This is a genomic window from Stenotrophomonas sp. STEN022 (assembly GCF_056760155.1).
The window spans coordinates 53986-145521 of sequence record NZ_JBRREG010000001.1; the positions used below are offsets into that span (position 1 = coordinate 53986).

The 91536-nt window shown below is 64.1% G+C and carries 88 protein-coding genes, 1 tRNA gene and 1 pseudogene (1 of these 90 only partly in view); 65 read left to right on the forward strand and 25 right to left on the reverse strand.

Going from position 1 to position 91536, the window contains the following annotated elements:
* The 3 genes from ACVOMF_RS00320 to ACVOMF_RS00330 all read left to right on the forward strand — a co-directional run.
* Positions 1-169: the 3' end of a DUF932 domain-containing protein gene (locus ACVOMF_RS00320; protein WP_023093928.1), read on the forward strand. 662 nt of this gene lie to the left of the window's left edge; only the last 169 of its 831 coding nucleotides appear in the window; its start codon lies beyond the left edge, outside the window; it ends in the stop codon at positions 167-169.
* Positions 170-248: 79 nt separating this feature from the next.
* Positions 249-2318: a ParB/RepB/Spo0J family partition protein gene (locus tag ACVOMF_RS00325; protein ID WP_023093929.1), complete on the forward strand. Its 2070-nt coding sequence runs from the start codon at positions 249-251 to the stop codon at positions 2316-2318.
* A gap of 59 nt (positions 2319-2377) precedes the next feature.
* Entirely contained in the window at positions 2378-2587 is a 210-nt protein-coding gene (locus tag ACVOMF_RS00330) for a hypothetical protein (RefSeq protein ID WP_023093930.1), read from the forward strand.
* 96 nt (positions 2588-2683) lie between these two features.
* Here ACVOMF_RS00330 and ACVOMF_RS00335 read toward each other — a convergent pair whose 3' ends face one another.
* The gene (locus ACVOMF_RS00335; RefSeq protein WP_023093931.1) at positions 2684-3091 is read right to left on the reverse strand and encodes a YybH family protein; all 408 of its coding nucleotides are present in this window, start codon (positions 3089-3091) and stop codon (positions 2684-2686) included.
* A gap of 38 nt (positions 3092-3129) precedes the next feature.
* Between ACVOMF_RS00335 and ACVOMF_RS00340 the strand changes: the two genes are divergently transcribed.
* Together ACVOMF_RS00340 and ACVOMF_RS00345 are read left to right on the forward strand one after the other, a co-directional pair.
* Positions 3130-3567: a winged helix-turn-helix transcriptional regulator gene (locus ACVOMF_RS00340; RefSeq protein WP_204326338.1), complete on the forward strand. Its 438-nt coding sequence runs from the start codon at positions 3130-3132 to the stop codon at positions 3565-3567.
* Positions 3568-4280: 713 nt separating this feature from the next.
* On the forward strand, positions 4281-4595 hold the full coding sequence (locus ACVOMF_RS00345) for a DUF736 domain-containing protein (protein ID WP_023093932.1): 315 nt from the start codon (positions 4281-4283) through the stop codon (positions 4593-4595).
* Positions 4596-4898: 303 nt separating this feature from the next.
* Here the strand turns inward: ACVOMF_RS00345 and ACVOMF_RS00350 are convergent, their stop codons facing one another.
* Positions 4899-5231, reverse strand: coding sequence for a helix-turn-helix domain-containing protein (locus ACVOMF_RS00350; protein ID WP_220276632.1), 333 nt, complete (start codon positions 5229-5231; stop codon positions 4899-4901).
* A gap of 36 nt (positions 5232-5267) precedes the next feature.
* Here ACVOMF_RS00350 and ACVOMF_RS00355 point away from each other — a divergent pair, with 36 nt between their 5' ends.
* From ACVOMF_RS00355 to ACVOMF_RS00395, 9 genes are all read left to right on the forward strand, one after another.
* On the forward strand, positions 5268-5861 hold the full coding sequence (locus ACVOMF_RS00355) for a DUF2958 domain-containing protein (protein WP_441084493.1): 594 nt from the start codon (positions 5268-5270) through the stop codon (positions 5859-5861).
* Between the two features lie 344 nt (positions 5862-6205).
* A complete protein-coding gene (locus tag ACVOMF_RS00360; RefSeq protein WP_023093935.1) occupies positions 6206-6973 on the forward strand; it encodes a DUF2285 domain-containing protein in 768 nt (255 codons plus the stop codon).
* Between the two features lie 111 nt (positions 6974-7084).
* Positions 7085-7369, forward strand: a complete 285-nt coding sequence (locus ACVOMF_RS00365; RefSeq protein WP_023093936.1) for a helix-turn-helix domain-containing protein — start codon at positions 7085-7087, stop codon at positions 7367-7369.
* A 14-nt stretch (positions 7370-7383) separates the two neighbouring features.
* On the forward strand, positions 7384-8253 hold the full coding sequence (locus ACVOMF_RS00370; RefSeq protein ID WP_425529046.1) for a replication initiator protein A: 870 nt from the start codon (positions 7384-7386) through the stop codon (positions 8251-8253).
* A gap of 253 nt (positions 8254-8506) precedes the next feature.
* Entirely contained in the window at positions 8507-9145 is a 639-nt protein-coding gene (parA, locus tag ACVOMF_RS00375) for a ParA family partition ATPase (RefSeq protein WP_023093938.1), read from the forward strand.
* Positions 9142-9426 carry a hypothetical protein gene (locus tag ACVOMF_RS00380; RefSeq protein WP_023093939.1) on the forward strand — a complete coding sequence of 95 codons (285 nt, stop codon included), beginning with the start codon at positions 9142-9144 and terminating at the stop codon, positions 9424-9426. The genes parA and ACVOMF_RS00380 overlap by 4 nt, the downstream gene beginning before the upstream one ends.
* Positions 9423-9968: a DUF2840 domain-containing protein gene (locus ACVOMF_RS00385; RefSeq protein WP_023093940.1), complete on the forward strand. Its 546-nt coding sequence runs from the start codon at positions 9423-9425 to the stop codon at positions 9966-9968. Before ACVOMF_RS00380 ends, ACVOMF_RS00385 begins: the two co-directional genes overlap by 4 nt.
* Positions 9965-10564 (forward strand): S26 family signal peptidase, encoded by a 600-nt coding sequence (locus ACVOMF_RS00390; protein ID WP_023093941.1) that lies wholly within the window; start codon positions 9965-9967, stop codon positions 10562-10564. The genes ACVOMF_RS00385 and ACVOMF_RS00390 overlap by 4 nt, the downstream gene beginning before the upstream one ends.
* Positions 10565-11012: 448 nt before the next feature.
* Positions 11013-13007: a relaxase/mobilization nuclease domain-containing protein gene (locus ACVOMF_RS00395; protein ID WP_023093942.1), complete on the forward strand. Its 1995-nt coding sequence runs from the start codon at positions 11013-11015 to the stop codon at positions 13005-13007.
* Between the two features lie 198 nt (positions 13008-13205).
* Here ACVOMF_RS00395 and ACVOMF_RS00400 read toward each other — a convergent pair whose 3' ends face one another.
* The 9 genes from ACVOMF_RS00400 to ACVOMF_RS00440 all read right to left on the reverse strand — a co-directional run bounded on the left by ACVOMF_RS00400 (position 13206) and on the right by ACVOMF_RS00440 (position 24439).
* Positions 13206-14510: an NAD(P)/FAD-dependent oxidoreductase gene (locus ACVOMF_RS00400; protein ID WP_031687786.1), complete on the reverse strand. Its 1305-nt coding sequence runs from the start codon at positions 14508-14510 to the stop codon at positions 13206-13208.
* Entirely contained in the window at positions 14507-14884 is a 378-nt protein-coding gene (locus tag ACVOMF_RS00405) for an FAD-dependent oxidoreductase (protein WP_128665403.1), read from the reverse strand. The genes ACVOMF_RS00400 and ACVOMF_RS00405 overlap by 4 nt, the downstream gene beginning before the upstream one ends.
* 29 nt (positions 14885-14913) lie before the next feature.
* Positions 14914-15624, reverse strand: coding sequence for an ABC-type transport auxiliary lipoprotein family protein (locus ACVOMF_RS00410; protein ID WP_023093945.1), 711 nt, complete (start codon positions 15622-15624; stop codon positions 14914-14916).
* On the reverse strand, positions 15621-16550 hold the full coding sequence (locus ACVOMF_RS00415) for an MlaD family protein (protein WP_023093946.1): 930 nt from the start codon (positions 16548-16550) through the stop codon (positions 15621-15623). The genes ACVOMF_RS00410 and ACVOMF_RS00415 overlap by 4 nt, the downstream gene beginning before the upstream one ends.
* An 86-nt stretch (positions 16551-16636) precedes the next feature.
* Positions 16637-17452 (reverse strand): ABC transporter ATP-binding protein, encoded by an 816-nt coding sequence (locus tag ACVOMF_RS00420; protein WP_481507612.1) that lies wholly within the window; start codon positions 17450-17452, stop codon positions 16637-16639.
* Entirely contained in the window at positions 17446-18597 is a 1152-nt protein-coding gene (locus tag ACVOMF_RS00425) for an MlaE family ABC transporter permease (RefSeq protein WP_023093948.1), read from the reverse strand. Before ACVOMF_RS00425 ends, ACVOMF_RS00420 begins: the two co-directional genes overlap by 7 nt.
* A 67-nt stretch (positions 18598-18664) precedes the next feature.
* On the reverse strand, positions 18665-21760 hold the full coding sequence (locus ACVOMF_RS00430; protein WP_023093949.1) for an efflux RND transporter permease subunit: 3096 nt from the start codon (positions 21758-21760) through the stop codon (positions 18665-18667).
* Positions 21757-22860 (reverse strand): efflux RND transporter periplasmic adaptor subunit, encoded by a 1104-nt coding sequence (locus ACVOMF_RS00435; RefSeq protein WP_023093950.1) that lies wholly within the window; start codon positions 22858-22860, stop codon positions 21757-21759. The genes ACVOMF_RS00430 and ACVOMF_RS00435 overlap by 4 nt, the downstream gene beginning before the upstream one ends.
* A gap of 121 nt (positions 22861-22981) precedes the next feature.
* Positions 22982-24439 carry an efflux transporter outer membrane subunit gene (locus ACVOMF_RS00440; RefSeq protein WP_023093951.1) on the reverse strand — a complete coding sequence of 486 codons (1458 nt, stop codon included), beginning with the start codon at positions 24437-24439 and terminating at the stop codon, positions 22982-22984.
* Positions 24440-24586: 147 nt separating this feature from the next.
* Between ACVOMF_RS00440 and ACVOMF_RS00445 the strand changes: the two genes are divergently transcribed.
* From ACVOMF_RS00445 to ACVOMF_RS00590, 30 genes are all read left to right on the forward strand, one after another.
* Entirely contained in the window at positions 24587-25276 is a 690-nt protein-coding gene (locus ACVOMF_RS00445; RefSeq protein WP_023093952.1) for a response regulator, read from the forward strand.
* On the forward strand, positions 25273-26481 hold the full coding sequence (locus ACVOMF_RS00450) for a sensor histidine kinase (protein WP_023093953.1): 1209 nt from the start codon (positions 25273-25275) through the stop codon (positions 26479-26481). Before ACVOMF_RS00445 ends, ACVOMF_RS00450 begins: the two co-directional genes overlap by 4 nt.
* 501 nt (positions 26482-26982) lie before the next feature.
* The gene (locus ACVOMF_RS00455) at positions 26983-28011 is read left to right on the forward strand and encodes a lipid A deacylase LpxR family protein (protein WP_414715478.1); all 1029 of its coding nucleotides are present in this window, start codon (positions 26983-26985) and stop codon (positions 28009-28011) included.
* Positions 28012-28295: 284 nt separating this feature from the next.
* Positions 28296-29093: a DUF1269 domain-containing protein gene (locus tag ACVOMF_RS00460; protein ID WP_023093955.1), complete on the forward strand. Its 798-nt coding sequence runs from the start codon at positions 28296-28298 to the stop codon at positions 29091-29093.
* A 169-nt stretch (positions 29094-29262) separates the two neighbouring features.
* On the forward strand, positions 29263-30408 hold the full coding sequence (locus ACVOMF_RS00465) for an AI-2E family transporter (protein ID WP_055312169.1): 1146 nt from the start codon (positions 29263-29265) through the stop codon (positions 30406-30408).
* A gap of 33 nt (positions 30409-30441) precedes the next feature.
* The gene (locus ACVOMF_RS00470) at positions 30442-31374 is read left to right on the forward strand and encodes a LysR family transcriptional regulator (RefSeq protein ID WP_023093957.1); all 933 of its coding nucleotides are present in this window, start codon (positions 30442-30444) and stop codon (positions 31372-31374) included.
* Positions 31371-31649, forward strand: a complete 279-nt coding sequence (locus ACVOMF_RS00475; protein ID WP_023093958.1) for an EexN family lipoprotein — start codon at positions 31371-31373, stop codon at positions 31647-31649. Before ACVOMF_RS00470 ends, ACVOMF_RS00475 begins: the two co-directional genes overlap by 4 nt.
* Positions 31650-31885: 236 nt before the next feature.
* The gene (locus tag ACVOMF_RS00480; protein ID WP_481507572.1) at positions 31886-33889 is read left to right on the forward strand and encodes a conjugal transfer protein TraG; all 2004 of its coding nucleotides are present in this window, start codon (positions 31886-31888) and stop codon (positions 33887-33889) included.
* Positions 33886-34350 carry a ribbon-helix-helix protein, CopG family gene (locus tag ACVOMF_RS00485; protein WP_023093960.1) on the forward strand — a complete coding sequence of 155 codons (465 nt, stop codon included), beginning with the start codon at positions 33886-33888 and terminating at the stop codon, positions 34348-34350. Before ACVOMF_RS00480 ends, ACVOMF_RS00485 begins: the two co-directional genes overlap by 4 nt.
* Positions 34347-35399, forward strand: coding sequence for a P-type conjugative transfer ATPase TrbB (gene trbB, locus ACVOMF_RS00490; protein ID WP_023093961.1), 1053 nt, complete (start codon positions 34347-34349; stop codon positions 35397-35399). Before ACVOMF_RS00485 ends, trbB begins: the two co-directional genes overlap by 4 nt.
* Complete coding sequence (locus ACVOMF_RS00495; RefSeq protein WP_023093962.1) at positions 35396-35788, forward strand: TrbC/VirB2 family type IV secretion system protein; 393 nt, start codon at positions 35396-35398, stop codon at positions 35786-35788. Before trbB ends, ACVOMF_RS00495 begins: the two co-directional genes overlap by 4 nt.
* The gene (locus tag ACVOMF_RS00500) at positions 35785-36057 is read left to right on the forward strand and encodes a VirB3 family type IV secretion system protein (RefSeq protein WP_023093963.1); all 273 of its coding nucleotides are present in this window, start codon (positions 35785-35787) and stop codon (positions 36055-36057) included. The genes ACVOMF_RS00495 and ACVOMF_RS00500 overlap by 4 nt, the downstream gene beginning before the upstream one ends.
* Before the next feature lie 15 nt (positions 36058-36072).
* On the forward strand, positions 36073-38526 hold the full coding sequence (gene trbE / locus ACVOMF_RS00505; RefSeq protein ID WP_023093964.1) for a conjugal transfer protein TrbE: 2454 nt from the start codon (positions 36073-36075) through the stop codon (positions 38524-38526).
* Positions 38523-39248 carry a P-type conjugative transfer protein TrbJ gene (gene trbJ, locus ACVOMF_RS00510; protein ID WP_023093965.1) on the forward strand — a complete coding sequence of 242 codons (726 nt, stop codon included), beginning with the start codon at positions 38523-38525 and terminating at the stop codon, positions 39246-39248. The genes trbE and trbJ overlap by 4 nt, the downstream gene beginning before the upstream one ends.
* A 12-nt stretch (positions 39249-39260) precedes the next feature.
* Positions 39261-39581: a hypothetical protein gene (locus ACVOMF_RS00515; RefSeq protein WP_023093966.1), complete on the forward strand. Its 321-nt coding sequence runs from the start codon at positions 39261-39263 to the stop codon at positions 39579-39581.
* The gene (gene trbL / locus ACVOMF_RS00520; RefSeq protein ID WP_033979860.1) at positions 39578-40963 is read left to right on the forward strand and encodes a P-type conjugative transfer protein TrbL; all 1386 of its coding nucleotides are present in this window, start codon (positions 39578-39580) and stop codon (positions 40961-40963) included. The genes ACVOMF_RS00515 and trbL overlap by 4 nt, the downstream gene beginning before the upstream one ends.
* A gap of 12 nt (positions 40964-40975) precedes the next feature.
* Positions 40976-41680 carry a conjugal transfer protein TrbF gene (trbF, locus tag ACVOMF_RS00525; protein WP_012076301.1) on the forward strand — a complete coding sequence of 235 codons (705 nt, stop codon included), beginning with the start codon at positions 40976-40978 and terminating at the stop codon, positions 41678-41680.
* Positions 41677-42669 (forward strand): P-type conjugative transfer protein TrbG, encoded by a 993-nt coding sequence (trbG, locus tag ACVOMF_RS00530; protein ID WP_481507573.1) that lies wholly within the window; start codon positions 41677-41679, stop codon positions 42667-42669. The genes trbF and trbG overlap by 4 nt, the downstream gene beginning before the upstream one ends.
* Before the next feature lie 147 nt (positions 42670-42816).
* Complete coding sequence (locus ACVOMF_RS00535; protein ID WP_481507574.1) at positions 42817-44031, forward strand: TraB/TrbI/VirB10 family type IV secretion system protein; 1215 nt, start codon at positions 42817-42819, stop codon at positions 44029-44031.
* Positions 44028-44273: a DUF2274 domain-containing protein gene (locus ACVOMF_RS00540; protein WP_023093971.1), complete on the forward strand. Its 246-nt coding sequence runs from the start codon at positions 44028-44030 to the stop codon at positions 44271-44273. Before ACVOMF_RS00535 ends, ACVOMF_RS00540 begins: the two co-directional genes overlap by 4 nt.
* Before the next feature lie 422 nt (positions 44274-44695).
* Positions 44696-45280, forward strand: coding sequence for a hypothetical protein (locus tag ACVOMF_RS00545; protein WP_481507575.1), 585 nt, complete (start codon positions 44696-44698; stop codon positions 45278-45280).
* Positions 45281-45312: 32 nt separating this feature from the next.
* Complete coding sequence (locus tag ACVOMF_RS00550; protein WP_422937671.1) at positions 45313-45516, forward strand: hypothetical protein; 204 nt, start codon at positions 45313-45315, stop codon at positions 45514-45516.
* Positions 45517-45526: 10 nt separating this feature from the next.
* A complete protein-coding gene (locus ACVOMF_RS00555; protein WP_481507576.1) occupies positions 45527-45871 on the forward strand; it encodes a hypothetical protein in 345 nt (114 codons plus the stop codon).
* The gene (locus ACVOMF_RS00560; protein WP_481507577.1) at positions 45858-46355 is read left to right on the forward strand and encodes a hypothetical protein; all 498 of its coding nucleotides are present in this window, start codon (positions 45858-45860) and stop codon (positions 46353-46355) included. Before ACVOMF_RS00555 ends, ACVOMF_RS00560 begins: the two co-directional genes overlap by 14 nt.
* Before the next feature lie 244 nt (positions 46356-46599).
* Positions 46600-46872, forward strand: coding sequence for a hypothetical protein (locus ACVOMF_RS00565; protein ID WP_481507578.1), 273 nt, complete (start codon positions 46600-46602; stop codon positions 46870-46872).
* A gap of 144 nt (positions 46873-47016) precedes the next feature.
* Positions 47017-47247, forward strand: a complete 231-nt coding sequence (locus ACVOMF_RS00570; protein ID WP_180849787.1) for a hypothetical protein — start codon at positions 47017-47019, stop codon at positions 47245-47247.
* A gap of 43 nt (positions 47248-47290) precedes the next feature.
* Positions 47291-47776 (forward strand): hypothetical protein, encoded by a 486-nt coding sequence (locus ACVOMF_RS00575; RefSeq protein ID WP_180849786.1) that lies wholly within the window; start codon positions 47291-47293, stop codon positions 47774-47776.
* A gap of 259 nt (positions 47777-48035) precedes the next feature.
* On the forward strand, positions 48036-48476 hold the full coding sequence (locus ACVOMF_RS00580; protein WP_481507579.1) for a DUF6573 family protein: 441 nt from the start codon (positions 48036-48038) through the stop codon (positions 48474-48476).
* Between the two features lie 86 nt (positions 48477-48562).
* Positions 48563-49480, forward strand: a complete 918-nt coding sequence (locus ACVOMF_RS00585) for a hypothetical protein (RefSeq protein WP_481507580.1) — start codon at positions 48563-48565, stop codon at positions 49478-49480.
* Positions 49477-50241, forward strand: coding sequence for an AbiU2 domain-containing protein (locus ACVOMF_RS00590; protein ID WP_164177660.1), 765 nt, complete (start codon positions 49477-49479; stop codon positions 50239-50241). The genes ACVOMF_RS00585 and ACVOMF_RS00590 overlap by 4 nt, the downstream gene beginning before the upstream one ends.
* Positions 50242-50253: 12 nt before the next feature.
* Here ACVOMF_RS00590 and ACVOMF_RS00595 read toward each other — a convergent pair whose 3' ends face one another.
* Positions 50254-50700, reverse strand: a complete 447-nt coding sequence (locus ACVOMF_RS00595) for a hypothetical protein (RefSeq protein WP_481507614.1) — start codon at positions 50698-50700, stop codon at positions 50254-50256.
* Positions 50701-51627: 927 nt separating this feature from the next.
* Positions 51628-52191 (reverse strand): annotated as a pseudogene (locus tag ACVOMF_RS00600) (type 4 pilus major pilin); the annotation flags it as partial.
* Between the two features lie 162 nt (positions 52192-52353).
* Between ACVOMF_RS00600 and ACVOMF_RS00605 the strand changes: the two are divergent.
* The 5 genes from ACVOMF_RS00605 (at position 52354) to ACVOMF_RS00625 (ending at position 55530) form a co-directional block, all read left to right on the forward strand.
* A complete protein-coding gene (locus ACVOMF_RS00605; RefSeq protein WP_133320368.1) occupies positions 52354-52542 on the forward strand; it encodes a hypothetical protein in 189 nt (62 codons plus the stop codon).
* Positions 52539-53057 carry a hypothetical protein gene (locus ACVOMF_RS00610; RefSeq protein ID WP_481507581.1) on the forward strand — a complete coding sequence of 173 codons (519 nt, stop codon included), beginning with the start codon at positions 52539-52541 and terminating at the stop codon, positions 53055-53057. Before ACVOMF_RS00605 ends, ACVOMF_RS00610 begins: the two co-directional genes overlap by 4 nt.
* A gap of 97 nt (positions 53058-53154) precedes the next feature.
* Positions 53155-53751, forward strand: a complete 597-nt coding sequence (locus tag ACVOMF_RS00615; protein WP_481507582.1) for a ParA family protein — start codon at positions 53155-53157, stop codon at positions 53749-53751.
* 35 nt (positions 53752-53786) lie between these two features.
* Positions 53787-54356: a hypothetical protein gene (locus ACVOMF_RS00620; RefSeq protein ID WP_481507583.1), complete on the forward strand. Its 570-nt coding sequence runs from the start codon at positions 53787-53789 to the stop codon at positions 54354-54356.
* Positions 54357-54384: 28 nt separating this feature from the next.
* Positions 54385-55530, forward strand: coding sequence for an AlbA family DNA-binding domain-containing protein (locus ACVOMF_RS00625; RefSeq protein WP_481507584.1), 1146 nt, complete (start codon positions 54385-54387; stop codon positions 55528-55530).
* Positions 55531-55548: 18 nt separating this feature from the next.
* On the opposite strand, the gene ACVOMF_RS00630 is transcribed toward ACVOMF_RS00625, so the two are convergent.
* Complete coding sequence (locus ACVOMF_RS00630) at positions 55549-56616, reverse strand: hypothetical protein (RefSeq protein WP_481507585.1); 1068 nt, start codon at positions 56614-56616, stop codon at positions 55549-55551.
* Between the two features lie 766 nt (positions 56617-57382).
* On the opposite strand from ACVOMF_RS00630, the gene ACVOMF_RS00635 reads away from it, so the two are divergent.
* The 11 genes from ACVOMF_RS00635 to mobF all read left to right on the forward strand — a co-directional run bounded on the left by ACVOMF_RS00635 (position 57383) and on the right by mobF (position 69930).
* Positions 57383-57781, forward strand: a complete 399-nt coding sequence (locus ACVOMF_RS00635) for a hypothetical protein (RefSeq protein WP_481507586.1) — start codon at positions 57383-57385, stop codon at positions 57779-57781.
* Between the two features lie 33 nt (positions 57782-57814).
* The gene (locus ACVOMF_RS00640) at positions 57815-58459 is read left to right on the forward strand and encodes a hypothetical protein (protein WP_481507587.1); all 645 of its coding nucleotides are present in this window, start codon (positions 57815-57817) and stop codon (positions 58457-58459) included.
* A gap of 61 nt (positions 58460-58520) precedes the next feature.
* On the forward strand, positions 58521-59714 hold the full coding sequence (locus tag ACVOMF_RS00645; RefSeq protein WP_481507588.1) for a hypothetical protein: 1194 nt from the start codon (positions 58521-58523) through the stop codon (positions 59712-59714).
* A gap of 66 nt (positions 59715-59780) precedes the next feature.
* A complete protein-coding gene (locus ACVOMF_RS00650) occupies positions 59781-60116 on the forward strand; it encodes a hypothetical protein (protein ID WP_481507589.1) in 336 nt (111 codons plus the stop codon).
* A gap of 15 nt (positions 60117-60131) precedes the next feature.
* The gene (locus ACVOMF_RS00655) at positions 60132-63083 is read left to right on the forward strand and encodes a TraM recognition domain-containing protein (protein ID WP_481507590.1); all 2952 of its coding nucleotides are present in this window, start codon (positions 60132-60134) and stop codon (positions 63081-63083) included.
* An 87-nt stretch (positions 63084-63170) separates the two neighbouring features.
* Complete coding sequence (locus tag ACVOMF_RS00660) at positions 63171-63689, forward strand: hypothetical protein (RefSeq protein ID WP_481507591.1); 519 nt, start codon at positions 63171-63173, stop codon at positions 63687-63689.
* Positions 63690-63839: 150 nt separating this feature from the next.
* Complete coding sequence (locus ACVOMF_RS00665; protein ID WP_481507592.1) at positions 63840-64037, forward strand: hypothetical protein; 198 nt, start codon at positions 63840-63842, stop codon at positions 64035-64037.
* A gap of 172 nt (positions 64038-64209) precedes the next feature.
* Positions 64210-64298: transfer RNA gene (locus ACVOMF_RS00670), tRNA-Tyr, on the forward strand.
* Positions 64299-64420: 122 nt separating this feature from the next.
* Positions 64421-65185, forward strand: a complete 765-nt coding sequence (locus ACVOMF_RS00675) for an ankyrin repeat domain-containing protein (protein ID WP_481507593.1) — start codon at positions 64421-64423, stop codon at positions 65183-65185.
* Positions 65163-67040, forward strand: a complete 1878-nt coding sequence (locus ACVOMF_RS00680) for a helicase HerA-like domain-containing protein (RefSeq protein ID WP_481507594.1) — start codon at positions 65163-65165, stop codon at positions 67038-67040. Before ACVOMF_RS00675 ends, ACVOMF_RS00680 begins: the two co-directional genes overlap by 23 nt.
* A gap of 61 nt (positions 67041-67101) precedes the next feature.
* Entirely contained in the window at positions 67102-69930 is a 2829-nt protein-coding gene (gene mobF / locus ACVOMF_RS00685) for a MobF family relaxase (RefSeq protein WP_481507595.1), read from the forward strand.
* Here the strand turns inward: mobF and ACVOMF_RS00690 are convergent.
* The gene (locus ACVOMF_RS00690) at positions 69920-70375 is read right to left on the reverse strand and encodes a GIY-YIG nuclease family protein (protein ID WP_481507596.1); all 456 of its coding nucleotides are present in this window, start codon (positions 70373-70375) and stop codon (positions 69920-69922) included. The two genes, mobF and ACVOMF_RS00690, sit on opposite strands and share 11 nt — an antisense overlap.
* A gap of 134 nt (positions 70376-70509) precedes the next feature.
* On the opposite strand from ACVOMF_RS00690, the gene ACVOMF_RS00695 reads away from it, so the two are divergent.
* Positions 70510-71082, forward strand: a complete 573-nt coding sequence (locus ACVOMF_RS00695) for an ankyrin repeat domain-containing protein (RefSeq protein ID WP_481507597.1) — start codon at positions 70510-70512, stop codon at positions 71080-71082.
* Positions 71083-71145: 63 nt separating this feature from the next.
* Here ACVOMF_RS00695 and ACVOMF_RS00700 read toward each other — a convergent pair whose 3' ends face one another.
* Together ACVOMF_RS00700 and ACVOMF_RS00705 are read right to left on the reverse strand one after the other, a co-directional pair.
* A complete protein-coding gene (locus ACVOMF_RS00700; RefSeq protein ID WP_481507598.1) occupies positions 71146-71394 on the reverse strand; it encodes a hypothetical protein in 249 nt (82 codons plus the stop codon).
* A 199-nt stretch (positions 71395-71593) separates the two neighbouring features.
* Positions 71594-72625: a YadA-like family protein gene (locus tag ACVOMF_RS00705; protein WP_481507599.1), complete on the reverse strand. Its 1032-nt coding sequence runs from the start codon at positions 72623-72625 to the stop codon at positions 71594-71596.
* A 521-nt stretch (positions 72626-73146) separates the two neighbouring features.
* Between ACVOMF_RS00705 and ACVOMF_RS00710 the strand changes: the two genes are divergently transcribed.
* Positions 73147-74028 carry a M15 family metallopeptidase gene (locus tag ACVOMF_RS00710; RefSeq protein WP_481507600.1) on the forward strand — a complete coding sequence of 294 codons (882 nt, stop codon included), beginning with the start codon at positions 73147-73149 and terminating at the stop codon, positions 74026-74028.
* Between the two features lie 405 nt (positions 74029-74433).
* Here ACVOMF_RS00710 and ACVOMF_RS00715 read toward each other — a convergent pair whose 3' ends face one another.
* The 8 genes from ACVOMF_RS00715 to ACVOMF_RS00750 all read right to left on the reverse strand — a co-directional run bounded on the left by ACVOMF_RS00715 (position 74434) and on the right by ACVOMF_RS00750 (position 88615).
* Positions 74434-76740, reverse strand: a complete 2307-nt coding sequence (locus tag ACVOMF_RS00715) for a TonB-dependent receptor (protein WP_481507601.1) — start codon at positions 76738-76740, stop codon at positions 74434-74436.
* Positions 76741-78042: 1302 nt separating this feature from the next.
* Positions 78043-79377: an amino acid permease gene (locus ACVOMF_RS00720; protein WP_481507602.1), complete on the reverse strand. Its 1335-nt coding sequence runs from the start codon at positions 79375-79377 to the stop codon at positions 78043-78045.
* Positions 79374-80279 (reverse strand): cation diffusion facilitator family transporter, encoded by a 906-nt coding sequence (locus ACVOMF_RS00725; protein ID WP_481507603.1) that lies wholly within the window; start codon positions 80277-80279, stop codon positions 79374-79376. Before ACVOMF_RS00725 ends, ACVOMF_RS00720 begins: the two co-directional genes overlap by 4 nt.
* 278 nt (positions 80280-80557) lie before the next feature.
* Entirely contained in the window at positions 80558-82846 is a 2289-nt protein-coding gene (locus ACVOMF_RS00730) for an Orn/Lys/Arg family decarboxylase (RefSeq protein ID WP_481507604.1), read from the reverse strand.
* Positions 82847-82874: 28 nt separating this feature from the next.
* Positions 82875-84224 (reverse strand): arginine/agmatine antiporter, encoded by a 1350-nt coding sequence (gene adiC / locus ACVOMF_RS00735; RefSeq protein WP_481507605.1) that lies wholly within the window; start codon positions 84222-84224, stop codon positions 82875-82877.
* 106 nt (positions 84225-84330) lie between these two features.
* Positions 84331-85752, reverse strand: coding sequence for a DcaP family trimeric outer membrane transporter (locus ACVOMF_RS00740; RefSeq protein WP_481507606.1), 1422 nt, complete (start codon positions 85750-85752; stop codon positions 84331-84333).
* 210 nt (positions 85753-85962) lie between these two features.
* Positions 85963-87078, reverse strand: coding sequence for a metallophosphoesterase (locus tag ACVOMF_RS00745; RefSeq protein WP_481507613.1), 1116 nt, complete (start codon positions 87076-87078; stop codon positions 85963-85965).
* Positions 87079-87181: 103 nt separating this feature from the next.
* Entirely contained in the window at positions 87182-88615 is a 1434-nt protein-coding gene (locus ACVOMF_RS00750) for a GGDEF domain-containing protein (RefSeq protein ID WP_481507607.1), read from the reverse strand.
* A 139-nt stretch (positions 88616-88754) separates the two neighbouring features.
* On the opposite strand from ACVOMF_RS00750, the gene ACVOMF_RS00755 reads away from it, so the two are divergent.
* The 3 genes from ACVOMF_RS00755 to ACVOMF_RS00765 all read left to right on the forward strand — a co-directional run bounded on the left by ACVOMF_RS00755 (position 88755) and on the right by ACVOMF_RS00765 (position 91444).
* The gene (locus tag ACVOMF_RS00755; RefSeq protein ID WP_481507608.1) at positions 88755-89552 is read left to right on the forward strand and encodes a TlpA family protein disulfide reductase; all 798 of its coding nucleotides are present in this window, start codon (positions 88755-88757) and stop codon (positions 89550-89552) included.
* A gap of 24 nt (positions 89553-89576) precedes the next feature.
* A complete protein-coding gene (gene dsbG / locus ACVOMF_RS00760; RefSeq protein ID WP_481507609.1) occupies positions 89577-90383 on the forward strand; it encodes a thiol:disulfide interchange protein DsbG in 807 nt (268 codons plus the stop codon).
* A gap of 80 nt (positions 90384-90463) precedes the next feature.
* Positions 90464-91444 carry a cation diffusion facilitator family transporter gene (locus ACVOMF_RS00765; RefSeq protein ID WP_481507610.1) on the forward strand — a complete coding sequence of 327 codons (981 nt, stop codon included), beginning with the start codon at positions 90464-90466 and terminating at the stop codon, positions 91442-91444.
* Positions 91445-91536: the final 92 nt, after the last annotated feature.

Here is a 91536-nt window from a genome sequence, read left to right on the forward strand (position 1 = left end):
GAGCGTGTTCAACCGCACGCAAGAAAACCTGACCAAAGGCGGATTGCATGGCCGCAGCGCCAACGGACGCCGCCAGCAGACCCGCCCCGTGCAGGGCATTGATTCCGATGTGCGCCTCAATCGCGCCCTCTGGATGCTGGCCGATGGCCTGCGCCAGTTGAAAGCCTGATTCCCCACGCGGCAGGGCAGGCAGCAGCCCTTGCCGCATCCCTCGCTGCTGCATCCCTGAACCGTTAGGAGTTATCACCATGAACGCCGTCACCTACACCGAAGCCCGCGCCGTCAATGCCGCCGCCGCTGTCCCGCTGGAAGCCGCCGACCCGACCAAGAACCTGATACTGGTTCCGCTGTCGCGGCTGGTGTTGCGCCCCACGGGCCGCAACGTGCGCAAGACCCCGCGCATGTCCATCCCCGAACTGGCCGCATCCATCCAGCGCGTGGGCCTGCTGCAAAACCTGATCGTGATTGCCGCCGCCGATGGCGAGCATTACGAAGTCGTGGCCGGTGGCCGTCGCCTCGCAGCCCTCAAGCTGCTGGCGAAGAAGCACCGCATCAGCAAGGAATGGGAGGTGCCTTGCCTGCTGGTGGCCGATGGTACGGCCCGAACCGCGAGCCTCACCGAGAACGTGCAGCGCGAAGCGATGCACCCGGCAGACCAGTTCGAGGCGTTTGCCGCGCTGGTGGCCGAAGGCCGACCCATCGAGGACATTGCAGCGGATTTTTCCGTCACGCCGCTGGTGGTGCAACGCCGCCTGAAACTCGCCAATGTCTCGCCGCGCCTGATGGCCGACTATCGGGCCGATGCCGTGAACCTTGACCAGTTGATGGCCCTTGCCATCACCGACGACCACGCCGCGCAGGAAACCGCCTTCTACGACGCGCCGACGTGGCAGCGCCAGCCGTCCGCGCTGCGCGACCGCCTCACCGAGCGCGAGATTGACGCCTACCGGCATCCGCTGGTGCGCTTCGTCGGGCTGGACACCTACGAAGCCGCAGGCGGTGGCGTGCGCCGTGACCTGTTCGCCGAAGGTGACGCGGGCGTGTATCTGACCGATGCCGCGCTGCTGGAACGGCTGGCACAAGACCGGCTGGCGGGCATCGCCGCCGAGGTGAAGGCCGAAGGCTGGGCGTGGGTGGATGCCACGCCCGCCGTGACCCATGCTGACCTGCACGCTTTCCAGCGTGCGCCGAGGGAACGGCGCGAACCGACCAAGCGCGAAGCGCAGCGCATCGAGAAGCTGCAATCCAAGATGCAGGAACTGGCCGCAGCCGTGGATGACGCGCTGGACGCCGACGACGAGGAAAAGGCCGACGCCTTGCAGGAAGAAGGCGAAGCCGTGGGCGAGCAATTGCAGGCGCTGGAAGATGGCTTGCAGGACTACAGCCCGACCGTGAAGGCCGCAGCCGGTGCCATCGTCACCATCGACCGCAACGGGCAGGCCGTGATTCATCGCGGGCTGATGCGCGAGGCCGAAGCCAAGGCGCTGCGCACGCTGGAAAGGCTGCGGCAGGGTTTCGGCGGCACGGAAGCCGAGAACGACGATGAAGGCGAGGACGGAGACAGCGACGCGCAGCCCAAGACTGCAGCCATGTCCGACAAGCTGGCGCAGCGGTTGAGCGCCCACCGCACCGTCGCGCTGCAAGTCGAAGTCGCCCGGCATCCGCAAGTGGCGCTGGCCGCACTGGTGCATGGCATGGTGCAGACCGTCCTGCAGGGAAGCCACTACGGCCACGACCTGCCGCTGGGCGTGCGCCTGACCGTGAAAGACCGGCTGGAAGGCTTGGCCCCGGACATACCGGATTCGCCCGCTGCTGTGGCGCTGCGCGAGTTGCAGCAGGTGGCAGGCGAAGCCTTGCCGGAGGACAGTGCCGAACTGTTCGCCGTGCTGCTGGCGAAGTCGCAAGATGAACTGGTGCGGCTGCTGGCGGTATGCGTGGCCGTCACGGTGGACGTGGTGACACCCCGCGCCACGCAGCAGCAACCGGGCGCGGAACTGGCGCAGGCCGTGGGGCTGGACATGGCCGCATGGTGGAAGCCCACCAATGAGGGTTATTTCCGGCATGTGCCGAAGGCCGCGATTCTGGAAGCCATAGAGCAGTACGCCCCGGCGCACGTCACCCGGCTGGCGAAGTTGAAGAAGGCCGACATTGCCAGCGAAGCCGAGCGGCTGGCGGACGGCACCGGCTGGATGCTCGCCATCTTCGCCGCCGAAGCCCCGGAGCAGCAGGCGGCGCAGGACGTGGCGACGGATGCGGAACCCGACACCACGGACACCGCCGCCATGACCGATGAACCGGCCGAGGCATTGGCTGCGTGACCCTGTCCCGATAAGCGCCCCGGTTCCGACCGGGGCGCTTCACGTCGAGGATGCCGACCATGACCCACACCCATACGAGCCGCCCACGCATGGGCGCAACCTATGCCCCCGGCACGGTACGCGCCCGCCGCTGGCATGGCGATGGCGACGTGCGCGGCTACCGTCCGCCTCACGGCTGGACGGCCCGCGCCGACCTGACAGACATTCACCCCATCACAGGCCGCGCCTTGCCGTGTGCCGTGTGGTGGATTGTCGAGACGAAGGAGTAACCCGATCAGCACCGCGCCCAGGCCGTGCCGTCCTGGGCGCGGTAAAATGCAAATCCGGGCGCGGCGGTGGCCGCGCCCAGTGTTCAAAGCCTGCCGCTACTTCGCTCCACCCGCAGCCGGAGTGCGTGGAAGGCCCGCGCCAACGGCATGGTCTATGACATAGAGCCAACGACCATCCGGCTGCATACGCACCAGTTCGGCAGAACTTCCCGATGCGACCACAGCGCCATCGTCGGCGGTCAGCTCCCAGTCCGCGCGAAGCAGGGCCAGATCGCCATGAAGGATGCAGAAATTGTTGTGCGAAGCCATCCGGCCCGGCACTTGGAGAAGTTGCGTCAACGCACCCTCAATAGCTTCAAGGCCCGTCAGATTCGTGTTGCCCCCATTGGTGCGCAATACGGCCCCCGGCTCGTACAGTGCGAGCAGATTGCCTACGTTGCGGCTGTTGAATGCGTTGGCGAACGTGGCGTTCATGCGCTCGGGCGATGTGACGTCGAATGTCATGATGGCGTTTCCATTGATGTCGAAGCGGGCGATGATGGATGGAGTGGATTGAACTCACCAAACGGAAAGAACAGAACGGAACACGCCCAATGAGCGAACACACACTGGAGCCGCCCACGCCGCGCCGGCCATCGGAATGTCCGGTGGAGGACTTGCTGGCCTTTCTCGGTCATCGCTGGAATGCCCTTGTGCTATGGCATCTGCAAGAGGGCAAGAGGCGGCACAGCGAACTTGCGGCCGCTCTTCCCGGCGTATCGCCCAAGGTGTTGTCCGAACGCTTGCAGGGGTTGGAAGGCCGGGGCTTGCTTGAGCGTTGCACCATGCCGGTGTTCCCAAGAGAAGTGGCCTATGGCCTGACGCACTCGGGGAAGGCGTTGCTGCATATTCTCGATCAGTTGGAGATTTGGTCTTGTCAGTTCGATCAAGGCGCGGTCGCTGGCAGCGGCTGGCCACCGGCAGAACCAGCACTTCCCTGACGCGCAGGGAAGCCTTCGCATCTCGCTGATGGGCGTGTCGGCGCGGTGCGCCGTCGGGCTTTGCGGGCTGCGCCCCGTGCCGACTTCGCCGTCACGGCCATTCGGCTTCAATCCCTCACGCCTTCGCGCCTATGGCGCTGCGCGCTCCGCTTGCGTGGAAGGCAGCGCCCCGCCGCAAAGGGCGGGACTTGTGCGGGCCTACGCCCCGGCTTGCTGCGGCAGGTTGTGCAAAAGCGTGCCGTCCTCGACGCTGGCGGTTCGTCGCCTGTACGTCATGAAGGACGGTTCACCGACACACCGCCCGGCCTTGCAATGGAGCTTCCACACCACGCCTCACGCAAAGGGCCGCAAGCAGCGAGAGGGGCGCTTTCACCTTGTCGCTTGGCATTGTCCTTGCCCGTGTCAGGGCGCAGGCAGGTGAAGCCGTCACGCGGGGATGCCGAGTCGGCCATGTCTCTATTCGGGAGCGGGCGGCCAGTACGTCCTTGTGTTGTTTTGAATCCTGGCGGTGGCTGGGCTTCATGGCCGCAACCTTCCAGCGAAAACAATTTCCCCTGCGCTGTGCGCATTCCTCGCGGGACAAATTCTTTTCGCTTCCAGGCTCTCCACGGTGTTGCGACCGCTGCGCGGTGCGGCCAGCCCATCCCCCACCGGACGGATCACAACAAGGACGCACTGGCGCGACCTTGTTCAACCCGAAAGGAGAAATCACCATGGCTAACATCGGCACCTTCACCGCAGAGAAAGACGGCTTCACCGGCACGCTTCGCACCCTGACCCTCAACGTCAAGGTCAAGCTCGTTCCCAACGACAAGGGCGAGAACGAAAGCGCCCCGGACTTCCGCCTGCAAGCTGCCGGCCACGACTTCGGCGCGGCGTGGAAGAAAACCAGCGAGGCTGGGCGGGATTACCTGTCGGTGGCCATCGACGATCCTTCATTCCCGGCGACGGTCTATGCCCGCCTGATCGAAGGCGAGAACGGCACGCACGACCTGATCTGGTCGCGCAGCAAGCCCAAGGCGGCCTGACGACCGCCCACCGCGTCCCGCCCTTTGCGGCGGGGCGCGGTGCTGCTGATCTCAGCACCGCACGCACAGGGTTTCGCCGGTTGCTTTATGCCCCGCATGTCCTGGGGCTTGCATCGCATCGGCGATGGTCGGATGGCTCGAAGCCCGTGGCGGCAGGAACAATATGGCGTGTCGGCGCATTGCGCCGCCGGGCTTTCGGGCTGCGCCCCATGCCGCCAATGGCGTCATGTCCATTCGGCTTCAATCCCTCACGCCTTCGCGCCTGGCGGCGCTGCGCGCTCCGCTTGCGGGCATTCAGACGCGCTAGGGCGCGTCGCGCTCTTTCAGCACGGCCTCGAACTCCTGGCGCACCCGCGCCAGCAGCTCGTCGGCCTTGTGCGTGTCGTCGCCGGCATAGGCCAGCGTCAGCAACGTCAGCGGATGCACTTCCATGACCTCGCACAGCTCGGTCAGCTTGTGCAGGGTCGGGTTTTTCAGGTCGCGCTCCAGCGTACTCATATAGGTGCGGCTGGACACGTCGGAGAACGCTTCCTGGCTCAAGCCTCGCGCCTTCCTGACTGTCCGTATTGCCGTCGCCAATGAGTGTTTCGCTGCCACCAACCTGGTTCCCCCATAAAAACCAAGATGACAGCCCATTGCGCCCTATAGGGCTACAATCTATAGTGTTCATTCATGGCTGAAAGGCCGCTTTCGTGCTTTTACGGAAATCCGCCTCTACGGTTTCCGACAGAACCGGGGAATCGCATCCGTGTCTTTCCGGCTTCCGACAATTCCGCCTCGGCGCTTCTGTTCTTCTACGGATGCGATGGTTTGCGCATTCGTGCTTCCACACGGATGCACGGATGCGTTTCGGCGGTTCTGCGCTTCGGCACCAAAGCGCATCCGCGCATCCTCGGTTTCGTGAGGAGGCTGCCCATGACCCTGCCGCTTGTCACCGCTGATGAACGCGCGCGGCTGCTGACCCACGGCCAGGCGCTAGCCGCTGTTCAGCGATTCGATCCACTGCCGGTGGTACGTCTGTTCACCCCGGACGCGCACGCGACCTGGCTGCTGGTGTCTCTCGACCCTGCGGATACCGATACGGCCTACGGCCTGATCGACCTCGGTATCGGGATGCCTGCGCTCGGGACGGTCAAGCTATCCGACCTGGCCGGCATCGTGGGGCCGCGCGGATTACCAGTGCGACGGGATCGGTATTTCCTAGCGGTGCGTCCGCTGTCGGAGTATGTCCGGCTGTCGCAGGAGGATGGTTCGATCAGTGACTGATGAACCCCAGCGCGGACCGGCCAGCCGGGGAGCATTGTGACTATTTCAGTCATTGCCAAGACCGTGCAGGTCTTAATCCGTATTGATGCACTGAAGCGGTGCCAGCCTGATGCAAACAGTCATGATCTTTTGCGTGGGCTCCGGCACGGTATCTGATGCGGCGCACCATTTTTGGGGTTGCGCAGCCGTCGCATTCAGACGATTTCCGCAACACGCCGGAGCCAAACGGTCTTGACACCCAAAACTACAGCTTAGCCCTTCTTGATGACGACCTGATGGCAATTCGATAGCTATCGTGCGGCGGAATCCGTGGCGACGAACCCCAAGCACAGGGAGGTCTCGCCATGACTGATCGCAGCGCCGAACACTGGTATCCCACAGCGGCCTATCTCTACGTTCTGCACCTTGATGGCCCCGCGCTGGCCTGGGAATACCTGCGCAGGAATCCCGACTATCGCCGCGACTGGCTGCGCCGCCACCGACGGCGGGACGCGCCGCAGACTTGGGGCCTGCGCCTGCTGGAAGACCCAGCCCTGGATGCGCGCGACGCGCATCCGATCTGGTTCCCCGATCACGATGCCGTGGTGCAGCTCTACCCGGATGCCGACCCACCACCTGCGGCCCATGCCTTCGAGTTCTGGCGCGTACCGGGCCGCAAGCAACTGATCCACGACGGCAAGCGCCTGGTGCTGGTGTCACACTGGCCCGGCTGCTGCCTGCGGCTCGCGCTCGGGCCGGGTCTGGAAGACGGCATGGCCTACCTCTATGCCACCCGCGCCTGCGCCAAGCCCTGCGCGCGCTATCGCACGCTCACGGCCGAGCTGGACGCTCTGGCCGCAGCCACGGTTGGCGTGCCTGCGGCGGCGGCCCGTTCCCGGCCCACGCCGGCCGCGGTGCTGGAACTGCACACCTTGCAGGCGCTCGATGCGACCCAGGCGGGCGCGTCCTTGCGCGAAATCGCCGAAGGGTTGTTCGGCGTGGATGCGGTCGCCGCCGACTGGCACAAGGACAGCGCCTTGCGTGCCCGCGTGCGGCGGCTGGTACGTCGTGGCGAGGCGCTGATGCGCGGCGGCTATCGCCGCCTGGCACAGCTTCCGCCGCCGTTGCAGTAGGGGGGACGTTTCGCGTCCCCCGCAGATCGTCCCTTAGCAAGCAGCCTCGCTTTCTTGAAAGTGCCTCTATCCGGCCGCGTGGTGTGGCCGGGCTTGATGGAGGTACATCCCATGCGACCCGCTCCCTTGCGGCCTGCCGCCGCTGCTGCCGCTGCGCCTGCGCAGCCCCAACGCTACCTGACCAACGACGAAGCCGCCGAATACCTGCGCCTGTCGCCACGCACGCTGGAGAAACAGCGCGTGATCGGCGGCGGGCCGAAGTTCCGCAAGTTCGGCCGCCGCGTCATGTACGCCGTGTCCGACCTCGATGCCTGGGCCGACCAGCGCAGCTACGAGGCGACTTCCGACCCGGAATATGCCGAGCGGCATGCGGGCGACTACCGTGATGGCCGCTGATTTCTGGCTCGCCGGTGGCCATCGCCATGTCCAGCCCATCGCTGCCCCTGCGGCAGCGACCAGTGCAGCAGCGCGAACAGCTCGACCTGTTCCGCGCGCTGCCGGGCGACATGGCGCCGCGCGACAGCCAGGACTTGATGGCCTTTCCGTTCTTCTCGCTGGCGAAGTCGCGCCGCACGGCGCCGATCGACTTCCGCGCCGGTGGCATCACCATCCGAGTGGAGGGTACGCAGGAGCACGGCATTGCCACAATCTGGGATGCCGACATCCTGATCTGGGCCGCCTCGCAGATCGTGGAAGCCCGCGATGCGGGCATTCCGACCTCGCGGCTGATGCAGGTGCGCCCCTACGAGATCCTGCGTTTCATCGGGCGCGGCACGTCGCTGCGCGACTACCAGCGCCTGAAAGCGGCCCTGGATCGCCTGCAATCGACAACGGTGGCCACGTCCATCCGCGAGACGACCGGACGGCGCCTGCATCGCTTTTCGTGGGTGAACGAATGGCGCGAGCTGGCCGATGCCAGCGGCACGCCGCTGGGCATCGAACTGATCCTGCCGGACTGGTTCTACGCGGGCGTGGTGGACGCCGCCCTGGTACTGACCATCGACCCGACGTACTTCCGGCTCACGGGCGGCATCGAACGCTGGCTGTACCGGCTGGTGCGCAAGCATGGCGGCCGGCAGGAGCACGGCTGGCAATTCGATTTCCAGCACCTGTACCGCAAGTCCGGCAGCGTGGCGCGCTTCTACGACTTCGCCGCCGACTTGCGCACCCTGGTGGCGCGGCAGTCGTTGCCCGGCTACGTCCTGGGCATCGAGCGCATGCCCGGCGAGAAAACCGAACTGCTGACCTTTCGGCCCGTGCCGCCCACGGCACGGGGATAAGTCTGGGAAAACCTGTTAATTCACTCGTGCTATCAGGCAACAGGAGGCTCGTGCTATCAGGCAACAAATCCTCGTGCTATCAGGCAACAAAATCGGCCGCAAAGCCGCGCCAGCATTGGGTTTTCGCGCCCCTTAACTTCCCTAACAGTAAATACATAACTTTTAGTAGAAGCGCGCCGTTTCGGTGGACAACCACCCAACGGCACCACACGCAGAAGCGAAAGACCGGCTTTCCAACACGGAGGGCCGCGCCATGATCCTCGCTCTGCTCAACCAGAAAGGCGGTGTCGGCAAGACCACGCTCGCCACGCACATCGCGGGCGAACTGGCGCTGCGCGGCCAGCATGTCGTCCTGCTCGATGCCGACCCGCAGGGTTCCTCGCTGGACTGGACGCAGCGCAGAAGCCAGCAAGGCTTGCCACGGCTGTTCAGCGCCGTGGGCCTGGCCCGTGAAACGCTGCATCAGGAAGCGCCAGAACTCGCCAGGCGGGCCGATCACGTCGTTATTGATGGGCCACCCAGGATCGCCGCCTTGGCGCGCTCCGCGCTGCTGGCGGCCGAGCGTGTGCTGATCCCGGTGCAGCCCAGCCCCTATGACGTGTGGGCCAGCGCAGAGATGGTGGCGCTCATCCGCGAGGCGCAGGTGTTCCGGCCGCTGCTCCGCGCAGCCTTCGTCATCAACCGGCGCGTCAGCACCACCATCATCGGCCGTGAGGCGCGGCAATCGCTGGCAGAACAGCCGCTGCCTGCGCTGCGCTCGGAAGTGCATCAGCGCATCGTGTTCGCCGACAGCGTGGCCGCTGGCCGGCTCGCACGCGAGACAGCACCTAACAGCGCCGCCGCCCGCGAAATCACGGCCCTGGTGGACGAACTGCTGCGGTGGACGCCATGACAGCGCAGCAGCCACCCAACCGCAAACGCATGGGCAAGCGCGTCGGCATCGGCGCACGTCCGCCCGCGAATCCGCACGCCGAGGCGTGGATTCGCCAGGGCGACGCCGATGCGCTGGGCAAAGGCGACCTCTACACCGCGCGCCTGACCCTCGACATTACGCCCGCGCTGCGGGCGCGCATCAAGGTGTCGGCCTTCACGCGAGGCGTGACTGTGGCCGACCTGCTGCGCGGCCTGCTGGAGCGGGAGTTTCCCGAGAACCACAGGGAGAACACACCATGACTGCATCCGCTTCGCCTGCCGCTGGCGCGGCCACGGCTACGCCACAGCCATCATTTATCGTGCCTTCCGGCCAACCCGCCAGCGCGCCGCTGACGCGCGTGGCGCTGGCCTACATCGAGGCCCGTTTCAAGCTCTACCTGCGCTTCGGTGAACCGGCACGCACGCTGCGCCTGGACGACTGGCGGCGCTGCGCGGTGTTCCTGCCGGGCGCGATGCTCTGCCGCATCCGCTGGCAGGCCAACGACTACGGCACGATCCGCTGGCAGCTCATGGTGATGCAGGCTTGCACGCCACTGGACGCGGCGCAGCGCATCCCCGGCGTGCAGCCGGGCGCGCGCCTGTTGCTGCACACCGAAGGCGACGCCAACGTGCGCGCCGTGCTGGAACGCATCGACGGCATCGAGGCGCAGGGCATCGCCGTCATCGACGTGTCGCCCGCGTACTGGCGCACGCTGGGCAACCGTCTTGCAGCGCGTTCGCCGCTGCCCGAATACACCGCCGAGCGGCACGCTGCTTGGCTGGCCGGGAAGGTGCTGCCATGACCGCCCCGACCACCACACCCAACGCGCCCGACGTGGCGCCGCGTCCTCGCTCGCGCCTGCGCGCTCGCATCGTCGTGGTGACACTGGCCGCCCTCGGCTTCGCTGCGCTGGCCTGGGCGGCTTTCGTGTCGCCGCTGCCGCGCCTGACCTACAACCCGTCCGACAGCGTGGCGGTCGGCTGGTATCGCATCGAGCCGTTCGACCCGTGCACCGCCTCGCTGCCACGTCCGTTGTCCGTGGACAGCATCGTGCTGGTGCCGCTGCCGACCAGGGCCGCCATGCTGGCAGCACAGCGCGGCTATCTGCCGACCCGCGTGCCGCTGCTCAAACGTGTGGGCGCGGTCGCGCCGCAACACGTCTGCATCGTCGCCGGTCAGGTACGCATCGACGGCGTGCCGGTCGCCGCCGTGCTGCCTGCCGACCGGCTGGGCCGGGCGCTGCCGTCCTTGCAGCTTTGCCGCCGCCTTGAACCGGGCGAACTGTTCTTGTTGAGCGTGACGAATCCGGCATCGTTCGACAGCCGCTACTTCGGCCCGGTCAGCGCATCCGCCGTGATCGGCGTTGCGCGCCCGATCTGGCTGGAGACACGCCCATGATGGCCGCCGACTCGCTGCACGTGGCCGTGCATCTTCTCGTGCCATCGGGCGTGTCGATCCCGTGGCTTTCCGCATGTCGTCGCGCATGCAGTGCGAGCGCATCCGCGCCGCACTTCGCGCTGTCGCCGGCGCAGCCGGCCAACGTGCAGGCGTCTTGCCTCGAACGCGCCCGGCCTGCGGCCATCGCCGCGTTCGCCGGCGCGCTGGCTGCTCACGCAGCAGCACCGCCGGGCCGCCGGTGCCTGGAGCGACAGCGGAAGGCAAAGGCGGAAGGCAAGACAAAAGGACGCGGCACTAGGCCGCGTCGAAAGCCTGTCTGCACATGGGGGTGGCGCGGCACGGAGCGGCTTCGCCGCCGGGCCGCGTGGGGCGCGAAGGTCGCGCCAATGCAGGTATGTCCGCGTGCTTCGCACGACAGGACACGCCAGAGCTTGCAGGATGCGCGGCCATGAGCGACCGCCGCGACGACGATTTCCGGGTACGCCCCAGCGCCCCGAAGAACCGGGGCAAGGGTCAGGGCCAGAGCTTCGTTTCCAAGGTGCTCAAGCAGGCAGGCAAGGCCAGCAGCGGCAAGTCCTCGATGCGCCATTCCGCAGCCGGCGGCAGCGGCGCACGCGCCGGTCAGCGCCCCGGTTCACGGCTTGGGCGCGGCCACACGGCGGCGCGCTTCGCCGGGGCGAAGCTGACGCCCATGTCGCGGCGCGTGACCATCAAGACCCTGCTGGTCAACCAGCGCAACGCCAGCCCGCAGTCGCTCGCCAGGCACCTGCGCTACATTGAGCGCGACGGCGCCGGCCGCGATGGCGAACCGGGCCGGGCCTACGGGCCGCAGACCGACGAAGCCGACCTCGATGCCTTCAAGGAGCGGGCCGCCGACGACCGGCACCATTTCCGCTTCATCGTCTCCCCGGAGGACGGCGCCGAGCTGGACGACCTGCGCACCTACACCCGGCATCTGGTGAACCGGATGGAAGCCGACCTTGGCACGCGGCTGGATTGGGTGGCGGTGGATCACTGGAACACCGACAACCCGCACGCACACCTGATCGTGCGCGGACGCGACGACACCGGCAAAGACCTCATCATCGCCGGCGACTACATCGCCCACGGCTTCCGCCATCGGGCCGCCGAACTGGCGACCGAATGGCTGGGGCAGCGCACCGAACTGGAGATCCAGCAGACCTTGGGACGCGAGGTGAAACAGGAGCGGTGGACGAGCCTCGACCGCACATTGCAGCGTGAGGCCGGCGTGGATGGCCGGGTGCAGATCGAACGCTTCAATGAACCCCGGCTGCAACGCCAGCGGCTGCTGCTGATCGGCCGACTCCAACGCTTGCAGCGCCTGGGCCTGGCCGACGAGGTGCAGCCCGGCACCTGGGCCGTCCATGCGGACGCGGAGAAGACCTTGCGTGCCCTGGGCGAGCGTGGCGACATCATCCGCACCATGCAGCGCGCCATGAGCGGCCAGCCGCGCGAACTGGCGGTGTTCGAGCCGGGCGACGACGGCCGCACCATCGTCGGCCGCGTGGCCGGCAAGGGGCTGGCCGACGAGCTGCACGACCGCGGCTATCTGGTCATCGACGGGGTGGACGGCAAGGCCCACTACGTCGCGTTGAACGCCGGCGACGAGCTGGCGAACTATCCAACCGGATCGGTGGTGGAGGTGCGTGGTTCCGCGGAGGTACGGGCGGCCGACAAGAACATCGCCGCGCTGGCGAGCGATGGCCTGTACCGCACCGATCATCACCTGGCGATCGAGCAGGGCCGGGCCAAGCCCGACCGCGACCCGCAGCAAGTCGTCGCGGCCCACGTCCGCCGGCTGGAAGCCCTGCGCCGGGCCGGCATCGTGGAGCGCGTGGCCGAGGGGTTATGGAAGGTGCCGGACGACCTGACCGAGCGTGGCCGCCAGTACGACGCGCAACGGCTGGGCGGCGTCGCCGTGGAGCTGAAATCGCACCTGTCCATCGAGCTGCAGGCGCGCGTGATCGGAGCCACCTGGCTCGACCAGCAGTTGATCGGCGGCGGCAAGGGGCTGGGCGACTTGGGCTTTGGTGGCGAGGTCAAGAACACCCTGCAACAGCGCGCCGACTTCCTTGAAGAACAGGGGCTGGCGGAGCGGCGCGGGCAGCGAGTGATCCTGGCGCGCAACCTGCTGGGCACGCTGCGCAATCGGGAACTGGCGCAGGCCGCCAAGGACATTGCCGCCGAAACCGGCCTGGCGCATCGGCCCGCCACGGACGGGCAGCGCGTTGCAGGCATCTACCGGCGCTCCGTCATGCTTGCCAGCGGGCGCTATGCGATGCTCGATGATGGCATGGGGTTCAGCCTGGTGCCGTGGCGGCCTGTGATCGAACAGCGGCGGGGGCAGCAACTCGCAGCGACGATGCACGGTATCGGGGCATCGTGGGAAGTCGGTCGGCCAAAGGGGCCATCGTTGGGCTAGTTCCAGGTACTAGTCCTTTAAAATCTCCGTCGTCATGAAGTCTATGAGTGCTCATAGTTTCGGCGCCATATGCTTGCTGGATGACCAGAGCATGTGGAAGGTGTCCTGACGCTCGGTGCTCTCGTGCTCATGCATACGAACGCAGTGGTCTCAGTGTCGACTATCTGGATATCCAACTCACCAATTCCTTCCAATCGCTCAATCAAGTCGTATCGATCCACGTAAACGTGCGTTGAGCTGATCAACCAGCCACAAGAGACTACCGCGAATGATCCCGTGCAGGCGTGCCTGGTGGCTACGATAGAGCAGCACATGGCTGGCCTGCGCCAGCCTTCCGCGTAGCGTTGTCCCCTTGAGCAGGCCGAACTTGCCCAGCGACGCAAATGCGTCGTACTCGCCTAGTGACACCAGGGATCCAAGGTCGCGGTGCACGAAGTCAGGGGGCGTCAAGCCTCGCTCGATCACGCGCGGAAGTTGGCGGATGAGGTATTGCGCCTGCTGATGTGCAACCTGTGCTGTCGGCGGCAAGGAGCGCTGGTTGCCCGACAAAGTAAGGCTCGCGCAATCGCCCACGGCGTAGATCCGCGGGTCCTGCGTCGTCTGCAGCGAGGGCCGTACCAGTAACTGGTTGATAGCATTCGCTTCCAGCCCCGCTAGATTCGACAGCAAGTTCGCAGCCTTGACCCCGGCCGCCCAGATCTTTAGGGATGCCTCCCGCCGAGTGCCGTCGCTAAACAGGAAGGCATCGGCATCCACTGCGCTGACCCGTGTGTCGGTGTACACACGGACACCCAATTGCTCCAAACGCGCTCGGGTAGCTTCAGAGATGTCTTTGGGAAAGGCGGCCAGTAATCGCGGTCCGCTCTCGATTAAAGCAACTGACATGCGCGACATCAGGTCGTGGGCGCCATACGCCGCCGCTGATTCGGCCAGTTGCACCAATTCGGCAGCCAACTCCACGCCTGTGGCGCCGCCGCCAACTATCCCGATTGAGAGTTGGGCATCCTGCGCCACGCACTGCAGGACACGAAGTCGAATCTCCCGGTTGAATGCATCGGCCTGCTCGCGCGAGTCGATCCGGTAACAGTGGTTTGCGGCACCACGCGTCCTGAAGTCGTTCGCTTGACTGCCGATGGCAATAATCAGAGTGTCATATCCAACTATGCGGCCGGGAATCAGAAGTCGCCCGTCGTCAGCGTAGACTGCGGCGATCTGCAGTTCTCGCCGTTCCCGATTCAGGCCGCACAGCTCGCCAGGCTGGTAGACGAATCCGGTATCGCGCGCCTGCGCCAAGTAGGGTGTTTGCTGCTGCGAAACATCGCGCGTACCTGCCGCGATCATGTGCAGCATAGGCTTCCAGACGTGGGCCGAATCCCGATCGACCAGTGTGACTGTGGGCGTTCCCGGACGTCGCCATCGGCGGGCCAATGCGCTGGCAATCTCCAGCCCCGCCACGCCCCCTCCAACGATCACTAGGCGATGTCTTTGCCGCTGATCAGTCATGATAGAACCCCAAGCAGAAAGGCTGCAGGCGGAACCTGGCAGGCTTGTGAATGTGACGGCGGCAAGGCGCTGACCCACGGCATCGCCTTGGCGGCCGTCACCTTACCGGCGAAGGTATCGACGCGCACTCCCGCACCAACCTCGTTGATGCCGGAGACCTGGCTGCGCACGTGGATGCGGATACCGGCGCGCAGTGCCAGCTGTTTCAGTGAGACGATGAACTTGGCCGGATCAACGATCCACTGCAGGATCCGGGCCGCGCCGAAAGTCTGGGCGCTCGTCACCGCGACCTGCTCTGGCGACACCAAGGCGCAGTCGTAGCCGAGCTCCTGCAGTTCGGCGATTGGGTAACGGCGATGGGCTCGGGTGACCAGTAGCTGTGGACGGACTTGGGCATGGCAGCTTACCTAGTCGAGTGCGACGACTCGGCCGCAGCGGGGGATGGCAGGTCGGCGTGGCGCGCGCGCGCGTCCGAACCGGTGGCGGATGCCGTGGGCTGCTCCAGGACCCAGTCGACGACTTGGGCAGCCAACGCATCCGACGCGGCGCCGAACGCAGCTATCACGTCGGTCTCGCGTTTGCTCGCGGCGGCATGCACCACCTCAAAGCGCCGGCTGACGCCGGCGCCCGCACGGTCGCGCTCGGCCAGTTGCGCGTCGAGCCGGATCGCCACCACCGGCGCGGTGCCGCGCTGTTCGACCTGAAACGCCCGCAGCGCGCCGAGCAGGTCCAGTTCGGCGGCGGGCGCCGCACTGTCCACGTGCACGGTCAGTCGTCCATCCTGGATGAAGGCTTCGGCCAGGCGGTCGCGCAGCAGGACCGGTGCGGTATCGGCCCAGCGCAGTCCCTGCCAGGCCGCAAGGCGTCCATCGGGCTGGGCAATGATGACCCGGTCCGAATCGAGCACCCGATTGCTCGCCGGGGAATGGATGACCAGTATGGGGCCATCGGCGCGCGGCCCATGTACGCCGCTGCGCGCCTGTGCCGGGTGCTGCAACGGCAGTTGGTAGGTGGCGGCTGGCGCCTGCTTGGGCAGGATGCTGCAGGCCGGCAGCGTGGCGGCGAGCAGGAGCGCCGCGAAGGTCGCGGGCAGCTTGCGGGAAGCATGGGTCATGGGGTGGTTTCCTCGATGTTCTCGCTGCCGAGCAGGTAGCCGGCGGGGTTGCGATCCAGACGGCGCAGCACGGTGTTGAGGCTGGCCAGTGACTGCCTCAGTTCGTTCATCGCCGGGCCGGTAGCGGCCATGCCCTGATCCAGCGAGGCCGCATTGCGCTGCAATAGGGCTTCCATCCGCGCCGAACTACGCTCCAGCGAGGCCATGGCCTCACGCGTGCTGGCCAGTGCGGGGCGTCCCTCCTCGTTGAGGATCGCTTGGGCATCGTCGATCACGGCATTGGCCTGGCGCAGTGCCGCGGTTGATTCCCGGCTCGCTTCGGTCAGGTTCTTGACCAGCCCGGCCAGCTCGGTGCGCTGTCCGGCGAGCGTGCCGGTGGTGTCCTCGAGGTTCACCAAGGTCTTATGCACCAGTGCCACGTTCTCTTCGGAGAACAGTTCATGCGTGCGCAGCAAGATGCCGTTGATCGTGGTCATGGTGTTGCCGTCGCCGGAGACCAGCGAAGCCAGAGCCGAGCGCGGCGCCAGGATCAGCGGTTCCTCGCCCTCTTTCCTGGGTAGCAGCGGCACGTCAGGACCACCGTCGCTCAGCTCGATCACCGCAGCGCCGGTGATGCCGGTGATCACCAGTTCGGCCCGGGTGTCCTGGCGAATCGGAATCGAGGTCTCGATGCGCACACGGGCGATGGCCCGGCGCGGGTCCTCGGGCAGCAGTGACAAAGCAGCGACCTCACCGACGGTGATGCCGCTGTACTGGACCGGGCTGCCGATCGAGAGCCCGGTCACCGGCTCGTCGAACATGACGCGGTAGTAGTGGAAGTCACGGTCGGAACGGGCGTCGCCAAGCCACAGCGCGACGCCGAAGCCGAGCGCGGCCAGGAAAAGGACGAAGACGCCGATGGCGACGTGGCGGGCACGGGGCTCCATGATTCAGTGCACCTCTCTGATAGGCATGCGGCTGTTCGGCGCAGGCGCGCGCGACCGCGGTCGGGGGAAGGAGGCGGACCCGCGCATCACGGCGGCGCCGCGCTCGTGGATCCGGCGCGCGCCCGCGCCGCCCCGCGGCCGCGCGGTCCGTGGAAATAGGCCTGGATCCAGGGGTGGTCGAAGCGCTCCACCACCTCGATGCTGTCATTGACAAGCACCTGCCGATTGGCAAGCACCGCCACGCGATCGCAGATCGTGTAGAGCGAGTCCAGGTCATGGGTCACCAGGAACACGGTCAGCCCCAGCGCATTGCGCAAGGTCAGAATCAGCTGGTCGAACGCGGCTGCGCCGATCGGGTCCAGTCCTGCCGTCGGCTCGTCCAAGAATAGGATGCCCGCGTCCAAGGCTAGCGCCCGCGCCAAGGCCGCACGCTTGACCATGCCACCCGACAGGGATGCCGGCGACTTGTCGCCGGCATCCGGTGGCAGGCCAGCCAGCGCCAGCTTGCTGCGCGCCAGGTGCTCGGCCTGGGCACGCGGCAGGCCGGCGTGCTCGATCAGCGGCAGGGCGACGTTCTCGGTCACGCTCAGCGACGAGTACAGGGCACCCTTCTGAAACAGGATGCCGAAGCGCCGTTCCAGATGCGTGCGCGCTGCGCCGTGGAGCTGCAGCAGATCCAGGCCTTCGATGCGGACCACGCCGGCATGCGGGCGCTGAAGACCAACGATGCTACGCAGCAGGACCGATTTGCCGGTGCCCGAACCGCCGACGACACCCAGGATTTCGCCACGCCGAACGTCCAAGTCCAGGTTCTGGTGCACCTGCTGCTCGCCGAAGCGGTTGTCCAGCGCGCGCACCTCGATGGCATGAGTTGCCGTTCCGTTCGAAAGGCCGCTCACCAGCCCATCTCCATGAAGAACAGCGCCGCCAGCGCGTCGAGCAGGATCACGACGAAGATCGACTGCACCACGCTCGAGGTGGTGTGGTCGCCCACCGACTGCGCGCTTCCGGAGACCTTGAAACCCTCGTGGCAGCCGATCGCGGCGATCATGACGGCGAAGAACGGTGCCTTGCTCAGCCCGACCAGAAAATGCCGCACCTCGATCTTGTCCTGCACTATGGCCAGGAACTGCGCCAGCGAGATGTCGAGACTCAGCACGCAGACCGCGGCACCGCCAGCGATGCCCGCCAGAACGCCCACCAAGGTCAGCAGGGGCAGCGAGACCAGCAGTGCCAGCACCCGCGGCAACACCAGCAGCTCGATTGGGTTCAACCCTCCCGAGCGCAGCGCGTCGATCTCCTCGTTCGCTTTCATCGAGCCGATCTGTGCGGTGTAGGCGCTGGCGGTGCGCCCGGCGATCAGGATCGCCGGTAGCAGCACGCCGAACTCGCGCATGAACGAGAACGCGACCAGGTGCACGGCGAAGATGCTGGCGCCGAAGTTGGCCAGCACGGTTGCGCCGAGGAAGGCGACCACGGTACCGACCATGAAACTCAGCAGGGCGACGATGGGCACAGCATCGACAGCGACACGCTGGATCTGCGCGACCACCGCAGTCAGCCGCCAGCGCCGCGGGTACGGCGCAATGCGCAGCCAAGTCTCCAGGATCTGGCCGACGAAGCCGGCCAGATCCAGTAACGAATGCAGCCCCCGCTCGGCCGTTGCGCCGATGCCCGCGATGCCGCGCAGCCATGCAGGCGCGGAATCGAGCGCAGGGTGCCCCGCGACCTGTTGGGCCTCCGCAGCGTCCACCAGCACCTCCAGCAGGGCTCGGCGTTCCGGCTCCAGCCGTGGATCGGCGCGCAGGTGCTCGCGCGCCAGCACTGGGCCGAGCATCTCGACCAGCAGCGCCGCGCCCGCGGTGTCGAGCTGGCGGACCTGCGTCCAGTCTAGGAACGGCACCGCGCGCTGCGCACCGGGGTTTGCGCGCGCGTCGGATACCAACGTGGCCAATCGGCCGTAGTGCTCGATCGTCCAGTCGCCGCCGGCAATCCAGGCCGCGTGTCCGTCAGCGTTGGCCTCGCGGCGTAGCCATGCCTGCGTCATCGCAAAGCCTCCTGGTCGTGGCGCAACGCGGACCGGAGTCGGCGTGCATGCATGGCGGAGGGGAAACTCATGCGGTCGCTTCCCCATTCGTGGACTTGCCGCCGCTGCGCACGCGCAGCGAGAACAGCAGGTCGTACAGGATCGGAATCAGGCCCAGCGTCACCAGTGTTCCCAGCGCTAGGCCGCCGATCATCGTGATCGCCATGCTGGTCCACAGGGGACCGCCGAACAGCATCAGTGGGATCAGGCCGACGATGCAGGTCAGCTTGGTCATCACGATCGGGCGCAGCCGCATCACAGCCGCCGAGATCACCGCCTCGCGCCGCGCCAGGCCCGAGGCCAGTTCAGCCTCGATGCGCTCGAGCAGGAGTACAGCGTTGTTGACGATGATGCCGGCCAGCGCCAGCAGGCCGAAGGTGGCGATGAAGCCGAACGGGTAGCCGGTCAGCAGCAGCGCCAGGGCCGCGCCGATCAGCACGAACGGGATGCTCGCCACCACGATGAACAGCTTGCGGAAAGAATTGAATTGCCACACGAACAACAGCAGGATCATGATCAGCGCATGCGGCATGAACTGCAGCAGCGACTGGTTGGCTTCAGCCGAATCCTCTATCTCGCCGCCAAGTTCGATGCGGTAGCCCGGCGGCAGCTCGATCGCATCGATCTGCGGCGCGATCTCGGCGACGATTCCATTGGCGGTCATGCTGGGATGGCGGCCGGTGACCGTCAGCGTGCGCACCAGGTTGCGGCGCATGATCGTTGAGGGCTCGCTCGCCGTGGAGACCAACGCGATCGCCGATAACGGTAGCGGCGCGCCGCCCGCGCCGGGATAGACCAACGTATCGGCCGGGCTGCCCGCGGCATCGCGCTCGCGCGCATCGCCGCGCAACACGATCGGCGCAGCCACGCCGTTGTCGCGGATCAGCGAGGCCTGCAGGCCGCTGTAGCGCAGTTGCAGTGCTTGGGCCACGTCTTCGCTGCTGATGCCGGCGCGGCGCGCCTTGAGCTGGTCGACCTCGACCACGTAGCGCGGCACGCGCGGCAACCAATCGTCGTAGACGTCCTGAATACCAGGCAACCCGCGCAGCGCCGCGGCGATGCGCTCGCCCGTCTCGCGCAGCACCGCCTCGTCCGGGCCGACCACGCGGTAGATGGCCACGCCGGCCTCGGTCGCACCCAGCGGGAAGCGTTTGGGCTCGGCGCGAGCCTGCGGAAACGCCTCGCGCATGTACCGATGGGTGCGGTCGATCACCTGCTCGATGTCGGTGCCCTGCGCGACGCTGACGGTGAAGTAGGCGATGTTGCTGCCCGGCAGCGGGGGATTCAGGCCCAGCACGATGCGCGGACCGCCGTCGGCGACGTAGCCGATGCTATCGGTCACCTCTGGATTGACCTTGTCGTCGGCGAACCAGCGGCTCATCGCCTCCACCGTGCGCAGGGTTTCGCGCGAGTCGCTACCAGGTTGCAGGGTCACCGGCATCTGGAACTGCAGTCGGTCGGACTTGGGCAGGAAGTCGTAGGGGATCGACGCCAGCACAACGCCGGCGCCGGTCAGTAGCACCAGCATGGTGCCGATGAACAGCGCCTTGTGGTCCAGCACCCGGGTGATGATCCGGCGGTAGCCGCGGTAGAAGCGCGAATCGTACTGGCCAGCACCCTCGCCGTGGGACGGATGCACCTTGGCGAAGTACAGGCACAGCAGCGGCGTCACCGTGATGCTCAGCAGCCAGGAGCCGAGCAGGGTCAGGCCGAGTACGATCGGCAGCGAACGCAGGTATTCGTTGGTGGCGGTCTGGCCGATGAAGAACGGCGAGAACGCCATCACGATCACCAGCGAGGAGGTCAGCAGCGGCACCGCCAGCGTGCGGCCGGCCTCGATACATGCATGGCGGCGCTCTTCGCCGGCGGCCAACCGTCGTTCGATGTCCTCGGCGATGACGATCCCGTTGTCCACCAGCAGGCCGAGAGCCATGATGATGGCCGCGATCGATACCGTCTGCAGTTCCACGCCCAGCGCGCGCATGGCGATCAGTGCGCCGAGGATGGTCAGCGGCACGATCGCGCCGACGATCAGACCGGTGCGCCAACCCAGAAACAGCATCACGACGACCATGACGATCAGGATTGTCTCGCCCATGACCTGGTGCATGCGGCCCATCTCGCGCGCGACCACGTCGGCCTGGAAGGTGACCACGTGCTGCTCGAAGCCGGCCGGCAACTGCCGTGCGGTCTCTTCCAGCTTAGTACGCAGCTGCGCACCGAAGTCGCCGATGTTGTAGCCGGTGGCCATCGACACCGCGACCACCACCGCCGGCATGCCCTCGTAGACCGCGGCGCTCTCGGGCGGATCGGCCGGCATCACCTCGATCCGGGCAAGATGTCCCAGCGGCACCTCGCGCGTACCGCCCGCACCGGATGTGTCCGACACCGAGACCAGAAAGTGGCGCAACTCCTCGGTGCTGCGCAACTCGCCGGAAGTGGCCACCGTCATCGCCAGCCCCGAAGCCGACACCAGCCCACCGGGCGCGACCACGTTCTGCGCCTGCAACTGCTGCATCACCGAGGCCGGGCTCAGCCCGGCCTCGACCAGGCGCCCGCGATCGAACGCCACGTAGACCCGGTCTTCCTGCAGGCCATAGAATGTCACCCGCTCGACGCCAGGCAAGGTATGCAACTGCGCGCGCAGGTCGCGTAGCGGCTCGCGCATCTCGCTCATGCCGAAGCCCGGCGCGGTGACAGCGATCGAGGCCACCGCCACCCGTCCGAAGTCGTCGTCGACGAACGGCCCGAAACTGCCGGCTGGCAGGGCCTGGCCGGCCTCAGCCGACTTGGCGCGGACGCGCTGCCACAGCGCCGGCAGGTCCTTGACGTGGTCGTAGGCGGTGAGCTGGATAGTCGCGGTGCCGGGCCGCACCGTGGTGACGATCCTCTTGAGGCTGCCGATCTCGCGCAGGCGCTCCTCGACCGGCTTGGCCAGCAGGGCCTCGACCTGTTCGCTGGGCATGCCGGGATGCGAAATCGTCACCAATGCATCGCGAATCGTGACCGTAGGTTCTTCCTGTGAAGGAAATCCGAGAAAGGTGACGATGCCGCCGACCAGTACCATCAGCGCGGCGAACAGGGTCAGGCGGCTGGCACCGAGGGCCGAATGGGTCAGCTTCATGGGCGCCCCGCTTCATTCAGGCGCGAAGCGGAGCGGAACGGCAGCACCGCTTGGCCGTCGCTGAGGAAGGCGCCGCCAGCGGTGACCACCTGGTCGCCTGGCTGCAGGCCGGCGGTCACGCGCACGCGCTCGCCTTCGACCGAGCCGAGTTCGACGCGGCGGCGGGTCACGGTGCCCACCTTGGTATCGTAGACGTACACCGCATCCTCGCCCTGTTGTCCGACTACCGCCTGCAGTGGCACCGACAGGTCGACTGCGGACTCATTCGAAAGCGCGAGCAGCAGGCTGTCGCCGCTGCGCAGCGGTACCGAGGCCTCGGTCACGTCGAAGATTGCCTGGACGCTGGCACCGCCTTCCAGCCGTGAGGAGACGCTTCGCAAGCGCAGCTCGAACGTCGCCTGCGGCGCGTCCGAGCGCATCGCCCGCACCAGCGCGCCTGGCGCCAGGCCCTGCGCGACCGAGCTCGGCAGCGTCGCCAGCGCCTGCGGCTGGCCCTGGCCCTCGACCTGCAGCACGGTCTGCCCGACCAAGGTATCGGCCTGGGGCTGCAATTGGCGGGCCACCACGCTGCCGTCGAACGGCGCACGCAGCTCGCTCTGGCGCAGCGCGCGTGCAGCCAACGCGCGGTCGGATTCGGCCACGCGCAATTGCGCCCGTGCCGAGTCGTCGGCGACCTGGGCGCTGGTCAGCGTCGCTTGCGAAATCGCTCCGTCCTCGAACATCGCTTGCTGTTGTTGCAATTGGATCTGCCGTTCCCTGGCCTGCACGGTGGCCGCGCGCAGGTTCGCCTCGGCCTGTGCCAGCCGCAGCCGCGCCGGCTCGGCGTCCAGACGCGCAAGCACCTGGCCCTTGCGCACGCGGTCACCCACGTCCACGGCGATCTCGGCGATGCGCCCACCGTTCTCGAACGCCAATTCCGCGCGCTGCTCCTGGCGCAGGGTGGCGACGAAGCGCGAGGCGGCGGCGGCCGAACCGGCCCCGACGGCCTCCAGCTTGACCGTGCGCAGCGGTTCGGGCGCGGGCGTGTCGGGACTGCAGGCCGACAGCAGTAGTGTCGCGACCAGCAGGCCGGCGGGGACAATGGAGCGCGCAATGGGCATAAGGCTACCTCCGGTCGCCTGCGCGCCGGTCTGAAGGGGGGAAGGGATAGTCGGCGCCGCTGTCCAGGTGGAGCAATCCGGCACGGGCGAAAAGCGAAGCGTCATTGGTCGGGGTCCTCTCTCAAAGCCGGGCGGGCAGTTCGACGCCGTAGAAGGCCCTGAACAGTGCGATGCGGCTTAGCGCCAGATCGCGCTGAGCGTGCAGGTGGTCGAGCGTGGTGCGGGTCGCCTCGATACGGTCGGCCAGCAGGTCCTGGCGATCCGCCAGCCCGCGCGAGACGCGGCGCTCGGCGCGTTCGAGACGCAGCGCCGCGAGCCGATCCTGCTCGCGCAACTGGGCTTCGGACACGGCGAAGGTGGCGCGGGCGTCGAGCGCGTCGGCGACTTCGCGGAATGCGGCCTCGATGCTGCGCTCGTACTCGATCACGCCGGCGTGCCTGCGGGTCCAGGCCAGGTCGAGGTTGGCGCGGTTGCGGCCGAAGTCGAAGATCGGCAGCACCAACTGCGGCATGAACGACCAGCTGCGGCTGCCCGAGCTGAACAGATCGTCCAGCGAGTTGCTGGCGCTACCCAGCGAGGTGCTCAGGCGGATCGAGGGAAAGAAGGCTGCGCGGGCTGCGCCAATGTTCGCATTGGCCGCGCGCAGCTCGGCCTCGGCCTGGCGGATGTCGGGACGCTGCAGCAGCACCTTCGAATCCAGATCGCGCAGTGCCGCCATTGCGTCGGGCGCCTCGGCGAGCGGTGCCAGCGGGCCGGGTGCCACCTCCGCATCGAATCCGGTCAGCAGCTGCAACGCCCGCCGCGCTGCTGCGGCATCGTCGCCGGCGCGCAGTGCGGCCACCTGCGCCTGCTCGGTGGCGGCACGCCGGCGGTCCAGCGCGTCGCGTGCGATCAGCCCGATGTCGTACTGCCCTTGCGCGATCTCCAGCAGCGCCGCGTTGTCCGCATGCACGGCCTGCAGGCGCTGGTGCGCCTGCGTCGCCGCGCAGACCAGCGCATAGGCCCTTAGTACCTCGGCGACCAACGCGCCGCGCGCTGCCTCCTGCCCAGCCTCGCTGGCTAGATAATGTTCGCGAGCGGCATCGGATAGCGACTTCAGTCGTCCGAATACGTCCAGTTCGTAGTCGCTGATGGCGATGCCGGCACGCGACAGATCCTGCTGGTAGCGCTCGCGTAGCGCGGGATCGTCGAAGCTCTGTCGGGTCTGCTGCGCATCGATACCGGCCGTGGGCAGGCGCGCAGAGCGCTCGACGCGGTATTGCGCGCGCGCCTGCTCGACCCGAAGCGCCGCAAGTCGATAGTCGGCGTTGTGCGCCAGAGCGCGCACTACCAGCGGCGCCAGGGCGCCGTCGGGCGTCAGGGCGCCCAGGAACTCACGCTCCTGATCCGTCAGCGCCGCGGGCGCGGCCTGCTCTGCGGCGGTGGCGGCCGCTGCAGCGCGAAGCTGCCCGAACGTCGCCGGTACTGCCTGCGGCGGCCGCTCATAATGCGGTGCCATCGAGCATCCAGCGAGCCACGGCGCGGCCAGCACGGAGGCCATCAACCAGGCCGGGACATCGCCAGACAATTTTGGGAACATGCGAATTCTCCAGCGTGTTACAAGAATCGGTGTAGGTTGCCTTCGGGACTTGAAGGGATGTTTCGGGTTTTTTTTAGATTTGATTAAGAAGCGCCGCTTCGCGCCCAGCGCGATCACGTGGCGCATGCACGAGCGAGTGGAGTCAGCATGTCTCAACAGAAAATACTGGTCGTCGAGGACGATCTGGACAGCGCCAGCATCCTGGAGGCCTACCTGCACAAGGACGGCTTCCAGGTCAGCAAGGCACACGACGGCGCGCAGGCCCTGCAGTTGCACGCACAGTGGCGCCCCGACCTGGTCCTACTGGACGTCATGCTGCCCAAGGTCAGTGGTACCGACGTGCTCTCCGCTATTCGCCGTGTTGGCGACACGCCGGTGATCATGGTCACCGCCATCGGCGACGAGCCGGAGAAACTCGGCGCACTGCGCTACGGCGCCGACGACTACATCGTCAAGCCCTACAGCCCAAAGGAAGTGGTGGTTCGCGTGCACGCAGTGCTGCGCCGCGCACGCCCCTCGCCGCGGCCCGATGGTCTACTGCGCCACGGCAACGTCGTAGTCGATACCGGTGCGGTTTTGGCCAGCGTGGAGGATGCATCGGGACAGCCAATTCCGCTGTCCCTGACGCCTGCCGAGTTCAACCTACTGGCCAAGCTGTTGAAGACGCCGTTCAAGGCCTTCACCCGTCATGAACTGCTCGACGCCTGCTTGCCCGAAAGCGATGCACTGGAGCGGTCCGTCGACGTGCACATGCACAACCTCCGCCGCAAGCTAGAACAGCGTGGTGTGAGCGGCGTACTGATGACAGTACGTGGCGTCGGATACCGTTTCCAATGAAGCTGCGTACGCTGCTGTGGCCGCGCCGGCGTCCGGGCTCGCTATGGTGGTGGTTCGGTCTGCGCATGAGCGCGCTGGCCGTAGGAACCGTGTTGGCGGTGGCGATCGGCATGTGGGCGTACTTCGACATCGCCGATACGCTAACACTGCGCCAGGCACCGCCGGAGACGCGCCAGGAGATCGAGCGGCTGCGTGAGGATCCTCGCGGCAATGAGCCTCGGCTGTGGGAGCTGATGGAGCGCTACCACAACATCGAGCGATTCGGCCCCGGCCTGACCAATCCTGACTGGCTGATGTTGGCCGTCATGGTCGTCGTCGCAATCCCTGTCGTCATCCTGGTCGGGCTGTGGTTGTCGCGACCACTTTCGCGTCAGTTCGTACTGATCGCAGAAGCAGCCCGCAGAGTCAGTGAAGGCCATTTCGGTAATCGCGTCGATGCGGTGACTACCGCACCCGACGAATTGGCGGGCCTTGTGCGCAACTTTAACGACATGACCACGCGGCTACAGCAGTACGAGCGCGAGGTGCGTGACTCCAGTGCGATGCTGGCGCACGAATTGCGCACGCCGCTCAACGCGGCCATGGGCCGTGTCCAAGGCATGATGGATGAGGTCTTCCCGCTGGAGCAGGATCAGCTTGGTGCGATTCTTCGCCAGCTCGAGCAGATCAACCGGCTGGTGGGCGATCTACACCTGGTTTCTCTGGCGCGTGCCGGGCAGCTCCCGCTCGAAATGGACAGCTTCCCGCTGCAGGAACTGATTGCGGAGCGGCTGGAATGGGCCGCAGCTGACCTGGATCGAGCAGGCATTAAGCCGGTTGTGTCGGCTGCGACCCATATCCAACTGTATGCCGACCGAGATCGCATAGGGCAGGTACTGACGATTCTCGTCGAGAATGTCCTGCGTTACGCGGCGCGCGGCAAGACACTGGAGATCGACGCAAATAGTACGCCGTTGGGCACAACGATTACCGTCTCGGACCACGGGCCTGGCGTCGCACCAGAACATCTTCCCGCGATGCTCGACCGCTTCTGGCGCGCCGAAACCTCGCGAGCGCGTCATTCCGGTGGAAGCGGACTTGGCCTGGCGATAGCTGCGGCCGTCTGCCGGGCACACGGGGGCGAGCTGGAATGCGGCAATCGTAGCGCTGGCGGCTTGATCGTAAGCGTGCGCCTGCCGACGCGGACTTTTGTCTCGACCGGTTGACCTGAGACCTGAAGTAAGCGGACGAAAGTCGTGGCGAATACTGAGCTACGAATTGGCGAGCTGGCTATTAGGGAATGCGCCGGCCCAGTCAAGTGCTTCTGGCAACTGCCAGTCTCGTCGAGAGACTTATCCAGCATTGGACAACGGCAGCAAGCGGATCTGAATTCATCTCTCAACTGATCGGCCTTTTTACCGGTGTGCGAAGCCGCGCAGTTCGTCACCAAAGGTGTGCTGGTAGCCAGTCACAACATCGATTGCGGATAGGGCTGCATGTGCTGCGCGTACTGTTTGATGGTGTCCTGACGCAATCCATGCCTAACGAAAGGTCAACCATATCCAAAGAAAATCTTTAAATTCCACGCGCATGCTCGCCACGCTCCGAAAGCAAGCTGCCGTGCAATGCTCATCCCGTCCCTGCTTCTGCCGCCCCGGCAGGCAATCCAGCCCGCACTTCTGGAGCGAGCCGGCAGTTTCCATCGCGCCACCGCGCCCGCTCGGGGGTTGTTCTTACTCTCCGTGCTGTGCTGGGTCTCGACGGCACTGGCCAGCGAGCCATGCCAAGCTCCCGCCACCCCCAGAAGTGCGAGCACGCTCAACCTGCGCATGGACAACGACCTGCTCGGCGGCACCGGCCAGGATCAGGGATATTCCAACGGCATATTGGCGACGCTGGTCTCCCCTAACCTAGCAGATCAAGCGAATTCGACCTGCCTGCCGGGCGTGGCGCGCTGGCTCAGCCAGCAGTTTGCCGAACGACAATCATCGACCATCGATGAATGGCATCTCACTGCCGGATTCGGCCACCTGATGTTCACGCCCACGGAGCGAAAGCGGCGGGGCCTGATTGCCAGCGACCGCCCCTACGCCGGGGCGCTGATGTTCAGCTTGGGATACAGCGCGCGCACGGGTGATGTCCTGCGGACGTCCCAGTTGCGCGTCGGCGTGGTAGGCCCCTCGGCCAAGGCTGGCGAAGTACAGAACGCGCTGCACCGCGTCATCGGTGCTGACAGCTCTCTTGGCTGGGACAATCAATTGCATGACGAGCCCGTGATCCAACTGATTCACGAGCGGCGAGAGCGTCTGCGCAGCAGCTCCTCGTCCCAGGCTTGGCAGTGGGACGCCATCGGGGCGGTGGGTGGCAGCATTGGCAACTTCGCGACTGCCGCCCATGCAGGGATGGAACTGCGCCTGGGCACTGAGTTGTCGGACGACTTCGGCATGGCGCCGCTGCGTCCGGCCGGTGAGAACACCACAGCCTTTCAAACTCTCGCGGATGGCATGTGGCGTAGCCACCTGTTCCTGTCCCTCGATGCCCGCTGGGTGATGCGCGACATCACACTCGATGGCAATACCTTCCGCAACAGCCACAGCGTCGATAAGCGCCCCTTCGTCGCCGACATCGGCTACGGCATCGCGGCCGACCGCGGGCGCTGGCGGATCGCCTTTGCACGTTATCACCGCACCCGCGAGTTCGCAGGGCAGCGACAACGACCGGTCTTTGGTAGCGTCACCTTCACCCGAGGCTTCTAAGGAACAGTTCGAGACATCCAGAGGTTATCGTCCCAGCGCCGCATTCGCGCCGTGCAATGGCAAGCGACTTAACAAAATCCAAAAGAATCCCAAAAGAATTCTTCAAGCAAGCCCGGCAGGCTGCTACGGCGGACAGATGCACAAACGCACAACGTGAGGCGGAAGAAGCTTGGGCACGACCTGGTCGTTTCGTCCGCCGACAAGCGTTTGTCATGGTTGCCGCAAAGCCGACCATAAAGTCGCATCCGATTTGCAGACTCCGGACATACTACCAAGGCGGACACATGAACAAATTTGTAGCCATCATTTTTCCAGATGAAGCGCGGGCCTACGAAGGGGTCCTGGCGCTTCGCGAGCTGCATCGAGAGGGCAGTATCCTCCTTTACGGCGAAACGGTAGTCGTCAAGGACGAAGCCGGCAAGCTCTCGATCAGGGAAGCCAAGTCGGCGGGCGGGCTTGCAACCACGATTGGCGCAGTTACTGGTGGTCTTCTCGGCTTGCTGGCAGGTCCGTTCGGCACAATCGCAGGACTGACCGGCGGCGCGCTTCTCGGCGGGCTTAAAGATATATTCGATGCTGGAATTTCTGGGGATTTTATCAAGGTCATCTCCGAAGAACTTACGCCTGGCAGGAGCGTGGTCATTGCCGAAATCGATGAGGGCTGGACTTCGCCCCTTGATATTCGCATCGCCCCTCTAGGCGGCGTGGTGGTGCGTACGTTCCGTCACGAAGTCGAGGAAGCCCAGATCCGACGCGAGATCAATGACATCACGAACGAATTGACGTACCTACGCGAGCAACTGCTCCAAGAGGGTAAGCATGCTGGCACAGAACTAAAGGTGCGCATCGAACTGTTGGACAAATCCTTGGCCGAAGCCAGCAAGCGAATTCAAGGGAAGGCCAAAGCTCTTCGCGAAGAAACGGAGGCTGTAATCGTCTCATTACAAGCGCAGGCCGAGGGGGCTGTCGAATCGGCTGGAAAGCGGATTGAACAACGCATTGCCGATATCCAGGAAGACTACGATAAGCGCGCTGCCAAACTCGAACAGGCTTGGGAACAAACCAAGGCCGCGCTGAGATAGCGGCAAAGAAAGCGATCGTCTAAATCGTTGCCCATTGCGCTCTAACGACCCGCGCGGTCGTCGTGGTGGAAGTGCTCGCAATTCTCCTTCTCCAGTTGGATGAGGTCGCTGGCAAGCTGGTTTCAATCCCTCCCGATCCGAGGGAAAGGAGGTCGAGCCAGATGTATGGATGAAATGTGTTAATGAAAAAATACGCAATGGACATCAGGTCGATATGCAATTAGTGAACCTAAAGGATCGGTCGTTCATTCTCGCGCTGATCGTAATTACGCTGCTCTTCGGCCTACTGCTATGGCCGTTCTACGCAGCAATCTTTTGGGCGACGGCGCTAGCAGTGCTGTTCTGGCCGCTCTACGAGCGCATCTTGTCATCGATGCCTCGATCCCCGGCACTGGCATCTCTTTTGACCATAGTAGCGTGCGTGCTGCTCGTAGTGGTTCCGCTTGCACTGGTCGCTATATCTGCTGCGCAGGAAGTAGTGCAACTCTACGATCACCTACTGGCTGATGGCGGCAGCGGCATCGAAGCCCGTATACATCAGGCCGTAAAGACGGCTCCTCCTTGGTTGCGGGCGTGGCTGGAACGGATGGGCCTCAACCAGTTGGATGGCATCCGCGGCAACACAGTACAGATCCTCGAACAAGCGCTGCAATTCATCGCCTCGCACGCCGTCGCAGTTGGTCAAGATACGCTGCGGCTTGCAGTGAGCTTCACGTTGATGCTCTACCTTCTTTTCTTTGCTTTCCGTGATGGAACGAAGGTGGTCGAGAATTTACGTGACGCATTACCAATCGAGCGCAGCTACTTGGGTGAGTTGGGGCTTCGGTTCGAGAACATGGTGAAAGCGACGATTAAGGGAAGCCTGATGGTCGCGGGCATCCAGGGTGCGCTTGGAGGCGTGCTGTTCTGGTTGCTCGGAATCCAAGGAGCAGTTTTGTGGGGTGTCGTAATGGCAGTGCTGTCACTAATCCCCGTGCTGGGGGCGTGGTTGGTCTGGGGGCCGGTGGCACTTTATCTTCTAGCAACGGGTGAAGTGGCAAAAGCGGCTCTTATGGCCGCGTTCGGCGCCGGTGTAATCGGATTAATCGACAACATCCTGCGACCGATCCTCGTTGGTAAGGAAGCTCGCATGCCGGATTATATCGTCCTGCTATCCACTCTCGGTGGAATCTCGCTTTTTGGATTGACCGGTCTCGTCGCTGGACCGGTTATCGCGGCCTTTTTTATGGCGGCCTGGTCATTGTTTGTCGCAGGAAACACAAGTGGCGAATCCAGCACTCCGCATGCTTCAGCCGAGCCCGAGAATTCGGGGTAGAGATTAACTCCCGGGTATGGCGAGACCATGACAATGGAACTACGACACCTTCGCTATTTCCTTGCCGTAGCCGAAGAATTGCACTTCGCCCGTGCGGCTGAGCGGCTGCATATTGAGCAATCGCCGCTGTCGCGCGCCATCAAGGAGCTTGAAGAAGAACTGGGCGTGATTCTGCTTGCCCGCACCACTCGCAGCACACGACTTACTCGTGCCGGAAAGTTATTTATGGATCATGTGCCGCGCGTCTTCGCAGCATTGCAGCAGGCTCGCGATAGCGTGCAAGCAGCTGCGAACGGCTTCCACGGGCAGTTGCGCGTGGCTCTTTCCGATGGCATCACCCCGTCGCGTTTGCCGGGGCTCTTGGCGCTGTGCCGCCAAGAAGAGCCAGAGGTTGAGCTTCGGTTCTTCGAGGTGCCTCTATCGCAGCAGATCAAGGGACTGCATGATGACCTCTATGACGTGGGTTTCGCGCAGTCCGACGAAGTGGGCGACAGAGTTGTCGCCATGCCGGCCTGGAGCGATACGCTTATGGTGGCGGTGCCTGCGCGGCACCCTCTGTTGGTCCACAAGCGCATCCCTTTGGATGCGCTGTTGCGTTACCCGCTAGTGCTATGCGATCCACAGGTGTGCGAGGGTCATGCCAAGCACGTCGAACGTGTGCTGCGTCGGACAGGCATGGAGCCGTTGATAGCCGAGCGTGTGGCCTCCTGCGATCTGATGATGGCGCTGGTATCCGCAGGCTTCGCGTTGGGTCTGACGGGCGAGGCGCACATTTCCACCAGTCGCGAAGCGGGCGTTGTGGCACGGCCGCTTGCATCGCGTGTGCCGCCGCTGACGACCTACTTGCTGCGCCTTGAGGGCGATCCATCCGATGAGATCTCGCGCTTCATCGAGCGAGTGAAGGCCATCCAGTCGCCAGAGTCTCCCAAGCATCGACCTGATTCCCCGGGAGCGCTTGCGCCATGAAAAGGATCATCCCGCTTTTGCTGGTGACCGCGATGACTGCCTGCGGCCAGTCCGAAGCGCCTCAGAAGATCAACGCTTCCGAAGCGAATATTCCAACAGTGGAAGAGCTTGCGGCCAATCCTGAACGGCTCAAGGAACTGCGCCAGCACTGCAAGACTGACCGCCCAAAGTTGGGTGGCGTGCTGTGCAACCGGGTGGCCGAAGCTACGCGCAAGCGGTTCTATGGCGACGGCGAAACGCCATACACGCCTCCGAAGGAACCGCCCAAGTTCTGATCGTTGTCGGTTCGACGCATCATCTTCATTCTCCTGTTCGACACGCCGCAATGCGTCTTCGCTTGCGGCGCTTTTCTTTGACTCGCCACTGCACTCATTCTTTCTTTTTTCTTGACTTTTCTGCTCAACACGGTCTTTGACCAGCACTGACTTGACACCGAACCTGACGCCTGCGGCACGCCCCTGTGCCGCGATCTCCATGAGGAATCAGCGCAGGAGAAATCGGAGGCCAGGTCATGCAAGGGACGAACGTGCTGTTTGGTCAGATCGCCGTGGTGCTCGGCATCGTGATCGCCGGAGTGTGGGCCGCCACACAATGGACGGCAGCGGCCCTTGGCTATCAAGTACGCCTTGGCTCGCCCTGGTTCGACTTTCTTGGCACGTCGATCTACCACCCGTGGAAACTGTTTGAGTGGTGGTTCTTCTTCGGCGCCTATGCACCGGAGGTCTTCGACACCGGCGGCGCGATTGCCGGCGCCAGCGGCATGGCCGCCGTGGGCGTCGCCATCGCCATGTCGGTCTGGCGCTCGCGTCAAGCACGCATGGTCACAACCTACGGCTCTGCGCGCTGGGCGAACGCACAGGACATTCGCAAGGCTGGCCTCACACAGCCTGCCGGCGTGTTACTGGGCCCGCATGATCGCCAATACCTGCGTCATGAAGGCCCGGAACACGTCCTGACCTTCGCACCCACGCGCTCGGGCAAGGGCGTTGGCCTCGTGGTGCCGACGCTGCTGTCATGGCCGGCCTCCGCCGTCATCCACGACATCAAGGGCGAGAACTGGCAGATCACCGCCGGCTGGCGCTCGCGCTTCTCGCACTGCCTGCTGTTCAACCCGACCGATGTGCAGTCGGCGGCCTACAACCCGCTGCTGGAGGTTCGACGCGGCGCGCATGAAGTTCGCGACGTGCAGAACATCGCGGACATTCTCGTTGACCCCGAAGGCGCGCTGGAGAAGCGCAACCATTGGGAGAAAACCAGTCACGCGCTGCTGGTCGGGGCCATCCTGCATGTGCTCTATGCGGGCGAAGACAAGACGCTGCGCGGCGTCGCCAACTTCCTGTCCGACCCGGCCAGCCCGTTCGAGCTGACTTTGCATCGGATGATGACCACGCCCCATCTGGGCAATGGGCCGCATCCTGTCGTCGCTTCGGCGGCGCGCGAAGTACTCAACAAGTCGGACAACGAGCGTTCCGGCGTGTTGAGCACCGCCATGTCGTTTCTCGGCCTGTACCGTGATCCGACCGTGGCCGCAGTCACGTCGCGCTGCGACTGGCGCATCGCTGACCTGATCGCTGCCGAGCATCCGGTGTCGCTGTATCTGGTGGTGCCGCCTTCGGACATTTCTCGGACGAAGCCGCTCATTCGCCTGATCCTCAACCAGATCGGTCGGCGCCTCACCGAATCGCTCGATGGCTCCGACGGCATCGAGCGTCGCCACAAGCTGCTGCTGATGCTTGATGAGTTCCCGGCGCTGGGACGCCTGGACTTCTTTGAGACGGCGCTGGCCTTCATGGCCGGCTACGGCATCCGCAGCTTCCTCATCGCGCAGTCGCTCAACCAGATTGACAAGGCGTATGGGCAAAACCACTCCATCCTCGACAACTGCCATGTGCGCGTGACGTTCGCCACGAACGACGAGCGCACCGCCAAACGGATCTCCGAGACGCTGGGCACGGCCACCGAGCTGCGCGCCCAGCGCAACTACGCGGGCCACCGACTCGCGCCGTGGCTCGGGCATCTGATGGTGTCGCGCCAAGAAACAGCGCGCCCGCTGCTGACGCCGGGCGAGGTGATGCAGCTTCCGCCTGACGAGGCGGTGGTGATGGTGTCCAGCGTCGCGCCGATCAAGGCCAAGAAGCTGCGCTACTACGCGGACAGCAATTTCAAGCGCCGTGTGCTGCTGCCTCCCGCGCTCGCGGACGGGCAGTACGCGGACGTGCCGCCGTTGCGTCTGGACGACTGGAGCGGCCTGGCGATTCCCGCCGTGCCCGTTGCGCCGGCGTCCGATACCGCCGAGGGCTTCGCTGCCTCTGCCGACGACGGCGGCCCGCGCCGTCAGCCCGAACTCTCCGAAACCGTCGCCTACGCCCCTGAGCTGGCCGCGCCTGCGGCCGACCTCGCGCTGCTCGATGACGACGACGACCTGCCGCTTCCCCTTCCTCGCCAGCTTGACCCATCCATGCAGCGCACGGCGCGGCTGGCTTCCCTCGACCCCAACGACGGAATCGAGCTATGAGCCACTACCGCCTCAATCTGTTCATCCAGCCTGAGCACGCCAAGCGGCTCGATGAACTGGCTGCCAAGAAGGGCGTGTCCAAGTCGTCCATCGTCGCGGCGGCGCTCGCATCGTGGCTGTCGCCCGATGCCGGCGACCAGCGCGAAGCGGCCATTTCCAAACGGCTTGATCGCCTCTCGCGCCAGGCCGAGCGCATGGAGCGCGACCAGAACATCGCCATCGAAACGCTGGCGCTGTTCATTCGCTACTACCTGACCGTGAGCACGCCGGTTCCCGAGGCGCATCAAGACGCGGCACGCGCGCAGGGCAAAGTGCGCTTCGAGCAGTTCACCGAGCAGCTTGGCCGCCACCTGCTGCGGGGCCGCAGCCTGGTTCGTGACGTGGTGGAGGAACTGCATCCCGATCCGATGCGGATGGAGGACGCGGCGGCAGCCGCGCAAGCGCAGGAGCGTGCTTCATGAGCGCCGCTCCGCAGTCCATGAGCGCCACGTCGCTCGACCGGCGCATCCAGATGCTGCGCACGGCGATGGGGCCGCTGATCGCCGCCGCGCTGGAAGACCCGGACGTGGTGGAAATCATGCTCAACCCCGATCGCACCCTTTGGGTGGATCGCCTGTCGTCGGGTCGTGCGCCGATCGGTGTGGAGATGCCCGAGGCCGATGGCGAGCGGATCATCCGCCTCGTCGCGGCCCATGTGGGCGCGGAAGTCCATCGCGGCCAGCCGCTGCTATCCGCCGAACTGCCCGAAACCGGCGAACGCTTCGAGGGCATCTTGCCGCCCGCCGCGCCAGGGCCGGCCTTCGCGCTGCGGAAGCGCGCCATCGGCGTGATCCCGCTGGAGCGGTACGTCATCGACCAGATGATGACCGCCGCCCAGGCGGGCTTTCTCGTTCGCGCCGTGCGCGAGCGGCAGAACGTCCTGATCGCCGGCGCCACCAGCAGCGGCAAGACCACGCTCGCCAATGCGCTGCTGGCCGAGATCGCCGCCACGGGCGACCGCGTGCTGGTGCTTGAAGACACGGTGGAGCTGCAATGCGCGGCCCGTGACCACGTTCCGCTGCGCACCCGCGCAGGCGTGGTATCGATGACCGAGCTGGTTCGCTCGTCCATGCGCCTGCGGCCTGATCGCGTCGTCGTTGGCGAAGTGCGCGGCGCCGAGGCACTGGATCTCATCAAGGTGTGGGGCACAGGCCATCCGGGCGGCATCGCCACGATCCATGCCGGCTCCGCGCTCGGCGCGCTGCTGCGCCTGGAGCAACTGATTCTCGAAGTGGCGGTGAATCCGCCCCGTGCGCTGATTGCCGAGGCGGTCAACGTGGTGATCCACATAGCCGGACGCGGGCGCAAGCGCCGCATCGAGAGCATCGCCCGCGTCGTCGGCTTCGACGGCGTGGGCTACCAACTGGCGGACGCGCTGGAAACGCCGTTTCCCGAGCTGCCGCCACGTCCCGATGCCGCACCCGCTGCGGCGACTTCCCGATCCCCTCACTCACTTGGAGAACTGCCATGACGCAGATGACCATTCCTGCTTTCCGTGTTTCCGTAAATCCGCCTTCTCACTTGTCTAACTCTGCACGGCTGCGCTGCCTGGGCCGCCCTGCGGGGCAAGGACTGCTGCTGGCCGCGCTGCTGCTGTTCCTGGCTGGAACAGCACAGGCCGCCGGCTCCTCGATGCCGTGGGAAGGCCCGCTGCAATCCATCCTCGAATCCATCCAGGGGCCGGTAGCTCGCATCGTCGCCGTCATCATCATCATCGCCACGGGCCTCGCGCTCGCGTTCGGCGACACGTCTGGCGGATTCCGCAAGCTGATCCAGATCGTCTTCGGCCTGTCCATCGCTTTCGCGGCTTCCAGCTTCTTCCTGTCGTTCTTCAGCTTCTCCGGCGGGGCCGTCGTATGAGCGCCCCGGACGCCTTCACGGAAGGCTTCGAGGTGCCGCTGCATCGCTCGCTGACCGAGCCGATTCTGCTGGGCGGTGCGCCGCGCACCGTGGCGATCGCCAACGGCACGCTGGCTGCCGCGGTCGGCCTGGGCCTGCAACTGTGGATTCCCGGCGTGGTGCTCTGGATCGTCGGCCATTCGCTGGCGGTGTGGGGTGCGCGCGTCGATCCGCAGTTCATGCAGGTCTTTGCGCGGCACATCAAGCACCGCCCGCTGCTGGACGTGTGAGGGGAGGACGCCGCGATGCTGAACCTCGCCGAATACCGCCAGCGCCCGGCCTTGCTTGCTGACTGGCTGCCCTGGGCCGGACTGGTCGCACCGGGCGTCGTCTTGAACAAGGACGGCAGTTTCCAGCGCACAGCCCGGTTTCGTGGGCCCGACCTCGACAGTGCGACGCAAGGCGAACTGATCGCCACGTCGGCGCGCTTGAACAACGCCCTGCGCCGCATGGGATCGGGCTGGGCGCTGTTCATCGAAGCCGACCGCCGGGCCGCTGCCGACTATCCGCGCTCGGAGTTTCCCGAACCGCTTTCGTGGCTGGTGGAGGAAGAACGCCGGGCCGCCTTCGAGGAATCGGGCCATCACTTCGAGAGCGGCTATCACCTAACGCTGCTTTACCTGCCGCCGGAAGAATCCCGCGCCCGCGCAGCCAGGATGCTCTACGAGAACACGCCGACGAATGGTGTGGACTGGCGCGAGCGGCTGCAAGCCTTCGTCGCGGAAACGGATCGCGTCTTTGACCTGCTCGACGGCGTGATGCCGGAAATTGACTGGCTCGATGACGCGCAGACGCTGACCTACCTGCACGCGACCATCTCGACGCGGCGCTATCGCGTGGGCGTGCCCGAAGTGCCGTTCCACATCGACGCGCTGCTGACCGATTCCGCGCTGGTCGGCGGCCTGGCGCCCATGCTGGGCGACCAGCACCTGCGCGTGGTGTCGGTGCGCGGCTTCCCGACCTCGACCTGGCCAGGGATTCTGGACGACCTCAACCGCCTCGGTTTTGCGTACCGCTGGAGCACGCGCTTTCTCTGCCTCGACAAATCCGAGGCGGAACGGGAGTTGGGACGCCTGCGCCGCCAATGGTTCGCCAAGCGCAAGAACGTCATCGCGCTGCTGCGCGAAACGATCTTCCAGCAGGAAAGCCCGCTGGTCGATACCGACGCCAACAACAAGGCCGCCGATGCCGACGCTGCCTTGCAGGAGCTAGGCAGCGATCAAGTCGCCTTCGGCTATCTGACGGCGACCGTCACCGTCATGGACGAGGACGCTGCCGTCGCAGACGAGAAGCTGCGCATGGTGGAGCGCGTCATCCAGGGTCGGGGCTTCGTCACCATCCCTGAAACGCTCAATGCCGTGGATGCCTGGCTGTCTTCGATCCCCGGCAACGCCCACGCGAACGTGCGCCAGCCCATCGTTTCGACGCTGAACCTGGCGCACATGATGCCGGTGTCGGCGGTGTGGGCCGGGCCAGAGAAGAACGACCACCTCGACGGCCCGCCGCTGATCGTCACACGCACCGATGGCGCCACGCCGTTTCGCCTCGTGACGCACATCGGCGATGTGGGCCACACGCTGGTCGCGGGGCCGACTGGCATGGGCAAGTCGGTCTTGCTCGCCACGCTGGGGATGCAATTTCGCCGCTATCGCGGCTCGCGCATCGTCGCCTTCGACATGGGCCGCTCCATGCGGGCTGCGATCCTCGGCCTGGGCGGCGAACACTACGACCTGGGCACGGATGGCGAAATCGCTTTCCAACCACTCGCGCGTATCGACCGTGAGGGCTATCGCACGTGGGCCGCCGAATGGATCGAAGGCCGCTTGGTGCACGAAGGCGTGGCGGTCGGCCCCGACGAGAAGACAGCTATCTGGTCGGCGCTGGGAAGTCTCGCCGGTGCGCCGGTGGAGCAGCGCACGATGACGGGGGTCTCCGTGCTGTTGCAATCGAACACGCTGCGCCAGGCGCTGTCGCCTTATGTGCTAGGCGGTGCCCACGGCAAGCTGCTGGACGCCGACCATGACCGCCTCGGCATGGCCGACGTGCAGTGCTTCGAGATGGAGGAGCTGATGCACAGCAAGGCCGCCGTCATGGCCGTGCTGCATTACCTCTTTGCGCGCTTCGATGAACGCTTCGACGGTGCGCCCACGCTGCTGATCCTCGATGAAGCGTGGTTGTTCCTCGATGACCCGGTGTTTGCCGCGCGTATCCGCCAGTGGCTCAAGACGCTGCGCAAGAAGAACGTCAGCGTCATCTTCGCCACGCAGAGCCTTGCCGACATCAAGGATTCGAGCATCGCGCCCGCGATCATCGAAAGCTGCGCCAGTCGCATCTTCCTGCCGAACCCGCAGGCGACCGAACCGCAGATTCGCACGATCTACGAGGGCTTCGGCCTCAACAGGCGACAGATCGAAATCGTCGCAACCGCGCAGCCCAAGCGCGACTACTACTACCAATCCCGCCTCGGCAACCGCCTGTTCGACCTCGACCTGGGGCCGGCGGCGCTGGCGTTTGTGGGCGCTTCCACGCCGCAAGACCAGCGCGACATAGACCGCGTGCTGCTGGACGCCGGCGTGCCCGGCTTCGCGGGCGCCTGGCTGCGCCATCGCGGCCTCGATTGGGCGGCCGACCTGCTGCCCTCGTTCCCCGGCCTCGCGCCGGGTTCCCTCGCTGACCAACCCCTGGAGAATCTGCCATGAAGAAGCGTCTTATCGCCGCCGCCATCGCGGCCATGCTTTGCACCGCCACCGCCCATGCGCAATGGGTCGTGGTCGATCCCACCAACCTCGTGCAGAACACGCTGACCGCGATCCGCACGCTGGAGCAGATCAACAACCAGATCCAGCAGCTTCAGAACGAAGCGCAGATGCTGATGAACCAGGCGCGCAACCTCGCCAGCCTGCCGTCCAGCGTAGTGAACCAGTTGCGCGCCAATCTGGCGACGACCGAGCGGCTGATCGCGCAGGCCCGCGGCCTGGCCTACGACGTGACGAATCTGGATCGGGAGTTTGCGCGCCTGTATCCCGAGCAGTACGCCGCCACCGTCAGCGGCGACCAGATGTACCGCGATGCGCAGGAGCGTTGGCGGAACACGCTCAACGGCTTGCAGACCACGATGCAGATGCAGGCACAGGTGTCGCAGAACCTGGGCGAAGACGAAAGCGTGCTGGCTGACCTCGTGGGCAAGAGCCAGTCGGCCGAAGGCGCGCTCCAAGCCATGCAGGCCATGAACCAGTTGCTGGCCTTGCAGGCCAAGCAGTCGATCCAGTCGCAACGGCTCCAGATCACGCAGGATCGTGCGGCCTCGCTGGAACTGGCGCGGCAGGCGGCCGCCACCGAGCGAGCGCGCGAAGTGCGGCGGCGTTTCATCGGCGATGGCACGCCGTACACGCCGCAGCGCGTGGATTTCTACGGCAATTGACAGGAGGCCGCCATGCGATGCGTCCTTGTCCTGTGTGTCGCGCTGGTGGCCGCTTGCGGCGAGCAGCCGGCCGACCACCTTGCCGATGCCTTGGCCGCTGATCCCGTGCGGCTCAAGGCATTGCGCGCGCAATGCGCGGCCGACCGGCAGGCCACGGGCGAGGACGCTTGCCGCGCCGCTGCCGAAGCCTTCCGGCGGCGCTTCTTCTCCGGCCAGGCTGAGCCGGATGAATACCAGACCTTGGCCGACCTGCCGCCGATCCCGCCGAGCTTCGAGGAGCCGGCCGATGGCGTGGCTCCCGCAATGCCACCCGAACCGGAGGACACGCCATGAATGATGTGACCATCATCGACCAATTCCTCAACACCTTTGCCGCTTATATCGACTCGGGTTTCGGGCTGCTGCGGGGCGAAGTGGCGTTCCTCACGGCCACGCTGATCGTCATCGACATGACGATCGCCGGCCTGTATTGGGCCATGAGCCATGCCACCGGCCAGGGCGAGGACGTGATCGCCAAGCTGCTGCGCAAGGTGCTCTACGTCGGTGCCTTCGCCTACATCATCAATAACTTCAACTGGCTGGCCAGCATCGTGTTCCGCTCGTTTGCGGGATTGGGCATCACCGCCACCGGCTCGGCCATCACGATGGAGAACTTCTTGCAGCCGGGCCGGCTGGCGAAAACCGGTATCGACGCTGGGGCGCCGATTCTGGAGCAGATCGGCGAGATGGCGGGCTTTCCCGAAGTGTTCGTGAACCTCGACCCCATCGTGGTGATGTTCCTCGCGTGGCTGGTCGTGGTCTTGTGCTTCTTCGTGCTGGCGATCCAACTGTTCATCACGTTGATCGAGTTCAAGCTGACCACGCTCGCCGGATTCGTGCTGGTGCCATTCGCGCTCTGGAACAAGACCGCGTTCCTCGCCGAAAAGGTCTTGGGCAACGTAGTGGCCTCCGGCGTCAAGGTTCTGGTGCTGGCCGTGATCGTCGGTATCGGCTCGGGCTTGTTCGCTCAGTTCCAAGTCCATCCCGCCGAGCCGTCTATCGACCACGCGCTGGTCATCATGCTGGCCTCGCTCACCTTGCTGGCGCTCGGGATCTTCGGCCCCGGCATCGCCACGGGCCTCGTGTCCGGTGCGCCGCAGCTCGGCGCTGGCGCAATGGCCGGTGCTGCTGTCGGCGCTGCCGGCACGGCTGTCGCCATCGGCGCCGCCGCGACGGGCGTGGGTAGCGCCGTGGCTGCTGGTGCGCGCATGGCCCCGGCTGCCGCCAAGCTGGCCGGTAGCGGTGCGCGCGCCGCCACGTCGGCGGCCAGCAGTGCGAAGTCGGCGTTCCAGGCCGGTTCCGCCGCCGCTGGCGGCGGCGCAAAGGGCGCGATGGCGGGCCTGGGCAACGTCGCTAAGACCGGCGCGCAGGCAGCCGGGCGAGGCGCTGCATCCCGCGCTTCCGCTGCCGGGCAACGCATGGCCGCTCCCTTCCGCGCTGGCTGGAATGGCGCTGCTGCCGATGGCGGCGCGGGTGCGGCATCCGGTCAGGGTGCCGCAGGCGAGGCCGCATCCGGCGCCGCTACGGCGCAGACACAGGAACAGCCCGCTTGGGCCAAGCGCCTGCATCGCCGCCAGCAACTCACCCACGCCGCGACCACCACCGCCCACGCGCTGCGCGGTGGCGATGGCGGCGGCTCCGGCCAGGGGCCGAGCCTGCGCGATTCCGATTCATAAGGAGAACTGACCATGCGATTCAAGAAACCGCAGGTGCGCTACGCCGACACGCCGCAACCTGCCACGCCGTACCAAGCTGCCGGCCAAGTGTGGGACGAGCGCATCGGCTCGCCGCGCGTGCAGGCGAAGAACTGGCGCCTGATGGCCTTCGGCTGCCTGACGCTTGCGCTGCTGATGGCCGGCGGCCTGGTGTGGCGCTCGGCGCAATCCATCGTGACGCCCTACGTCGTGGAGGTGGACAACGCGGGCCAGGTACGCGCCGTGGGTGAAGCCGCCACGCCATACCGGCCCAACGATGCGCAGACCGCGCACCACATCGCGCGCTTCGTGACGCTGGTGCGCTCGCTGTCCATCGACCCCATCGTCGTCCGCCAGAACTGGCTGGACGCCTACGACTACACGACCGACAAGGGCGCGGCCGTGCTCAACGACTACGCACGGGTCAACGACCCGTTCGCGCGCATCGGCAAGGAGTCGGTGACGGTGCAGATCACCAGCGTCGTGCGCGCCAGCGACACGTCTTTCAACGTGCGCTGGACGGAACGCCGCTACGTCAACGGCGCCGCGGCGGGCTTGGAGCGGTGGACGGCCGTGGTGTCCATCGTGCTCCAGCCGCCGCGCACCGAAGAACGCCTGCGCCAGAACCCCCTGGGCATCTACGTCAACGGCCTGTCATGGAGCCGCGAACTGGATTCTTCCGAAGGAGCCAAGCCATGAATGATCTTTTCCGTAAATCCGCCTTGCCGGTGATCTTGCTTGCCCTGGCGGGCTGCGCTACGCAGGGCAAGCCACCGCCGACCATCTCGCTCGATGAGCCGGTGCAGGCCCAGCCGCTACCCGAGCCACCCACGCCGGTGGAGGTGGTGGCGGTGCCCGAGGTGCTGCCGATGCCGGCGCAGTTGAAGCCATTGCCCGAAGCCGAGGACGCCAAGCCCACGCCGGAGCCAGCCGACGAGAAGGTGCGCGTCTCACGGGCCAATGCCGAGGCGCGCGTCGCACCCACGCGCGAGGGCTACGTCAACGCGATTCAGGTGTGGCCCTTCACCGATGGCGCGCTCTACCAAGTCTATGCGGCCGTGGGCCGCGTGACCGTGGTTTCACTCCAGCCGGGCGAGGAACTGGTGACGGTGGCGGCGGGCGATACCGTGCGCTGGATCGTGGGCGATACGTCGAGCGGCAGCGGTGCTGACCTGCGCGTCAATGTGCTGGTCAAGCCGATCCGCTCGGGCCTCAAGACAAATCTCGTCATCACCACCAACCGCAGGACGTACCTGCTGGAGTTGGCTTCGACGGAAAAGACGTGGATGGCGTCGGCGTCCTGGGAGTATCCGCGCGACCGGATGCTGGCCTTGCAGCGCCGGGCGCAGGCGGCCAGCGCAGCCGCGCCGGTGGATTCCGGCTTGTCCTTGGAGAACCTGCGCTTCCGCTACGCGGTCAGCGGCAGTAATCCGTCGTGGAAGCCGCTGCGCGCCTTCGACGACGGTGCGAAGGTCTATATCCAGTTCCCCGTCGGCATCGCGCAAGGCGAGCTGCCGCCGCTGTTCGTGATCGGGCCGGAAGGCGACGGGCAACTGGTCAACTACCGTTTCCGCTCGCCGTATTACATCGTGGATCGGCTGTTCGGCGCGGCCGAACTTCGCCTGGGCGGAGACAAGGGCGACGTGGTGCGGATTGAGCGCACGGACGGCGTTGCGCGGAGGAACTGACCATGAGCCAGGACGACACCCCCGACCCTGACAACCCGCACGGCGGCCCCGGACCGCCCCCCCCCGGGGGCGAGCCGCCACCCCCCCCCCCCCTCACCCGCCCCCCCCCGCCCCCCCCCGGGGGGGGCCCGCCCCGCGCCCGAAGCGGTGGCGCTGCGCGCCCAGCCGCGCCCGGTCACGCGCCTGAACCGGCGCACGCTGGCCATCCTTGTCGGCGGCCTGTCGGTCGCCGTGCTCGCGGCCACGATCTGGTCGCTGCAACCGCAGCGGCGCGGCACCAACGAGCAGACCGAGCTTTACAACGTCGATCGCGTCTCGAAGTCCGAAGGGCTGGATGCGCTGCCGACGGACTACTCGAAGCTGCCACCAGCCTTGCCGCCCGGTGTGCCCGAGCTGGGGCCGCCGTTGCCCGGCGACCTTGGCCCGGCCATCGTCGCTTCGCAGCAGCCGGTGACGCCGGGCTATTCGCCGCCAGGCCATGATCCCGAAGATGCCTTGCGTAAGGAGGCGGACGCGGCTGCGGCCTCGTCGGTGTTCTTCCGCTCGGGCGGCCAAGGGCAGACCGCCGCCACGGTCGCGCAGGCAGCGCCGGGGGCTGCAAGCACGCTTGCGGCCTTCGATCCGCTCGCTGCTGGGCCTGCCTCAACGGCGGCCCAGCCCGCCGACCCGACCGCCGTGCAGAACCGGCAAGACCAGAAAGAGGCGTTCCTGAAAGCCGGTTCTACGGAAACCCGCAATTCCGGGAATCTGGCGCTGCCCGCGTCGCCGTATCAGGTGATGGCCGGAACGGTGATCGCCGGTGCGCTAGTGACAGGCATCAAGTCGGACTTGCCGGGCGACGTGATCGGCACTGTGACGGAGCCGGTCTATGACACAGCCACCGGCAAGTTCCTGCTGATTCCGCAGGGGGCGCGCATCCTCGGGCGCTACAACAGCCAGGTCGGCTACGGACAGAGCCGCGTACAGGTGGTGTGGAACCGGATCATCCTGCCCGACACGTCCTCGCTGACGCTGGACAACCTTGTCGGCACCGACCCGGCCGGCTACGCGGGCTTGGAGGATGACGTGGACTGGCACTGGAACCGCATCTTTGCCGGTGCGGTGCTGACGACGCTGCTGGGCGTCGGCGCAGAACTGGCCGCGCCAGAGAACCGCCAGGACGGCAACCGCATCGTCATCGCCGGACGTGACAGCGCCCAGGACAGCATCAATCAGGTCGGCCAGGAAATCACCCGGCGCAACATGAACATCCAACCGACGCTGACCGAGCGGCCGGGCCTGCCGGTGCGGATCATCGTTAACCGGGATCTAGTGCTGCGGCCCTACCAGCCGCTGTTCTTCAATCGGGGAGCTTCGCAATGAACGCGACCAAGAAACTGCGGCTTGGGCCGCTGCCCAAGACCGAGAACGTCAAGCTTACCTTCGCGTGCCCGGCCAGCCTGAAAGCCGACCTCGACCGCTACGCCGCACTGCACGCGCAGGCGTATGGCGAGGCGGTCGATGCAGAGAAGTTGATCCCGCACATGCTGGAGGCGTTCATTGCCGGCGACCGGGGATTCAGGAAGGGAGGCGCGAGCAGGCCCGCACCGCCGAAGCCGAGCTGACAATGCACGGATACTTTGCCGACGCACCCTCGAACGCGCAGCCCAACGCTGCGCGTTCTTCGTTCTGGAGCGCCGCGACCGATTGGGCTATGATGGCCGAGCAAGCCTGCCGTCTGCTGGCAATCGCCCCGACGCAGTACGCTCCGGCTTTCTACCGCGACGCTCTTATGTGGCTCCTAGCCCACAAAGCCGCAGCCCCGCAAAGCGGCCCGAAGTAGAGCTAAACCCGTGTCCTGTATAAGCTTTCAAGCCCCCAGCGATTTTCACTGAGGGCTTGACACAGGCACTTTTTTGTGCCCAGCGAAAAGCATCTGAAAAGCACCACCTGGCGGTGGGAGGCACATCGCCTTCGGCGCGGGTTCGATGTTAGGAATATCTGCTTCCCAAGGCCGCAGATTTGCACTTTAGTCAAGAAAAGATCCATGGATCGCATGGACAAAATCGCATGGCGATCTACCTTGAAATTGTGGAGAGGCAATCGCGCCTTCCGAACCATCAAGGAAATCGACATGAAGATTCATCACCTCGTCAGCGACGGAACACAAGCGGTGGCCATCACCCAATCTGCATCGAGTGGTGGCGGATACGCACACCCGGTGAAGCTCTCTGCCATTCGCTTCGACGTGAAAGACGCTGAAGCGGTGTTCCAAGAGCTCAATAAGTCAGGCCATCGTCACGAGAAGTCGTTCGAAGTGATTGAGCGCTGGGACGTTGACGCTCGAAATCAGGGGCCGAATTCGAAGTTCGGTCGAACCCTCGCCGCGCTAGTGGACGAGGCGCGGGACCACCTGAAAGGGTCAGTGATCTACGAGGCCAAGGACATGTCGCAGGAAACCATGGGCGCGCTTAAGGCGCGGTCTAAGCAGGCCAAGCTTTCGCAGGCGCTTCCTGCCGCCAGCGGTCCGAGCATGGTCATCGGCGGCCAGGTGTGGAGCCCGCGCGTAGAAGCGCAGAAGGAAACGCCAGTGGCCAGTCAGGAAGTCCCCCAGCAGCGCATGCGCCTCTAAACGCATCCATCCCCACAATCAGGAGAACCCACATGAACGTCCAGATCGCCCAATCGATGAACAACGCCAACGATGACCAGGAGCGCTACGCCATACTGGCCGGCTTCGCCCGCGGCAACGACGAGTTGCGCGCCAAGGGTGCTGCAGAAGAACTGGTGGACGCGCTCTACTACGCGGGCGCCGCCTTCAACCGCTGGAAGGCCATCGCCACCGTCCGCGAAGCTGCGGCGGCCTGAGGAGCTGGTGATGCTGCCCTTGCGCAACCCCCGCCTAGACAACCCCATGGGGCGCCTGCCGACGTCCTTCATCAACGCCCAGGATGCCGACGAGGTCCGGCGGTTGGCCGAGCATCACGGTATCCCGTTCAACGAAGCCGTGCGACAGATTGTGTCGCTCTACTTCCGCCAGCCATTCCCACTTTCAAGCAAGCGAATGGGCGACAGCAAGACCGACCGGTTGCCCGAGATGGTGGCCCCGCGCCACATTGTCGAAGGCATTGCTGTTCTGGCGTCTTCGTTGGGCCACACCCGCGGCGAAGTGTTGCGTCAGATCATTCGGGGCACGTTGAGGAAGCGCCGTGGCCGTGATTGATCGCACCCCGCCACCGCCCGGCAGCCCCAGCGCGGAACTGATTCACGCGTGCGTCGAGGGCAACCTGGTGGGGGTGCTTGAGGCGCTCTGCAATGGAGCGAACCCCAACGCATGGCGGGAGAACGAAGGTCCGGCCATCCATTCCGCGTTGGCCTGGCCGCGAATCGTCGAAGCCTTGATCGAAGCGGGGGCGGAACCGCACGCGCGCAACTTCTGGAGCGAGAGGCCGTTGGAGAAGCTCGCGGCGGACTACCAGTCTAGCGAGCATCCGGTGGAGCGGGGGCGCATGGAGCAGACTGCGCGTCTGCTGTTGAGGCTTGGCGGCAACGCCTACCGCGCCAGCCCATTCTGGCGGACAGGAACCCTGCGCGACGCGATGCCCCAGGTGGTGGCGGAAGTGGAAGCCGAACTGCGGCAGCAGCTGCTGCAGGACAGGCTGGTGACCGTGGCCGACACGCCGACGGCAAGCCGGCCGCGTCTTTAAGCAAGAGCCACTGCACAACGCCGCCACCGGCCGCTGCGCGACCGGCGATCTGAAAAGCACTCGATGGAAGAAAGGCAGCAACGCCTTCGGCGCATATTCGATGTTAGGAATATTTGCGTGAAATTGCGCAGTTTTTGATTTTAGTCTTGAAAAGATCCATTGCAGCCATGGACATTTTCATGCGCCGATCTACCTTGAATGTGTGGAAGGCAATCCGCCAACCAAACTTAGAAGGAAGATCATCATGACAATCAAGACCTACACACCCGCCAAAGCCATTCGCGCTGCTGCTCTCAAAGTTGCCCAGGACAAAGGCTCCGTCGAAGTTGCGGCAGGCGTCTATTTGAACTCGCAGGAAAGCATCGTGGCGGACCAAGCCGACTGGAGCGACGAAGACGGCGCTAAGAAAGTCGACTTCATGAAAGCCCCGTTCTGGATCACCACCGACGATGGCCAGGTTCAACCTGTCTATGGCGTGGACGATGAGGATCTGATCGACATCCTCGCCAACGCCTAAACCACTCGCCTCTACCTGGACCGACAGCCATGACCATTTCGACCTTCATCCCCTTGGCCCTCACTATGCTGCCCTTGAGCGTTTGGCTCGGGGCTCGCATCTCGAACGCCATCGAAAACGCCACCTGGGCCTTTTGAGGTCGCCATGGCAGCACGGCACTACTACTTCGCTTATGAGCGCACCGATGGCGAGGTGTGCTACCTGCCCAAACTCCTGCACGAGGGCATCCAGCGCTACCCGCACACCATCGGCCACTACCATCTGACGCAATGGCTGGGCGTGAGCAAGCTGCTGACGCCAGAGCAATACAAGGAGATGGGCTGGATGGGCACGAACCGCCCGATCGCCAGGCGTGCCGCCGCAGCAACGGCCTGATGGCGTCTCACCGACTGAAACACGCTCCAGGCAAAATGGCGCCATGAATCAGTCCGCTTCCCCCGAAACCGACAACGTCTTCCTTCATGCGCCTGCCTACGGTCTGCTGCTAGGTCAGACCACCTGCCATTTCTGCCGGGCCCAGACGCCCACGGCGGCGGTGTGGGTGCCCTCGTTCGAGGAGCGAGACGAAGAGGGCGTGGTGGACCAGGGCGAGGGCGCCTTGCTGCGCTACATCGAGCACCTGGATGAAGGCGCCACCGCTTTCGTAACCGGCCACGCCCCCTGGCTTCGCTACGCCCCCACCCGCACGTCGGGCCAGATCTACTTGGCCCACCACTGCACCACGTGCGGCGCGCTCCAGGGCGACCACTTCGTCTTTTCCCCCGATGGCCCGTATTGGCCCGAAGGCGACGTCCAACTGGCCTCCCTTCGGTTCATCCGCGGCCTGGGCCAGCTCACCGCGCAGGCCTCCGCTGGGCAAAGCGCCTGGATGGACCGGGTGCCTTTGATCTGCACCCAGGTCTGACGTTTTTCGCATTCCAACCGCGTATCGGTGTGCCGTTCGGCACGCCATTGGGGCCCTTTGCGCTTCGCGCGGCCCCATCGCCCGGCTTCTCCGGTCAAGGGCCATTCCAGGGCCCGTGTCCTCGCTTCACTGCGGGCCGCGCCAGCCCTTCCATTTCCTCCCTTGACCGCGCCGAGCGGTGGGGCGGTGGGTTTCCCATTCCAAGTCATCCGGACCGGATGCCCTGGACCGGGCCATTACTCACCAGCGAGGAAACAACATGTTCGAGTCTTCCGATCTCATCCATTCCTACACCCGCGCCCAAGCGATTGAGGACGGCGTCCTGGTGGACGTGTCCGACGTGGCGAAGGAAGCAGGCTTCAAGCTGTCCGTGGCCATTACACGCGCCGCGTGGGCACGCTACGTCGAAGTGCCCGCGGGACTGGAGATGTGCGGGCAGTCCGTGGAGGGCCGGCTTTGGGACGTGCTCTTCATGCTCCACGTGGCGATCCAGCGGGAGAGCGGCGACACGTCCGAGATCCATTACCAGCTGTTGGTGGCCATGCCCGATGTGGGCGACTGGCAGGCGAACGAAGCGGTTCCGGATGATCGCTCGGGCTTGACCCGGTCGACGCACCGGCTTGTTACCTTGAAAGCCTTGTGTGGGCCGGGGGACAACCTGGAACCGGTGGTGACAATCATGCTGCCGAACGAGGATTGACGAGAGGGGCCGGGCAACCGGCCCTCATCGTTTTCCAGTCCTGTTCCCGCGGCTACCATGAAGGCAGGACACGAGAGGGGTTGGGGATGGAGAAGTTCGATTGGTCGAAGGTGGAGTTCGCGCGCACGCCTTGGCGAAGCCAGGTCATCCCTGACGCGCTGCCCATCCTCATCCGTTGGGCCCAGGAGGGTGAGGCTCATTCCTACAGTGACCTGGCCCAGGAGCTGCACGACACCTTCGGGCACGAGATCAAACCCCGCAAGGACCTCTACGGCACCGTGGCCGGTGGCGTGGCCCAGGCGCTCCAGTGGCTCAGCGAGCAGTGGAAGGAACCCATCCCGCCGCTCCACGCGATCGTGATCAACAAGGCTACGAAACACCCCGGGGATGGCGCCATCACCATCTCCCCGGCTTACTTCGCCGGCAAGAAGCTGGACACCGAAGACGAGCGCTGCGCGCACCTGCGAGAGGCGATGGAAGATGTCTTCACCTACCCGGACTGGGACCGGGTCGCCCGCGCCTTGGGCGCCACGATGCTGACCCCGGCAACGGGAGCGGTGACCGAGGTGGCGGCCGACGCGCCGCTGCCGCTTCCGAAAGTCCAGGAGAGTGGAAAGCCTGAGAGCGACGAGCACAAAGCCTTGAAAGCTTGGGTGGCAAGCCATCCCGAGGAGTTCGTGGATTACGGGATCTTCCCCGCAGGCAGCAACGAGAAGCTGCTGAGCTCCGGTGATCGGCTGGACGCGCACTTCGACAACGGTAAGCAGCGGCTGGCAGTGGAGGTGAAAACCAGCCGATGCAGCGAAGACGAGCTGCAGCGGGGCGTCTACCAGGCGGTAAAGTATCGCGCGATCGTCCGGGCGGAACAGAAGGCCATGCGTTACGTGCCCAACGGGGAAGCGGTCCTGGTGTGCACGCGCGCGCCAAACGCGGAAACCAGGGCTCTGATCAAGCGCCTGCAGGTCAGGTTTCAGCAGGTCCCGCTGGAAGCGGAGCAGTCATGACGCACGAAGAACTGGAACAGCGGGTCAGGCAGATCGACGGTTTCATTCGAGTGCTGACGCAGGAGTGCCACATCCTGGACGAACGCCGGCACATCCTATCGCCCCTCATCCAAGACCCGGAGATCCAGGCGGGCCTGAAGGCCAAGCTGGACAAGACTCCCGGCGCAAACGCCTGGAACCATCTGGCGCCTTTGCTGGGGCAGGACTTGGTCCGCGACCTGTCGCGGCTGTTTCTCGACAACGATCCGAGGTCGGGGAGCCTGACCAACCTCTGGCGCAAGATCCATGCGGACCCGGGTATCAAGGAACACTTTCGGGGCCTCTACGGACGAATGTTCGATCACCTCCACGACGAGCCTATTGGCGATCTGTCGCCGGAGATGTCAGCCATCTTCCAGGAGAAGTTCCGGGAACAGGACAGGGTTACGAACTACGCGCAGTTTGATGAGCGTTGGTCGAAGCTGGAGGCCGACATGGAGGTGCTGAAAACGCACCCGGTGGTCATCAAGATCAAGACCATACGCGACAAGCATCATGCGCACCTGGAGATGAGCAAGTTAGATGAGGAGCCCCGCGCTTTCGACATCAGCACCATCGGGCTGACGTTCACGGAACTGCTGGACTTCAGCGACGAATGCCAGGCCATGGTGGCAGAGCTCGGCTTGCTCTTGACCGGAACGAACTGGGATCCGAAGCAGTTTGCATCCGTCCACGAAAAGAACGGCAAGGCCATGTGGCGAACCCTCGCAGGCCTCAAGTAGCCAGCCGATCCGTTATGGGTTCACTACCATGCAGGTGAAAACCTGGTAGTCGCAATCCGGCCAGGGTGCGTCCCACCGCTCGGCGTAACCGCTGGCGTAGGTGACCCCGTCATGGGCCGCGTCGCACACCTGGCCACCGCAACCGTAGCCGTTGCCGTCGCCTTGAGAGCTGACGCAGATGGCGCCCCCGGTGCCACCACCTTGGGCTCCGCATCCACCGATGCTCTCGCTGGTGAGCACCCATTCCCAACGCGACGAACAGCTGGCGCGGTAGCCGAAGTTGTTCTCCATGCCGCCGCCCCAGTTCGTGTATTCGCTGAGCGCGTAATAGGCGCCGCCGTTCAAGGGCTGGCTCGGGATGGAGTCCTTGCAGGCATTGAACGCGGACTGGTCAGAAATGCCGCTGCGACCGCCCCAGGAAGCATTGCATCCACCACCCAGACCATCGTTGTAGGACACCGTCTCTCCATCCAGGTTGCCGAAGTTCGGCGCCAAGGAGTGGACGTCGAGCTCCCACGAGCAGCTAGGGCCCGTGATCGGCGTGCAAGTGTTGCCGACGGTGGCCCAAGGCGTGATGGCGGACCAGCCCGACCACGCAGACCAGCCGCTCCAGGAGAATGGCCCGGTGGGAGCGGGGCAATACGCTGACCGCGTGCGGCTTCGCTGCTCTTGACGGCTTTGAGTGATTTCACCGACCTGGCCAGCGGGGCACGCGGTTGTTTGGGAGGCGCTGCGGGTTTCGCTGTCGGTTTGCGTGCTGGGGGTGGGCAAGATGCATGCGGGCGCGCATGTGTTGCTCGTCAGCGACCATGAGCCCCAGCTTCCCAACCCTGAGCACACAAAAGAGCGGTGCTCCTGGATCTCGCCGAGTTGGCCAGTGGGACAGGTCAGAGTGCGGCTTTCAGGACCAGGGCAGGGCATGCAAGTGTTGCTGGTGTCCGTCCACGGTCCTGCCGTCATCGTTCCAGCCCACGCTTCGTAGACCAAGGGGTCGGGCCCGCAGTGATGGCGCCGCGATTGAAACGCCTGTCCCACCGATCCAGCTGGGCAGCTCACCGTTCGGTTCTCCGAGCTCTCGACGCACGCTGCCACCGTGGTGGGCGGAGGGAGTGGAGGTGTCGCCGGAGGCGGAGGTGGCGTGTTCGGAACAGCGGGGGGAGGCGTCGGTGGCACCACGGGTGCCGACGGTGGTGGGGAGATGGAAGGAGCGGGGTTGATGGGGCCCACGGGAGCAGCGGGCCCCACTGGCCCAGCAGGACCCACGGGGCCGCCCACGGGAGGAGAGCCGGGAGGGGTGATTGAGGTCGGGGAGGGCGGAAGCTGCAGCGGTGAGGCCGCCACCGCAGCTCCCGCCACCAGCCCGGTGTGGTGGACGAATGCAATGCGGCCATCGCCGTCCGCGCAGGCATCCGTCAATGCTTGAAGATCGAGGCGCCCGCCGTGGTTGCGAATCACCGAAATGTCCGACACCTGGACGTCCCACGGGGCGCGTGAGTTGGCGGCCACGAAGTTGGCACACGATTGGGTTGGCACGTTGTGGTGAACGATGGAGAAGCCGTCCCCGAATCGCGTCACGGTGTAGGGCTCCACGGTCACCGGGCCGCCCCAGGCGTTGGTCAGCCAGCCGTCACCGCGGGTCAACCGGGAGGGGGCCAGGCCATCGCGCACGATCGCAACTTCGCTAACTCCAGCGAACGTGCCCAGCAGGCCGAACGAATTTTCAACCCGAGTGGACAGCTCGCGCAGGTTCTCCGATTCGTTGGAAACCTTCGCTTTCGCGGAAACGTGCTGATAGCTCGCAAACGCGACGACGGAGAAGACGGTCAGCCCGGCCAGGGTGAGCAGCGTTTCCACCATGCCGAAGCCCAGCGCGTGGCGCACCCCGCTGGAAAGGCGAGAGGGGGAGGGAAGTTTGCGCAGAGAGGGAGGTGTCTTCATGCATTTCAGCATGCGATGCACTGGTGGTTTGGCAAGCCCCTGTTTTTAGTCAGACTTTTTGCGATTTGCCCCCTTGACTCGACCTGTCGGTGTGGTTGCATGGGGTTAAGCCGATTAAACGAGTGGGGCGACCTACTCATAAACGGTCAAACCTAAACCGACAGGAATCACCCCATGCACCAAATCTTACTGGCCGTGCTCCAACCCCGCTCGGGCTTGTTCATGAACGCCGCCAACGAGCCTTGCCGAGGCTTCGTTGAAGCCGCCCACATCCCCAACTCGAAACGCCATCGGCTGGTTCGCCTGGCGAAAGAGAAAGCCCACTTCGAGCAGAAGAGCCGAAAAGAGGCGAAGTGGAAATGAGCGCCCTCAACCCCAAAGAGCACTTCGCCCGCGAGCTCCACGCCGCGGTCCAGGCCAACAACCCGTTTCTGCTGCGCCACCTGGTGCGCCGCATTCATCAAGCCCGAATCGACGCCTGGCGGTCAGCTGAGGAAAATCGTGGCTTCCCGTCGCTGGATGCCCCATTGAGCCCGCAAGGAATCACGGCGTTCCACCTGGCTTGCATGGGGTGGAAGGCGTATCGCGACAGTCCCCACTTGGCCTACGGGTTCAACCAGATGGCCCTCATCCTGGCGGCCGCGGGCGCGGACCCCTTCGCCGAATACTGGATCGGCAATCAGCGCCGAACGATCTTCGAGGAACTGGATGGCGATGTTCCACCCGCGTTGAAGGACTGGATGGCTGAGCAGCCCTTTGATCTCCACGTGTCACCGTCCGAAACCATGATCACCCAGCGGACGCTTCCCCCCATCAAGTGTGGGGTGAGGTCACCCCAGCAGTGCGCCATGTTCAAGGAAAAGAGTCCGGCGCCTTAACGGCTAAAACATATGCAAAAACATGCACTTGCGTTGCGATTGACTCTCTGTAGAGTCGGTTGGGCTACCCCTACCTACTCATTTGATGGAGTTTTCAATGCGCTTGTGCTGCTTCTCCCTGAAGGGCGGTGTCGGCCGCACCACCTTGGCCCTGAACCTCGCCGGGTGTTACGCCCGCGACCCCAGGCTGCGTGTGCTGGTGAACGACCGGGACCCCCAGGGCGGCGCCAGCGCCTTTGCGGCCCTGTCGGATGAAACCCCGTTCTCGGTGGGTCGCTCGCGTTCCCCAGGGTTTCAGATTGAGATCACTGACACCCCGCCCAGGCTCCCGGACAATGAAGTGATTCCCGAGGCCGATCTCTACCTGGTCCCCACGCTGCTGGACGGTGCCAGCTTCCTCATCTTCCTGCGGACGGTGGAGGTGCTGGAGAAGAAGGGCAAGCGTTATCTGCCCATCGCCAATCGGGCGAACGAGAAACGCGCTTCTCACCGTCGCCGGCTGGAGCATCCAAAGATGGCCGGAGCAGTTCTTGTGCGTGACCGGGCCCTGATCGCGGACTGCTACGAGCAGGGCCAGACGGTGTTCGACGCTGCCGACCGGTGGGCCCTGAAAGCCCAGGAAGAGATCCACGGGTTGGCCGTGAGGGTGCGCAAGACCCTCAAGCGTGACGCCAAGGGGAGGGCTGCGGCATGATGGACCTTCCTTTGGTGTCCCTCCCAGACCTACCCATGGCCACTCGCAAAGCTCCCGCCAAGAAAGCGGCGACGAAAAAAACTGCCAAGCGCACGCTGGATGACGTCAAGAACGTCACTCACACCAAGGCGTCGCGCCAGAGCACGAAGGCCGAGCCGGCGATCGGGCGCATTCCTGAGCACATCCTTCTGGGGCCGGGCGACTACCCGGAGCGGAAGTCCTACTTCGACTACGACGACAGCCAGCGGGCGGGCACGGTGGGTGGGAAGCGGGTTCACATGGTCATGCCCCGATCGGTCACCCTCCACGATTACCGCCGGCGCGAGGATGGCCTGCGCCACCACCGGGCCATGGTGACGATCCCACCGAAGCTTCGGGAAAACATCGCCAAGCTGTTCGGTTACGAGGATTCCGAGGACGCCGGCCGCGAAGTGGCCCTGACCACCGCGATGGTGGCGCTGGCGGACTATGCCGCCGCGACACTCATCAAAGAGAAGACCCTGTTGGTCGTGAGCTCGCCGGCGGACGAGCACGCCGAGGAGCGGAAAGCCGCCAGGGTGGCCGTGCGGAACCGGGGCAAGGCCAAGAACGGGAAGATCTACTGACCCTGGCTCCGGTCGAGAGAGGACACGCATGCTTCCCGATTCACTTTTGGAGGAGCTTCGGAGCGCCGGGGAGGGGTCTACCCTGGACTACAAAGCTGAGCGTTACAAGTTTGCAAAAGCTTCAGAGGACGAAAAGTCCGAGTTGTTGAAAGACATCCTGGCGATGGCCAACACCCAACGTCAGGGTGAGGCTTACATCTTGATGGGGTTCAAGGAGAACGCCCCGCATCCTGCAGAAGTGGTGGGAGTGCCCGCCCAGGGCGCGATCGACGATTCGCGGGTGCAGCAGTTCGTCAATGAAAAGCTGGAGAGCAAGCTCAACTTCAAGTATGAGGAGCAGCTCTTCGATGGCAAGCACATCGCGGTCATCACCATCCCCAAGCAGTCCCGGCCGTTCTACGTCACCAAGACCTACGGCAAGGTGGAAGCCAATACGGTCTACCTGCGCCGCGGCAGCGCGACCGGAATCGCCACCCCGCGCGAGATCTACCGGATGGGGGTTGCCGATCAATCGAAAGGCGAGGCGCTGTTCGACCTGCTGGTGCTTGACCAGGACAACCGCCCACTGGGCGATCACTTTGAACGGGCGTTCCTGACCTTCGACAAGCTGCCCGATTACCGGCGGGAGCAACCCTCGGCGTTCATGGCGGCTCCCAACTTCAACAGGGAAAATCGCCACTACTGGAGGGAAGGAGCGGACTACCTTCAGTCGAAGAACTGCCTCATCCGCATCCGGCTGGCCCTGACCAATCGCTCCACTTTCGCCCTGACCGACGCCAAGCTCGAAGTCACCTGGACCAACGACGGGGGGCAGCCGTTCAAGATGTTGACCGCCGACGACTTGCCGGATCTGCCGGCCGAGGAATGGAACATCCGGCCTTCGTTCTCTGGCGACAGCCGAACCGAAGTGGACGAGGAAGGACCCGAGCCGCTCTATCTGTCATTGCTGGGAACTGTCCGCCCGGGTGAGACGCGGCGTGTGGGGGAAGACCTGGCATTCCTTCCGATGAAGCCCGGTGCATACACCATGAAGGTCAGGGTGTTGGCGAACGAAATTTCCCAGCCCGGCACGAGCGAACGTGTGCTGACGGTTGATGGCGAATGCCAGCATCTGAGCATTGAGGAGTTGCTGGAGCGCCTGGATGACGACGACGAGCAGAGCGACGGCGATTAGGGCCGTGTGGTCGTATCGTCAGGCCTGGATGGGCGGCCCTTCGGCGCCCAAGGAGGTCAAAGGCTTCCGCGCCGCCACCCAACGCCCTGCCAGCTCGTCCACGTCCGCCTGAAGAGCGTCGCGCTCCCCTGACAGGTAAGGCCGCAACCGGCCAGCGTCAACGTCCTCGTCCCGTTTTGCCAACCGACGGCGGGCGTCCAGCCACCGTTCCTTCGTTTCCTGCTCCCGGGCGGCCTGGCGCTTGGCTCGCATCCGAACCGCGCTGGCCTTGGTGCTGAATACCAAGGGGCTGCCTTCCCGATGGGAGGGCCAAGGTTTCTCATGCGGGAAAGTCCGCCGGCGGCGCACTTGGTGGAAGCTGGGGTAGCGCACCCGCCAGCTGTCTTGCCAGGTTCGATCGCCACCGGCGGCGCTGCCTTCGCCTAAGTCTACGACCAACGCGTGGTGCTCGATGAGCTGCCAGACAGCCGTTTGAAAAACTTCCTCCGACACGTCAAAACCCACCACCTCTTCGTGTTCCAGCCACCGGGCCCGGTGCACCTGACGCAGCAGGGCGGCGGCGCTGTTGCGTGAGGGTTGATCGCGTTGGGCCAGCGGCCAGCCCACAAACCATCCGCCCCCATGCCGTTCCACGTGGACGAGAAACCTGGGGTGCTTCCAGCGTTCCTGGAGGAGGGCAAGCACGGTTGAAGGCTTGGCGTAGTGCCCTGCAGAGGTCAGGTGGTTGTCCGAGCGTTTGAGCACCTTCAGGCGTTCTTCCTTCAGGGCGTTGAGATGGTCGGCGGGCACCCGGCCTGCCAGCTCTTCCCAGGCCAACAGGTCGCGCGCGCCCCGTTCGGCTGCACACGCCTTGCAGGCCATCCGCAGGTTTGACGGTTCGACGGGGCCACCCTGGGTGAACGGAACGAGGGGTGAGAGCCCCCACGATTGCCGCCGGGTCACGTCGATGGGCGAGCAACAGAACGCACACGCCGGGTCATCTTGTCGCCGCAGGAGGTCTAGCGCCCACCGGGGGTTTTCAGCGGCACGGGCGCGGTGCTTTTCCAACACACGTTGAGCGAATGAGCCGAATTCGTCAGTGCTCATTGGCGGGTCTCCGGTGAACGGTAGTGGGTTGAAGACCACGATGGTTGGCGGGTGTGAGGCGACGAACAAACCCCCTCACTCGATTGACTAAAACGAAAAGTCGCGCGGAATTCCGAACCACGATTCGGTTTGCGAGGGCGGCTGCTCCCGTGTGACTAAAACGACCCGCGCGGTGCATCCAGCGTCCCTCAACTGGTTTGACTAAAACGAATGCCTCAACCGTTTTCGAGTGCAACGCTGATGGGTTGCGGGGGTCACTGATGAGGGTTGGCCGGCGAGAAGATGCGGGTGGCCGAACGAACGCAGCTGTCTGTCCGTGCGAGGTGCGACGGAGGGCGAGAGGGGTAGGGGAGCGTGGGGTGAGGGAAGGCATGGCGTGAACGTGGAGAGAGATGAACCGGTGGGGGATGCACTACCAATACCTCTGCAATGGCGATCCGCAAGGGGGGCGAAAAGCAACGGCAACAGCTCCGCGTCGGTTGAAGCAGTGTCGGCCCAGGCACCGAAGCAGAAGCCTGGAGGGTGTCCTGGACTCGTCATACACATGACGCACTGAAGTGGGTGTGCGCTTCGCGCCCAAAATCTGCGTCACGATTGGCGAAATCTCAATGCAATCAAGACCTGACCTTGTCACCAGTGAATGGAGACAGCGTCGGAGCTTGTTAGGGCGTTTCGCCCATGTTTTTCAGGCTCCTGCGGTGGGGCCTTGCCAAGTCGCAGATTCCAGGTATCGGTGGAGTAATACCGAAACGGAGTTACTCGACCAATGGCGTTCGTTCGTCAAAACGTAAACCTGGACAACGAGCAACTGAAACTGGCTCGCCGTCTTGCTCGCGAGACCGGCATGCCGTTCAACGCTTACGTGCGCGATGCACTGGAGCGGCACAACGCGAGCGTCACATTAGCCGCGGCGCTGGAGAACTCCAACGCTCACCTGGAGTTTCTCCTCGATCAACTGCGCGAGGAGAACGCGACCTTGCGCCGGTCTCTCCAGGAAGACCAGAAGCGGCTGCGCGACGAGATGAAGGCCGAGCAGTCCCAGGCCATTCAGAACTACGAAGACGTGTTGCGTCGTGTCCTGACATCTCTCTCCCAGCACCCAGCCAAGAGCACCGGTGCGGCCAAGGCGCCCGCACCTAATCCCATGCTCGCCCCCCGCGCCTGACTTCCTTCCCCCCACGTATAGGAGATCCATCCCATGAAACGTTCCACCTTCCCAATCACCCTTTGCCTGGTCGCCTGCCTGCCGATGGCAATGCCGCTGCAGGTCATGGCGCAGACCAACCCGTCGGAGACGGTCGCTTCCACCGATGAGAAGCCCAAGACCGACAAGAAGCGCGTCTTCAAGGCCGGTGGCATCGGCTGCGTCGCCGGTGGCGCGCTGGCCTACCTGACTGGCAAGAAGGACCGAGCCGTTGCTGCATGCGCCGCGGGTGCGGCCGTGGGTGCCACGGCGTCCTACATGAAGCAGCAGCGCGAACATGCCGAAGAGGCCGCGGATGCTGCACGAGCGGCTGGCATGAAGGCCGAAGTCGTCACGAGGACCGAGACGGTCGAAGGCAAGCAGGAAGCCGCCCTGGATTCGCTGCGCTTGAACTACAACCCCGCCGACATGAAGCGGCTGGACAAGGACACCCAGGCGTTCCTGGACAAGTTCGCCGGCTTGCTGACCAAGTCGACCAACGGGCTCACGGTCGTGTTTCAGGGCGCCGATAAGACCGCCTGCCAGGTGCCCATCGTGGAGCTGGCCAAGCGCGGTGCGTTGTCGAAGGTGACGGTGGACGACCGCTGCGGCAAGGGCGAGCACGTGATCGTCGTGACCCCGGTGCCAGACGTTCGCTGATACCGATTGCCCGGGTATCACCCGATGCCCGGGCTTCCTTCCCCCACTCCCAGGAGAACCCATGACCCCCGAAGAACTGATCCGCAAGCGGAAGCGCGATGAACTGTTGAAGCGTGCCAACGCGGCCCAGACCACTGCTCCATCGGTGGAGGAAAAGCTGGTGTCCGACAACACCAAGGAAACCCTGAAAGCCGCCGGTCACTGGGCCGGGGTCATCGGCAAGCGCGCCGCCGAGCTGACCCAGAAGGGGGCGGCTGTAGCCGCGGAGAAGGCAAGGGACGTCAAGGCGACCGTGGACGCCAGGCTAGCCAAGGCCGCGGAAGAACGAGTTGAAGCTACGAAAGAAGATTGGTCGAGCACGCCGACGGTCCAACAGGCCGAAGTCGAGGTGGCGACAAAGTTCTTGAACAGCGAGGGGCCGGGTTATCTCGTGGCTGACGGCATGGCTCAGGACCTTGTGCTTGTTGATGGGGAGGTATGGGAGGGCAAAGCACCCTCCGCCGAAATGGCAGCCGAGGACGTGGTCGAAGCGTTACCCGTCCATGAGCCAGCTGCAATTGCCGGCGAAGCAGTTGCGGTTGAGGTGGGCGAAGCGACTCTTGTGGCAGCACCGATTGAACAACAGCCGGTCGTGGAGGCGCCTGACTTGGCACCGGAGGTGGGCGCTCTTTCGGATCTGCCAGCAGATGCTGTCGAAGAACCTCAGGTGACCAATGACGTTTCGATCGGGCAGAGCGAGTTGGCTCTCGGTGCTGTTGAGGAGCCTAGTCACTCACCGGACGCCACGGCTCCAGAGGGGCCGCAGGTGTCCCTGCAATCTAGGCTCCGCACCCGTTGGCCCTGGGTCTTGGGTGGCGTGGTGGCGGTGTCATTGGTCGCTGGGGCGCTCCACTTCCTGCAAGAGAAGAATGAGCAGCCGCCGCCGAGCGCGTCAGCTCCCGTGGCACCGATTGCCACTCCGGTTGTTCCCGAACAGGTGTCCGAGGTGGTGGAGGCTCCCGTGGTCGCGCCCGCGCCAGCAGTGCTTCCAGAGCAGGCCAGGCCAGTGCCCACGATCGCGAAACCCGAGCCTGTCGCCGCTCCCGCGGTGACGGCGTCAGCGCCGAAAGAGGCCCAACCCAAGCCTTCGCCGAAACGTGCGTCACCCCCGTTGCCGAAGAAAGCCCCCGCACCATCTGCCGAGCGGAAGAACGATTGGCAGCAGAAGGCGAGCGACGACCTCGACGCTTGGGCGGAGAAGTCCGGCATCAAGTGATCCCCCTTGCCAACTCGCGGATTCGATCTAGAAAGAAGTGACCTACTCATCAATCAAGGGGGAAACATGTTCCAGTGGCTGTTCACGCAATACCGGGAACCCGGAAAGCTTCACTTCGGCTCGAAGTGGATGAACCTTCACGGGCGACTGCTCATCGGAAGCCCCGAGTCGCTGGGCATGGGGCACCTGACGGAAGCCGTGAGGCGTTCGTTCTACTACCTGCGCGCCGATCGCGTGCCGCCGGTGGACAACGACGCGGCTTATGAAGCCTGGACGAAGGATCGGCTCTACGCGAGCCAGGTGGAGCAGGTGGCTGAGCGCTGGGTGGCCCAGGCGGGCTTCCTGGCGATCGCGCCGTTGTGCGCGGTGCTCGCCGTCCTGTCGCACTGGCTTGGCAACTAAGGGAGGAACAACGCCATGGCTTTGAACATCAACATTCTGAGCGTCATCGACTGGACGAGCGGCCTGGGGCGCAAATTCCGCCGTAGGGAAGGCGAGGCCTCAACCATCCGCGAAACCATCATCGTTCAATCGAACGCACAGTTCGAAAACCTGGTGGGGCGCTTCGATCTGAGCGACCGGGTGCGCAGCCGCGTCCTGGACGTTCCTTCAGAGGACACCCAACTGGCTGCAGAGTGCGGCGCAGTGTGGAACGAGGAGAAGAACGCGTTCCTTGTGCCGGAAGGGATGAGCGAGGACGACTTTCAGGAGTGGTGGCCGAAGGTCCCGGAGGACCTGCGCGACAGCCAGTCCCGCATCACCATCACCAAGAACGGCCGCCGGGCCGAAGGCTTCCTTCAGGGCAACGACATGGGGCAGGGCAATGACAGCATTGCCACTCCCCTGATGTATCTCGCGTTCCCTGCGATTGGAGCGCTGACTTTGTTCCTGGTCTCGTGGATCGGCTGGGCGGGCTGGGCCTTCCTGCTGACGACCATTCCCTACTTTATCGCCCTGAAGCAGGGCGAGAGCATGAAGGAAGCCTTGAAGGCCTTGGTGCTCCTCCAGTGGATTCCGATGGGCATGGCGGGCATGTCAAAGTTCAGCGCTCTAGGAGTCGGAGGTGCGGCAGCGGGTTCGGCTGGGCTCCAGGCTTACATGGCCTTCTTCACCAAGGCCGCGGTCATCGCCTTTGGCCTGGTGGGTGTGATCTTCGTGGTCTGCCTGGTGGCTGCCGCCTCCCATCCCCACCGCGGCGTCATCGGCGGCACCGCCGCCCGGTTCATCCAGGCGATGAAGTGGGTGGGCATCATTCTGGGCGCGCTCCTGGTTGCCAAGGTTCTGCCCTGGGGCCTGGGTGATGCTGTGCCTTTCGTGCTGGCCTGCATGTATGCCATGCAGTTCACCGAGGGCAACTTCGTCCAGACCGGTGCTCGCCTCTGCCTGCAGAACAACGACAACAACTTGGGCACCCAAGGGGCCTTGGTCAACTCGCACGTGAAGGCGCGTGAGCAGCAGGCTCAGAACGCGCTGAATGACACGACGCCGCTGATCACGATCGGCCGCGCCACCGGCCATCTCACCGACAAGGGTTACGGCTATTCTCCTGACAAGGGGACGATCATGAGGCTGTCCTTGCGTGACCTGACTCAAGGCCTGATCGTCTTTGGCATGCCCGGAACGGGCAAGTCATACAGCATCCTGCGCCCGATTGCGCGCCGCTATCGGCGGGCGGTAGAGGCCATTGCACGGAAGGCTGGCAAGAAGGGAATGGCGGGTGGTGCACTGATCGCTGATGGAAAGGACGGGGCCATCATCTCCGACCTGGAGGATTTGTTCGACATCGTGGTGAAGCCGGGTCTGGCCGTCGGTCCTTATGAGGGATTGGAGCCGGATCAGATCGTGAAGGCGTTGCGTGGTGCGTCCGGTGGCGTCGTGGATGAAAAGTCCAAGTTGTGGTCCGACGGTGGCGATGCGTTCATCTACCACACCGGAATCATCTTGAAGGCCTTGGTCGAGCACGAGAAAAACTACCGTGCTTGGTGCATGGCCAAGCTCGATGGGTTGGAAGAATCCCAGCTGCTCCTGAAACTCGAAGAGCGCAAGCTCCGCAAACTTGGCCAGAACACCACCGAAGTGGAAGAACGGTTGGCGGATGTGGTCCAGGAAATGGGTCTCTACTCCTGCGTGGTGGATTCTGATCGAGGCTGGGCCTACACCCCCTTGCACCACGCCAAGCTTCTGTCCAACGTCGAGCGAGTGATTCCCACCGGGACGATCCCCAAGCCCAACCCGAAGATCATGGAAGTGATCAAGTATCTGGGACTGGAAGAGCCGGACAACAGCCTGGATGAAGAAGGGCGTGCGACGCATGCCGCGTATCTGAACGCTTACCGGAAGCGCCAGCAGAACGAGCCGCAAACGATCCACCCGGATCTGAAACGTCCCATGTCGCAGCTTCAGAGCTCCCTGGAGTGGGCGCTGCTGGAAGTTCCGGCCATGAACGCCGAACAACGGCAGTCGTTCACGCTGAACTCCCGTGGTCTGCTGGAGAAGCTGTTGCGGGGTGAGAAGCTGCGCGACGCCAACGACATCCCCTGGCACTCGATCGAGAAGGGTGAGGTGGACGTGTCCAAGGCACTTTATGGCGAGATGGTGGGCCTGTTCCTGCCGCCTACCCAATACGGCGACGCGGGCGAGATGATGATGCGTCTGCTCAAGCAGCGGGTGATGAATGGCATCAAGGCCCGCGGTGCGCACGGTGACAAGTGGCGGCAAGCATTGCCAGGCCAGGTGGAGGTCATGCTGATGATGGATGAGGCCCACCTGTTGCTTACGGCCGACGACACGGACATGTTCTCCATTTCACGCTCGTTGGGCCTGATGCCCGTGTTGGCAACCCAAGGGTTCGAGAGTCTGGAGGATGCATTTGGCAGTCGCACGAAAGCTGAGCTTCTAGCGAACCTCATGCAATCGGTTGGCGCGCTGAGGTGCTCTTTCAACACCGTGGAGTATCTGATCAAGCGGTTCGGCCAAGCCATGCTGACGACCTTCAAGCAAAAGACGCGCGGCATCGACTACAAGGGTGGCCTGGAAAACTACCGTCACTCGGTCCTCAACGATCCGAACCACCCCCATGCGGCCGTCTTCGACAAGATGCGCCTGGAAGGTGCGGGCCGCCTGACCGCCTTGCGTGTGGATCCGGCCACGGGTCGCCGCTGGAGGATCGGCGCGGAGGACGTCATTGGTCAGGACGAGCTGGCCCGTGACATCGACATGCCCACTGGTGGGAAGCGGGAAGTCCAGCCTCTCTTCGGGCCTGAGGAGTATCAGGCCCTGCTGGAGCCCCGCGGCCACGCCATCGTTGCCTTGAACCGCGCCGGTCACAAGCGCATCGACCTGGCCGAGCTGGTTCCGGATCTGGACTGACGGAGAGCGGCAAGGGGGTTCGCCCCCTTGCCAATCCGCCGATTTGATCAACTCTCGATGTATCCCATCCCCACCGGAGAACCCCACATGAGCGACACCCTTACCCAACCCATGGAAACCCTGACCGACCTGCGCACCCTGCGGGCACAGCGCAACAAGAAGCTGTTGGGCGATCGCCCCCCCGTCCAGAAAGAAGAAGCCAGGGCGGCCTACGATCAGTCCGTGGGCAAGGACCAGCAGGCCATTGAGGAGCGCCGGCAGCGGTTGCTGGATTGGGCCGAGAAGGCCAGCCCGGAGCAGATCGAGGCCTTGCAGAAGAAGATTCAGGAGACCGACAAGGCCAGGGCCGAAAGCCAACCCGACAACCAGCACGAACAGGTGGCCTTTCAGACCGTCCAGCAGTGGCGCCAGCAGCGTCAGGGGGAAGAACAGCGCCCTCCCATGCTGACCCGTGAGCAGCGGATGGAGAACGGGCCGGGGCGCTTGGGCTACGCCGAGTATGCCCGCACGGCTCAGAAGGAAGCTGAGTTCATGAAGGACTATGAGAAGAACTTCGACTGGGATAAGCACGAGAAGCAGCGCCAGCGGAACGTCTTCAGCCAGTAATCCTTGGTCAAACGACTAAAGTCAAAAACTGCCCGGTTCTTCACAGAATCGGGCTTTTTTGCGACTTGACACCCAGTTCTGGTGTGGTTTCCTGAAGGTGTAACAAGAGTAGACCGACCTACTCATAAACTACCAACCCAGGAGACCGACATGTTGATTGAAGCCCTCAAAGATTTCGCTTTCGAGAACCTCGTTCCTGTTGTAGTTGCCGGATTCCTCTTGGTGGCGATGTTCATCGCCGCATTCATGTGGTTCCCTGCTGCAATCCCACACTTGCTGAAAGCCGTGATTGGCGGGTTCGTCTTTGCCGTCGGCATCATCTACGTTTCTAAATGCTCCTTCGACTAACTGGCAGTGTGTTCCGTCGTTGTCACATTTACGTCCGAAAGAGCATCCGCCGGTTCGATGGCGACGAGTTCATGTTCTGGCTTCACCCCCTCTGGGTCATCACAGTGATGGTCTGGATGATCTTGGCACCCATCCCGGGATGAGCATCGTTCCGAACGGTAAAGCTTCACAAGGGTCAGTAGTCCGGTAATGCAGCCGGGGCAGTCTGTAAAACTGTTGGCATTGCGTCCCCTGTAGGTTCAAGTCCTACCTGACCCACCAACGCTGGTGATGGCCTTTTGCTTGACGGACGCAGATTCGTCTTTACAACCATGGGGATGGACCCCCGTGAATCTCTCCAACACCAATTGCGCCCCCTGGGCCTCCACCGAACGGAGGTCCTGGTGGACGCCTTGCTGCATGCGTTTGGCGCCGAGCAGCAGCACGCTTCCGTCGTCCTGGCCCGCGCACATGCCTTGAGCCTGGCCCCCGTCGAGGGGCGACGAGGCGACCTCTCCTGGCAGGTGAGGAAAGGCGACAACGACTGGGCTACCCAAGTGGACCTCCGTTGGGGGCTTCACCGCTTGACCTTCGACGTTCCCGAAAACGCCTCGACCCGAGACATGGTTAGGGCCTTCGAGCGGCGGCTGGGTGACAAGAACGAACCCATGGCGTTCAGTGCCATCGCCGATCACGTGGCCCGCCTTACCCCTGCCCAGCACACGGGGTTGTTCCATGACCTGGCCATGGCTGCTGAAGAGGCCAGTGCACAACAGGCCGACGCCCAACGCCTCAGAGACAACGCTCCATGGCAAGCCTGGCTCACCGGGGCTTCGCGTGCAGGGCACGAAGCGGCCTTACTGGCCTGCATCGAGATGGGGGCCGAGGTGCGCATGGCCGATGCCAGCGGCAACACGGCGCTCCACCATGCGTCCCGCTTCGGGCATGCCCACCTGATAAAGCCCTTGGTGGATGCCGGAGCCGACATTTCGGCTTTGAACGGGCAGGGCTGGGCGCCGCTCCACCTCGCCGCCCTCCACAAGCACGCCCGCGCCTGCGATCAACTGATGCGCAACGGTGCCGACGCCGAGCAGCCCGGCTGGCGGGGGCGCACCCCCACGCGTATGCACCAGCGTGAGCGCAGCTATGAGCAAGCCCAAGCCCTATGACGCCCTGGGCGAGGTTCCCGGCAACGTCGCCCCTTCACAACCGGTGCGCTACTGGCACCGCGCCTTGCTCGGCGGCGGATTCACGTTCGGGGTGGTCTACGTAAGCGCCATGGGCGTCGCCTGGTTCATCCCCAACCCGGATGGCCAGCTCATTCGCTTCACCGATGCCCTGAAGGGGGGCCTGGTGACCGGCTACCACTTCCTGACCGCCGGCATCTCCCTGCGTGCGGAAGCCCGTCAGTTCATCGAATTGGTCTCCTACCACCACCCTTGGGCCACCTGGACGCGGATCGGAGTGTCCCTTGCGCTGGCGGTCTACCTGGCAGTGCGTGTGTTCCTGAAGGAAGCCAAGCCGGTGAGCAACACATGGCACCTGGCGGGTCCGCAATTGCTGGAAGGCCAGGAGGCCATCGTGGAAGCGCGTCGCCGCTCGCTGACGCCGAAGGAGGTAGTAGGCGACCCGTTCGCCTTGTCGTTGCATCCCGACCTGGTGTTGTCGAAGAAGCAGTGGGCACGTCACGTGCTCCTCACGGGTTCGGTGGGCTCGGGCAAGAGCGTCATCCTCAAGCACATCCTGGAGCAGCTGACGCGGATGAAGGGCGCGAAGCTGTTCCTCTACGACATCAAAGGGGATTTCACCTCGATCTTCAAACGGCCCATCATCGTGTCACCGTTCGACTCACGGTCCTACGTGTGGGACGTGGCCGCTGACGTGCGCACCCCCACACAGGCTGCCGCCTTCGCGGCTTCTCTCATTCCTGAAGGAGAGGGCAGCTCGAAGTTCTGGACCATGGCCGCCCAGGATCTCTTTATCGGGTGCGTGCGTGAGCTGCAGAACACTCAGCCGGTCGCCTGGGGCTTCCCTGAGCTGGCCCAGCTGCTGCGGCGACCCGCGGCGGTCATGTGTGAGGGAATGCGCCACCACTACCCCCGCGGCGCTGCCTTGGTCGCCAACGCCGAGAGCCAGACCACCGCCAGCGTGTTGTCCACCCTCGGTGGCTTCACCCGCCTCATCGATGATCTGGCCACCGCCTGGCCCAAGGTTGGCAAACGCCGCTTCTCAATGACCGAATGGATTCGAGACGACTACATCGGCCGCAAGCAGATCATCGTTCAATCGGGGCCCGATCCTACGCTGACCAAGGCCTACATCGCTGCCATGATCAACGTGGCGGTTCCGGATCTCATCGGGCCTGCGCTGCCGGACAACGAAAGCGGGCGAGGGCTCTACTTCGTGTTCGACGAGCTCACCAGTGCAGGACGGCTGAACATCGACCCGTTGCTGGCACTGGGGCGCAGCAAGGGCGTGGTGGCCGTCATGGCGGTCCAGGACCATGCCCAGATCGAACTGGTCTACGGCGAAAAGACGGCGCAGGCGTTCTCATCCCTGGTGGGCACCCACGTGGTCTGCCAAGTCCAGATGGGCGCTACCCGCGAGAAGCTCGCAGGCCAGTTGGGCAAGCACAAGGTAGCTTGGCGTTCGCACGAGGACAAGGCGCAGGTCCATGAAGAGAGCAGGGCGCTGATCTCCAGTGGGGAGCTGACCGACCGACTGGGCTTCCGCAAGGGCAAGCGCTACGGACCTGAGAAGTGGGGCATTGAGGCGATCGTCCAGATGGGGGGCGATGTGCTCCTTCTCGCATGGCCAGGGAAGACCTACCCGCAGGTGCGCGAAGGGCAGGAGTCCGCAAAGTGGACCACCAAGCCCGCTGGACCGGTGGAAGGTGAGGCGACGCCGTCGGTTACGTTGCCGGGTGGTGCGTTTGCCTTCCCTATCACCCAGAGCGGCGTCGAAGACGTCCAGCGTGTGCTGGCCATGACCCCCGAAGAGATCGACGCGCTGTTCAAGCGGTGAGCGGCCTTGCCAACTCTCCGATTTCTGGGACCTTGGATCAGTCAAGGTTTCGGAGCTCCCCATGATCAACTGCACGCGAATCGACGCCCGCGGCCACAACAAGCGCAACGGCAACATGTTCGACTACATGTTGGCCACCGAGCGCCTGTCCATCGACGGCGCCGTGGCCTACTACGCCGGAGGCGGGCCCGATCCCCGCCAGACCCTCAATTGGGGCGGGAGCCTTGCGGCCGAACTGGGCCTTAAAGGTCAGCCGGTCACCCGCGAGGTGATGGAAAAGCTCGGCAAGGGCTTTTCACCCACCGGAAGGCCGTTGTGCCAAAACGCGGGCGAGGAACCCCGACTGGTCATCAAGACAGATCGCTGGGACAACGTGCGCCTGGACGAGGATGGCAAGCCGATGGAGAAGTGGGAGGGCGGCCATCGGGTGGGGTTCGATCTGACCATTTCCGCCCCCGGGGATGTGAGCGTGGCCTTTGCGCTGGCGGACGAGCGCGAGAAGCTGGCCATCCTGGAGGCCCACCGCCAGGCCTGCGCCGTGGCCATGGGCTACATCGAGAGCAAGGTGGAAACCCGCCGGGAGAAGGGAGGAAAAGAAGTCATCGGAACGCAGGGCCTGGTGTGGACCGCCGCCGACCACGTAAGCAACAGGAACGTGCAAAGTGACCTTCACACCCATCACCTGGTCTACGGGATCTCGAAGGGCGAGGACGGCAAATGGGGCACCTTCGACGCCATCGAAATCTACCGTCACCGCCACGCCGCTGATCACCTCTACAAGGCCGAGCTCTACAGCGCGATGAAGGCGCTGGGCTACGGGATCCAGCGGGAGCGCGAGGTGGACGTGATGGGGCGCGAGACGGGCCAGATTCTCACTACCATCGCGGGCATCGACCGGGAACTGGTGCTCCAGGCGAAGACCCGTCGCCAGGAAATCCTGGACTACGTCAAGGAACACCCTTCGGCCAGCCACGACGAGGCCTGTAAGGCCACCCGCAAGAAGAAGGAAGAACCGCCGTTCGAGCAGGTGGTCAAGGACTGGCAGCAGACTTTCGCCAACATCGCCAAGGAAAGACCGGATCTGGTCCCCACCACCCAGTCCCTCAAGCAGACCAAAGGGCAACACCTGGACCCACATACATTCGATGAGGTCTTGAAGCGCATGCACGAGAACGAGGCGATGTTCTGCGAGCATGACCTGGTTCGGGAGCTGGGTATGGAATTCGCCGGGCAGAAGAACGCCGAACAGGTGCTCAAGATGGTGAAGGAGTTCACCGAACAGGACGACCTGGTGCGCGTGAAAGCCGAACACCTCCACGAAGACGATCGGGGAAATCGGTTGGCGCGCAAGCACCGCGAGGACCGATTCGCCGCCACCTGGATGGTCGAATGGGAAGCCGAGATCATCCGCCGCTCGAAGGAGCGGGAGAACGAGACGGACCTGAAGCTGTTCCGCTCTACGGTTGACCGGGAGATCGCCGCGTATGAGAAGCGAAAGGGGTTCACCCTCACCGAGGAGCAGAAGGCCGCCATCGGTCACCTGACCTATGGAACCGCAGGTGTCGGCGTCATGTCGGGGTTGGCCGGCACGGGCAAGACCACCGTGGCTGAAGTCTACAAGCAGTGCTTCGAAGCGGAAGGAAAGCAGCTGATGGGGCTGGCAGTCGGTGGCAAGGCCGCCAAGAAGCTGGAGGAAGAGTCCGGCATGCCTTGCATGTCCGTGGCGAAGTTCTTCTCCCAGGTGCGGCAGGGCAAGGTGGCCCTGACGAAGAAGGACGTGGTCGTGCTCGACGAGGCTGGGATGATCGCCACCGGCGATACCTTAAAGCTGATGACCTATTGTCAGCGCATTGGCTGCAAGCTGTTGGTCCAGGGAGACACAGATCAGCTCCAGCCCATTGCGGCCGGCAACGGCTTCGAGCTGGCAAAGATGGCCCTGGGCGACACGAAGTTGACCGAGATCCGTCGGCAGAAGAACGCCGGTGACCTTGTCACCGCGAACAGCTTCTACGAACGGGACCACCACGGGAGGGTCAAGGACATGCGCCGAGGGCACCGGAGCCGCCAAGGCACCCTCGATATGGGTGCGCAGATCCTTCGCAATCTCAAGGAGCGAAATTGCATCGACGACTTCGGCACGGACAAACAGGCCATCAAGGCGTTGGTAGACGACTACCTGAAAGACCCCACCCCGATGGACGAGAAGTTGGTCCTGGCCCACACCCGGGGCGAGGTCACCACGCTCAACATGGCCATCCGAAAAGGGCTGCAGGAGCAGGGGGTGCTGGACAAGGAGGAAGTCACCTTCCGGTCGATCGTGAAGGGGCAATGGGAAGACCTGACGCTGTCCCGGCGAGACCGAGTGATGTTCACGGCGACGAACAACGATCTGGGCGTCATCAACGGCACGGAAGGCACGGTGGAGAGCATCCGCAAGGACAAGGCGGGAGGCTACGATCTGGTGGTGCGCATCGAAGCTTCGAACCCGAAGGAGAACGGGCGCCTCGTGCGGTTCAACACGAGCGAGCACAACGCGCTGGCCCACCGGTATGCCATGACCGTCCACAAGTCCCAAGGGCAAGGCAAGGCGGAGATCTACCACCTGGCCACCAACATGGGCATGCTCGACCAGCAATCGGCCCTGGTGGCGTTCACGCGCCTGACCAAGGGCAGCTACCGCATGTATACGACGGACGACGTCATGGAGCGCATGGCCGAACGCCTGGGCACCGAACGCCATAAGGAGATGGCACTGAGCGTCGGACTGTCCGAGACCCAGGCCGCTCCCGTGCGCAACCTGGTCCAGGACGTGGAAGAGCTGCTGGCGGGATTGAAGCCGAAACCCCAGGTGCCGGTGCAGAAGCAACGCGGCCCCGTGCTCACCCGGTGACGCAGCGGGCCAGCAGCAAGAGGCTGGCCCCCACCGTGATCCACGGCCACCACAGCACACGTTTCACAGCACGCCTCATCGGTGTGCCCAGTGTCCACCGGCACTGATGTGCCAACCATCGCACGTGAGGCGTTGCCCGACGGTGGGGGTTGATGACGATGCCAGGTGGCTTGGCGTAGACACGCCATCCTTCCTTCGACGCCCTGACGCGCCAGGCCTGTTCATGGGCTTCGGCTTCCGCCCGGGTGGCCGTCACCACGCTCAGCACATGGAACTGGAAAGGGCGGTGCCAACCGCCTTGGCGCGAGCGGTGCTGTTTCTCCCGCTGCTGCGGGTTCGAGCTCTGGCCTATGTAGCAGCCCCCGTCGTCGAACAGCAGGGCGTAAAGGGTGCGGGGCAGTGCGTGATACTTCTCGCTGCGTCCGAGGTGGTGGCGTTGGGTCATGGCCTCTCCGTGAGTGAAACGACCCACTCACGAATAGATCAGATTCGAGGACTGGCAACCCCTTGCGCGTTCCCCATGCCGATCTACCGTGGCTTACCGACCTCGAGAGGGAACAGGCTTTGGACAACCGATGGATGCGAGCAGCCCGCGTGGGTGACACAGACGAACTGAGCCGGCTCCTACAGGCGGGCATGGATCCCGGCCGTTACGTGCTGGTCGATCAGGGCATGGTGTCCCCGATGGCTGAGGAGGTGACGGCGCTCCACCTGGCCGCATTCGGGGGCCACCTCGATGCCTGCCGATTGCTCCTGGCCAATGGCGCGGAAGTGGATGCCCTGACGTTGCCCTTGGAGCGCAGGGAGAGCGGAGACACGCCGCTGATGCGCGCCGTCTGGGGCCGCTCGATCGCGGTGGCCGAATTGCTGTTGGAGGCGGGGGCGGACGTGGACGACGTCGACGGAATGACGGGGGACGCGCCGTTGCTGGCCGCGGCAAGGTCGGGCCAGCCGTCCATGTGCCTACTGCTTCTGGAGCACGGCGCGGACCTGGAAGCGTTCAACCAGGACAGCGAGAGCGCCCTGGACCTGGCCGACGATTCGGAAACGCTGGAAGTGCTTCAAGCCTGGCGTGCGTCCAAGAAGGCGGATCGCTTGGCACAAGTGTGGGCGATGCCGCCTCCTGATCCGGCGACCCGAGCTCGGCTTTAAACGCTTAAAAGAAAAGCCCGGGACCAGCCTGGGCTCTTCGTGTGGGTCAGCAGGGAGCGGGGCTCACCGTTCGCTGACTCGTTGTAGTGTGAGGAGCGCACTTGCTCCAACAGCAATTGCCGTGTCGTAGCTGACTTTGAGGGCCACACCGAGAGCCATGCAAAGTGGGTGCCTTTTCAGGCGGGTTACAACTAATCCATTTTCTTCTCTATCCATGATGTCGTTCCTTATGTTGTCAGTAATGCATGGGTTCATATCCTTTGCGTTGGGGTTGATCCATCCCCTGACGGCTTCCAGGGCGATGGCAAACATCGGCGCTACTACGACTGCGACAGTCACTGCAGGTGGGGTTGTAAGCCCGGCTCCTACACCGAAATTGTTGGGGCTGATTATACGCCATTTGGGCCCGGATTGCAACTGTAAGTTCTTGTAAATTAAAGCAATTCAATTGAATTTCAGCGGGCACGAACAAGGGCCCCGAAGGGCCCCTGCCGAGACGGATCACCTCCTTTTATCGGCCGAGCCGGATGGAAACACCGACGCCGCCCATGGGCTTCGTCTCACCGCTGCCGAAGGACAGGCCGGCGCTTACGTTCACGCGTTCCGACACGCGGCTGGACCAGCCCACGGCGATGGCGGCTTCGTTGCCGTAGAAGCCGACACCGGCGTTCACGGCGACCTCGCCAACGGCCAGGCCGTAGGGGCCACCGGCAGCGGCCATCTGCGCCATGGCAGCGGTTTGCGCCCCCAAGCCATTGATGCGCTTGTCGGTGCGGTCGAAGCGGCGATCGATTTCCGTCCAGCGGTCGTCGAGGGATTGCTGCAGGTTCCACAACTGCCCACCGTTGACGGCGTCCGTGGAGCCGGCTGCCACCCGGCCGTCGGCCACCTGGGTGACCTGGCGGTATCCCATGGCCACCTGGTTTGCGCCCGTGGTGCGGGTGTTGGCCCCGATCGCCACCGAGTTGGCATGCGGGGCTTGCGCGCCGTAGCCCACGGCTGTCCCGTTGGTGCCGGCGGCGGAGAACGCACCCACGGCCGTGCCGTTCTGCTGAGCGACCGTGGCCGAACCCACCGCCGTGGCGTTGGCCTGCTGGGCCTGGGCGTTGTTGCCGAACGCCGAGGCAGCGCGTCCGGTAGCTTGGGCGCTATGACCCACCGCGGAGCTGACGTGTCCGGTAGCCGAAGATCCGGCGCCGGCTGCCAGGCTTCCGTTGCGAGCGGTGGCTTGCTTGCCCACGGCAGTGGAGAAGATTCCCTCTGCAATCGCATCCTCACCGATCGCAGTTGTGGCTGGGCCATGCGCGTTGGCGTTTCGACCCACGGCAATGGCACCAGAGTTATTGTCCCCAGGGTTGGTGTCGGGGTTCGCGACGGCGTTCTCGCCGATGGCGATGCTGCCACCTCCTTCCGCAGACGCGTATCGACCTGCGGCAACGCTGCCCAGTCCGTCAGCGTCCACTTGCGCGTTGTCTGAGCCGTCGTTGTTCCCGTTGGCCTGGAAGTAGCGGTTGGGACCCGTGCCACCGTCCATGTTTCCCATTGAGGTGGCGCTGCAACCCAGTGAAGTGGCTTCGTTGCCCTCCGCCGTGTCCCCCACGCAAGGGACATAGTCGACATTGCCCCCATCAGCGAGTGGTCGGGCACCGATGGCCGTCGAGAGGTGGGTGATCGCTTGGGCGTTGTTACCCACGGCTGTGGTTTCAGACGCTGAAGCATTGGCGTTGCTTCCAACCTGGACCTGCGCCATCGCCGTGCTAGAGAAAAGGCAGGCGAGCAGCGCGACGTGAATATGGGGGCGTTTCATGGTGGTTATTCTCCAAGAGTAGGGGTGTCTACTCACGAGTAACACGCAATAGAAAACGCGCAAGGGGGGGGCTAAAAGAGCTTCCCGACCCGACCACAGGACCGACAGGAAACCGCGCCGGGCCGGGAAGCAGCAGGCAAGGAGGAGGCCTGCCTCTTCTTTTCTATACAAGGATTTCGGATTGGCAAGGGGTCTTGCGAGTTTTCGATTTTCCTTTTGCATGAAGAGTAGTCCCGTATGAGTAAGGAGGCCTACTCATGTATTCCATCTTCATCAGGACGCTTCTGGCGTCTGTCCTGTTCCTCGTTGTCACTGCTCCTGCGCAGGCCCACGTTCCTGCCGACTCGATCGCGGACGTCCACGGCAAGAAGCCGGGGCTGTTCAAGCGGTTGTTCCACCGCCACAAGGACGCTCCTCAGTGGGACGGTGTCCACCCCGACCTTCGGGCCAAGCTGGAGCGGATACAGCAGAAGATGAAAGTGGAGGGCTATGACCTGCGCCTGGCCGAGGGCTACCGGTCGGAGGAGCGCCAGGCCGAACTCCTGGCCAGCCAGAAGGGCGTGACCCAGGCTGGGCCCGGCCGGAGCTGCCACAACCATGGCTTCGCTGCCGACATGGTCATCTACAAGCGGGGGCGACCCAGCTGGAACCTCAAGAACGACCATGTGCGCGAAGGCTACGAGCGCTACGGGGAACTGGCCCAGGCGGTCGGCTTGCGCTGGGGCGGTGCGTGGACCAACTTCAAGGACATGCCCCACGTTGAGCTTCGGGCGCCCTGCCTTCTGGCCATTCGTTCTTATCAGGCCGGGCACGAGGTGAGGGTGGCGGCCGTGGTGCCCGAGCCCTTGCCGCCCCTTTGGCCTGGACTGGACCCTCTGGCCATCACTCCTGCGGAGGCATGCGATGGGTTCGTGTGCCGCAGCCCCTGGGAGTGGAGCGTGTCCACTTCGCGGCTCGCCTGGAGCGCGTGGTGGTCCTTGCCCATGCCCGTGATCGAGGGGCCTCAACGGTGCCCGGTGAGCACTGATTTCAGGTCGCCGTGGCGGGCCCCTGTTGCAATGGTGTTGCGACGGCCGATCCTGAATTTTCGAAAGGGTGGAAAAACCGCTATAAACAAGGGATATGGGCGCATCACATGAACATACGCCAATGGTGCTTCATCAACGGGGTGTGTTCGGGCTTCTTCTCGGTCACGCGGGGTCCACTTCAATTTGCCGGGCGGCGGCATAGGGCCGCTATTGTAGGCGCAGTGTCGGGGATGGACGAGGCCGGGGCTTTGGGAGGCGATAACCGCGACGCGGGTCGCGGTGAAGCGGCCGCCAGCGCCTGCTGGCGCTGAGGACGTGCGCAGTCTTCCTGAATGCTTGGTCGCGGCGCGGGTCGGGGGCGCCGATAGGATGGCGATGCTCCTTCTGGCATGTGTTTAGTCGCCAGATCGGAGCCCGCTGCAACAATGTAGTGGAGGCGCGTTGACCGGTTGCGTCTTGCGTCCGGTAACGAGAGGAGGGCGCCTGCACTACGTTCATCGTGGTGACCGTCGGTGCCTAGAAATTCCAGGTCAGCGATACCCCGGCCGTGCGGAAGCTGTCCGGCGAAAGGAATTGCATCAATCCATCGTTATTGATGGTGGTTCCGTAGTAGACGAGGCTGCGGTAGTGCTTGTCCAGCAGATTGCGTGCGTACAGCGATACTTCCCATTGGCCATCCTCGGCACCGATGCCGACGGAAAGATTGACCAGGCCATACCCGGGGGTAGTGGTGGAGGACTGGGCGGGAGCATTGTAGAACCTGCTTCTGTAGCTCCAGCCGGCATTGGCATTGATGGCCAGGCCATTGCCAAGAGCATGATAGTAGTTTCCGTTGAGGGAATAGCTGTACTTGGAAACATACGATGGAGTGAATCCCGTGAGGTCGGCTTGTCGCACTCCGTCGACGAGACCACAGGGGGCATCCTGGTTGGCCTCGCAGGTGGTGAAGTAGTCCCGGAACTCTGCGTCGGTGATCGCGCCGGTGGCGATCAACGAGAAGTCCGCAAACGGGCGCCAGCTGATTTCAAGTTCTGCTCCCTTGGTGCGCATCTCGCCGGCGTTTGACATGGCATAGCCCAAGGTTTCCGGGACGTAGACCTGTGCCTGGAAATCCTTGTAGTCGGCCTTGTACAGGCTGACGTTGACGGTCAGGCTGCGGTCGAAAAATTGCGTTTTCGCGCCGAGCTCGTAGGCGGTGGATTTTTCCGGCTGGATCTTGTTGGAGCGGTCCGAGACCGGGTCGATGGTGGGGCCCTTGTAGCCGGTGGCGACGTTGGCGTACCACATCAAGGTGGCGCTCTGCTGGAACTGAAGGGCGACCTTGCCCGATACGTTCTCCTTGCTGATTTCGGCGTGCGATGGAAGGACGTTGCCAAGGTAGATAACGGGCTTTCCTTCCGCGCTAGGCATCTGCACAGGGGTCATGGAGGCGAACACCTTGTCGTGTGTGTAACGCACCCCCGCGCTGGCCGACCAGCGATCGCTCAGTTTGTAGCCGACATTGGCGTAGAGCGCGTGGCTCTTTGTGTCGGCGTGGATATGCTGCCTGGGTCCAGTCAGTGATAGATACACGCTCGGCGGTACAAGGCTGTAGTTGAAGCCGCCGTAGGCGTAGTACTCATAGGTGCTGTCGACATTTGCGTAGTAGGCACCCAGGACATAGTCCAGTCGCTCATCTCGCGCGTTGCCGGCCAGGCGGAACTCCTGGCTGATCTGATGTGCACGGATCGTTGTTATGTTTTTGTTGAGGAAGTTTGCCGGCGTCTGGTCCATGTCGTGAACCTGGTTCACGGTTGAGGCGCGATAAGCGGTGATGGACGTCAGCTGCGAATCATTGGCAAGTCGCAGGTCGGCTTTCGTTGAGAAGCCGGTTACCCCCTGGAATGAAAAGCCGTCGGAGTCGGCTTGGCTGGTGAAACTGTCGCCGCCGATGTTCTGGAAGCCGGCGAGGCTGGCGTTGTAGTCCTTGTCCACGCCCAGCGTATAGATGGTCCCCAAGGCGCGGTTGAACAAGGTCTGGCGCTCTGCTGCCACCAGGATGTCGAGCTGCTCGGTTGGCTTCCATAGCCACTTTCCGCGAATGCCACGTCCGGTTTGGTCGCCGATGTTCCAATCATGGAAAGCATTGGCAATGGCGCCGTCCTGGTCCTTGTAATACGCGGAAAGGCGTAGCGCGGACGTATCGGATACGGCCAGGTTGCTGGTCAGGCGTGCGACATGTTCGTTGCGCTCACCCAGCGACAACGAAACCGAGCCGCCCGTGGTGCCGATTTCCGGGTTGCGGGTGCTGATGTTGACAACGCCTGCGGAAGCATTCTTGCCGAACAAGGTACCCTGCGGGCCGCGCAGAACCTCGATGTGCTCGATGTCGCTGAAGCCCGCCACGCCGGGGTCTCGGGGAATGCCAATCACGACGTCATCGACCACGGTGCCAACGGTTTGCTCGGAGGCGACGCTAAAGGCCTGTGTGCCGATGCCACGGACCTGGAAGCCGCCGCTGTTGGCGGTGTTTGCGGTAGATGAGAACGATACTCCGGGTGCCAGATACTGCAGGTCGGAGATGCTGCTCATGTTGGTGCGGTCAAGCTGTTCGGCGGTGACAACGCTGACCGAAATAGGAGTGCGTTGCAGCGGCTTGGCCTGGTGAGTGGAGCGCACCGTCACCGTATCCAGATCCTTGGTGGTTGGCTCGGAGGCGGCAGCCGGCTCCTCGGCCAGCGCGGGTTGTGCGGCTGCCAGTGCGGAAAGCAGGGCCAATGACAGGTGAGTACAACGCAGGCCGCTTCCGGAGCTCCGGTGTTGCTGGGTGTTGGATTTCCTCATGCATTTCTCTCCGATGGTGAGGCTGGGAGCCGGTTGGGACCGGCGGGTTTGTGCCCTGAACGGTTTGTTCTGGTGCAGCGCTTGCTAACGTTTGCCACCGAGGAGAAATCCAGCCGGGACATAGTCAGTACGGAAATTCAACGTGCGGCAGCATGGCGCTGTTGCGCAGCACTCCTGTCCAGCGTCGTGGCTGCCGGAGGAGTTCGACGAACCGTAGAAAAGGAATTTGCTACGTGGTGGCGCAGCAGGTGTCACCCTTGGTTGCGGTCTGCTTTGCTCGCCACAAGCGCCGCACCCGGGAACGCTCGCTTGTGCAGATGGATGCGGCAGCGACGCGGTTGCTGGCGTTGTGCGCAAGATGAAACGGCTGGCTGCATCCGGCAAGCTGTGTCGTAGGACGTCCAGGCCTGCAGTCTGCCAAACGCTGAACGGTCTGTTCGGTGCTGCAATGTGGTCTCCACACGCAATCAGCAGCCAGTGGGCCGCTGATGGTTGCGGGTTTCGATCTTGATGCTGCCTTGGGTTCCATTTCCGGGACGACTCCACGCACGTTGATCAATGCTTGTCACGTTTTGCGGGAGCGACGATGTTCATTGGGTAATGTCGGCGTCAATAGTTTGCAGCGAGATGCGCAAATCGGAACATTTCTGCAAGAAGTTGCAGGTGTTATCGAGCGGGATAGCTGATTGATTTTCATCATTGGAAGCGATGCAACTGTGCATGGTTTGCGCTTTGTCACATGGAGGTTGCAACGGTGTTTGCTGCGCAGGCGAAGCCTGTTTGCGCAGTCTGCTTGAACGAAAGGCAATTGAATGGATGAAAGAAGGAACGGTTGTTTGAACCAAGCTGGGTACAGCTCGTTCTGCGTACGTTAGAAGGCGCTTGCGTAGGCGCTGGCGTTCGATTCCAGAGGGTGGCGATTGGATGCGGATGTTGCCGGAGACGAGGTGGTGTGCGACAGACGTGTTTTGCGCAATTGCAATTGCAATTTCTTCGGGCGAGTTGTTGAGATTGTCAGCGGACGAGTCACCTTGAAGAGGTATGGGTCCGGCTGCAGCATTGGATACAGATCGTCAGTGCTGTCAGGGGACGTCGTCAGCAACGGTCGCGTAGGGACGCAGAGCGCGCCGGCTTGCATGGCTGCAAAGGGAATATCACGGTACTCCCGACGCAGCCGGACTATCGCTCTGGGGCAATGGCCGCGTTGTTGCCTGCTGTTCCGGGGCATAGGCGACGTCTGGTGCTCTGGTTTGACGGTCCAAGCATGCTTCGTCAACACGTCGGGGGCATCGACCGCGTGCGCTATGCGCGGGTGGACTCCCGCGCTTTGCCGCTCTCCAGCATCCGCTGGCGGAAGAAGGGATACAGTGCCGCACTGAACAGTACCGCCACTGTGGCATAGGCCAGCAGCTCGGCATCGGCACCAAGCAGTGCGTACAAACAGTAGGCAACCGCTGCGGCAGCGGTGAACAGGCAGGCGGCACGCATCCAGCCCTGCTCGCCGCGTTCCAGCGTGCTGCAGATCAGCGCGCCTGCGGAGAACAGGTAGGGAATGATGGTCAGCAACACGGCAATATTGGTCAGCTGGTCGAACTGGCGGGCGAGGGTGGGCGAGGATGTCGCCAGCAGCAGCGTGCTCATCAGCACCGCAACGATCATCAAACCGGCACCTGGCATGCCGTGTTTGTTGAGCTTGCAGAATACGCGCGGAAACAGACCATCTTCGGCTGCCGCCTTGGCCGACTGGCCGACCAGCAGCATCCAGCCGCCCAGTGCACCGGCCGATTTGAAGATCGCGCACAGTGCGATGACCACTACGCCCCAGGGACCAATCATCAGCTGGGCGACATCTGCAAACGGTGCGGAGGAGTCGCGCAGCTGCGCCATCGGTACCATGCCCATGATCACCAGCGAGCAGCTGATGTAGATCACGGCCGCCAGCGCCAGCCCGAGCAGGGTGGCCAGCGGAATATTGCGCTTGGGATTGTCGATGACGTCAGCAGACACCGCTGCGCTTTCCACACCCATGAAGGCCCATAGCGCGATGGACGCGCTGCGTGAGATGGCGGCGCTGTCTTCCATGCCGCTGACGTTCCAGCCGGCGCTGAACAAGGCAGGGTCAAACCACCACCAGCCGAAGATGGCGATACCCAGTATGGGGATCAGTGCCAGCAGCAAGGTGCCGGTTTCCAATGCGCCTATCCAGCGGGCGCCTCGCGCATTGGCCAGGCTCAACAGCCAGATCACCGCCAGGGTGAAGCCCAGGCGCGGATAGACATCCTGCAGCCATGGCCACAGATGGCTCAGGTAGCCGGTCACCACCAAGGCGATGGCGACGTTGCCGATCCAGTTGCCGAACCAATAGGCGTAGTTGCTGACGAAGCCGATGTAGTTGCCGAAGGCATCGCGCGCGTAGGCGTAAGGGCCGCCGGGCTGCGGATCGAGTTGTGACAGGCGGGCGAACACCAGGCCCAGCGCGATGGCGCCAGCGGTGGCGATCAGCCAGCCTACCGAGGAGATGCTGCCGACGGTGGCCAGGTTGGCCGGTAGCAGGAACACACCGGTACCGATCATGTTGCCGGCAACCAGCATGGTCGCCATGGTCAGGCCCATCTTCTTCGGGGTTGGTGAGCTCATGTCCAGGCCGGGTCGGAAGTGAAGTCGATGGTCAACCAGAAGCGTCCCGAGCGTGCGTCCAGCTGCGATGCGATTTCATCGCGCAGGCGGTCGACATCGCCGATGCTGCCGAGCTGGGTATCGGGTCTGGTCAGGACATGGATTTCGACGAACTGCATGCGGCCGATCTTGGCGACGTGGCTGGTGAAGCCTTCAAAGTGATGCTTGTCGACGAACTGCTGCATCACCTGCTGCACGAGTTGATCCAGTTCGCTTGGCGCTACCTGCAGGACTTCGCGCGCGGCTTTCCATGCTCCAAGCAGCGGCACCGGTAGCGTCGCCAAGGCGATACAGGCGAGCACCAACGGGTCGAGGTAGGGAATCCAGTGCTCGTGGGCGCCACCGCGCAGTGCCAGTGCGATGACGAAGGACAGCACCACGGCAAGGCTCATCAAGCCGGTCAGCAGCCATGCGCGTGCGTCCAGGCGTAGCAGGCCGGATTGCAGCAGCCGCGCGTGACGGCCTATCCACACCGCCATCGCCAGGTCAACCACGGCCAGCAAACCGGCCCACAGCAGGCCGGGTCCTACACGGGTTTCGTGGCCGCCGTCGCTGAAGCCGATCACTGCATTGGCCAACGCGTAGATGCAGGCGAGGCTGAGGATTGCTCCGCCCAGTGCTTCGACCATGGGCTCCAGATGCCAGAAGCCGTATTGGAAGCGCGGGCTCTGCTCGCGCGCCATCAAGCGCAGTACTGCCAGTGCTACCAGCGTCAGCGCTACATCCACCAAGCTGTAGATGCCGTCAAACAATATCGCCTGTGAGCGCGCGAGCATACCGCCAAAGAAGCCGATCGCAGCGACCAGTACGGTGGCTGCGATGGATAGTTGCAATACACATTGTTCCTGGCGTGTGCTGGTCATTTGGCTATGCGAAGGGGGGCGGTCCGGGATGTATAGGGCGCTAGGCTTGAAAAGCCCCTCTCCCGTTTGCGGGAGAGGGGTTGGGGTGAGGGCGCTTTGAAAGCACGTGGAGAAGATTTTGAGCAGAGCGGAGCCAAAGAAGACGCAGAGCCAAGAACCAATAGCCAAAAGCCAAAAGCTAAAAGTTAAAAACTAAAAACTCCCCTCATCCGCCCCTGCGGGGCACCTTCTCCCGCATGCGGGAGAAGGAACAGTACGCGCCCTGCCTCTATCCCTACCTAGATTTTCAGCACTTCCACCCGATAACTCGGCTTGTCCCCACTGTTGTCGATGATCAAGCCATGCACGTCCGATTCAAACCCCGGGAAGCGGGCGTTCTGTTCACGGGCGATGCGCAGCGACTGGATGATCGGTTCATCGCTGGCGCCGAAACGCTCGCCCGGCATGATGGTCGGAATGCCCGGCGGGTAGGGCACCAGCATGGTGCCTGCGACGCGGCCGCTGAGCTGGTCGATGTCCACCCGTTCGATCTCGCCACGCACCAGATGGTTATAGGCTTCAGCCGGCGTGATCACCGGTTCCGGCAGCTCCACGTACATCTCGCGCATCACCTCGGCCACACGGAACTCGCGGTTGAACTCATGCAGGGCTGCGCACAGGTCGCGCAGGCCCCAGCCAGCGTAGGCGCTGGCGTTGTCTTCCAGCAGGCTGGGCAGCGATTGGCTCAGCGGGGCATTGGCATCGTAGAGGTCCTTGAACGCCAGCAACTCGGTGACCAGGGTGCTCCATTTGCCTTTGGTGATGCCCATCGAGAACAGGAACAACACCGAGTACAGATTGGTCTTCTCCACGGTGATGCCGCGCGACCACAGGAACTTGCTCAATATCGCGGCCGGAATGCCCAGCTTGCCCATCTCGCCGTCCATCGACAGCCCGGGCGTCAGCAGCGTGACCTTGATCGGATCGATCAGCACATAGTCGTCGGCGAGGTTGTCGAAACCGTGCCAGCGCGCATCCGGACGCAGATACCAGTCCGGGCGTGAGGTGACCATGGGCTTGGAACTGTCACCCTTGGCTAGGGTGCGCTCCACGCCATCGGGCTGCCAGACCTTGAACCACCAGTCATCGCGGCCCAGGTCCTCACTGACATGCAGCATCGCGCGGCGGAAGGCGACGGCCTCATCGTGCATTTCCTGCACCAGCGATTTGCCTGCGTCACCTTCCATCATCTTCGACGCCACATCGCAGGAGGCGATGATGCCGTAGTGCGGGCTGGTGGAGGTGTGCATCATGAAGGATTCGTTGAAGCGCTCCGCATCCAGCTCGCGTGTTGCCGCATTGCGTACGTGGATCATCGATGCCTGCGAGAATGCAGCCAGCAGCTTGTGCGTGGAGTGGGTGGTGAAGATGATGGCATCCTGCTCACGCGGCTTGCCCTTGGCCATGCCGTAGTGGTTCTCGTAGAAGGGGTGGAATGCGGCATAGGCGTACCAGGCTTCATCGAAGTGCAGGAAATCCACCGCTGTGCCGAGGTTGTCGGCAATCTTCTCGGCGTTGTAACAGAGTCCGTCATAGGTGGAGTTGGTCACCACCGCGATGCGCGGCTTGGCACCGGGCTTGGCTGCCTTGCTGGCCAAGGGGTTGGCCTGGATCATCTTCTGCAAGGCGTCGCCTGAGAACTGGTCCAGGCTGATCGGCCCGATGATGCCGTGGGCATTGCGGCTGGGCGTGAAGTACACCGGAATACCGCCGGTCATGATCAGCGCGTGCAGCAGCGATTTGTGACAGTTGCGGTCGACGAACACGATGTCGCCACGCGCTACCGTGCCATGCCAGACGATCTTGTTGGCGGTGGAGGTGCCATTGGTGACGAAGAAGGTGTGGTCGGCGCCGAAGTTGCGTGCCGCCTCGGCTTCGGCGTCGCGGATAGGGCCGGTGTGATCAAGCAGTGAGCCAAGCTCCGGCACCGAGATCGATAGATCGCTGCGCAAGGTGTTCTCGCCGTAGAACTGGTGCAGGGCACGGCCGACCGGCGACTTGGTGAAAGCGACACCGCCCGCGTGTCCGGGCGTATGCCAGGAATAATTGGACTGTGCGGAATGATGGATCAGCGCCTTGAAGAACGGTGGCAGCAGCTTGGCCATGTAGTCGTCGGCGGCGCGCATCACCTGGCGGGCGATGAAGCTCTTGGTGTCCTCGAACAGGAAGATGTAGCCGTGCACGAACTTGAGCAGCTTGCTCGGTATCTTCTCGATGGTGCGGCGTTCGCCGTAGAGGAATACCGGCAGGTCGGCGCGACGCTGGCTCTGTTCACGCAGGAAGGCGAGCAGGCGCTGGAACTGGTCGTCATCGTCCTCGGTGCCGTCGATGGAGATCAGCACCGCCGATGCGGCCACATAGGTGCGTGCGCCGGCGCGGGCGTCATCCAGGTTCAGGCCTGAGAGCACGCGCTGGTCGCTCTTGCGCAGTTCCTCGGCCAGGGCGCGGATCAGGATGCCGGCGATACGTGGCGATTCGTAATCGGCATCGATGATGACGATCGGGTAGTCCAGTGATTTGAAGTACATGATGTTTTCCTATCTACCGAGCGGGGGATCAGTTCGTGCTGGCACGGTTGGTGCCATTCGGAGTGAATTTGGCCAGGCGCTGCTTGCGGCGCTCATCGCTGAAGAACGGGTAGAACACGGTGATGAACAGTACGAACAGGAAGGCGTACTGGACGATGCTGCCGGACGAGCCGTAGATGGCCCACAGGCAGTAGACGACAGTGATGCTGGTCAGCACCCAGAACGCGCCGGTGTGGGCCAGCGTATGCGAGCGTTCCACCACGAAGTAGCAGGCCACGCAGGAGTAGATATAGGGCAGCAGGGTCAGCACGACTGCCGCCGAGGTGATCACGTCGAACTGCGCGGATGCGGTCTCCGAAGTGGAGGTGATCAGTACGGCGAGCGTCATCAACACGGCGACGATGAGCACGCCCTTGACCGGCACTTCGTCCTTGTTGATCTTGCTGAAAACGCTGGGGAACAGGCCATCGTCCGATGCGGCCTTGGCACTCTGCGCGGTCAACAGGATCCAGCCGCCCAGTGAGCCGGCCGCGCCGACGAAGGCGCACAGGCTGACCAGTGCACCGCCCCAACCGCCAACTGCGGTTGCCGCTGCCAGTGCAAACGGCGCGTCGGAGACCTGCAGGTCGGCATTGGGCACCATGCCCATGATCACCGAGGAACTGGCGATATAGGCAATGGCAGCGAGGAACACGCCCGCCAGGGTGGCGCGGGCGACGTTCTTCTCCGGGTTCTCGACTACGCCGGCCGTCACCGATGCCGACTCCACGCCGATGAACGCCCACAGGGTCAGCGCTGCAGCACTGGATACCGCACCGAAGTTGGACTGGCCGGAAACGTTGTACGCGCCCTTGAAGATGGTGGGGTCGAAGTAGAACCAGCCGAAGATGGCGATGCCCAGGATCGGCACCAGCGCGAAACTGGTGGTTACCGTCTGTACGCGGCTGACGAAGGACGGGCCGATCACGTTGGCGAAACTCAAGGCCCACACCAGCAGCAATACCGCGACGCAGCGCGGCACCGGGTCGGACAGGATCGGGAAGAAGTAGCTGAAGTAGCCGACCGCCGCGATGGGGATGGCGACATTGCCGATCCAGTTGGCGAACCAGTAGATGGTATTGGTCTGGAAGCCCATGTAAGGGCCGAACCAATCACGTGCATAGGCGTAAGGGCCGCCTGCCTTTGGTGCCAACTTGCCGAGTTTGGCGAACACGAAGGCCAGCAGCAATGCACCCGCCGTGGTCACCAACCAGCCCCAGATCGAGGCGGTGCCGATCTTGGCCAGGCTGGAGGGCAGCAGGAAAACACCTGAGCCCATCATGTTGCCTGCCACCAGGAAGGTCGCGCCAACGACCCCGATTTTCTTCTGACCTGCCATGACAATCTCCTTTCACCGGCGTTGCCGGGTATTTCGATGGGAAGGGCATTGCGTGAATCGCTGGGTGGCGAGCTGCACACGGGCATGTGCGGGCGTCGGCTGCCTCTTACTTGATGAAGTTGTATTGCAGGCTGCCCTGCAAACGCAGGGTGTCCGCATCGCGGCCGTTCTGTAGTTGCTGCTGGCCGTAGAGCAGTTCCATGCCCATGGTCCAGGACGGTGCTGGGCTCCACAGCAGATTCAGTGCGGCGTAGCGGCTGCGACGGAACGCGTCGCTGGCGAGTGCGTCAGCGCTGTCGATCTGCAGCTGGCCGTAGATCAGGTTGGAGCGCCACAGGTCCGACCAGTAGTGGGTATAGCCGAAGAAGCCGCCACGCAGTGGCAGCGCCTTGAGCCGTCCGTCGGTATCGAGGGCGGCATCGAGATTGGAACCGGTCAGGTCGGCGGTATAGCGGCTGATGCCTTTGCCGCCAATCAGGCCGAACAACAGCAGGTCACGTTCGGCCACAGCGTAGGAACCGCTCAACTGCAAGCCGCCGCCAAACGTGCGGTCGCTGCGGCCATCACCGTCGTAGCCGAGGCTGCGCAGCACCGCGCCGAGTTGCAGATGGCCCCAGTCGCGTTCCATGCGTGCGACCAGGCTGATGTCGGGCAGGTGCTCGGTCTTGCTGTCGTTGTCGCCGGTGTTGGCGAGCTGCGAATCGGGGTTTTCAGCCGCCACGGTCAGGCTGTTGCCCTTGCCCAGCGCGAAGCTGTGATGGATGCCGGCCACCAGCAGGTAGCCGGCCGCGCCCGGCCCGGCAAAGTCGAGGGTGTCTGGCAGCGAGTCGGCATCCATGAAGGTGGAATAGCCGTAGCCGGCATAGGTATTGCCCAGCTGGCCGTAGGCATGACGCAGGCGGAACTCGTAGCTGTCGCTGCTGCCGAAGAAATCGTTCTCCAGGTAGAAGCGCAGCTTGCCGTGCGTGGTGGGGCGCCGCGCTTCGAAGCTGAAGCGGGTCTGTTTGGCATGCATGCCGAAATGCGTGACATCACGGTGCGGACTGTCGACCGGAATCGACGAGGTGATGAACTGCTCGGTGTCACCGGCGGCGCGCCGATCTGCAATGGCGTCTAGTTTTGCGTAGCCACCGAGCCGGATCATTGTCTCGGTGCCTGGGATTGCGATGAAGCCTTTCAGTTCCGGGTCGGTCGGTGACGGTGCGTTGTCCAAGCGCGAGGCGGCTGTGGAAGGATCAGCGACCGAATCACGCGCCGGGAGTATGGTCTGAACGGTGATTGCTTTGCCGGTGCCGGTAGCTGCCGTATCCAGGGGGGAAGTCGCGGCGGGTGGTGGCGGAAGTGGTGGAGGTTTCGGGGCGGGACTTGCCTGCCCTTGCTCCAGTGCATCCAGTCGTGCGTTGAGCGTTTGCAGATGCTGCTGCGCCTGCGCGATCTCCGCCCGCAATGCGGCAACGGAGTCCTGCGCGCCTGCTGCGCCGGGTAGCAGCGCAAGTGGCAGCAATGTGGCCAGCGTCAGTGGTTTCATCGCCTGTTCCGTGGAGAAGAAAGCGCCACTCACGGCCGGGACAGATCCCCGCCGCGATTCACCTTATCGCTTGCGTGGCGACACGCTGACTGCCCCCTCAGGCCTGCGTGAAACCTGCCTATTTACCATCGTTGAATTCAGGTTATGACTACGTGAATTTGGGATGAAACCTAATGTCATAAACAGTGATTTCTGATAGCTGAAAGGGCTTCAGTCTTCGCGATCCACCTCGCCTGTTTCCAGTGGCACCCGCGTGCCATCCAGCAACCCGCGGCTGAGCTTGCCGTTCTCGATGAACAGCAACTCGCCGCTCTCGCCGTCCTTGATGCTGCTGTCGATGGCGATGATGCGATCGCCGTGGAAGCTGCTGACGTGTGGCATCGAGGTATGTCCTACGACGATGCGCTTGAGCCCGAGCTGGTCGAGCACGCCTTGCACACCGGCGGTATCCAGCTGGCCATTGAAGTAGCCGCGGTACCAGATGGGGCTTGTCTTGCCGTCGTATAGCGCTACGGTGGCCGGATCTGCTTTCACTTCTGCCTTGGGCCGGCCCAACGAGGCCTGATACGCGGCGTTGGTGGCTGTTGGATCGAGTGCGAGTTGCAGTGCGTCGGGCGAGATGCCGCCATGCAGGAACAAGGTATCGCCGATGCGCAGCAGTACCGGGCGTGTGCGCAGCCATTGCCCGATCACCGAATCGGCACCATACAGTTGCGGATAGCTGCGGCCGAGCAGCTGGGCGCTGCGCAGGTACTTGGGATTGACGTAACGCAGGTCGTCGTACAGCACCATCGTTTCATGGTTGCCGAGCACGAAGTGGACTGCGCCGCCAGCTTGCGCGGCCTGCTGCTGCAGGCTGTAGAGCAACCAGAAGGCTTCGGTGACCTGTGGACCACGGTCGAATACATCGCCGGCGATGACCAGCGTGTCCTGGCCCAATGCCCAGTTGTCGTCGCTGTCGATCACGCCGTTGGCGCGCAGCAAGCGGCGCAGCAGATCGTACTGGCCATGGATGTCGGAGACGGCGACGATGCGCGGCACCGCGGGTAGTGCTGCAGCAGCTGGCGTCGCGAGCGGGGCGATGCGCAGTGCGTGCGGATAGCTACACTCTGGTGCAATTGCACGGGTGATATCGCGTCTTGCTTTCACTTTTCGCGAGACCACCCGGTCGTCGCAGATCCATTGCGCTTGCAGTCGCTTGCCATCGCGGAACACATAGGGACCATCGGCCTGCACATGCTCGGCAGGCTGGGGGACCTCGCGGGCGCTGGCATCCAGCACGGGCAGGGCGCCGCACAGCAGCAGGATGGGCAGGGCGCGGAGGATGGGCATTGCAGGCTTCCGGAGGCGGGTGACCGTTTGCACCCGCCTGCAGCCTATGCGTTCGCTGCACCGGCAGCATGTGCTATCGGTTGGTGCTGCCTGCTGCTCAGTCGCGGCGCAGCGCGCTACGGCCCGGTGCGGTGGGCAAGGCATCGCTGCCCAGTACGACGCGATTGCGGCCCTGCTTCTTGGCTTGGTACATGGCGGCGTCGGCACGTGCCATCACCCGCTCGTAGTCCGGGTGACCGTCATACAGGGCGACACCGATGCTGGCGCTGATGGGAAGGAGCTGGCCATCTGCGAGGGTGACTGGCGTATCGACCAGACGTCGGCACAGGCCATCGGCGATCACCATGGCCTGGCGTTCTTCCACCGCTACCAGCACGACGACGAATTCTTCGCCGCCGTAGCGGAATACATAGTCGCTGCCACGGGTGAACTGGCTGAGAATGCCGGCGACGTGTTGCAGGGCGCGATCTCCGGCTTCGTGGCCGTGCTCGTCGTTGATGGCCTTGAAGTGATCCAGGTCCAGCAGCAGCACGGCGAAGCTGTCACCGGACTTTTCCGCCAGCTCGATTTCGCGGCGTAGCACGGTGGGCAGGAAACGGCGGTTGAGCAGGTTGGTCAAGGCATCGCAGCCGGCATCCAGTTCGCCGATGCGCTCGAACAACATGCCGAGCAAGGTGCGGATCTGGCTGACCTTGGAGCGCACGTCCTGCAGTTGCGCCGAGCGCGCGGCCGGGTCGCTGTCCTGCTGCAGGGTGTGCTGCAGCAACTGGTCGACTTCTTGGATCAACCCGCTGATCTGGCGGGTTTCGGAGCTCTCGCCAAAGCTGGGAATGCCCTTGTGGTTGAACCAAAGGCCGAACTCAGAACGTGCCAGGGTCTGGAAGCTGCCCAGATCGCCCTGTGCCGCAAGGGCGTAGAGGAGGGTGTTTTCCCAATCCAGCAGCAATGCACGTTGGCGTTCGCGCTCGGTACCAACGTTCTGCACCAGCGAGAACAGGCGGTAGGCGGCATCCGTGCGTGAGGAACGTTCCCGTGCGTTGGAATAGGCCAGTGTCATACCCTCCAGCGCGATGTCGAACGATGCGGTGAGGCTGGCAATGGCGGCATGTGCGGCCTCGCCATGCCCGGCCTGCTCGCCGATCAGCTGGAACAGGCGTTGCTTCAGCACGCGGGTGCCACGGGTAACCAGGTCTACCGGTATGCCCACGCGTGCATGCACATCGCCGATGACGCGTTGGTTGGCGATCAGTTGCTGGACGTCGGCGGGCGTGGCGCGCAGCAGGTCCTTGACCCAGCGCTGCATGGCCGGCTGCAGTCGCACCCGCACCTGGTCATGTGACATCGAGCGTGAGGCACGCGCGTCGTTCATCATGACCTTGTAAAAATGCGCGGCCAGTTCAGCGGCATGCGCGTCGGCCAGGCTCGCGAGGATCTGGCTCGCATCGACACCGGCGGCGTCGAGGCTGTGTTTCCAGGCATCTGCGAGCGCGTTGCTGTCGGTGTCTGGGGGTGGTGCGGGGACGATGTTCATGCGTACGACCGGTAAAGTGCCAAGAGGCAGCCGACTATTATCGGCAGCAACAACAGGTTTTTGAGGGCATTGTGTTGATGGCTGGATTCACCGTTTGTTCAAGTTTGCTTGTGCAGGGCACTCCTATCGGAATGGCGGAATGATCAGCGCCGGCCCGTTTCCGTTGATGGCGCTGGTTGCCCTGTTGGCGCTGGCGATTGGCTGGTTCTTCGCGCGCGCATTGGCACCTGCTGCCGATGGAATGCGCAGCCGCGCTGGTGCGGTGGTGCTGGATGCGTTTTTGCTGGGTTTGCTTGGCGCACGTCTGGGGCACGTAGCGTTGCACACTGGCGACTACCTGCCGCAGCCGCTGTCCATCATTCGTCTGGGCGATGGTGGCTATTCGATCTGGGCGGGCCTGCTGGTCGCGGCGGCCTATGCAATGTGGAAGACCCGCCAACGCATCCTGCGCAAGCCGGTGTTGCTGGGCTTGGCCGCAGGTGCGGCGTTCTGGGCAATCGGCGGCATGACGTTGTTTGCAGTGCAGCGCTCGTCCATTCCGTTGCCAGACGCAGTGCTGGTAGACATGCAGGACAAGCCCGCACCCTTGGCAGCCTTTGCCGGCAAGCCAACCGTGATCAATCTGTGGGCGACCTGGTGCGGGCCTTGCCGGCGCGAGATGCCGGTGCTGGCGAAGGCGCAGCAGGCGCATCCGCAGGTGCAGTTCGTATTCGCCAATCAGGGTGAGACCCGCGACGAAGTCGCCGACTATCTGCGTGCCGAGAACATGCAGTTGAGCAACGTGCTGCTGGATGCCGAGTCGCGGGTGATGCAGCAGACCGGCGCCCGCGCATTGCCGACAACGTTGTTCTTCGGCGCCGATGGCCGGTTGCGCAATGTGCATATGGGCGAGCTGTCGCGCGCCACCCTGGAAGCGCGCCTGCGCGAAATGCAATAACCCCTTTCCTGAAAGAGACACACGATGATGCGTTCCCGTTCGATGTTGCTGTTGTTGTCCGCCATGACGCTGACGCCGCTGGCCTGCGCACAGACCGCTACTGCCCCGGCCGCTACTGCGGCAAAGCCGGCTGCGGCCAATGAGCCGGCGGTAGTGAAGACCCTGCGTTCGCAGGGCGTGGAGTTCATGGGCACGTTCGAAACACCGGTTGGCCTGACCGGTTATGCCGGCGTCGCTGGTCAGCGTCCGCTGGGCGTTTATGTGTCCAAGGATGGTGAGTACGCGGTGGTTGGTACCCTGGTCAACGCCAAGGGTGAGGATGTCAGCGCCGCCAAGCTCAAGGAGCTGGTGTCCGGGCCGATGGGCCAGCAGGCCTGGGCCAAGGTGGAAGCCAGCCATTGGGTGCGTGATGGCAAGGCCGATGCGCCGCGTGTCATCTATTCCTTCAGTGACCCGAACTGCCCTTACTGCAACCGTTTCTGGGAAGCGGCACAGCCGTGGGTGGCCGCAGGCAAGGTGCAGATCCGGCAGATCCTGGTTGGCGTGATCCGCGAGGACAGTGCCAACAAGGCAGCCGCGATTCTGGGCGCAGCCTCGCCGGAGCAGGCGTTGATCCAGAACGAGCGTGATTTCGCCAAGGGCGGCATCAAGCCGCTGGCGACGGTGCCGGCGGCGGTGCAGGCCAAGCTGCGTGCCAACGAGGCCTTGATGCTCGATCTGGGCTTCCAGGGCACGCCGGGCATCCTGTTCAAGGATGCCGACGGCACGGTGCAGATGCGTTCGGGCATGCCGCAGGGCGATGACATGCAGACGGTGCTCGGCCCGCGCTGATCACTGAACCGGCCGGCGGCGATGTAATAGTCTCCGCCGCCACCGGCTGACTAAGCTGGCTCCGCTATGAGGAGCCAGCCATGAGTCACGACCACAACCATCTGCCCAGCGAAATCCGCCACGAGAAACCACTGTGGTGGGCGCTGGGCCTGACCACCGCCTATCTGGTGGTGGAAGTCATTGGCGCGTTCTGGACCAACAGCCTGGCGCTGTTGTCCGATGCCGCGCACATGGCAACCGATGCCATCGGCCTGATGATCGCGTTGACCGCCGTTCGTCTGAGCCGGCGTCCGCCCGATGCCAAGCGCACCTACGGCTATGCGCGGTTGGAAGCGCTTGGTGCGGTAGCCAATGGCCTGCTGCTGTTCGGCGTAGGCATCTACATTCTGTTCGAGGCCGTGCAGCGCTTCCAGCAGCCGCAGGCGATCGCCTCCACCGGCATGATGTGGGTGGCTGCGTTTGGACTGGTGGTGAACCTGATCGCGATGCGCCTGCTCAGTGCTGGCAGTGGTGAGAGCCTCAACGTCAAGGGCGCCTACCTGGAAGTGTGGAGTGACATGCTCGGCTCGGTGGCGGTGATTGCCGGTGGCCTGATCATCCACTTCACCGGTTGGACCCTGGTGGACCCGATTCTTGCGGTACTGATCGGCCTGTGGGTGCTGCCGCGCACCTGGGTGCTGCTGCGTGATGCGATCAACGTGTTGCTGGAGGGCGTGCCGAAAGGTGTGGTGCTGGCGGATATCGAGCAGGCCTTGCGTGGTTTCCCAGGTGTGGCCGGTATCCATGATCTGCATGTGTGGGCGCTGGCATCAAGCACGCCGGCATTGACCGTGCACGTGGTGATGCAGGATGGCCAGGCGCCGGACGTACTGCGTCGGCAGCTGGCAGACATGCTGCACGAGCGGTTTGATATCGATCATGTGACGGTGCAGGTTGAAGCGGATCACTGCGGCGATGACTGTGCCGACAAGAAGGTGGCTGGCGGTGACCACGACCATGATCATGAAGGTCATGCGCATGGGCCGGATGATCAAGGCCATCACGGCCATGTGCATCGATAAGGGTAGTGCCGAGCCATGCTCGGCAGTGGCCTTACCAGCAATAACCACCTTGTGGGAGCGGTGTAAGCCGCGAAGCCACAAATGAATCAGAT

Bases quoted from the DNA above. Each gene is read 5' to 3' on its own strand.
- ACVOMF_RS00665 (WP_481507592.1), top strand. From the start codon at position 63,840: ATGTTGATTGAAGCCCTCAAAGATTTCGCTTTCGAGAACCTCGTTCCT.
- ACVOMF_RS00365 (WP_023093936.1), top strand. From the start codon at position 7,085: ATGCGACCCGCTCCCTTGCGGCCTGCCGCCGCTGCTGCCGCTGCGCCT.
- ACVOMF_RS00340 (WP_204326338.1), top strand. From the start codon at position 3,130: ATGGAGTGGATTGAACTCACCAAACGGAAAGAACAGAACGGAACACGC.
- ACVOMF_RS00645 (WP_481507588.1), top strand. From the start codon at position 58,521: ATGACCCCCGAAGAACTGATCCGCAAGCGGAAGCGCGATGAACTGTTG.
- parA (WP_023093938.1), top strand. From the start codon at position 8,507: ATGATCCTCGCTCTGCTCAACCAGAAAGGCGGTGTCGGCAAGACCACG.
- ACVOMF_RS00570 (WP_180849787.1), top strand. From the start codon at position 47,017: ATGGCAGCACGGCACTACTACTTCGCTTATGAGCGCACCGATGGCGAG.
- ACVOMF_RS00335 (WP_023093931.1), bottom strand. From the start codon at position 3,091: ATGACATTCGACGTCACATCGCCCGAGCGCATGAACGCCACGTTCGCC.
- ACVOMF_RS00610 (WP_481507581.1), top strand. From the start codon at position 52,539: ATGAGCGCCCTCAACCCCAAAGAGCACTTCGCCCGCGAGCTCCACGCC.
- ACVOMF_RS00395 (WP_023093942.1), top strand. From the start codon at position 11,013: ATGAGCGACCGCCGCGACGACGATTTCCGGGTACGCCCCAGCGCCCCG.
- ACVOMF_RS00460 (WP_023093955.1), top strand. From the start codon at position 28,296: ATGAACAAATTTGTAGCCATCATTTTTCCAGATGAAGCGCGGGCCTAC.
- ACVOMF_RS00700 (WP_481507598.1), bottom strand. From the start codon at position 71,394: ATGTTTGCCATCGCCCTGGAAGCCGTCAGGGGATGGATCAACCCCAAC.
- ACVOMF_RS00655 (WP_481507590.1), top strand. From the start codon at position 60,132: ATGGCTTTGAACATCAACATTCTGAGCGTCATCGACTGGACGAGCGGC.
- ACVOMF_RS00380 (WP_023093939.1), top strand. From the start codon at position 9,142: ATGACAGCGCAGCAGCCACCCAACCGCAAACGCATGGGCAAGCGCGTC.
- ACVOMF_RS00555 (WP_481507576.1), top strand. From the start codon at position 45,527: ATGCTGCCCTTGCGCAACCCCCGCCTAGACAACCCCATGGGGCGCCTG.
- ACVOMF_RS00465 (WP_055312169.1), top strand. From the start codon at position 29,263: ATGAAATGTGTTAATGAAAAAATACGCAATGGACATCAGGTCGATATG.
- ACVOMF_RS00345 (WP_023093932.1), top strand. From the start codon at position 4,281: ATGGCTAACATCGGCACCTTCACCGCAGAGAAAGACGGCTTCACCGGC.
- ACVOMF_RS00715 (WP_481507601.1), bottom strand. From the start codon at position 76,740: ATGAGGAAATCCAACACCCAGCAACACCGGAGCTCCGGAAGCGGCCTG.
- ACVOMF_RS00575 (WP_180849786.1), top strand. From the start codon at position 47,291: ATGAATCAGTCCGCTTCCCCCGAAACCGACAACGTCTTCCTTCATGCG.
- ACVOMF_RS00410 (WP_023093945.1), bottom strand. From the start codon at position 15,624: ATGACCCATGCTTCCCGCAAGCTGCCCGCGACCTTCGCGGCGCTCCTG.
- ACVOMF_RS00620 (WP_481507583.1), top strand. From the start codon at position 53,787: ATGGCCACTCGCAAAGCTCCCGCCAAGAAAGCGGCGACGAAAAAAACT.
- ACVOMF_RS00445 (WP_023093952.1), top strand. From the start codon at position 24,587: ATGTCTCAACAGAAAATACTGGTCGTCGAGGACGATCTGGACAGCGCC.
- ACVOMF_RS00615 (WP_481507582.1), top strand. From the start codon at position 53,155: ATGCGCTTGTGCTGCTTCTCCCTGAAGGGCGGTGTCGGCCGCACCACC.
- ACVOMF_RS00705 (WP_481507599.1), bottom strand. From the start codon at position 72,625: ATGGGAAACATGGACGGTGGCACGGGTCCCAACCGCTACTTCCAGGCC.
- ACVOMF_RS00680 (WP_481507594.1), top strand. From the start codon at position 65,163: ATGAGCAAGCCCAAGCCCTATGACGCCCTGGGCGAGGTTCCCGGCAAC.
- adiC (WP_481507605.1), bottom strand. From the start codon at position 84,224: ATGGCAGGTCAGAAGAAAATCGGGGTCGTTGGCGCGACCTTCCTGGTG.
- ACVOMF_RS00740 (WP_481507606.1), bottom strand. From the start codon at position 85,752: ATGAAACCACTGACGCTGGCCACATTGCTGCCACTTGCGCTGCTACCC.
- ACVOMF_RS00495 (WP_023093962.1), top strand. From the start codon at position 35,396: ATGACGCAGATGACCATTCCTGCTTTCCGTGTTTCCGTAAATCCGCCT.
- ACVOMF_RS00590 (WP_164177660.1), top strand. From the start codon at position 49,477: ATGACGCACGAAGAACTGGAACAGCGGGTCAGGCAGATCGACGGTTTC.
- ACVOMF_RS00755 (WP_481507608.1), top strand. From the start codon at position 88,755: ATGATCAGCGCCGGCCCGTTTCCGTTGATGGCGCTGGTTGCCCTGTTG.
- ACVOMF_RS00330 (WP_023093930.1), top strand. From the start codon at position 2,378: ATGACCCACACCCATACGAGCCGCCCACGCATGGGCGCAACCTATGCC.
- ACVOMF_RS00605 (WP_133320368.1), top strand. From the start codon at position 52,354: ATGCACCAAATCTTACTGGCCGTGCTCCAACCCCGCTCGGGCTTGTTC.
- ACVOMF_RS00635 (WP_481507586.1), top strand. From the start codon at position 57,383: ATGGCGTTCGTTCGTCAAAACGTAAACCTGGACAACGAGCAACTGAAA.
- ACVOMF_RS00640 (WP_481507587.1), top strand. From the start codon at position 57,815: ATGAAACGTTCCACCTTCCCAATCACCCTTTGCCTGGTCGCCTGCCTG.
- trbF (WP_012076301.1), top strand. From the start codon at position 40,976: ATGCGATTCAAGAAACCGCAGGTGCGCTACGCCGACACGCCGCAACCT.
- ACVOMF_RS00725 (WP_481507603.1), bottom strand. From the start codon at position 80,279: ATGACCAGCACACGCCAGGAACAATGTGTATTGCAACTATCCATCGCA.
- trbB (WP_023093961.1), top strand. From the start codon at position 34,347: ATGAGCGCCGCTCCGCAGTCCATGAGCGCCACGTCGCTCGACCGGCGC.
- ACVOMF_RS00750 (WP_481507607.1), bottom strand. From the start codon at position 88,615: ATGAACATCGTCCCCGCACCACCCCCAGACACCGACAGCAACGCGCTC.
- trbL (WP_033979860.1), top strand. From the start codon at position 39,578: ATGAATGATGTGACCATCATCGACCAATTCCTCAACACCTTTGCCGCT.
- ACVOMF_RS00475 (WP_023093958.1), top strand. From the start codon at position 31,371: ATGAAAAGGATCATCCCGCTTTTGCTGGTGACCGCGATGACTGCCTGC.
- ACVOMF_RS00480 (WP_481507572.1), top strand. From the start codon at position 31,886: ATGCAAGGGACGAACGTGCTGTTTGGTCAGATCGCCGTGGTGCTCGGC.
- ACVOMF_RS00485 (WP_023093960.1), top strand. From the start codon at position 33,886: ATGAGCCACTACCGCCTCAATCTGTTCATCCAGCCTGAGCACGCCAAG.
- trbJ (WP_023093965.1), top strand. From the start codon at position 38,523: ATGAAGAAGCGTCTTATCGCCGCCGCCATCGCGGCCATGCTTTGCACC.
- ACVOMF_RS00400 (WP_031687786.1), bottom strand. From the start codon at position 14,510: ATGACTGATCAGCGGCAAAGACATCGCCTAGTGATCGTTGGAGGGGGC.
- trbE (WP_023093964.1), top strand. From the start codon at position 36,073: ATGCTGAACCTCGCCGAATACCGCCAGCGCCCGGCCTTGCTTGCTGAC.
- mobF (WP_481507595.1), top strand. From the start codon at position 67,102: ATGATCAACTGCACGCGAATCGACGCCCGCGGCCACAACAAGCGCAAC.
- ACVOMF_RS00650 (WP_481507589.1), top strand. From the start codon at position 59,781: ATGTTCCAGTGGCTGTTCACGCAATACCGGGAACCCGGAAAGCTTCAC.
- ACVOMF_RS00385 (WP_023093940.1), top strand. From the start codon at position 9,423: ATGACTGCATCCGCTTCGCCTGCCGCTGGCGCGGCCACGGCTACGCCA.
- ACVOMF_RS00585 (WP_481507580.1), top strand. From the start codon at position 48,563: ATGGAGAAGTTCGATTGGTCGAAGGTGGAGTTCGCGCGCACGCCTTGG.
- ACVOMF_RS00730 (WP_481507604.1), bottom strand. From the start codon at position 82,846: ATGTACTTCAAATCACTGGACTACCCGATCGTCATCATCGATGCCGAT.
- ACVOMF_RS00690 (WP_481507596.1), bottom strand. From the start codon at position 70,375: ATGACCCAACGCCACCACCTCGGACGCAGCGAGAAGTATCACGCACTG.
- ACVOMF_RS00415 (WP_023093946.1), bottom strand. From the start codon at position 16,550: ATGGAGCCCCGTGCCCGCCACGTCGCCATCGGCGTCTTCGTCCTTTTC.
- ACVOMF_RS00710 (WP_481507600.1), top strand. From the start codon at position 73,147: ATGTATTCCATCTTCATCAGGACGCTTCTGGCGTCTGTCCTGTTCCTC.
- ACVOMF_RS00390 (WP_023093941.1), top strand. From the start codon at position 9,965: ATGACCGCCCCGACCACCACACCCAACGCGCCCGACGTGGCGCCGCGT.
- ACVOMF_RS00765 (WP_481507610.1), top strand. From the start codon at position 90,464: ATGAGTCACGACCACAACCATCTGCCCAGCGAAATCCGCCACGAGAAA.
- ACVOMF_RS00360 (WP_023093935.1), top strand. From the start codon at position 6,206: ATGACTGATCGCAGCGCCGAACACTGGTATCCCACAGCGGCCTATCTC.
- ACVOMF_RS00435 (WP_023093950.1), bottom strand. From the start codon at position 22,860: ATGCCCATTGCGCGCTCCATTGTCCCCGCCGGCCTGCTGGTCGCGACA.
- ACVOMF_RS00540 (WP_023093971.1), top strand. From the start codon at position 44,028: ATGAACGCGACCAAGAAACTGCGGCTTGGGCCGCTGCCCAAGACCGAG.
- ACVOMF_RS00500 (WP_023093963.1), top strand. From the start codon at position 35,785: ATGAGCGCCCCGGACGCCTTCACGGAAGGCTTCGAGGTGCCGCTGCAT.
- trbG (WP_481507573.1), top strand. From the start codon at position 41,677: ATGAATGATCTTTTCCGTAAATCCGCCTTGCCGGTGATCTTGCTTGCC.
- ACVOMF_RS00430 (WP_023093949.1), bottom strand. From the start codon at position 21,760: ATGAAGCTGACCCATTCGGCCCTCGGTGCCAGCCGCCTGACCCTGTTC.
- ACVOMF_RS00545 (WP_481507575.1), top strand. From the start codon at position 44,696: ATGGATCGCATGGACAAAATCGCATGGCGATCTACCTTGAAATTGTGG.
- ACVOMF_RS00580 (WP_481507579.1), top strand. From the start codon at position 48,036: ATGTTCGAGTCTTCCGATCTCATCCATTCCTACACCCGCGCCCAAGCG.
- ACVOMF_RS00425 (WP_023093948.1), bottom strand. From the start codon at position 18,597: ATGACGCAGGCATGGCTACGCCGCGAGGCCAACGCTGACGGACACGCG.
- ACVOMF_RS00660 (WP_481507591.1), top strand. From the start codon at position 63,171: ATGAGCGACACCCTTACCCAACCCATGGAAACCCTGACCGACCTGCGC.
- ACVOMF_RS00625 (WP_481507584.1), top strand. From the start codon at position 54,385: ATGCTTCCCGATTCACTTTTGGAGGAGCTTCGGAGCGCCGGGGAGGGG.
- ACVOMF_RS00470 (WP_023093957.1), top strand. From the start codon at position 30,442: ATGGAACTACGACACCTTCGCTATTTCCTTGCCGTAGCCGAAGAATTG.
- ACVOMF_RS00440 (WP_023093951.1), bottom strand. From the start codon at position 24,439: ATGTTCCCAAAATTGTCTGGCGATGTCCCGGCCTGGTTGATGGCCTCC.
- ACVOMF_RS00565 (WP_481507578.1), top strand. From the start codon at position 46,600: ATGACAATCAAGACCTACACACCCGCCAAAGCCATTCGCGCTGCTGCT.
- ACVOMF_RS00355 (WP_441084493.1), top strand. From the start codon at position 5,268: ATGGCTGAAAGGCCGCTTTCGTGCTTTTACGGAAATCCGCCTCTACGG.
- ACVOMF_RS00350 (WP_220276632.1), bottom strand. From the start codon at position 5,231: ATGGGCTGTCATCTTGGTTTTTATGGGGGAACCAGGTTGGTGGCAGCG.
- ACVOMF_RS00695 (WP_481507597.1), top strand. From the start codon at position 70,510: ATGCGAGCAGCCCGCGTGGGTGACACAGACGAACTGAGCCGGCTCCTA.
- ACVOMF_RS00515 (WP_023093966.1), top strand. From the start codon at position 39,261: ATGCGATGCGTCCTTGTCCTGTGTGTCGCGCTGGTGGCCGCTTGCGGC.
- dsbG (WP_481507609.1), top strand. From the start codon at position 89,577: ATGATGCGTTCCCGTTCGATGTTGCTGTTGTTGTCCGCCATGACGCTG.
- ACVOMF_RS00450 (WP_023093953.1), top strand. From the start codon at position 25,273: ATGAAGCTGCGTACGCTGCTGTGGCCGCGCCGGCGTCCGGGCTCGCTA.
- ACVOMF_RS00720 (WP_481507602.1), bottom strand. From the start codon at position 79,377: ATGAGCTCACCAACCCCGAAGAAGATGGGCCTGACCATGGCGACCATG.
- ACVOMF_RS00630 (WP_481507585.1), bottom strand. From the start codon at position 56,616: ATGAGCACTGACGAATTCGGCTCATTCGCTCAACGTGTGTTGGAAAAG.
- ACVOMF_RS00325 (WP_023093929.1), top strand. From the start codon at position 249: ATGAACGCCGTCACCTACACCGAAGCCCGCGCCGTCAATGCCGCCGCC.
- ACVOMF_RS00550 (WP_422937671.1), top strand. From the start codon at position 45,313: ATGAACGTCCAGATCGCCCAATCGATGAACAACGCCAACGATGACCAG.